At 66.9% G+C, this 115,343-nt stretch carries 102 protein-coding genes and 1 tRNA gene (2 of these 103 cut by a window edge); 46 read left to right on the top strand and 57 right to left on the bottom strand.

Annotated elements, in window-relative coordinates; translation table 11 throughout:
- Window positions 1–1,204, top strand: the 3' portion of a protein-coding gene (gene gabT, locus H977_RS0101070) for a 4-aminobutyrate--2-oxoglutarate transaminase (RefSeq protein WP_029106130.1). It extends 143 nt beyond the left edge of the window; 1,204 of the gene's 1,347 nt are visible here — the last part of the coding sequence; its start codon lies beyond the left edge, outside the window; the stop codon is at window positions 1,202–1,204.
- Between the two features lie 31 nt (window positions 1,205–1,235).
- Complete coding sequence (locus tag H977_RS0101065) at window positions 1,236–2,690, top strand: NAD-dependent succinate-semialdehyde dehydrogenase (protein ID WP_029106129.1); 1,455 nt, start codon at window positions 1,236–1,238, stop codon at window positions 2,688–2,690.
- An 8-nt stretch (window positions 2,691–2,698) separates the two neighbouring features.
- Here H977_RS0101065 and H977_RS0101060 read toward each other — a convergent pair whose 3' ends face one another.
- Entirely contained in the window at window positions 2,699–3,079 is a 381-nt protein-coding gene (locus H977_RS0101060; RefSeq protein ID WP_029106128.1) for a hypothetical protein, read from the bottom strand.
- A 78-nt stretch (window positions 3,080–3,157) separates the two neighbouring features.
- Complete coding sequence (locus H977_RS0101055) at window positions 3,158–5,047, bottom strand: acyl-CoA dehydrogenase family protein (protein ID WP_029106127.1); 1,890 nt, start codon at window positions 5,045–5,047, stop codon at window positions 3,158–3,160.
- A 107-nt stretch (window positions 5,048–5,154) separates the two neighbouring features.
- Here H977_RS0101055 and H977_RS0101050 point away from each other — a divergent pair, with 107 nt between their 5' ends.
- The gene (locus H977_RS0101050) at window positions 5,155–5,940 is read left to right on the top strand and encodes an IclR family transcriptional regulator (RefSeq protein ID WP_029106126.1); all 786 of its coding nucleotides are present in this window, start codon (window positions 5,155–5,157) and stop codon (window positions 5,938–5,940) included.
- A gap of 16 nt (window positions 5,941–5,956) precedes the next feature.
- On the opposite strand, the gene H977_RS0101045 is transcribed toward H977_RS0101050, so the two are convergent.
- From H977_RS0101045 to H977_RS0101030, 4 genes are read right to left on the bottom strand one after another with little or no spacing between them, the layout of a single operon-like run.
- Window positions 5,957–6,955: a 2-hydroxyacid dehydrogenase gene (locus H977_RS0101045; RefSeq protein WP_029106125.1), complete on the bottom strand. Its 999-nt coding sequence runs from the start codon at window positions 6,953–6,955 to the stop codon at window positions 5,957–5,959.
- Window positions 6,955–7,896, bottom strand: a complete 942-nt coding sequence (locus H977_RS0101040) for a hydroxymethylglutaryl-CoA lyase (protein WP_029106124.1) — start codon at window positions 7,894–7,896, stop codon at window positions 6,955–6,957. The genes H977_RS0101045 and H977_RS0101040 overlap by 1 nt, the downstream gene beginning before the upstream one ends.
- Window positions 7,893–9,104 carry a CaiB/BaiF CoA transferase family protein gene (locus tag H977_RS0101035; RefSeq protein ID WP_036474745.1) on the bottom strand — a complete coding sequence of 404 codons (1,212 nt, stop codon included), beginning with the start codon at window positions 9,102–9,104 and terminating at the stop codon, window positions 7,893–7,895. The genes H977_RS0101040 and H977_RS0101035 overlap by 4 nt, the downstream gene beginning before the upstream one ends.
- Before the next feature lie 25 nt (window positions 9,105–9,129).
- A complete protein-coding gene (locus tag H977_RS0101030) occupies window positions 9,130–10,536 on the bottom strand; it encodes a GntP family permease (protein WP_029106122.1) in 1,407 nt (468 codons plus the stop codon).
- Between the two features lie 234 nt (window positions 10,537–10,770).
- Here H977_RS0101030 and H977_RS0101025 point away from each other — a divergent pair, with 234 nt between their 5' ends.
- A complete protein-coding gene (locus H977_RS0101025) occupies window positions 10,771–11,982 on the top strand; it encodes a CaiB/BaiF CoA transferase family protein (RefSeq protein ID WP_029106121.1) in 1,212 nt (403 codons plus the stop codon).
- A gap of 100 nt (window positions 11,983–12,082) precedes the next feature.
- Here H977_RS0101025 and H977_RS0101020 read toward each other — a convergent pair whose 3' ends face one another.
- The 8 genes from H977_RS0101020 to ligD all read right to left on the bottom strand — a co-directional run bounded on the left by H977_RS0101020 (window position 12,083) and on the right by ligD (window position 18,548).
- On the bottom strand, window positions 12,083–12,370 hold the full coding sequence (locus H977_RS0101020; protein WP_502691126.1) for a hypothetical protein: 288 nt from the start codon (window positions 12,368–12,370) through the stop codon (window positions 12,083–12,085).
- Between the two features lie 44 nt (window positions 12,371–12,414).
- Window positions 12,415–12,768, bottom strand: a complete 354-nt coding sequence (locus H977_RS0101015; protein ID WP_036474885.1) for a heme-binding protein — start codon at window positions 12,766–12,768, stop codon at window positions 12,415–12,417.
- A gap of 434 nt (window positions 12,769–13,202) precedes the next feature.
- Window positions 13,203–13,652, bottom strand: a complete 450-nt coding sequence (locus tag H977_RS0101010; RefSeq protein WP_029106118.1) for an STAS domain-containing protein — start codon at window positions 13,650–13,652, stop codon at window positions 13,203–13,205.
- 146 nt (window positions 13,653–13,798) lie between these two features.
- Complete coding sequence (locus H977_RS0101005; protein WP_029106117.1) at window positions 13,799–14,422, bottom strand: LutC/YkgG family protein; 624 nt, start codon at window positions 14,420–14,422, stop codon at window positions 13,799–13,801.
- Window positions 14,419–15,882: a LutB/LldF family L-lactate oxidation iron-sulfur protein gene (locus H977_RS0101000; protein ID WP_029106116.1), complete on the bottom strand. Its 1,464-nt coding sequence runs from the start codon at window positions 15,880–15,882 to the stop codon at window positions 14,419–14,421. The genes H977_RS0101005 and H977_RS0101000 overlap by 4 nt, the downstream gene beginning before the upstream one ends.
- The gene (locus H977_RS0100995) at window positions 15,879–16,613 is read right to left on the bottom strand and encodes a (Fe-S)-binding protein (protein WP_029106115.1); all 735 of its coding nucleotides are present in this window, start codon (window positions 16,611–16,613) and stop codon (window positions 15,879–15,881) included. The genes H977_RS0101000 and H977_RS0100995 overlap by 4 nt, the downstream gene beginning before the upstream one ends.
- 126 nt (window positions 16,614–16,739) lie before the next feature.
- Window positions 16,740–17,288 (bottom strand): GNAT family N-acetyltransferase, encoded by a 549-nt coding sequence (locus H977_RS0100990; RefSeq protein WP_029106114.1) that lies wholly within the window; start codon window positions 17,286–17,288, stop codon window positions 16,740–16,742.
- Window positions 17,289–17,321: 33 nt separating this feature from the next.
- Window positions 17,322–18,548: a non-homologous end-joining DNA ligase gene (gene ligD, locus H977_RS0100985; protein ID WP_029106113.1), complete on the bottom strand. Its 1,227-nt coding sequence runs from the start codon at window positions 18,546–18,548 to the stop codon at window positions 17,322–17,324.
- Between the two features lie 54 nt (window positions 18,549–18,602).
- Here ligD and fadD2 point away from each other — a divergent pair, with 54 nt between their 5' ends.
- A complete protein-coding gene (gene fadD2 / locus H977_RS0100980) occupies window positions 18,603–20,303 on the top strand; it encodes a long-chain-fatty-acid--CoA ligase FadD2 (RefSeq protein ID WP_029106112.1) in 1,701 nt (566 codons plus the stop codon).
- 44 nt (window positions 20,304–20,347) lie between these two features.
- A complete protein-coding gene (locus tag H977_RS0100975; protein WP_029106111.1) occupies window positions 20,348–21,130 on the top strand; it encodes an SDR family NAD(P)-dependent oxidoreductase in 783 nt (260 codons plus the stop codon).
- Between the two features lie 10 nt (window positions 21,131–21,140).
- On the opposite strand, the gene H977_RS0100970 is transcribed toward H977_RS0100975, so the two are convergent.
- The 6 genes from H977_RS0100970 to H977_RS0100945 all read right to left on the bottom strand — a co-directional run bounded on the left by H977_RS0100970 (window position 21,141) and on the right by H977_RS0100945 (window position 26,919).
- The gene (locus H977_RS0100970; RefSeq protein ID WP_029106110.1) at window positions 21,141–21,452 is read right to left on the bottom strand and encodes a hypothetical protein; all 312 of its coding nucleotides are present in this window, start codon (window positions 21,450–21,452) and stop codon (window positions 21,141–21,143) included.
- Window positions 21,453–21,471: 19 nt separating this feature from the next.
- Window positions 21,472–21,759, bottom strand: coding sequence for a hypothetical protein (locus tag H977_RS35540; RefSeq protein WP_029106109.1), 288 nt, complete (start codon window positions 21,757–21,759; stop codon window positions 21,472–21,474).
- Between the two features lie 147 nt (window positions 21,760–21,906).
- Entirely contained in the window at window positions 21,907–24,114 is a 2,208-nt protein-coding gene (locus tag H977_RS0100960; protein WP_029106108.1) for an acyl-CoA dehydrogenase family protein, read from the bottom strand.
- 86 nt (window positions 24,115–24,200) lie between these two features.
- Window positions 24,201–25,190 (bottom strand): 2-hydroxyacid dehydrogenase, encoded by a 990-nt coding sequence (locus H977_RS0100955; RefSeq protein WP_196808145.1) that lies wholly within the window; start codon window positions 25,188–25,190, stop codon window positions 24,201–24,203.
- On the bottom strand, window positions 25,166–26,293 hold the full coding sequence (locus H977_RS0100950; RefSeq protein WP_029106106.1) for an alpha/beta hydrolase: 1,128 nt from the start codon (window positions 26,291–26,293) through the stop codon (window positions 25,166–25,168). Before H977_RS0100950 ends, H977_RS0100955 begins: the two co-directional genes overlap by 25 nt.
- Window positions 26,290–26,919 (bottom strand): TetR/AcrR family transcriptional regulator, encoded by a 630-nt coding sequence (locus H977_RS0100945; protein WP_029106105.1) that lies wholly within the window; start codon window positions 26,917–26,919, stop codon window positions 26,290–26,292. Before H977_RS0100945 ends, H977_RS0100950 begins: the two co-directional genes overlap by 4 nt.
- A 119-nt stretch (window positions 26,920–27,038) precedes the next feature.
- Between H977_RS0100945 and H977_RS0100940 the strand changes: the two genes are divergently transcribed.
- Window positions 27,039–27,617, top strand: a complete 579-nt coding sequence (locus H977_RS0100940) for a VOC family protein (RefSeq protein ID WP_029106104.1) — start codon at window positions 27,039–27,041, stop codon at window positions 27,615–27,617.
- 15 nt (window positions 27,618–27,632) lie between these two features.
- Here H977_RS0100940 and H977_RS0100935 read toward each other — a convergent pair whose 3' ends face one another.
- Both H977_RS0100935 and H977_RS0100930 read right to left on the bottom strand, forming a co-directional pair.
- Window positions 27,633–28,469, bottom strand: coding sequence for an SAM-dependent methyltransferase (locus H977_RS0100935; RefSeq protein ID WP_036474741.1), 837 nt, complete (start codon window positions 28,467–28,469; stop codon window positions 27,633–27,635).
- A gap of 7 nt (window positions 28,470–28,476) precedes the next feature.
- Window positions 28,477–29,358, bottom strand: coding sequence for a helix-turn-helix transcriptional regulator (locus tag H977_RS0100930; protein ID WP_029106102.1), 882 nt, complete (start codon window positions 29,356–29,358; stop codon window positions 28,477–28,479).
- A gap of 101 nt (window positions 29,359–29,459) precedes the next feature.
- On the opposite strand from H977_RS0100930, the gene H977_RS0100925 reads away from it, so the two are divergent.
- Together H977_RS0100925 and H977_RS0100920 are read left to right on the top strand one after the other, a co-directional pair.
- The gene (locus H977_RS0100925) at window positions 29,460–30,377 is read left to right on the top strand and encodes an MBL fold metallo-hydrolase (RefSeq protein ID WP_029106101.1); all 918 of its coding nucleotides are present in this window, start codon (window positions 29,460–29,462) and stop codon (window positions 30,375–30,377) included.
- Window positions 30,370–31,773 carry a carboxylesterase/lipase family protein gene (locus H977_RS0100920; protein WP_029106100.1) on the top strand — a complete coding sequence of 468 codons (1,404 nt, stop codon included), beginning with the start codon at window positions 30,370–30,372 and terminating at the stop codon, window positions 31,771–31,773. The genes H977_RS0100925 and H977_RS0100920 overlap by 8 nt, the downstream gene beginning before the upstream one ends.
- Here the strand turns inward: H977_RS0100920 and H977_RS0100915 are convergent.
- On the bottom strand, window positions 31,763–32,572 hold the full coding sequence (locus H977_RS0100915; protein ID WP_029106099.1) for a helix-turn-helix transcriptional regulator: 810 nt from the start codon (window positions 32,570–32,572) through the stop codon (window positions 31,763–31,765). The genes H977_RS0100920 and H977_RS0100915 overlap by 11 nt on opposite strands.
- Before the next feature lies 1 nt (window position 32,573).
- Window positions 32,574–33,188 carry a TetR/AcrR family transcriptional regulator gene (locus tag H977_RS0100910; protein ID WP_029106098.1) on the bottom strand — a complete coding sequence of 205 codons (615 nt, stop codon included), beginning with the start codon at window positions 33,186–33,188 and terminating at the stop codon, window positions 32,574–32,576.
- 76 nt (window positions 33,189–33,264) lie between these two features.
- Here H977_RS0100910 and H977_RS0100905 point away from each other — a divergent pair, with 76 nt between their 5' ends.
- From H977_RS0100905 to eccE, 13 genes are all read left to right on the top strand, one after another.
- Window positions 33,265–34,167 (top strand): oxygenase MpaB family protein, encoded by a 903-nt coding sequence (locus H977_RS0100905; protein ID WP_029106097.1) that lies wholly within the window; start codon window positions 33,265–33,267, stop codon window positions 34,165–34,167.
- A gap of 30 nt (window positions 34,168–34,197) precedes the next feature.
- On the top strand, window positions 34,198–35,091 hold the full coding sequence (locus H977_RS0100900; protein WP_029106096.1) for a class I SAM-dependent methyltransferase: 894 nt from the start codon (window positions 34,198–34,200) through the stop codon (window positions 35,089–35,091).
- Between the two features lie 129 nt (window positions 35,092–35,220).
- A complete protein-coding gene (gene eccA / locus H977_RS0100895; protein ID WP_196808144.1) occupies window positions 35,221–37,047 on the top strand; it encodes a type VII secretion AAA-ATPase EccA in 1,827 nt (608 codons plus the stop codon).
- Window positions 37,044–38,597 carry a type VII secretion protein EccB gene (gene eccB, locus H977_RS0100890; protein ID WP_029106094.1) on the top strand — a complete coding sequence of 518 codons (1,554 nt, stop codon included), beginning with the start codon at window positions 37,044–37,046 and terminating at the stop codon, window positions 38,595–38,597. Before eccA ends, eccB begins: the two co-directional genes overlap by 4 nt.
- Window positions 38,597–42,565 (top strand): type VII secretion protein EccC, encoded by a 3,969-nt coding sequence (locus H977_RS0100885; RefSeq protein WP_029106093.1) that lies wholly within the window; start codon window positions 38,597–38,599, stop codon window positions 42,563–42,565. The genes eccB and H977_RS0100885 overlap by 1 nt, the downstream gene beginning before the upstream one ends.
- Complete coding sequence (locus H977_RS0100880; RefSeq protein ID WP_029106092.1) at window positions 42,565–42,876, top strand: PE family protein; 312 nt, start codon at window positions 42,565–42,567, stop codon at window positions 42,874–42,876. The genes H977_RS0100885 and H977_RS0100880 overlap by 1 nt, the downstream gene beginning before the upstream one ends.
- A 1-nt stretch (window position 42,877) precedes the next feature.
- Window positions 42,878–44,425, top strand: coding sequence for a PPE family protein (locus H977_RS0100875; RefSeq protein ID WP_029106091.1), 1,548 nt, complete (start codon window positions 42,878–42,880; stop codon window positions 44,423–44,425).
- Between the two features lie 61 nt (window positions 44,426–44,486).
- Window positions 44,487–44,780 (top strand): type VII secretion system protein EsxG, encoded by a 294-nt coding sequence (esxG, locus tag H977_RS0100870; RefSeq protein ID WP_029106090.1) that lies wholly within the window; start codon window positions 44,487–44,489, stop codon window positions 44,778–44,780.
- A gap of 29 nt (window positions 44,781–44,809) precedes the next feature.
- Window positions 44,810–45,097 carry a WXG100 family type VII secretion target gene (locus H977_RS0100865; protein ID WP_029106089.1) on the top strand — a complete coding sequence of 96 codons (288 nt, stop codon included), beginning with the start codon at window positions 44,810–44,812 and terminating at the stop codon, window positions 45,095–45,097.
- Window positions 45,098–45,118: 21 nt separating this feature from the next.
- Window positions 45,119–46,024, top strand: coding sequence for an ESX secretion-associated protein EspG (locus H977_RS0100860; RefSeq protein ID WP_029106088.1), 906 nt, complete (start codon window positions 45,119–45,121; stop codon window positions 46,022–46,024).
- A gap of 2 nt (window positions 46,025–46,026) precedes the next feature.
- Complete coding sequence (gene eccD / locus H977_RS0100855) at window positions 46,027–47,442, top strand: type VII secretion integral membrane protein EccD (protein ID WP_029106087.1); 1,416 nt, start codon at window positions 46,027–46,029, stop codon at window positions 47,440–47,442.
- A 7-nt stretch (window positions 47,443–47,449) separates the two neighbouring features.
- The gene (gene mycP / locus H977_RS0100850) at window positions 47,450–48,823 is read left to right on the top strand and encodes a type VII secretion-associated serine protease mycosin (RefSeq protein ID WP_029106086.1); all 1,374 of its coding nucleotides are present in this window, start codon (window positions 47,450–47,452) and stop codon (window positions 48,821–48,823) included.
- Window positions 48,820–49,743 (top strand): type VII secretion protein EccE, encoded by a 924-nt coding sequence (eccE, locus tag H977_RS0100845; RefSeq protein WP_029106085.1) that lies wholly within the window; start codon window positions 48,820–48,822, stop codon window positions 49,741–49,743. The genes mycP and eccE overlap by 4 nt, the downstream gene beginning before the upstream one ends.
- Here eccE and H977_RS0100840 read toward each other — a convergent pair.
- Together H977_RS0100840 and H977_RS0100835 are read right to left on the bottom strand one after the other, a co-directional pair.
- Window positions 49,699–50,898, bottom strand: a complete 1,200-nt coding sequence (locus H977_RS0100840) for an alpha/beta hydrolase family protein (RefSeq protein ID WP_029106084.1) — start codon at window positions 50,896–50,898, stop codon at window positions 49,699–49,701. The two genes, eccE and H977_RS0100840, sit on opposite strands and share 45 nt — an antisense overlap.
- Before the next feature lie 23 nt (window positions 50,899–50,921).
- Entirely contained in the window at window positions 50,922–51,800 is an 879-nt protein-coding gene (locus tag H977_RS0100835; protein WP_029106083.1) for an amidohydrolase family protein, read from the bottom strand.
- A gap of 120 nt (window positions 51,801–51,920) precedes the next feature.
- Here H977_RS0100835 and H977_RS0100830 point away from each other — a divergent pair, with 120 nt between their 5' ends.
- Together H977_RS0100830 and H977_RS0100825 are read left to right on the top strand one after the other, a co-directional pair.
- Complete coding sequence (locus H977_RS0100830) at window positions 51,921–52,685, top strand: trans-aconitate 2-methyltransferase (RefSeq protein WP_029106082.1); 765 nt, start codon at window positions 51,921–51,923, stop codon at window positions 52,683–52,685.
- 108 nt (window positions 52,686–52,793) lie between these two features.
- Window positions 52,794–53,636: an alpha/beta fold hydrolase gene (locus H977_RS0100825; protein ID WP_029106081.1), complete on the top strand. Its 843-nt coding sequence runs from the start codon at window positions 52,794–52,796 to the stop codon at window positions 53,634–53,636.
- On the opposite strand, the gene cysC is transcribed toward H977_RS0100825, so the two are convergent.
- The 4 genes from cysC to H977_RS0100805 all read right to left on the bottom strand — a co-directional run bounded on the left by cysC (window position 53,633) and on the right by H977_RS0100805 (window position 58,661).
- Window positions 53,633–55,492 (bottom strand): adenylyl-sulfate kinase, encoded by a 1,860-nt coding sequence (cysC, locus tag H977_RS0100820; RefSeq protein ID WP_029106080.1) that lies wholly within the window; start codon window positions 55,490–55,492, stop codon window positions 53,633–53,635. The two genes, H977_RS0100825 and cysC, sit on opposite strands and share 4 nt — an antisense overlap.
- Window positions 55,492–56,409 carry a sulfate adenylyltransferase subunit CysD gene (gene cysD / locus H977_RS0100815; protein WP_029106079.1) on the bottom strand — a complete coding sequence of 306 codons (918 nt, stop codon included), beginning with the start codon at window positions 56,407–56,409 and terminating at the stop codon, window positions 55,492–55,494. Before cysD ends, cysC begins: the two co-directional genes overlap by 1 nt.
- On the bottom strand, window positions 56,406–57,209 hold the full coding sequence (stf0, locus tag H977_RS0100810; protein ID WP_029106078.1) for a trehalose 2-sulfotransferase: 804 nt from the start codon (window positions 57,207–57,209) through the stop codon (window positions 56,406–56,408). Before stf0 ends, cysD begins: the two co-directional genes overlap by 4 nt.
- 78 nt (window positions 57,210–57,287) lie before the next feature.
- The gene (locus H977_RS0100805; RefSeq protein ID WP_029106077.1) at window positions 57,288–58,661 is read right to left on the bottom strand and encodes a sulfatase family protein; all 1,374 of its coding nucleotides are present in this window, start codon (window positions 58,659–58,661) and stop codon (window positions 57,288–57,290) included.
- A gap of 113 nt (window positions 58,662–58,774) precedes the next feature.
- Between H977_RS0100805 and H977_RS0100800 the strand changes: the two genes are divergently transcribed.
- The gene (locus H977_RS0100800) at window positions 58,775–59,488 is read left to right on the top strand and encodes a TetR/AcrR family transcriptional regulator (RefSeq protein WP_029106076.1); all 714 of its coding nucleotides are present in this window, start codon (window positions 58,775–58,777) and stop codon (window positions 59,486–59,488) included.
- On the opposite strand, the gene H977_RS0100795 is transcribed toward H977_RS0100800, so the two are convergent.
- From H977_RS0100795 to H977_RS0100785, 3 genes are all read right to left on the bottom strand, one after another.
- Window positions 59,485–60,912: an FAD-dependent oxidoreductase gene (locus H977_RS0100795; RefSeq protein WP_029106075.1), complete on the bottom strand. Its 1,428-nt coding sequence runs from the start codon at window positions 60,910–60,912 to the stop codon at window positions 59,485–59,487. The two genes, H977_RS0100800 and H977_RS0100795, sit on opposite strands and share 4 nt — an antisense overlap.
- The gene (locus H977_RS0100790) at window positions 60,912–61,907 is read right to left on the bottom strand and encodes an AurF N-oxygenase family protein (protein ID WP_029106074.1); all 996 of its coding nucleotides are present in this window, start codon (window positions 61,905–61,907) and stop codon (window positions 60,912–60,914) included. Before H977_RS0100790 ends, H977_RS0100795 begins: the two co-directional genes overlap by 1 nt.
- 62 nt (window positions 61,908–61,969) lie before the next feature.
- Window positions 61,970–62,452, bottom strand: a complete 483-nt coding sequence (locus H977_RS0100785) for a hypothetical protein (RefSeq protein ID WP_029106073.1) — start codon at window positions 62,450–62,452, stop codon at window positions 61,970–61,972.
- 121 nt (window positions 62,453–62,573) lie between these two features.
- On the opposite strand from H977_RS0100785, the gene H977_RS0100780 reads away from it, so the two are divergent.
- Window positions 62,574–63,185, top strand: a complete 612-nt coding sequence (locus tag H977_RS0100780) for a phosphatase PAP2 family protein (protein ID WP_231395864.1) — start codon at window positions 62,574–62,576, stop codon at window positions 63,183–63,185.
- On the opposite strand, the gene H977_RS0100775 is transcribed toward H977_RS0100780, so the two are convergent.
- On the bottom strand, window positions 63,139–64,614 hold the full coding sequence (locus H977_RS0100775) for a bifunctional phosphatase PAP2/diacylglycerol kinase family protein (RefSeq protein ID WP_029106071.1): 1,476 nt from the start codon (window positions 64,612–64,614) through the stop codon (window positions 63,139–63,141). The two genes, H977_RS0100780 and H977_RS0100775, sit on opposite strands and share 47 nt — an antisense overlap.
- A 94-nt stretch (window positions 64,615–64,708) precedes the next feature.
- Here H977_RS0100775 and H977_RS0100770 point away from each other — a divergent pair, with 94 nt between their 5' ends.
- The gene (locus tag H977_RS0100770) at window positions 64,709–65,362 is read left to right on the top strand and encodes a L,D-transpeptidase family protein (RefSeq protein ID WP_029106070.1); all 654 of its coding nucleotides are present in this window, start codon (window positions 64,709–64,711) and stop codon (window positions 65,360–65,362) included.
- A 1-nt stretch (window position 65,363) separates the two neighbouring features.
- Here H977_RS0100770 and H977_RS0100765 read toward each other — a convergent pair whose 3' ends face one another.
- Entirely contained in the window at window positions 65,364–65,822 is a 459-nt protein-coding gene (locus H977_RS0100765) for a nuclear transport factor 2 family protein (protein ID WP_029106069.1), read from the bottom strand.
- Window positions 65,823–65,861: 39 nt separating this feature from the next.
- Window positions 65,862–67,370: an FAD-dependent oxidoreductase gene (locus H977_RS0100760; RefSeq protein WP_029106068.1), complete on the bottom strand. Its 1,509-nt coding sequence runs from the start codon at window positions 67,368–67,370 to the stop codon at window positions 65,862–65,864.
- A gap of 314 nt (window positions 67,371–67,684) precedes the next feature.
- Between H977_RS0100760 and H977_RS0100755 the strand changes: the two genes are divergently transcribed.
- The 3 genes from H977_RS0100755 (at window position 67,685) to H977_RS0100745 (ending at window position 71,057) form a co-directional block, all read left to right on the top strand.
- On the top strand, window positions 67,685–69,535 hold the full coding sequence (locus H977_RS0100755) for an Hsp70 family protein (RefSeq protein ID WP_029106067.1): 1,851 nt from the start codon (window positions 67,685–67,687) through the stop codon (window positions 69,533–69,535).
- Between the two features lie 106 nt (window positions 69,536–69,641).
- Window positions 69,642–70,091, top strand: coding sequence for a cupin domain-containing protein (locus tag H977_RS0100750; RefSeq protein WP_029106066.1), 450 nt, complete (start codon window positions 69,642–69,644; stop codon window positions 70,089–70,091).
- 87 nt (window positions 70,092–70,178) lie between these two features.
- On the top strand, window positions 70,179–71,057 hold the full coding sequence (locus H977_RS0100745; RefSeq protein WP_029106065.1) for a glycoside hydrolase family 16 protein: 879 nt from the start codon (window positions 70,179–70,181) through the stop codon (window positions 71,055–71,057).
- A 14-nt stretch (window positions 71,058–71,071) separates the two neighbouring features.
- Here the strand turns inward: H977_RS0100745 and H977_RS0100740 are convergent, their stop codons facing one another.
- Genes H977_RS0100740 through H977_RS0100725 form a run of 4 tightly spaced genes read right to left on the bottom strand, consistent with a single transcriptional unit; the run spans window position 71,072 to window position 75,439 of the window.
- The gene (locus H977_RS0100740; RefSeq protein ID WP_029106064.1) at window positions 71,072–72,085 is read right to left on the bottom strand and encodes a zinc-binding dehydrogenase; all 1,014 of its coding nucleotides are present in this window, start codon (window positions 72,083–72,085) and stop codon (window positions 71,072–71,074) included.
- On the bottom strand, window positions 72,061–73,647 hold the full coding sequence (gene phnE / locus H977_RS0100735) for a phosphonate ABC transporter, permease protein PhnE (protein WP_029106063.1): 1,587 nt from the start codon (window positions 73,645–73,647) through the stop codon (window positions 72,061–72,063). The genes H977_RS0100740 and phnE overlap by 25 nt, the downstream gene beginning before the upstream one ends.
- Window positions 73,644–74,456: a phosphonate ABC transporter ATP-binding protein gene (gene phnC, locus H977_RS0100730; protein WP_029106062.1), complete on the bottom strand. Its 813-nt coding sequence runs from the start codon at window positions 74,454–74,456 to the stop codon at window positions 73,644–73,646. Before phnC ends, phnE begins: the two co-directional genes overlap by 4 nt.
- A gap of 5 nt (window positions 74,457–74,461) precedes the next feature.
- Window positions 74,462–75,439, bottom strand: a complete 978-nt coding sequence (locus H977_RS0100725; RefSeq protein WP_029106061.1) for a phosphate/phosphite/phosphonate ABC transporter substrate-binding protein — start codon at window positions 75,437–75,439, stop codon at window positions 74,462–74,464.
- Between the two features lie 176 nt (window positions 75,440–75,615).
- Here H977_RS0100725 and H977_RS0100720 point away from each other — a divergent pair, with 176 nt between their 5' ends.
- The gene (locus H977_RS0100720; RefSeq protein WP_029106060.1) at window positions 75,616–76,332 is read left to right on the top strand and encodes a GntR family transcriptional regulator; all 717 of its coding nucleotides are present in this window, start codon (window positions 75,616–75,618) and stop codon (window positions 76,330–76,332) included.
- Window positions 76,333–76,393: 61 nt separating this feature from the next.
- Here H977_RS0100720 and H977_RS0100715 read toward each other — a convergent pair whose 3' ends face one another.
- Window positions 76,394–77,563: a hypothetical protein gene (locus H977_RS0100715; protein WP_155946450.1), complete on the bottom strand. Its 1,170-nt coding sequence runs from the start codon at window positions 77,561–77,563 to the stop codon at window positions 76,394–76,396.
- Between the two features lie 580 nt (window positions 77,564–78,143).
- Window positions 78,144–78,815, bottom strand: a complete 672-nt coding sequence (locus tag H977_RS32195; protein WP_353586956.1) for a helix-turn-helix transcriptional regulator — start codon at window positions 78,813–78,815, stop codon at window positions 78,144–78,146.
- Between the two features lie 651 nt (window positions 78,816–79,466).
- On the opposite strand from H977_RS32195, the gene H977_RS0100705 reads away from it, so the two are divergent.
- Window positions 79,467–80,129, top strand: a complete 663-nt coding sequence (locus tag H977_RS0100705) for a helix-turn-helix transcriptional regulator (RefSeq protein ID WP_231395832.1) — start codon at window positions 79,467–79,469, stop codon at window positions 80,127–80,129.
- Here H977_RS0100705 and H977_RS0100700 read toward each other — a convergent pair whose 3' ends face one another.
- Window positions 80,130–80,987, bottom strand: coding sequence for a helix-turn-helix transcriptional regulator (locus H977_RS0100700; protein ID WP_051288496.1), 858 nt, complete (start codon window positions 80,985–80,987; stop codon window positions 80,130–80,132).
- A 265-nt stretch (window positions 80,988–81,252) separates the two neighbouring features.
- Here H977_RS0100700 and H977_RS0100695 point away from each other — a divergent pair, with 265 nt between their 5' ends.
- The gene (locus tag H977_RS0100695; protein WP_029106056.1) at window positions 81,253–81,936 is read left to right on the top strand and encodes a VldE C-terminal domain-containing protein; all 684 of its coding nucleotides are present in this window, start codon (window positions 81,253–81,255) and stop codon (window positions 81,934–81,936) included.
- A 72-nt stretch (window positions 81,937–82,008) separates the two neighbouring features.
- A complete protein-coding gene (locus tag H977_RS0100690) occupies window positions 82,009–82,887 on the top strand; it encodes a hypothetical protein (protein WP_029106055.1) in 879 nt (292 codons plus the stop codon).
- A gap of 698 nt (window positions 82,888–83,585) precedes the next feature.
- Here the strand turns inward: H977_RS0100690 and H977_RS0100685 are convergent.
- From H977_RS0100685 to H977_RS0100675, 3 genes are all read right to left on the bottom strand, one after another.
- Complete coding sequence (locus H977_RS0100685; protein WP_029106054.1) at window positions 83,586–84,203, bottom strand: maleylpyruvate isomerase family mycothiol-dependent enzyme; 618 nt, start codon at window positions 84,201–84,203, stop codon at window positions 83,586–83,588.
- A 96-nt stretch (window positions 84,204–84,299) separates the two neighbouring features.
- Window positions 84,300–86,825: an arylsulfatase gene (locus tag H977_RS0100680; RefSeq protein ID WP_029106053.1), complete on the bottom strand. Its 2,526-nt coding sequence runs from the start codon at window positions 86,823–86,825 to the stop codon at window positions 84,300–84,302.
- Between the two features lie 129 nt (window positions 86,826–86,954).
- Complete coding sequence (locus H977_RS0100675) at window positions 86,955–87,440, bottom strand: MarR family winged helix-turn-helix transcriptional regulator (RefSeq protein ID WP_036474733.1); 486 nt, start codon at window positions 87,438–87,440, stop codon at window positions 86,955–86,957.
- A gap of 243 nt (window positions 87,441–87,683) precedes the next feature.
- Between H977_RS0100675 and H977_RS0100670 the strand changes: the two genes are divergently transcribed.
- A complete protein-coding gene (locus H977_RS0100670) occupies window positions 87,684–88,325 on the top strand; it encodes a rhomboid-like protein (RefSeq protein ID WP_029106051.1) in 642 nt (213 codons plus the stop codon).
- Window positions 88,326–88,380: 55 nt separating this feature from the next.
- Here H977_RS0100670 and H977_RS0100665 read toward each other — a convergent pair whose 3' ends face one another.
- Window positions 88,381–88,944, bottom strand: coding sequence for a TetR/AcrR family transcriptional regulator (locus H977_RS0100665; RefSeq protein WP_036474731.1), 564 nt, complete (start codon window positions 88,942–88,944; stop codon window positions 88,381–88,383).
- A gap of 122 nt (window positions 88,945–89,066) precedes the next feature.
- A complete protein-coding gene (locus tag H977_RS0100660; RefSeq protein WP_029106049.1) occupies window positions 89,067–90,167 on the bottom strand; it encodes a TIGR03857 family LLM class F420-dependent oxidoreductase in 1,101 nt (366 codons plus the stop codon).
- A 251-nt stretch (window positions 90,168–90,418) separates the two neighbouring features.
- Between H977_RS0100660 and H977_RS0100655 the strand changes: the two genes are divergently transcribed.
- A complete protein-coding gene (locus tag H977_RS0100655) occupies window positions 90,419–90,979 on the top strand; it encodes a hypothetical protein (RefSeq protein ID WP_029106048.1) in 561 nt (186 codons plus the stop codon).
- A gap of 85 nt (window positions 90,980–91,064) precedes the next feature.
- Here the strand turns inward: H977_RS0100655 and H977_RS0100650 are convergent.
- Window positions 91,065–91,138 (bottom strand) — tRNA-Gly (locus tag H977_RS0100650).
- Window positions 91,139–91,500: 362 nt separating this feature from the next.
- On the opposite strand from H977_RS0100650, the gene H977_RS0100645 reads away from it, so the two are divergent.
- The 8 genes from H977_RS0100645 (at window position 91,501) to H977_RS0100610 (ending at window position 100,682) form a co-directional block, all read left to right on the top strand.
- On the top strand, window positions 91,501–92,520 hold the full coding sequence (locus tag H977_RS0100645; protein ID WP_502691122.1) for a DUF7159 family protein: 1,020 nt from the start codon (window positions 91,501–91,503) through the stop codon (window positions 92,518–92,520).
- 16 nt (window positions 92,521–92,536) lie between these two features.
- Window positions 92,537–93,106: a dCTP deaminase gene (dcd, locus tag H977_RS0100640; RefSeq protein WP_029106046.1), complete on the top strand. Its 570-nt coding sequence runs from the start codon at window positions 92,537–92,539 to the stop codon at window positions 93,104–93,106.
- A 439-nt stretch (window positions 93,107–93,545) separates the two neighbouring features.
- Complete coding sequence (locus H977_RS0100635; protein ID WP_029106045.1) at window positions 93,546–94,907, top strand: ammonium transporter; 1,362 nt, start codon at window positions 93,546–93,548, stop codon at window positions 94,905–94,907.
- Between the two features lie 220 nt (window positions 94,908–95,127).
- Window positions 95,128–96,771, top strand: coding sequence for a DUF7159 family protein (locus tag H977_RS0100630; protein ID WP_029106044.1), 1,644 nt, complete (start codon window positions 95,128–95,130; stop codon window positions 96,769–96,771).
- Window positions 96,772–96,857: 86 nt separating this feature from the next.
- On the top strand, window positions 96,858–98,189 hold the full coding sequence (locus tag H977_RS0100625) for a UDP-glucose dehydrogenase family protein (RefSeq protein WP_029106043.1): 1,332 nt from the start codon (window positions 96,858–96,860) through the stop codon (window positions 98,187–98,189).
- A 38-nt stretch (window positions 98,190–98,227) separates the two neighbouring features.
- The gene (locus tag H977_RS0100620) at window positions 98,228–99,541 is read left to right on the top strand and encodes a cytochrome P450 (RefSeq protein WP_029106042.1); all 1,314 of its coding nucleotides are present in this window, start codon (window positions 98,228–98,230) and stop codon (window positions 99,539–99,541) included.
- A gap of 1 nt (window position 99,542) precedes the next feature.
- Window positions 99,543–100,295, top strand: a complete 753-nt coding sequence (locus H977_RS0100615; RefSeq protein ID WP_029106041.1) for a maleylpyruvate isomerase family mycothiol-dependent enzyme — start codon at window positions 99,543–99,545, stop codon at window positions 100,293–100,295.
- Between the two features lie 18 nt (window positions 100,296–100,313).
- A complete protein-coding gene (locus H977_RS0100610) occupies window positions 100,314–100,682 on the top strand; it encodes a nuclear transport factor 2 family protein (RefSeq protein ID WP_029106040.1) in 369 nt (122 codons plus the stop codon).
- 7 nt (window positions 100,683–100,689) lie between these two features.
- Here H977_RS0100610 and H977_RS0100605 read toward each other — a convergent pair whose 3' ends face one another.
- The 5 genes from H977_RS0100605 to H977_RS0100585 are packed head-to-tail and all read right to left on the bottom strand — an operon-like array spanning window position 100,690 to window position 106,920.
- Window positions 100,690–102,792 carry a xanthine dehydrogenase family protein molybdopterin-binding subunit gene (locus H977_RS0100605; RefSeq protein WP_029106039.1) on the bottom strand — a complete coding sequence of 701 codons (2,103 nt, stop codon included), beginning with the start codon at window positions 102,790–102,792 and terminating at the stop codon, window positions 100,690–100,692.
- On the bottom strand, window positions 102,789–103,784 hold the full coding sequence (locus tag H977_RS0100600; protein WP_029106038.1) for an FAD binding domain-containing protein: 996 nt from the start codon (window positions 103,782–103,784) through the stop codon (window positions 102,789–102,791). The genes H977_RS0100605 and H977_RS0100600 overlap by 4 nt, the downstream gene beginning before the upstream one ends.
- Window positions 103,781–104,305 (bottom strand): 2Fe-2S iron-sulfur cluster-binding protein, encoded by a 525-nt coding sequence (locus tag H977_RS0100595; RefSeq protein ID WP_029106037.1) that lies wholly within the window; start codon window positions 104,303–104,305, stop codon window positions 103,781–103,783. The genes H977_RS0100600 and H977_RS0100595 overlap by 4 nt, the downstream gene beginning before the upstream one ends.
- Window positions 104,306–104,333: 28 nt before the next feature.
- Window positions 104,334–105,590, bottom strand: a complete 1,257-nt coding sequence (locus H977_RS0100590) for a YibE/F family protein (RefSeq protein WP_029106036.1) — start codon at window positions 105,588–105,590, stop codon at window positions 104,334–104,336.
- A 40-nt stretch (window positions 105,591–105,630) separates the two neighbouring features.
- Window positions 105,631–106,920: a pyridoxal phosphate-dependent aminotransferase gene (locus tag H977_RS0100585; protein ID WP_029106035.1), complete on the bottom strand. Its 1,290-nt coding sequence runs from the start codon at window positions 106,918–106,920 to the stop codon at window positions 105,631–105,633.
- 225 nt (window positions 106,921–107,145) lie between these two features.
- Here H977_RS0100585 and H977_RS0100580 point away from each other — a divergent pair, with 225 nt between their 5' ends.
- Window positions 107,146–107,394 (top strand): hypothetical protein, encoded by a 249-nt coding sequence (locus H977_RS0100580; RefSeq protein WP_029106034.1) that lies wholly within the window; start codon window positions 107,146–107,148, stop codon window positions 107,392–107,394.
- A gap of 66 nt (window positions 107,395–107,460) precedes the next feature.
- Here the strand turns inward: H977_RS0100580 and H977_RS0100575 are convergent, their stop codons facing one another.
- From H977_RS0100575 to H977_RS0100565, 3 genes are all read right to left on the bottom strand, one after another.
- Window positions 107,461–110,472: a heterodisulfide reductase-related iron-sulfur binding cluster gene (locus H977_RS0100575; protein ID WP_029106033.1), complete on the bottom strand. Its 3,012-nt coding sequence runs from the start codon at window positions 110,470–110,472 to the stop codon at window positions 107,461–107,463.
- Between the two features lie 148 nt (window positions 110,473–110,620).
- Window positions 110,621–113,125, bottom strand: a complete 2,505-nt coding sequence (gene iniR, locus H977_RS0100570) for an isoniazid response ATPase/transcriptional regulator IniR (protein ID WP_029106032.1) — start codon at window positions 113,123–113,125, stop codon at window positions 110,621–110,623.
- 10 nt (window positions 113,126–113,135) lie between these two features.
- Window positions 113,136–114,923 (bottom strand): Hsp70 family protein, encoded by a 1,788-nt coding sequence (locus H977_RS0100565; protein ID WP_029106031.1) that lies wholly within the window; start codon window positions 114,921–114,923, stop codon window positions 113,136–113,138.
- Window positions 114,924–115,125: 202 nt separating this feature from the next.
- On the opposite strand from H977_RS0100565, the gene H977_RS0100560 reads away from it, so the two are divergent.
- A protein-coding gene (locus H977_RS0100560) for an Rv0340 family IniB-related protein (protein WP_029106030.1) crosses the window boundary here: on the top strand, window positions 115,126–115,343 show its 5' portion. Its footprint extends 325 nt past the window's final position; only the first 218 of its 543 coding nucleotides appear in the window; the start codon lies at window positions 115,126–115,128; its stop codon lies off the right edge, out of view.

Here is a 115,343-nt window from a genome sequence, read left to right as displayed (position 1 = left end):
CGTGGTGGCCGCAGGCGGTGGAATCCTCGTGGACGCCGACGGCAACCAGCTGATCGACTTCGGTTCCGGCATCGCCGTGACCACCGTCGGCAACAGCGCGCCCGCCGTCGTCGACGCGGTCACCCAGCAGGTCGCCGCGTTCACCCACACATGCTTCATGGTCACGCCGTATGAGGGCTACGTGCGGGTGGCCGAGGAGCTGAACCGGCTCACGCCGGGCGACCACGAGAAGCGCAGCGTGCTGTTCAACTCCGGCGCTGAGGCCGTCGAGAACGCGGTGAAGATCGCCCGCGTCCACACCGGCAGGCAGGCCGTGGTGGTGTTCGACCACGCCTACCACGGCCGCACCAACCTCACCATGGCCATGACCGCCAAGAATCAGCCGTACAAGCACGGCTTCGGGCCGTTCGCCGGTGAGGTGTACCGGGTGCCCACGTCCTTCCCGTTCCGTGACGGCGAGACCGACGGTGCCGCTGCGGCCGCCCGCGCCCTGGACCTCATCGACAAGCAGGTCGGCGCCGACAACGTCGCCGCCGTGGTGATCGAACCCATTCAGGGCGAAGGCGGATTCATCGTTCCCGCACCGGGTTTCCTGCGCGCACTGCAGAACTGGTGTACCGACAACGGCGCTGTCTTCGTGGCCGACGAGGTGCAGTCGGGCTTCGCGCGTACCGGTGCGATGTTCGCCGTCGAGCACGACGACGTCGTGCCCGATCTGATCGTCACCGCCAAGGGCATCGCCGGCGGACTGCCGCTGTCGGCCGTCACCGGCCGCGCCGAGATCATGGACGCCCCGCAGCCCGGCGGCCTCGGCGGCACCTACGGCGGCAACCCGATCGCCTGTGCCGCTGCGCTCGCGGTCATCGACACCATCGAGCGTGACGGACTGCTCGCCCGTGCCCGGCAGATCGAGAAGACCATGGTCGGTCGCCTCGACGCGATCGCCGCCGAGGACTCGCGGATCGGCGAGGTCCGCGGTCGCGGCGCCATGATCGCCGTCGAGCTGGTCAAGGCGGGCACCACCGAGCCCGACGCCGACCTCGCCAAGCGGGTGTCGACTGCCGCCCACGCCCAGGGTCTGGTCGTGCTGACCTGCGGCACCTACGGCAACGTGCTGCGGTTCCTGCCGCCGCTGTCGATGCCCGATCACCTCCTCGCAGAGGGGCTGGACATCCTGGCCGCCATCTTCGCCGAGACCCGCTGACCGCCCGTCCGGCTCGATCCCTGGAGATGTAATGAACACGCAGAATGCCATCGCCGAGCTGGACACCAAGCACGGCATCCTCATCGACGGACAAGCCCGCGGTGCCGCCACGACGTTCGAGGTGCACGACCCGGCCACCGGCCAGGCCTTCGCCGAGGTCGCCGACGGCACGGTTGCGGACGCCCGCTCGGCGGTGGACGCCGCGCACCGGGCATTCGGTGCCTGGGCCAGGACCAGCCCGCGGCAACGCAGCGACATTCTGCGCCGCGTCTTCGATCTGATGGTCGCCGACACCGAGCGGCTGGCCGCCCTGATCTGTGCGGAGAACGGCAAGTCGCAGGCCGACGCGCGCGCCGAGGTGGGCTATGCGGCCGAGTTCTTCCGCTGGTTCTCCGAGGAGGCGGTGCGGACCGACGGCGCCTACGGCGTCAGCCCCGCGGGTGGAACCCGCACCCTCGTCACGCACAAGCCTGTCGGGGTCGCCGCATTGGTGACGCCGTGGAACTTCCCGGCGGCCATGGCGACCCGCAAGATCGCCCCGGCCCTGGCCGCGGGATGCACCGTCGTCCTCAAACCGGCGGCCGAGACGCCCCTGACGGCATTGGCGATAGCCGGAATCCTCGCGGCCGCAGGCGTTCCCGATGGCGTGGTGAACCTGGTGCCGACCACCGACGCGGCCGCCGTGGTCGAGCACTGGCTGAGCGATGACCGGGTCCGCAAGGTGTCGTTCACCGGGTCCACGGGCGTCGGCCGCGTGCTGCTCAAGCAGGCTGCCGACCGGATCGTCAACGCCAGCATGGAACTCGGCGGCAACGCCCCGTTCGTAGTGACTGCCGACGCCGACATCGAAGCGGCGATCGCGGGTGCGATGGTGGCCAAGTTCCGCGGTGGAGGTCAGGCCTGTACCGCGGCCAACCGGTTCTATGTGCACGCTTCGGTCGTCGACGAGTTCGTCGCCGGGTTGGGCGCCGAGGTCGCGGCCCTGCGGGTGGGGCCGGCGTCAGATCCGGCTTCGCAGGTCGGTCCACTGGTGAGCGAGCGCGCGGCTTCGCGAGTGGCCGCCGCGATCGATGCCGCGGTGGCCGGCGGTGCCGTGATCGCCGCGCAGGCCCAGACGCCGGCCGAGGGCTGGTTCGTCGCGCCGACGCTGCTGACCGGTGTCGCCCCGGATGCGGAGATCCTGGCCGACGAGATCTTCGGACCCGTTGCTCCTGTCGTGGTGTGGGAGCGCGAGGAGGATCTGCTGCGTTGGGCCAACGATACCGAATATGGTTTGGCTGCTTATGTTTACGCCGGGCGACTGCAGGACGCGCTGCGGCTCGCGGAATCGTTCGACGCGGGCATGGTCGGCATCAACCGGGGCATCGTGTCAGACCCGTCGACGCCGTTCGGCGGGATGAAGCAGAGCGGGCTCGGTCGTGAAGGTGCCCGTGAAGGTCTGTACGAGTTCCAGGAGACGCAGTACTTCAGCGTCGCGTTCGACTGAGCGCGCTCTCAGAACGGTGCCGAGTGCTGCATCAGGCTCAACATCAGCACGACCATGCACAGCAGTGAACCGAACATGATCAGCCCCATGACGACGACCACGAACCACGACACGCACCGCTGCTTGCCGCGTGCCAACTTCGCGATCCGCTCGTCCTTCATGAGTTCGTCTGCCACGAAGGCGAATTCGACACGTTCCAGTTCAGTGTCCGCGGCCGGCGCACCGCAGGAGATTTCGCGAAGCCGGGCCGCGGCGATACCCACGCCCACCCCGGCGAACCGGCGACTCATCTGACGCGCCTGTCTGCGGGTGAGACGGTGATCGAGCGCAGGCGCCGTATGCGGCCAATGTCCCCATGCGCCGCCATGCGCGTTAGACGGGGTCGTCATAACCCACTGATTCTACGAGCGTGCCCGGCTCTCAGGAAGCACTCCGAGGTGACTTGTTCACGTGCGCAAGTACTTTCTTCAACTGATGACACGGTGCACATCCTCGGCCACGTCGCCGCCCTCCTGGGCGATCCACGGCCCTTCGATCGACGGATCGATGATCCCGTCCTCCAGCCAGGTGTAGCGCCCGGCAAGCACGCCCCGTGCCACCGCGCGATCGGACTCGTCACTGTTGTCCCAGAGCTGGGTGAACAGCTGCTCGGCCCGTACGCGGGATTGGCGGCAGAACGCGTCGGCCAGCTCCGCAGCGGAGGTCGCCGGGTCGGCGTGCGCACGGACGCAGGCCGCCGTCATCGCGAACAGCTCCGCTCCGATATCGACGATCCGGCCGAGGAAGCGCTGCTTGTATTCCAGCTTGCCCTGCCATCGCGACATCGCGTAGAAGGTGCAGCGGGCGAGCTTGCGGCTGGCCCGTTCGACATAGCGCAGGTGCTCGGCCAGCGGTCCGAACTGGCCGAACGACGTTGGCAGCTGGCCCTTTCCGGTGACCAAGGTGGGTAACCAGCGCGCATAGAACTTGCCGGCCTGGGCGGCGGCTTGCGCTTTGTGTTTCAGATCGGTGTCGGGGTCGATGATGTCTCCGGCGACCGACAGATGCGCGTCCACCGCCTCGCGGGCCAGCATCAGGTGCATGATCTCGGTCGAACCCTCGAAGATGCGGTTGATGCGCATGTCTCGCAGGATCTGCTCGACGGGCACCCCGCGTTCACCACGGGCGGCCAGCGACTCGGCCGTCTCGAAGCCGCGGCCACCCCGGATCTGCACCAGCTCGTCGGCGATCAGCCATGTCATTTCCGACCCGTAGAGCTTGGCCAGGGCAGCCTCGATCCGGATGTCGGTGCGCCCGGCGTCGGCCAGCTCACCGGCGAGCTCGACCATCGACTCGATGCCGTAGGCCGTTGCGGCGATGAACGCGACCTTGCCCGCCACCGCGTCGTGCTCGCCGACGGGCCGGCCCCACTGCACGCGTTCCTTCGACCATTCCCTGGCGATCTTCAGACACCACTTCGCCGTCCCGGTACACACCGCCGGCAGCGAGAGCCGTCCCACGTTGAGGGTGGTCAGCGCGATCTTCAGCCCTTCGCCTTCGCGGCCGATGCGGTTGGCGGCCGGTACCCGCACGTCGGTCAGCTTCGTCAGACCGTTCTCGATTCCGCGCAGCCCCATGAACGCGTTGCGGTTGGTGACGACGATGCCGGGGCTGTCCGCCTCGACGACGAATGCGGTGATGCCGCCTTTGTGGCCTTCGCTTGCCGGCACCTGAGCCATCACCACCAGCAGATCGGCGATGACGCCGTTGGTGGTCCACAGTTTGACGCCGTTGAGCAGGTAGTCGTCGCCGTCCGGGGTGGCGGTGGCGTGCAGTCGCGCCGGGTCACTGCCCACATCCGGTTCGGTGAGCAGGAATGCGCTGATCTGCCGCGTGCACCGGGGCAACCAGGTGCGTTTCTGTTCCGGTGTCCCGAACATCGACACCGGCTGGGGTACGCCGATCGACTGGTGTGCCGAAAGCAGCGCACCCAGCGCGGGATGTACCGAGCCGACCAGGGCGAGCGCCTTGTTGTAGTACACCTGTGACAGGCCGAGCCCGTCGTATTCGGTGGAGATCTTCATGCCGAAGGCGCCGAGCTCTTTCAACCCCCGGATCACCTTGTCGGGGATCTGCGCGTCGCGTTCGATGACCGCTGCGTCGATCTGCGTCTCGCAGAACAGCCGCAACTTCGTCAGAAAGGACTCGCCACGCTCCGTCGTTTCGGCCGGACCGCGCGGATACGGATGGACCAGGTCCAGCCGCAACCTGCCGAGGAAGAGTTCCTTGCCGAAACTGGGTTGGCGCCACTGGGCTTCGCGCGCCTGCTCGGCGACCTGCCTGGCTTGTCGTTCGTTGACTTCTCCGGTGACAGTCATCGCCGACCTCCATACGTCGGGCCGTACCGGACGGTAGTTCCGGCCATCAAGGGGATACCCGCCGCCGGGTCAGGTCACGCGTGGTGCGCGGACGATAAAATGACGGGATGCCAGCAGATGTCGACAGCGGGTCGAGCAAGCACAAGCCGCTGCTGGTTCTCGGCAAGATCACCGAGATTCTGGACGCATTCTCACTCGCCAAACCGTCGATGACGTTGGGTGAGTTGCAGCAGGTGACCGGATTGCCCACCTCGACGGTCCAGAGGCTCGTCACCAACATGGCGGCGCAGGGGTTCTTGGACCGCGCGGGCGATCAGATCCGGATCGGGACGCGGATGGCGTTCTGGGCGTCGTCGGCGATGAAAGACATCGACATTTTGCAGGTTCTCAAGCCGGTGCTGGCGGAGATGCGCGACAAGACGGGTGAGACGGCGTGTTTCTTTCGCACCGAGCAGCGTTACCGGGTGTGCGTGGCGATCGCCGAGACGCACCATGCGTTGCGGCGAAGCATGTACGTAGGCAAGTTGATTCCACTGCATGCGGGCTCGGCGGGCCGCATCCTGCTGGCGTGGAATCCGATGCTGGCGGAGGAGATCCTGGCCGGCCCGCTGGAACCCATGACCGACGGCACGGTGACAAGTCCGGATGAGTTGCGGGCGTTGATCCACCAGGCCCGCGCCGACGGCTACGCGATCAGCACGGGTGAACGTGAGGACTCGGCGTCGGGTCTGTCGGCCCCGGTGTTCGATGCCTCCGGAGAGATCGTCGGCGCGTTGATGATCAGCGGCCCGACGCTACGGATGCCGCGTGAGCAATGCGAGGCGTGGGTCGATCTGCTGGTCGGGTATGCCGAGCAGGTGACACGGACGATCGGTGGACGAGCAGGGGTGTGAACGGGCCTGGCAGCCCTCAGTGATCGGGACGCCAGGCCTCCGGGTTGACCGGGTGAGGCGGCATCTCCCCGCGCGCCATCGCGACCGCGTTTGCGGCGCACAGCCGGGCCATGTCGGCGCGGACGGCGACGGTGGCGCTGCCGAGATGGGGTAGCAGCACAGTGTTGGGCAATGCCGCGAGCCCCTGGGCGAGAACCGGTTCTGCTTCATAGACATCGAGTCCGGCGCCCGCGATGACACCGTTGGCCAGGGCGCCGACGAGTGCTTGTTCGTCGACGACGGGTCCGCGTGCGGTGTTGACCAGGATGGCACTCGTTCTCATTCGGGCCAGTACGTCGGCGTTCACGAGGTGGTGGGTCGTGTCGGTCAGTGGGACGTGCAGGGAAAGGACGTCGCTTGCTTCCACCAGTTTCGGCCAGCTCAGGTGGGTGACCTTCCCGGCGAACTCGCCGAGCTCCTCGTCGGACACCGGCCGATCACCGGGTGGGCGAGGACAAAAGGCCACCTGCATGCCGAAGGCGAGGGCGCGGCGGGCAGTGGCCCGGGCGATCCGGCCAAAGCCCGCGAGGCCCAAGGTCTTTCCGGTGATGTCGTGGCCCAGTAGTAGTTCAGGTTGCCATCCGGTGAACTTGCCGGCCCGCACGAACTGGTCGGCCTCCACACACCGCCGGGCGACGCCGAGAATCAGCAACATCGCGAGGTCGGCTGTCGCGTCGGTGAGCACACCGGGGGTGTTGCCCACCAGGATCGAATGCCGGGTGGCGCTGGCGATGTCGATGTTGTTCACCCCGACGGCGTAGTTGCTGATCCCGCTGACCGCTGCGTCTTTGAGGAGTACGTCATCGAAGATGTCTCCCAATTGTGCGACGACAACCCGGAATTCGCCGGACTGACAAGCTTGCCCCAGCTCCGACGGCGACAACCGCGCAGCCGGCAGCTCCACACTGCCTGCCTCGTGAAGCATGGCCATGCCGGGATCGGGTAGCGCGGTGGTGACCAGGAAGTCGGTGGGCATCAGTGGGGCCCACCCGCGACCACCCATGGAAAAGCGTGAGCTTCCGATCGTGCACCCTGCGCGGTCTTGGACCGGTTGGGTTCACCGAGTTCGGCCAGCATCGTGTCGGTCAGACCGATCATCGATTCGAGGATGTCGGGGGTGAACCAGGAGGGTTGCGTGGCGAACAGCAGATCCTCGGTGGAGGTGTTTCCGCTCGCACCGGGCGCGAACGGGCAGCCGCCGAGGCCGCCCAGTGACCCGTCGACCATGGTGGCTCCGGCGTCGACGGCGGCCAGGGTGTTGGCCACGCCCAGACCCCACGTGTCATGGCCGTGGAACACCAAGCGCCGCTGCGGAGTCCGCTCTCGGGCGGCACGGAACAGGCGACTCACCTGGGCCGGGACAGCTTGTCCCAGGGTGTCGCACAGGACGAGGTCGGCCGCGCCGTCGGTCCGCGGATCGTCGGCGATCGCGATCACCCGATCCATCGGGACCTCGCCGTCGAACGGGCACGTGAAGGCCGTCGCGATGCACAACTCGATGGTGCCGCCGACTGCGCGGCTGATCTGTTCGGCGTCGGGAAACGCGGCCAGGCTCGCTTCGGTGCTCCGACCGATGTTGGCCTGGTTGTGTTTGTCGGACGCCGACAGGCAGTACTGGAAGTTGCGGGCCCCGGCTGCGGCGGCTTTCTCCACATGGCGGGGCGTGGCCACCCAGACCCAACAACGCCGGAGTTCCTCGGCGGTCAGTTCGGCGATGACGTCGAGGGTGTTGGCCATCGGCGGCACCAGATCACCGCGGGCCATGGACCCGACCTCCAGCTCCGGGACGCCGAAACTCAGTAGCTCGCGGGCGATGTGGATCTTGCGCTCGGTGGGCAGCAGTTTCCCGGTCAGTTGCAACCCGTCGCGCAGCGTGACGTCGCGCAGGATTGCTTGCGGAGCGTAGGGATAGGTCATCGAGGTCCTCCTGCGTCGGCGCCGAGGAGTTCGGACAGCACCTGTTCGGTGTGCTCGCCGAGGTCCGGTCCGACGTTGCGAATGGGCAGCGATGTTCCGCCGATCACCGGCACGATGCCGGGGAACCCCACCTTCGCGGGTCGGTCACCGCCGGTGTCGACGGCGAAATCCTGGATCATGTTTCGCGCCGCGTACTGTTCGTCGGCACAGATATCGGCGGCGGTATAGATGGGTCCCGAGGGCACCCCGGCCTCATCGAGCACAGCGAGCGCCTCATCGCGGGTGTGCCGCATGGTCCACTCGGCGATCGCGGCATCGAGTTCGTCGCGGCGCAGCCACCGCCCGGCGTTGGTCTGCAGATCAGGGTCGTCGGCCAGATCGGGCCGCCCGATGGTCTGCATGTAGCGGCCGTAGATGGCGTCCCCGTTGCCTGCGATGATGATGCTGGTGCCGTCCTTGCACGGATAGGCATTGCTCGGGGCGATGCCCTCCATGCGGCCGCCGACGCGTTCCCGCTTCACGCCGTAGGCCAGGTAGTCGGGCACCAGCGACTCCATCACCGACAGGATCGATTCGTTGAGCGCGACGTCGATGATGCGCTGTGCCAACGGAACTGGTGTTTGCGCGCGGTTGGCCTCACGCTGGAACAACGACATCACGGTGCCGAACGCGGCGTAGATGCCCGCGATCGAATCGCCGATCGAGACGCCGACGCGAACCGGCGCGCGGTCCGGGTCGCCCACCAGTTCGCGCATACCGCCGACCGCTTCGGCGACCGCGGCGAACCCGGGCCGGTCCGCGAGCGGACCGGTCTGCCCGAATGCCGAGATGCGGGTGATCACCAGGTCGGGGTTGGCCTCGTTGAGGACTTCTGGCCCCAGGCCCCATTTCTCCAGGGTGCCTGGCCGAAAGTTCTCCAGCAGCACGTCGCAGTGGCGCACCAGATCCAGGACGAGTTGGCGGCCCTCCGCCGACTTGAGATCCAACACGATCGATTTCTTGTTGCGGTTGATCGTGCGGTAGAGCATCGAGGTGTCACCGGCGTACAGCCGCCAGTTGCGCAATTCGTCGCCGGTGCCGGGCCGTTCCACTTTGATGACCTCGGCGCCGAAGTCGGCCAGCATGCGACCGGCGGTGGGGGCGGCGATGTAGTTGCCGAGCTCGAGGACCCTCACCCCGCTCAGCGGGCGGATGTCGTTGTCGGTCATGATGATTCCTATTTTTCGAGATCGGTCAGAACAGGGCGCTTGCGGGCAGGATCAACAGGATCGCCACCACCGAGGCGACCGAGACGCCGACTGTGCAGGTCTTGAGCGTCCCGCGAGTGGTCTGCCCGAGCAGGGACTGCAGCAACCAGAAGGTGTTGCTGGTGACGTGGACGGCGAACAGCGAGCCGGCGCCTGCGGCCAGCGCCAGCAGTACCGGGTCGAGGCCGAGAATGGGTGCGACGGGCGCGAGAATGCCCGCCGAGGTGATCGCCGAGATCGTCACCGACCCGACCGCGATGTGCAGGACCGCCGCGACCACCCACACCATGAGCAACGGCGCCGCATGGCTTGCGGTGAAGTACTCGCCGAGAATGTCGCCGAGCCCCGTCGCCTTGATGGTGGCCGCCAGCGATCCACCGACCCCGGTGAGGATGAGGATCTGACCGCTTTCTTTGAACCCGGTCGCGATCGCCCGCTCGACATACTCGGCGCCGAAGGCGTAGCGGCCGACCATGCTGGTGCCGATCAGGCCGAGCAGCAGTGCCACGATCGGTTCCGAGATGAAGGCGATGATCGGATTGTGAACTCCCGCGACGTCGAGGATGGCGCCGGTGGCGATGAGCAGCAGCGACCCGAGCAGCGGTCCGAGCAGGACCAGCAGCGGCGTCTGCTGGCGCACCGGAGCGGTTTTGGTGGCGACGGCAACTGAACCCGAACCGCCGTCTGCCACGTCGGAGTCGTCGGTCGCGGCGGCGGCGCCGCCGGTATCCGGTTCAGCGCCGAGGAAAGGTTGTTCGTCGCGCTCGGGATTCCACCAACCGCGGTTGAACAGGAAGCTCATGATGGCGACGGAGATCGCGACGGTGGGGATGACCAGGGCCACGCCGCACAGCAGCATCTTGCCGAGCGGTACCTGGAGTAGACCGGCCAGCGCGAGGGCTCCGACACCGGGAACCGTGAGCACGATGCCGCACTCGAGACCGATCGCCATCGCGGTGGCCATCCGGGCGGTGCCGTTCTTCCCGATCTTGGTGGCGAGATTGCGGGCCAGGGGCGCCGACATCACCAGCAGCACGTCGAGGAAGATCGACTGCAACGCCGTGGCGATGGTCAGTGACATCGCGTAGGGCATCCGGTTGGGCCCGAAGATCCGGAGCAGCGAGCCGACGAGGCGTTGGATCGCGCCCATCTCCTGCAGCATGGCGCCCATCAGCACGCCGAAGGCGATCAGGAGTCCGACCTCGGCCATGATGTCGCCGAAGCCGTCCGCGACGGTCTCGACGGTCTTCTCGACACCGAGTTTGGTGGCCAGCCCCAGGTAGAGAGATCCCAGGACCAGTGAGACCACGGGGTTGAACTTGAACCGCACGATCAACACCACGACGGCCAGGATGGCCACCGCCGTATTGATCATGATGGCGACGTCTGACATGCGCTTATCTCCATTGGGGCGCACTCGTGAAGTGCGGAGTATGGCCCAGGCCTCAGTGATGGCAGGGTATGACGCGAGTCACGTCATGCTTACTATATGAACATACGCTCACAATATAAGCAATGACCGGGTCGTGTTCGGGCGGTCGTCATCGTGGCCGTACGCCGGCGGGGATCGGCGGTCTCGCTACACTTACCGTAAGTCCGACGGTGAGGAGCCGCGTTGATCAAGGTCATGCAGGGCGTGCGAGTACTTGAGGTCGCTCAGTTCACGTTCGTACCGGCGGCGGGTGCCATCCTCGCCGATTGGGGTGCCGACGTCATCAAGGTGGAACATCCCGTGCGCGGCGACACCCAGCGCGGCTTCATCAACATGGGCGGGCATCAACTCGATCCGAACCGCCACCCGCTCATCGAGCATCCCAACCGGGGCAAGCGCAGCGTCGGCATCGACGTCTCCACCCCCGGCGGTCAGGAGATCCTCTACGAGATCGCCAAGACAGCCGACGTGTTCCTGACCAATTACCTGCCCGCCCAACGGCAGAAGAACAAGTTCGACGTCGAGCACATCCGGGCGGTGAACCCGGACATCATCTATGCCCGCGGCAGCGCGTACGGCGACAAGGGGCCGGAGCGCGACACCGGCGGCTTCGACGGCACCGCGTTCTGGACCCGCAGCGGCGTCGGGCACGCCCTCACCCCAGAAGCGATCAATGGTGCTCTGTCCCAGGGGATCCCGGCCTTCGGCGATTCGATCGGCGGGATGAACATCGCCGGTGGCATAGCCGCGGCCCTGTTCCATCGCGAGCGCACCGGAGAAACCGCCGAGATCGACGTCTCGCTGCTCAGCACCGCCTGGTGGGCGGCCGGTGCCAGCGTCACCCAGGGCATGGAGACCGGTGAGACCATGCGCTCGTTGATGCCGGACGACGCCACGTCGGTCAACCCCTTCATGGCCAACTACCGGACTTCCGACGGCGGCACCATCAACCTGTGCATCGTCAGTCCGACCGGCTACATCCGCGATGCCTTCGAACACCTCGGTCTGCCCGAGCTGGCCGACGATCCCCGGTTCTCCGACGTGCTGCCGCTGATCGAGAACGCCTCGGAAGGCGTCAAACTCATCGCCCAGGCGATCGGAAGCAAGCCCTTCGAATACTGGCGCCAGCACCTCAAGACCATGAAGGGCCAGTGGGCGCCGTTCCAGAGCCTGACCGACCTCGCCAGCGATGACCAGGCCGTCGCCAACGACATGATCGTCGAGGTCGAGGCCACCGACGGCGGCAAGCCGTTCAAGGTGGTGCGCGGGCCCGTGCAGTTCAATCACGAACCGCTGGAGACCACGCGCGCACCCCAGGCCTCCGAGCACACCGAGATCGTGTTGATGGAACTCGGAATCGACTGGGACCGCATCTCCGAACTCAAGGACTCCGGCGCGATCGCCTGAGTTCCCGGCTGCCCTGTCAGGGCTGAAATGCGCGCCGTTTTCCACAACGGGGCTGTGGCTCGACGCCGGCGACTGCCCCCAGGTGGAAACCGGCGCTGAGTTAGTTGCAGCCGCCCGCGTGCACCCACCGGCCGTTGTAGCCGATGCAGCCGCTGATGTTCGAGCCCGGCGGCGGTGGCGGCGGTGGGGGATCCTCAGGCAGCGGAGCGTAGTAGGCCGGTGGCGGAACGTACGGGGCGACGGCGTCGGCGACGTTGACGCACCCGCCGACCGAGATCCGGCGGCCGGCACTCGCACACACGTCGGCATTGGCCGTCCCGGCCGGGGCGGCCAGCACGATGACGCCGGGCAGTGCGGTCAGTGCGAGCGCGGCTGTGGCCGCGCGCAACCATGGTGAACGTGACGATGAGTTGAACATCGATGAGTTGAACATCATTGTCCTAAAGGCTGATCAGGTGGCTTGATCCCGCAGCGGTCGCGGAAGTCGGTGAGCGGCTGGCGGATGCCGACCAGGTCGGCATGGGCCTGTGGATTCGCGTCGAAGAAGGCCTTGGTGTCCTGGGGAACCTCGTCCTGCGGGCGGCCGTGCAGGTTGGTGTAGAAGTCGTTGACATCTGGGTGGGACCACAAATATGTGGATGTCGCGGCAGCGACCCCGGAAGCGATTCCGGCGAGATCGGCGGCCGTGCAATCGGGCGGGCGCGGTGGTGGCTCGGCAGTGGCGGTCATCGGGCTGAACAGACCGAGGACGACCCCCACGGTGCCGGCGGCGAAAGCCGGAACCATTCCGTAGCGCACGGTGGTCAATGTGCGGGACACAGCGGAACTCCTTCCCGAGATGGGCAGGTGCCGATTGCATCGCCCGGCGGGCCGAACACTAGCAGCTGGGCAGTGGTGCGCGCGACGAATCGTTCGCTCGGCAAGGAGGTTGTGATCTGTGAAAACTCCTGAGCGCCGTCCCCCGAATCTCGGTAGGCCCGGTTCACCTTGTCGCCCACCCAAATTCGCGCCCGGGCGAAACGATCGCGAGCAGTAAGGCTCCCGTCGGCGCATCGCTGTTGTTCGCCGCCAACAAAACGAAAATGGCTGCCAGACCAGGTCTGGCAGCCATTTCGGTATCTGTCGTGGATGCGGCGAACTAGATGTGCACCGTCCGGTGACGATGACGAAGCAGACGGTTCAACCAGCGGACATCGATCAACATTGCGTTGGCCTTTCTCTCAGGCGCTCTTGGTAAGCAAGGGGAGCAACCGGCGGCGTGCCATGTTGCCTTCGTCGAAGTGATGCAGGGCCTCGGGCACCGACGAGCTGAGCGGTACGCCCACCTCTTGGCGCCGGATTTCGGCGATTACCGACTGGCTGGCGATTACCGTCCAGTCCACACCGAGCGCGCCGCACCGTTCATCGATGTCGTAGAAAAGTGAAATTGCGTGCGGCGCAAAGTTGTTCACACCGCTGAGATCGAGTGCCAACGGCTTCTCCGGAAGGATGAGCCGGTTCACATGAGACGCGATCTGGTCGATATTGCTGTTGTCGACATCTCCCTTGATGGACACCACTGTCGCCAGCTGGCGGCAGTAAGCGCGCATCGAGGCGCCATCGAAGATGACTGCCGGATTCCCGTACCGAAAGTGTCGATCCATTGCCGGGGTGTTGTTCGTGAAAGTCATGATCAGCCTCCCGCCGTCTTTCCTGAGCTCTGGCTGAGCTCCGTCGCGTCAACCTGTCCATGACGCTATGCGGGCAACTTAAGGCGGCTGGGAGCTGCCGTTAATACTTTGCTAAGAACCGTTCGGGCCCTACTCCTCGGTAAGGTTCACACAATCAGTACGTCGAGCGTTCGGGGACCGTGGACGCCCTCGACCCGCTCTAGCTCGATGTCGCTGGTGGCGCTGGGACCGGAGATGAAGGTCAGCGGCCGCGTCGGCGACAGTCCGGCGAACGCCTGAGGCACGGTGTCGACGATCTGATCCACCCGCACCACACAGATGTGATGGTCGGGCACCAGGGTCAGTGCCCGCCGTCCCTGTCCGGCGCCGGCGTCGAGCACGATCGTCCCGGTGGCCGCGATCCCCAGCGCGCATCCGGTCAATACCGCGTCGGCCCGGTCGAGTTGCTCGACGCTCAACGCGGGCGCGTCGGTGATCGTCGTCAGCCCCGTCACCCACTCCGGCGGGAGATCGGCAGGGACGACCACCGAAGCTTTCGGCCCGACCAGTTCGAGGACAGTCGCCGCGATCGCGTCGGCCTCGATGCGATGCACCCGGGCCCGGTACTCGGCCACCGTCTCGGCGAACCGCCCGACGTTGCCCCCGCCGGTCAGCGGCTCACGGTGATAGTCCCGTGGCACCGCGACGGATTGCGGTGGGGCGGCCGCCAGCGCGGCGCGCACCCGGCCCAGGACGGCGGCCCTGGCCTCATCGTGCGCCCGGCCGGTCATCGTCGGCCTTCCTCATGGGTCCGCTTCCACCACTGCCGGAACGTCTCGGCGGGTGGCGCGGGGATGTCCCGGCTGGCCGTCCACTTCGAGGCCGGCCAGGGCAACGAGGAGATGCGGTGATCGCGTCCGGCAATCAGCCGCCCGGCTCCCAACGCCCTCTCCGCGAGCGAGAACCGGCCCGGACCCGCCATGGCCCAGCCCGCGGCCTTCATCGCGAGATCCTGGCCGCTGGGTAGTCCTCCTCTTTGCTGGTCTACCTGGTCGGCGCGCAGGTGTACCAGGATCGAGGGGATGTCGATACGTACCGGGCACGCTTCGAAGCACGCCCCGCACAAGGAGGAGGCGTACGGCAGGCTCGCGTTGGGGTCGTCGTGGCCGGTGGTCCCGGTGAGCTGTGGGCTCAGGATCGCCCCGATCGGGCCCGGGTAGACCGAGCCGTAGGCGTGGCCGCCGGTGCGCTCGTACACCGGGCAGACGTTCAGACATGCGCTGCAGCGGATGCAGTGCAGCGCGGCGCGGCCCACCTCGTCGGCCAGTACCCGGGTGCGGCCGTTGTCCAGCAGCACCAGGTGGAACTCCTGCGGTCCGTCGCCGGGATGCACGCCGGTCCACATCGAGGTGTAGGGATTCATGCGTTCGGCGGTCGACGAGCGCGGCAGCAACTGCATGAAGACTTCGAGATCGGTGAAGCTCGGAACGATCTTCTCGATGCCCATCACGGTGATCAGCGTCTGCGGCAATGTCAGGCACATCCGCCCGTTGCCTTCGGATTCCACCACCGCGAGCGTCCCGGTCTCGGCCACACCGAAATTCGCGCCGCTGACCGCCACTTTCGCGGTGAGGAACTTGCGCCGCAAATGGGCCCTGGCCGCCATGGCCAGCACCCGTGGGTCGTCGGTCAGGTCGCCGGCGTCGGGCATCTCGCGCGCGAAGATCTCGCGGATCTCGGCGCGGTTGCGGTGAATCGCCGGAACCAGGATGTGACTGGGTTTGTCGTGGCCGAGTTGAACGATGAGCTCGGCCAGGTCGGTTTCGAATGCCGCGATGCCCTGAGTTTCCAGATATTCGTTGAGCCCGATCTCCTGGGTGGCCATGGACTTGACCTTGACCACCTCGTCGGACCCCGTGGCGCGCACGAGGTCGGCGACGATGCGGTTGGCCTCGTCGCCGTCGCGAGCCCAGTGCACCACGCCGCCACGCTGGGTGACGTTGTCTTCGAGCTGCTCCAGCAGATCGGGAAGGCGCGCCATGACATCCTGTTTGAGGGCGCTGCCCGCGAAGCGCAACTGCTCCCAGTCGTCGCACTCGCGTATCGCGTTGAGACGCTTGGTGCGAATGGTCTGGGTGGCATGGCCGATGTTGCGGCGCAGCTGGGAATCGGCCAGCGCGGTGCGGGCGGCTTTCGGGAAGGCTTCGTCGCCCCGGAGGTTGCCGACGCCGGGAGTGCCGAGAAACGTCATGAGCCTGCCGCCAGGATCTCGGCCAGGTGCACGGTGCGTACCCCGGAGCGCAGACGGCTCAGCCCGCCGCCGATGTGCATCAGGCACGAGGAGTCACCGGCGCTGCACACCTCGGCGTCGGTTTCCAGGATGTGGGCCATCTTGTCGGCCAGCATGGCGGTGGACGTGTCGGAGTTCTTGATCGCGAAGGTTCCGCCGAAGCCGCAACACGATTCGGCTTCGGGCAACTCCACCAGGGTCAGCCCCTTCACGTTGCGCAGCAGCCGCAGCGGCTTGTCGCCCACCCCGAGCATGCGCAGCGAGTGGCAGGTCGGGTGATAGGTGACGCGGTGCGGGTAGTAGGCGCCGACGTCGTCGACACCGAGCACGTCGATCAAGAATTCCGACAACTCGTAGGTCTGGTGGGCTAGCGTCTCGGCGCGGGTGGCCAGGGCTTCGTCACCGGCCCGACGGGCCACCATCGCATGCTGGTGACGTACGGAACCGACACATGACCCGGACGGCGCGACGACGGCGTCGCAGTTCGCGGATTCGAAGGCTGCGACGTGGTTGCGCACCAGCGCGGTGGCCTCCCTCAGGTAGCCGGTGTTGACATGCATTTGGCCACAACAGGTTTGGTCCTGCGGGAACACCACCTGGTGGCCGAGGCGCTCGAGCAGCTGCACCGTGGCGATCGCCGCGGGTGGAAACATCGCATCCGCCAGGCAGGTCGCGAACAGGGCGATTCGCATACGAACTCCTAAAGCGTGATCTGACCACAGTATGCCGGGAATCCGGACACGTGAGCCGCTGTTGTCCGGCAAGTCCATGTCGAATCACCCGGGCGACTGGCGAATTGCTGCGGCACGTGTTCCGGGTCAAGACGCGGTGGGACGCAAGTCCAGTGCGTAGAACAACTTGTCGTAGCGCTTTTCACCCACCGCGACGAATCTCTCCAGCACGCCATACCTCTTGAAGCCCAAGGACTCATAGAGGCGGGCCGCGCGCACGTTGTCTGCCCGAAGGTCGAGGGTCAGCATCTCGACGTGTGATTCGGCAGCGGACCGGATCAGGCCCTGCATCAGGTGCCGACCGATGCCCAGGCCGTGCCACCGCAAATCGACGGCAACCTTCTCCACGTCCGCATGGGGCCGGTGTGTCGGACGCGTGTACCGGCGCCAATAGCCGAACCCGGCCGGCTCCTCGTCCACTTCCGCGACAATCAGCGCTGAGTCGCCTGCGGCCGTCCCTTGGACCACCTCTCCCAGAAGGTCGGCGACCTCGGCCGCGGAGGGCGGATCGACCCAACCCAACGCGGCGCCCCCGGCCACCAAGTGCTGCAAGAACACCGTGATGGATCCCGCTATTCGTGGCACGACATCCGGCGCGTCGACGGCGAATACGCGGACCCTTCCGGCGTCGACCACCACGGCAGTATCTCAGTCGTTTCGGCGGCAGAACTAGTGCCACTGCGCGCCGCGGTAGTGCTCCCACGGGTTGTAGTCGGCGAGCAACTCTTCCTGCGGCGGGCGCTCGGACTCGGGAACGTGCTGCAGGTTGATCCGTACCCGGTACCAGATCGAGCTCGGCCCGCGCATGCCGTCGAGCAGGATGTCGACGGGCTCCAGCCGCGCGGCCACGGCGGGATACCGCGTGCGCCATACGTCGAGTGCCGCCATCGCCTCGTCCTTGGTCTTGGTCTTGGCGATCTCGATCAGCGGCATCGAAGAAACGCGCCTGCCGTCTTTCGACGCGCCCTTGGGCGCCTTCTCGGCCGGGCCGAGTTCCTTGGCGAGTCCGAGCAGCGCGTCCAACTCGCCGACCGTGACGTCCATGCCCTCCCACGGGTCGCCGATCTCGGCGAACCGATCGGGCACGGTGGCGATCGTGAATGCCTCGGGCCGGCAACCGTCGACCTCGTCCCAGCGCAGCGGGGTCGACACCCGGGCATCGGCGGTGGCCCGCACGGAATAGGCCGATGCCACCGTGCGGTCCTTGGCGTTCTGGTTGAAGTCGACGAAGACCCGCGCGCCCCGTTCTTCCTTCCACCATCTCGCGGTCGCAATGTCCGGCGCCCTGAGCTCTACCGCCCGGGCCACCGTCTCGGCCGCCAGGCGCACCTTGGTGAACGGCCACTTCGGTTGGATGCGCGCATAGATGTGGAAGCCACGCGAGCCCGACGTCTTGGGCCACGCGGTCAGGCCGTGGTCCTCCAGCACCGCCCGGGCGACGTGGGCGACGTCGACGATCTGCGACCAGCCGACCCCGGGCATCGGGTCAAGGTCGACGCGGAGCTCATCGGGATGGTCGAGATCCTCGGCCCGCACGGGATGTGGGTTGAGGTCGACGCATCCCAGGTTCACCGCCCACGCCAGGCCGGCGGCATCGCGCAGGACCGCTTCCTTGGCCGACGTGCCCGACCGGTACTTGAGCTCGGCCACGTCCACATAGTCCGGCCGCTTCTCCGGTGCCCGTTTCTGGAAGATGGCCTCCTCGGCGATGCCCTTGACGAACCGCTTGAGGATCATCGGACGGCCGTACACCCCGCGCAACGCCCCGTCGGCCACTGATCGGTAGTAGTTGATCAGGTCCAGCTTGGTGACGTGCGCGTCAGGGAAAACCACCTTGTCGGGGTTGCTGACGGCCACCTCGAGGCCGTCGATCTCCAGCGACATTGCACCGGCCATGACCACATCGTAGTTACCACCCCTGGTGCGATAGATGTCACTTATTGTGGCGGCATGCCAAGTTTGTCTGATCTACCGGCGAACCTCACAGCGAAGGCCAAGCAGTACGCGGAGCGGGGCGCGGCCGAATTGCATTACGCGCGCAAGATGTTCGAGGCGGGCGCGCTGCGGCTGGAACCGCCACAGAACATCGTGGCCATGCTGGGGGACATCCGCACCTGGGGTGAGATCGGCATGATTCCGGCGCTCAACGCGCGCCGGCATCCCAACCGGGCCGCCGTCATCGACGACGAAGGCGAATTCACGTTCGGTGATCTCGACGCCGCCGCGCACGCGGTGGCCCACGAATTGCTCACCATGGGCGTCAGGGGCGGTGACGGGGTAGGAATCCTGGCCCGCAACCACCGCTGGTTCCTGGTCGCGCTGTACGGCGCGGCCCGGGTGGGGGCGCGGATCATCCTGCTCAACTCCGAGTTCTCGGGACCGCAGATCAAAGAGGTCTCCGAGCGCGAGGGCGCCAAGGTGATCATCTACGACGACGAGTACACCGCCGCCGTCGCCCACGCCGAACCGGAGCTGGGCAAACTGCGGGCGCTGGGAGTCAACCCGGACATTGCTGAATCTTCGGGCTCCGCCCGAGGCGATACTCCTTCCGGCAGCACCGACGAGACCCTGGCCGACGTCATCGCCCGCGGCAACGGACGGCCCGCTCCCAAAGCCACCAAGCATCCGTCGATCATCATCCTGACCAGCGGCACCACCGGAACACCCAAGGGCGCCAACCGAGCCGCCCCACCGTCGCTCGCCCCGATCGGGGGAGTGCTGTCGCACGTCCCGTTCAAGGCCGGCGAGGTGACCTCGCTTCCGGCCCCGATGTTCCATGCGCTCGGCTTCCTGCATGCCACCATCGCGATGATGTTGGGCACGACGCTGGTGCTGCGGCGCCGGTTCAAGCCCGCCACCCTGTTGGAAGACGTCGAGAAACACCACGTCACCGCCATGGTGGTGGTGCCGGTCATGCTCTCGCGGATGCTCGACCATCTCGAGCAGATGACGCCCAAGCCCAACTTGTCCTCACTGCGCATCGTCTTCGTCTCCGGATCCCAGCTGGGTGCCGAGCTGGCCTCGCGGGCCCTCAAGGAGCTCGGTCCGGTGATCTACAACCTTTACGGTTCGACCGAGATCGCGTTCGCGAGCATCGCGCGGCCCAAAGATCTCTCGATCAACCCGGCAACGGTGGGGCCGGTGGTCAAGGGCATCACCGTCAAGATCATCGACGACAACGGCAACGAAGTCCCGCAGGGCCAGGTCGGCCGCATCTTTGTGCGAAACACGTTCCCGTTCAAGGGATATACCGGCGGCGGCGGCAAACAGATCATCGACGGCATGCTGTCGTCGGGCGATGTCGGCTACTTCGACGAGCACGGTCTGCTCTACGTCAGCGGCCGCGACGACGAGATGATCGTCTCCGGCGGGGAGAACGTATTCCCGGCCGAGGTCGAGGATCTGATCAGCGGACACCCCGATGTCGTCGAGGCCACCGCACTCGGCGTCGAGGACAAGGAATGGGGTGCCCGGCTCAAGGCATTCGTGGTGAAGGCAGACGGGGCGGACCTCGACGAGGACACCGTCAAGTCCTACGTCAAGGAGCATCTGGCCCGCTACAAGGTGCCGCGGGAGGTGGTCTTCCTCGACGAGTTGCCGCGCAACCCGACGGGCAAGATCCTCAAGCGCGAACTGCGCGACTTGGAGTAGCGCGACTTGGAATAGTTTGTCGCCGGCGGTGGTAGTACACCCTTGTGAACATCGACCTCAGCGGAAAGACGGCACTGGTTACCGGTTCGACCCAGGGCATCGGGTTGGCCATTGCCGAGCATCTGGCCAGAAGCGGCGCCCGCGTGGTGGTCAACGGCCGTACGAGGCAACGCGTCGATGAAGCCGTCTCCAAGCTGACGGGGCTCGACGTGATCGGGATCGCCGCCGATGTCGCCTCGGAGGAGGGCACCGCCGACCTGCTGCGGCAGCTGCCCGCCGTCGACATCCTGATCAACAACCTCGGGATCTTCGGCGCAGTGCCACCGCTGGAGATCACCGACGAACAGTGGCGTACCTACTTCGACGTGAATGTCCTTGCCGCGGTGCGACTTATCCGTAGTTACCTACCCGGGATGACTGAGCGGGGCTGGGGCCGGGCGATCCAGATCGCCAGTGACTCGGCCATTGTGACGCCCGCCGAGATGATCCATTACGGGGTGTCCAAGACTGCGCTACTCGCGGTGTCGCGCGGTTTCGCCAAGGAGGCCGCGGGTACCGGCGTGACAGTCAACTCGGTGATCGCCGGTCCGACCCACACGGCCGGTGTCGAGGATTTCGTGTATCAGCTCGTCGACAAGTCGTTGCCATGGGATGAGGCGCAGCGGGAGTTCATGATCAAGCATCGGCCGCAGTCGTTGCTCCAGCGCCTGATCGAGCCCGAGGAGATCGCGAACATGGTCACGTACCTTGCCTCGCCGCTGGCCTCGGCCACCACCGGCGGCGCGCTAAGGGTCGACGGCGGCTACGTCGATTCGATCCTGCCGTAGGTTCGCGCGGTCAGGAGAGCATCGCCGAGCCCGGCACCGCCAGGCACAACAGCGAAAAGGCCAACAGGAACCAGCCCGCACCGTGCCAGATCGGCCATGTCCCCTCGGCCTTCCACACCTGGTAGGTGCGGACGAATGCGCCGACCCCTCCGACGAACAGAATCGTCGGGACCAGCGTTGCCGACAGCGTGGAATGGTCGAATGCGTAGAAGACCAAGGCGAGCCCGGCGACGGCGAGCACGGCCACGACGTAGCCCACCGCGGATCGGAACATCTGCGGATCGTGCCAACGCTTTTCGACGTCGTTCCTGTCGCTGTTCATGGCGTGCGCTCACATGGTGTTACGGCGGCCCGTTGACGTACCAGGAGAGGCATCCCGGCTTGTGACGGCACGCGATGATGGCTCCGGCGTCGGGTGCGGCCCCGCGAACCCGGGGTTGCCTGGGCGGCAGATTGCAGTTCACCACATACGGGTTCCACGGAATGACGCCGTTCACACATGGCTCGGCGTGGGTTTCGGTTGGCGCGGGGGAGACCTGGTGCCACACGGCGGTCGGCGCGATGACGACAGACAGGGCTGCGACACCCAGGAGCACTGGGCGCAGAATCCGTTGTCGTGACGTGCTCATCGTTGGGTACAACCGTTTCTGGTAGCCGTCTATTTCGACGGTACGCCTGATCCCACCCGCCGAGCAGACGTAAAACTGCCTCAAAACGGTGGTTTTCGGGCAGTTTTACGTCTGCTCGCGCGATGAAACGTCCGCGCCGGGCGAGACTTACGGATCGCGCGGCAGGCCCAGCAGACGTTCGGCGATGATGTTGAGCTGAACTTCGGTGGTGCCGCCGTAGATCGTCGTGGCACGACTGGCCAACAGGTACTCGGCCCAGCGACCGAATTCCGATTCGGGATCGCCGACGGCCCCGTCGGTGCCGAAGGAGGCCACCGCGAACTCCGCGTACCCCTGGCCGGTTTTCATCGACAAAAGCTTGGAGACGGCCGCGGCCGGCATGGCGTCGCCGCCGGCCAACGTCAGCAGCGTGGACCGCAGATTGAGCACCTTGGCTGCATGGCCCTCGGCGATCAACTGGCCCGCGCGGTTCTGATCGATCTGGTCGAACTGGCCCGCACCCAGGAACGCCACGAACTGCTCGAGGTTGGCCAGGAACGGTGGCTCACTGCTGCCGATCGACACCCGCTCGTTGGTCAGGGTGTTGCGGCTGACCTCCCAGCCCCGGTTGACCTCACCGAGCACCATGTCGTCGGGCACGAAGACATCGTCGATGAACACCGTGTTGAACATCGCGTTGCCCGTCAGCTCGCGCAGCGGCTTGACCTCGACGCCGGGCGCCTTCATGTCGAGCAGGAAGTACGTGATGCCATTGTGTTTCGGAGCGTCGGAGTCCGTCCGGGCCAACAGTGCACCCCACGCCGAGTACTGGGCGCCCGTCGTCCAGATCTTCTGCCCGGTGATCCGCCAGCCTCCGTCGACCTTGGTGGCCTTGGTGGTCAGGCTGGCCAGATCCGAACCCGCACCCGGCTCGGAAAACAGCTGGCACCAGATCATCTCGCCGCGGAACGTCGGCGGCAGGAAACGCTGCTTCTGCTCATCGGTTCCGAAAGCCACGATCGAAGGGATGATCCACGACGCGATGCCCATCTGCGGGCGCCGCACGCGGCCGCTGTTGAACTCCTGGGCGATGATGATCTGCTCGATCGGTTCCGACCCGCGTCCCCAGGGCCTGGGCAGATGCGGTTGCACCCATCCGCCCTCGGCGATCGCGATGTTGCGCTCCGTGCCACTCGGAATCGCTTTCAGCCCAGCCACTTCCGCGCGGATCTCGTCGCGCAGCTTCTCGGTGTCGGGATCGAGGTCGATGTCCACCGGGCGCATTCCGGTTGTGGTGGCGGTATCGACGAGCAACTGGGGGTAGTCCGAGGCCCGGCCGAAGCATGCGGCCAGCACGAGGGCCCGCCGGTAGTAGACGTTGGTGTCGTGCTCCCAGGTGAATCCGATACCGCCGTGCACCTGGATGCAGTCCTGCGCGGTGTGCTGCGCGGCGGCCGGAGCCAGGGTGGCTGCCACCGCGGCAGCGAACTCGAAATGGCTTGTCGCCGAATCGTCTTCTTGTGCCTCGTCCAGGGCGCGGGCGGCGTCCCAGACGGCGGCGGTGGCCCGCTCGGTGTCGGCGACCATCCCGGCGCACTTGTGTTTGATCGCCTGGAACTGGCCGATCGGCCTGCCGAACTGTTCGCGGATCTTGGCGTAGGCGGTAGCGGTGTCGGTGGCCCAGCGGGCGACGCCGATGGCCTCGGCCGACAGCAATGTGGTGATCAGTGCCCTGGCGCGGGTGCTGCTGAGGTTGGAGAGCACCCGATCGCCGGCCACCTCGGTGGCGTTGGCCCGCACGTGCGCGAGCGGGCGCAACGGATCGACACTGCGCACCGGCTCGATCTCCAGCTGGGCGGCGTCGAGGACAACCCACTGGACGCCGGACTCGATCGCGACCGGAAGCACCAGTACCGATGCCTGCGCGCCTGCGGGCACCGCCCGTGCCTCGCCGCGGATGACCAGTCCGTCGCCGTGCCGGGTGGCGGTCAGACCGGAGTCGATGGCGTAGGCGGCGATGGTCTCGCCCGAGGCCAGGCCGGTGAGCACCTTGGCTTCTGGATTGTCGGCCGAGATCAGCGCGGCGGCGATGGCCGAAGGGACGAAGGGACCAGGTACGGCGCCGTAGCCGAACTCGGCCAGGGTGATGGCCAGCTCGAGGATTCCGAAGCCTTGTCCGCCAACGGCTTCCGAGAGGTGGACGCCTTGCAGGCCCTGGTCGGCCGCGGCTTTCCAATATGGCGGTGGGTTGGAGATCGGGTTCTGCCAGTCCGCGTCCAGAGCTTCGTGCAGCACCTCCGACGGTGCCACCCGTGCTACCAGGGACCGAACCGAATCGGCCAGGTCGCTGTGCTCAGACGTGATCGCAAGGGGCATGCGGCACCTCCATCCGGGGCATGTCTCGATTAACCGGTCGGTTGGGCCCGAGGGTACCCCGGCGTGATGCGCGCCACTCCGGCGGCCTATCTGACTGCGTTTACTACGTGGGCCAGGCGTTCGCCGTCGCGAATGCGGCGGCAGTTGTCGACCGCCATGGTCATATAGCGCCGCATGGTGTCGACGGTGTACCAGGTGACGTGCGGGGTGAGCACCACATTCGGCAGCTCCAGCAGGGGGTTGCCGGGCGGCACCGGCTCCTCGGCGAAGACATCGAGCCCGGCCGCGGACAACTGCCCGGTACGCAGCGCCTCGACGAGGGCGGGCTCGTCGATGATCGGACCGCGCGCGGTGTTGACGACGACGGCACCCGGCTTCATCGACGCCAGGGCCTTGCCGTCGAGGAGGCCGCGGGTGGACTCGGTCAGCGGGAGGTGCAGCGAGACGATGTCGCTGGCCGCCAGTAGGTCTGGCAGGCTGCGCCATCCGGGATGGCCGGTATTGCGGGTACTGGTGTGGATGACCTGCGACGGCTCGGTGCCCATGGCGATGACGATCTTCTCGACCCGCTTGGCGACGTTCCCGTAGCCGAGCAGGCCCACCGTGCATCCACTGATGTCACGCACGGTTTCGTCCAGGCTGTGATCCGAGGGCCAGCCCGCACCTTCCCGGGTGGCGCGGTCCAGTTCGGGCAACCGGCGCAGCGCGGCGAGCATGAGGAGCACGGTGCCCTCTGCCACCGACGGTGCGTTGGCACCGGGCATGTTGGCCACCAGGATGCCCAGCCGGGTGGCGGTATCGACGTCGATGGTGTTCACCCCGGCGCCCAGTTTGTGCACCAGCCGCAGACGCAGCCCCCTCTCCAGGTCATCGCCGGAGACCGGCCGCAAGACATGCCAGAGCACCTCGGCGGAGGGCAGTTCCCGGTAGAACGTGACGTCATCGTCTTCGGCGCAGAACGTCACGTCGAGCCAGTCCTGTTGCGGTGCAAGAAAGTCCAGCACCCTGTCCCCGGGGGTGAAGTGCGCCAGGACCCTGATCCGCTCGGAGTTCACCGCCACCGCTTCGCGATCCACCCGGCGATGGTATCGGCCTGCTCACCGCGCGCACCCGAAGTGGCGAAGTAGTGATCTGTGTCGATCGAGCATTGGGCCTTGTCCGTGCTCGCCAACGCGTCGTAGATGCGTTTGGCGTCGGACGGATACACCCCGGTGTCCTGGTCGGCATTGATCACCAGCGCCGGGCACGTGATCCGGGCCAGGTGCGGCTCTGCCCGCGTCTGGGCGTGCCGCAGGCTCCACATGCCGATCCAGTTGCGCACGGTGGTGGCCGCGGCGATGCCGCGGGCCGATCGGTTGACCTTGATCGGAGTGCCTGCGTAGCACAGGTTGGGCTGTCGGTTGGTCGGTTCGACCGTCGGGTCGACCATCCTCGGGTCGGCCCAGGTGCGCATCACCGTGAACGGGCGGTCCGAATACCCGGCCGCCTGAATCCTTTTCAGCTCCCGCTCGGCCCAGTCGGTGATCTTCTCGTTGCGTGCCACCTGGGCGGCGCGGTACCGCGCCACGAACTCCGCCGAATACGGTGTCGGGTTGCGTTGGTCCCACAGGTCGAGTTCGGGATCGGCGGCGACGGCGTCGTTTTCGTCGACGACGGAGGCGTCCATCCACGCGGTCAGCACATCCGGGCGGCCAGGGTGGGCCGCGCTCGCCACGTACCCGTCGGCAGGCGGCAGTTCGGTCAGGCCGGCTGCCGGCCGCATGCCGTCCAGTGGCCGCACGTTGGGGTCGACGGCTTGGGACTGGTAGGCCGCCATCAGGGATCCGCCACCGGAGTTGCCCAGCAGGACAATGGTTTCGATCCCCTGCGCCTCCCGCAGCCATCGCACTCCGACTCCGATGTCGACCAGGGCATGATCCAGCAGGAAGCTGCTCTCGAATCCGCGGAATCGAGTGTTCCAGCCGAGGAACCCGATGCCTCTGGTGGCCAGGTGGTCCGCGAGATAGTGCTCGGAGAAGTCGATTTGGTAGTGCGTGGCGATCACGGCCACGGTGGGCTTGTGTCCGGCGCCACGGTGGTACAGACCCTGGCATGGGTGACCTCCCGCACCGGCGCGTTGGGCGGTCGGCGATTCCATCCCGACGAACTCGCGAACCACTTCCGGTGACGCTTTGCTCATGTACGCGGGTTCCCCTCGTGGTAGATGGTGCGGTAGAAGACGTTGGCCAGGGTGGTGATGCACGCGGTGTCGTCGGCGGCGGCATCGCGCCCGCCGGACAATTGGGTGTAGCAGAACTGGTTGAGCATCGACACCAATGCGACCGCGGTCAGGTGCGGGTCGTCGTCAGGGCAGAACCCTTGTTGCTGCGCGTGTTTGATCATTTCCGTGATCATGGCGATCGGCAGTTGGCAGATCTCGTCCCAGTATTCGGCGAAGTCGTCGTCGATCATCGCCATCTGGGACACGCTGATGATCTCGGCCAGGCGGTGCCGGTAGGTCATCCAGTGCGCGGAGGCCGCCTGGTGGCAGCGTTGCCAGTTGGTCAGATTCGGTGCGGTGGCGGGAAGCGCGCGTTCGCGTGCCTCGTTGCGGAAGCGCAGCGCCCATTCGCGGACCATGGCCTCCTTCGAGGCGTAGTAGTTGTAGAACGATGCGGCGGATCGGCCGGCCTCGGAGGCGATGTCGGAGATCGTGGTGGCCAGGATGCCTTTGCGGGCGATCACCGCGCGGGCGGCGCTGTCGATCGCGGCCTGGGTCTGGCGGCCGCGGGCGGTCGGCAGCGGAGTACGGGGGCTGACGGTCACGGATTTCCTCACTCCCACGGGCGCGGGATCGGCAGGGCCATTGATCACATCTGAATCTGATGTTAGATTCAGATTCGCAGTTATGCCAGCTTAGGTGTCCACCCCGGAGGAGTGTCGACGTGATCAAGCCCAACAATCCCAACCCGGAGTTCGAGTTCGGCGGCATCAATCACGTGGCGCTGGTGTCCGCGGACATGGCACGCACCGTCGACTTCTACACCAACGTGCTCGGCATGCCCTTGATCAAATCGCTGGACCTGCCCGGCGATATGGGCCAGCACTTCTTCTTCGACGCGGGGAACGGTGACTGCATCGCGTTCTTCTGGTTCCGTGAGGCGCCCGACGGTGTACCCGGGATTTCGGCGCCCGCGGCAATCCCCGGCATCGGCGAATTCGTCAGCGCCACCGGCTCGCTCAATCACATCGCCTTGCATGTGCCCGCCGAGAAGTTCGACGAGTACCGGCAAAAGCTCAAGGCCAAGGGCGTTCGGGTCGGTCCGGTACTCAACCACGACGACAGCCCGATGCAAGCGTCGGCGACGGTGCACCCCGGCGTCTACGTGCGGTCGTTCTACTTCCTGGATCCGGACGGAATCACTCTCGAATTCGCCTGTTGGACCAAGGAATTCACCGACGACGACGCACAGGCAGCGCCCAAGACGGCTGCCGATCGTCGGCCTCCGGTGCCTGCGGGATAGTCCGGCGCCCCGGGGTCAGGACTTGGTCGCCGTCACGAAGTAACCACGCGGCACCCCGGGCACGTCCATCGGCACCGCCGGCGCAAACCACCGGCCCCACTTGTTCCCCGGTTCCGCCACATCGGTGACGACAGCCGACCAGCCCAGTGGCTCGCACAGCTGCGCCGGGGCATCGGTGCCGAACAGCCACGGCGCCCCGTTTCGGGACATCTGTTCGCGGACCGCGGCCAGCATCACGCTGTCCAGCAGTACCTTGCCGACGATGTCGTAGAGCAGCACCGAACCGGGAGCCGACATCGCGTCGACTCGCCCAAATACCGTGCGCACGGCGCCCTCGTCCAGGTACTGCAGCAGCCCTTCCAGCAACCAGACCGCTGGTAAATCCGGGTCAAAGCCGTTGGACCGCAGGACATCGTTCCAGTCATGCGTGAGGTCGACACCCACCGCCACCCGTCGGCATCGTGGTTCGTCGCCGGCCAACGCCTCAGCCTTGGCCGCGATCACCGCGGGCTGATCGAGTTCGAACACCGTGGTGCCGTCGGGCCACGGCAGCCGGTAGGCCCGGGCGTCCAGGCCCGCAGCGAGGATCACCACCTGCCTGACGGGTGGCACCACGTCCAGCAGTGCCTCGTCCCAGAATCGGGTGCGCACCACGATCTGCAGCGTTGACTTGTCCCCGCTGGCGGCGACGGCTTCAGCGAGCATCCGCTGTCCGGACTCACCGGCCAGGCGCTCCGCGAACGGATCGGTGAAAAGCCGGTCGGGACGGCGGGTTTCCTCGGCACGGATCGCCGCCACCAGGACACCGGTGTCGGCGACGGCCCGGCCTGGAGTGTGTCCTGAGTTGGTCATGTCGCCATCATGGGCGTCGGGCAGCGGCGGGGGCTTGGATATTTTTGTCGCCGGTCGATTGGGACAGCAGTCGCAACGCGTCCGCCGAACTCGATCCATCCACCGTCGTCACGACGCACAGCGATTGCTCGACGTCCCGGGCAAGTATCAGATTCTGCATGGTCACCGTGAGCGGGCCGGCCAGCGGATGGTGCAGGTCATAGGAATCGGCCTCGCACGGTTTCACCCGGTGATCAGCCCACAACGCCACGAATTCCGGGCTCTTGACCGACAATTCACCCACCAGGGCGGACAACAGTGCGTCTTCGGGATGCCGGCCCGCCGCCAGGCGAAGACTGCCCACCACCGCTCGGGCCTTGCGGTCCCAGTCCAGATACAGGTCGCGGGTGTGCGGATCGAGAAACAGCAGCCGGGCCAGGTTGGGCCGGGTGGCCGGCTGGTCCACCGACGTGAAATCCAGGTGGCCGGCCAGCAGGGCATGGCCCAGCTCGTTCCAGGCCAGCACATCGGTGCGCCGGCCGATCACCAGCGCGGGCAGGTGATCCAGCGATCGCAACAGATCGCACGTCAGCGGGCTGACCCGCTCGACCGGAGGGCGCCGGGTGGGCTGCGCGCGCTGAGACGCCAGGTCCCGCAGATGCGCGTGCTCGTGAGTATCCAACTGCAGGGCGCGGGCCAGCGCGTCGAGGATCGCCTCGGAGGCATTCACCGACTGACCCTGTTCCAGCCGGGTGTAGTAGGAAACGCTCACGCCGGCCAGTTGAGCCACCTCTTCCCGTCGCAGACCCGCGACGCGTCGGCGTTCGCCGTACCGGGACAGTCCCACATCCTCCGGATGCAGCCGCCCGCGCCGGGCCCGCAGGAATTCGCCGAGTTGTCCGGTGGTCATCACCCCACTATGCCTCCGGCCTCAGGGCCTCTACCTATCCCTGCCAGTGGTAGGCACGGTCGTGCCTGGTTGACCGGTCGTCGCGCGGTCAGGCTGGGGTCATGAACGAAATCGTGCTGGGTGACGTCACGGTGACCCGGGTCATGGAGTACTACGGTTCGGTCCGGCTGTCGCCGCAGGAGTTCTTCCCGGAGAGCACCGACGAGGTGTGGCGGCGCAACCGGGATTGGCTGGCCCCGGATTTCTACGACCCGGGAGACGACGTCTGCATCTCGGCCATCCAGACCTGGCTGCTGCGCAGCGAGGGCAGAACCATCCTGGTTGACACCGGGGTGGGTAACCACAAGGACCGGCCGCATGCACCGGTGTGGCATCAGCTGGACACCGATTTCCTCGGGAACCTGGCCCGGGCCGGAGTCGCTCCGGAGGACGTCGACGTGGTGATCAACACCCATCTCCATGTCGACCATGTCGGCTGGAACACCTACCTCGATGACGGCGATTGGGTACCCACCTTCCCGAATGCCAGCTATCTGATGCCGCGACCCGACTTCGATTTCTGGAACCCGGCCAATCGGGGCGAGCCGGTCCCGGGCCGGGACAACGTCTTCCTCGACAGCGTCGCGCCGGTTCACCAGGCCGGGCAAACCACGTTGTGGGAAGGCGCCTTTCAGCTCGACGCCAACATCACGCTGGAACCGGCTCCTGGGCACACCCCCGGGTCCGCGGTGGTCAGACTGCAGTCGGGCCGCGACCGCGCCGTCTTCGTCGGCGACATGATGCACACCGCACTGCAGATCGTCGAACCCGACACCAACAGCTGCTACTGCGAGGACCCCGCACAGGCGCGGGAAACCCGGCGGCGGGTGCTGGGCCAAGCCGCCGATACCCACACCCTGGTGATCCCGGCACATTTCGGTGGGCACGGTGCGACCGAGGTGATGCGGGACGGCGATCGGTTCGCGGTGAAGGCGTGGGCACTGTTCGACCGGGTGACAAGGGGCGCGGAGAATGACTGACCCCATCGTCGACACCGTCGGCGGACCCGTCCGGGGGACGCGCACCCGAGACGCGCTGGCCTTCCTGGGAATTCCCTACGCCGCCCCGCCCATCGCCTCAGGTCGCTTCGCGGCTCCGGCGGCGCACGAGCCGTGGAGCGGCCTGCGCGATGTGACCCGGCCCGCGCCGACGGCGCCACAGCTACGCCGAAACGGCTTCGGGCGCCTGGACATGTCCGCATTCTTCGGACCGGGCTGGGTGCGCGACCCCGACTACCTCACGGTCAATGTCTGGGCCCCGACGAACGCGCGGCGCTGCCCGGTGATGGTGTTCGTCCACGGCGGTGGCTTCGTGGCCGGCTCCACCCGCTCGCCGCTGTACGACGGCACCGCCTTCGCCCGCGACGGCGTGGTTCTGGTGACGGTCACCTATCGGCTGGGCATCACGGGATTCCTTGACCTGCCCGGGGCGGTGGCCAACCGGGGGCTCCTCGACGTCCTGGCCGCGCTGAGCTGGGTTCAGGCCAATATCGAGGGATTCGGCGGTGATCCCGGCAATGTCACCCTGTTCGGCCAGTCCGCCGGCGCGACGATCACCGCGGGGGTCCTGGCCACCGCCGGTGTGCAGCGGTTGATCTGTCGCGCAATCATGCAGAGCGGCAATGGATTCGGTGCGTTCAGTCCAGACCAGGCAGCGCGGGTCACCAGGGCTGCGGCTGAGGCACTGGGTGTCGAGCCCACCGTCGCCGGATTCGACCGGCTCTCTGACGAACAGCTCGTCCAGGCGGTCCCCACGCTGGCCGGTTTGGATCTGCGCACCGGAGAACGCTTCGACCCACTGCTGGGTTTGAGCCCGTTCAGCCTGGTGCTGGAAGAACAGCCGGCGCGGCAGCTCAATCCCGAGGTGGGCCTGCTGATCGGGACCAACACGCAGGAGGGCAATCTCTACCTTGTCCCGCAGGGCCATTTCGACTCCTCGACCCTGGATGACGTCGAACGGCTTGCCGCCCAGGTCGACACCGACCCGGCCGCGTTGGTGCAGCGCTACCGCGCGCGCTTTCCATCGGCCGGCTGGGGTGAGCTGCGCTCGTCGATCCTCGGTGACGCGTTGTTCCGTACCGGGAGCGACCGGATGGCCCATCACCATGCCCAGCTGACGGGCGCCGCGACGCACCGCTACGAATTCTCTTGGCAGTCAACGGCGGTGGACGGCATGCTGGGTGCCGCTCACGCCGTCGACCTCCCCTTCGTGTTCGACGCCATCGGCCTGGAGTCGGTGCGCGGTCCCGGCGCCCTGCTCGGGCCCGGGGAACCTCCCGCCGCATTGGCCGCCGAGATGCACGGCGCCTGGGTTCGCTACGCCACCACCGGGGACCCGGGCTGGGCGCCGTCGATACCGCGCAGCTTCACCGGGTGACACCGACATGGCTGGGCAACCACGTACGGCGCTCGGTGTACTGCGTCGGCGTCATGGCGGTGAACGACCGGAACTCCCGGACGAAATGCGCCTGGTCGAAGTAGCCCAGATCGGCCGCGATCCGGGCACCTCGGACAGCACCGGCGTCGAGCATTCTCATCGCGGCCTGGAACCGGCGCACCCGCAGATAGGTTTTGGGCGTCAGGCCCACCTCGGAACGGAATGACGCGATCAGCCGCCTGGCCGACATCCCGGTCAGCGCGCAGGCGTCGGCCACCCGCAGCGAGGGCCGGCATTCGGCTGCGTGCAGGACCGCCTCCACGGCAGGATCACGAGACCGCATGCGCGCCAAGAGAAACGACTCGACCAGTGCGATGCGCGTCGGTACCGAGGGCGTATCGATCAGGCGGTCGCGGAGGGCCGATCCGGCCCGGCCCCAGATCGCTTCCAGGCCGGCGCAGCAGTCCTCGAGCTCGTGCAGCGGCGCGGGCAGGAACGCCGCGGCGCCACCGGGACGGAAATGGATGGTCAGCACGGTCTGAGACGGGTCGATCTGGGTGACGTACGAGGTGACCCCCGCCCCGGCGATGAACGCCGCGCCGACGTCGAGGCGAGTGGTGGCATCGGCAGCGTAGAAATCGACCTGCTCGCGGGCGTCGAGATCGATGATCACTGTTGCGGCGCCGCGGGGGAGCGCCCGGCTGCGATGGGTGGAGGCCTGGGTGTTCTGCCAGTATCCGAAGAATTGAATGTGGGCGGCCAGAGTCGCGGAGGGGCGGAGCAGGACCGGGCCCGGCACGTCAGCTCCCCGGCTGAGGCAAGCCGGCCACTGCGTCGAGCATCGAGCGCAACTGTTTGATGAGCTGCTCCGGGGTCAGTGCGACCTCGCCGGACAGCCACGCGCTGATCGTCTGTGTCACGCCGCCGACCGCGAAATATGATGTGGCCCTGAGGTAGTCGTTCTCCTGCAAGTGCAGGGTATCGCCCGCGTGCTGACCGAGCAGCGTGGCGAAGAGCGCCACGGATTCGACGCGTTTGCGGGTCAGCACCTCATTGGACAGTTTGACGCTGAACAACAGCCGGCCGATCCGCCGATCCTGGGCGATCAGGTGCACGATGTTGGCCATCCCGGCCATGGTCTGGTCGGAAAGCGGAACGGCGTCGACGGCGGCCTGGGTCGAGGTCGCGATGTCCGCGATCACCCAGTCGTAGACCGCGCCGACGAAGTCGTCCTTGTCGGCGAAGCTCTCGTAGAAGTACCGCGCGGCCAGCCCGGCCGTGCGGCACACCGCGCGAACCGTCACCTCGCCGTCCTCGGCCCCGAGTAGGTCGAGTCCCGCCTCGAGCAGTTGCCGACGCCGCTGCGCGAGGCGGTCTGCTGCCTCGATGCCGCGGTACGGACGGACCTGCTTCACCCGAACATCTTGACACCTGTCACGCGGTCGGGCCAATATCAGGAATCACACGTTCTCAGTTTTCGAAGGGGTGGCCATGACGGTCAGCGAACCGATCCCGCATGTCGAACGGGCCATGAGTGACTCGTCGCGCCCAGTGGCCGCGCCCAAACGCCGCCGGCGGGGCGCCGGCTTCGACGACGGGTTGATGGGTGTGGCACTGCTGGCCGGACCGGCCAACGTGATCATGCAGCTGGCCAATCCGGGCGTCGGCTACGGCGTCGTCGAGAGCCGCGTCGACAGCGGCCGCACAGACCTGCACCCGGTCAAGCGGGCCAGGACCACCTTCACCTACCTGGCTGTCGCCACCCGCGGCACCGACGCCCAGAAAGCCGCGTACCGGCGCGCCGTCAACAAAGCGCATGCGCAGGTGTACTCCACCGAGGACAGCCCGGTGAAGTACAACGCGTTCGACAAGAACCTGCAGCTGTGGGTGGCTGCCTGCCTCTACAAGGGCGGGGTCGACGTGTTCCGGATGTTCGTCGGCGAGCTGGACGACGAGACGGCCGATCAGCACTATCGCGACAGCGTCACGATGGGCACCACGCTGCAGGTGCCCGAGGACATGTGGCCGGCCGATCGGGCCGCGTTCGACCGGTATTGGGAGGAGTCGCTGGAGAAGCTGCACATCGACGACACGGTGCGGGGCTATCTGTATCCGATCGCGGCGGGCCGGCCCAAGAACCCGAAGCTGCCCCGTGTGGTGCAGAGCCGGCTCGACTCGGTCGCTCTACTGATCACCACGGGTTTTCTCCCGCAGCGGTTCCGCGACGAGATGCGGCTGCCGTGGGATGCCATGACTCAGAGGCGTTTCGACCGGCTGATCGCTGTCCTGCGGACGATCAACGATCTACTGCCGTCGTTCTTGCGGCAATTCCCGTTCAACCTGCTGCTCAAAGATCTCGACTGGCGGATCCGCACCGGTCGTCCGCTGGTCTGACTGTCAGATTCGCGGCGTACCCTCGCGCGGGTGCGCACTGATAATGACAACTGGGATATCACCACGAGCGTCGGGCAGACGGCGTTATTCGTAGCTGCCTCAAGGGCATTGGAGGCCAAGAAGGCTGATCCGATTGCCGTCGACCAACATGCCGAGGCGTTTTGCCGCGCGGTCGGGGGCGAGTGGACGGCCGCAGTCGAGGGCACCGACCCCGAGCATCCGCTGCACACCGAATTCGGCCAGAACTTCGTCAACTTCCAGGCTGCCCGCACCAAGTACTTCGACGAGTACTTCGCCAAAGCCATCGACGCCGGGGTCAAGCAGGTCGTGCTCTTGGCGGCGGGCCTGGACTCGCGGGCCTACCGGCTGCCGTGGGCCGACGGCACCGTGGTCTACGAGCTGGATCAGCCCCGCGTCCTGGAATTCAAACGCGACACCATGGACCGGCTCGGCGAGGCGCCGACGGCCGAACGGCGTGAGGTGGCGATCGATCTGCGGGAGGACTGGCCGGCGGCGCTGCGAGCGAGTGGTTTCGATCCGTCGCGTCCCTCGGCCTGGATCGCCGAGGGGCTGCTGATCTACCTTCCGGCCTCAGCACAGGAACAGCTGTTTGCTGGGATCGATGCGCTGGCGGCGCCCGGCAGTTTCGTCGGGATCGAGGAGGCGGCTCCGATGCCGGATGAGGCGTTCGAGGCCAAGCGGGCCGAAGCGCTGTCCTCCGGCGAGGAGAACGCCTTTTTCACGCTCGTGTACAACCAGCAACACGCGCCCGCGGAGCAGTGGTTCGAGGCGCGGGGCTGGGGCGCCTCGGCGACACCCCTGCACCGGCAGCTGGCCGACGTGGGCCGGCCCGTGCCGGCTCCTGACTCCGAGGCCGGACTCATGACGGGAACTATCACCTTGGTGGCCGCGACCAAAAGGTGAGGCAGTTCACGAGCCAGCGCGAGTAGGTGCCTCTCGACACTTAAGTTATGCAATGCTAACTTCAGCAAAAGTTAGCTTAGCCATACATAAGGGAGAGAATCGGGGGCTTCGTCGCTCCCGTGCACGCATATGGGTAGTGACACGCTTGCGGCTCCGCCTCAGGGAGCACCCCGGCTCGATCGCGATGTGATCAGCCGCTTCGCCACATGTTGTCGTGCGCTGGGCCTGACGGTGAACGACCGTCAACGGCCGGCCGATCTCGACGCGGCCCGGGCCGGCTTTGCTGGTCTGACCCGCATCGCGCACGACCACTGTGACGCCTGGGCCGGTCTGGCCGCGGCCGGCGATGGGTCCGGACCGGTCATCGACGCGGTGTGGCGCACCCGGGGCAGTGCCGGCCTGCTGCAGCGCGAAATCGATCTGGCTGCCGGTGCCCTCGGCTTCCTCTATGACAGTGGGCTCTATCTGCAGTTCCGGGCCTGCGAGGTGGACGACTTCCAGCTCGCCTACGCGGCGCGGCGTTACGCGACGGGTGCACGCGCCGAGGCCGACGCGCTGGTGGCCGAGCTACTCGATCGTCGTCCCGGCTGGCTGAACGCGACCTGGCTGCGGGTCGCGTTCAACCATCACGCCGAGCGCTGGTCCGACGTGGTGCGGCTACTCACCCCCGTGGTCACCAATCCATCGCTCGACGAGGTCACCGCGCACGCCGCGCGGATCACCCTCGGTATCGCGCTGGCGCGGCTCGGCATGCCGGCCCCCGCGTTGTCGTACCTGGAGGACCCGTCGGGCCCGATCGCGGTGGCGGCGCTCGACGGCGCACTGGCCAAGGCGCTGACCCTGCGCGCGCAGGGCGAGGACGAGGACGCCAACGAAGTACTGCAGGACCTCTTCGCGGCACACCCGGAGAACAAGCAGGTCGAAGAAGCCCTGTCGGATCCGTCTTTCGGGCTGATCACCACCAATGCCGCCCGAATCGACGCCCGCACCGACCCGTGGGATCCCGACACCGAACCGTCGGAGTCGGATTTCGTCGATCCCGGTGCCAAAGAGCGCAAGGCGCACCTGCTCGTCGAGGCCGAAGCCGAGCTGGCCGAGTTCATCGGTCTGGAAGAAGTGAAGTTCCAGGTCGCCCGGCTCAAGAGCTCGGTCGCGATGTCGATCCGCCGCCAGGAGCGCGGACTGGCCGTCGCACAGCGCACCAACCACCTGGTGTTCGCGGGCCCGCCCGGAACGGGTAAGACCACCATCGCCCGTGTCGTGGCCAAGATCTATTGCGGCCTGGGCCTTCTCAAGAAGGAGACGGTCCGCGAGGTGCACCGCGCCGACCTGATCGGCCAGCACATCGGTGAGACCGAGGCCAAGACCAACGCCATCATCGACAGCGCACTCGACGGCGTGCTGTTCCTCGACGAGGCCTACGCGCTGGTGTCCACCGGTGCCAAGAACGACTTCGGTCTGGTCGCCATCGACACGCTGCTGGCGCGCATGGAGAACGACCGTGACCGGCTCGTGGTGATCGTCGCCGGGTACCGCAAGGACCTCGACATGTTCCTCGACACCAACGAAGGCCTGCGCTCGCGCTTCACCCGCAGCATCGACTTCCCGTCGTACTCCTCGTCCGAGCTCGTCGAGATCGCCGAGCGGATGGCCGAAAAGCGCGACAGCACTTTCGAGAAGGCCGCCCACGACGACATGGAGAAGCTGTTCGGCTACCTCGCCGAAGCCACCATGCCGGACTCCAACGGGGTCCCGCGGCGCTGCCTCGACATCGCAGGCAACGGCCGCTTCGTGCGAAACCTGGTCGAGCGTTCCGAGGAGGAGCGCGAGTACCGCCTCGATCATTCCGAGCATGACGACTTCACCGACGAGGAGATGATGACGATCACCGCCGGTGACGTGAACAATTCGGCTGCCCCGCTGCTGCGCGGCCTGGGCTTGACGGTGCCCGAATGACCAGCCAAGGGCCTGACGAGCGCCGCTCCTTCTCTTCCCGCACGCCGTCCAACGACAATCCCGACCAGGTGGCCTACCGGCGCGGATTCGTCACCCGCCATCAGGTGTCGGGTTGGCGATTCGTCATGCGCCGCATCGCTTCCGGCGTGGCACTGCACGACACCCGCATGCTGGTCGAACCGCTGCGCACCCAGAGCCGGGCGGTGCTGACCGGCGCGCTCATCCTGGCCACCGGCCTGGTGGGCTGCTTCATCTTCTCGCTGATCCGCCCGGGCGGGGTGGCCGGTACCAACACCGTGCTGGCCGACCGGTCGACCGCCGCGCTGTACGTGCGGGTGGGCGAGCAGTTGCATCCGGTGCTCAACCTCACCTCGGCCCGGCTGATCGCCGGCAAGGCGGACAACCCGACCACCGTCAAGACCAGTGAGATCGACAAGTACCCGCGCGGCAACCTGCTCGGCATTCCGGGTGCACCCGAACGCATGGTGCAGAGCACCAGCGCCGACGCGGATTGGACTGTGTGCGACAGCAATTCGGGCGAGACCGCCGGAGTGACGCTGATCGCGGGAACACTCGCCTCCGGCGGCGAGCGCGCCCTGCCGCTGAGTGCCGGCCAAGCGGTGCTGGTGCACCACAGCGGTGGTCCCACCCCGGGTGACTGGCTGCTGTGGGACGGCAAGCGCAGCCCGATCGACCTCGGCAACCGTGCCGTCACCGATGCTCTCGGTTTCGGTGCCGACATCCCGGCCCCGCGGCCGATCGCGGCTGGCCTGTTCAACGCGATCCCCGAAGCACCCGCCCTGACCGCGCCGGCCATCGCCGGTGCGGGGGCACCCGCACAGTTCGAGCTGTCGACACCGGCGCCGGTGGGTGCGGTGGTCTCGGCCGCCGAAGCGGACAACACAGTCCGCTACTACGCGGTGCACCCCGACGGCCTGCAGCCGATCTCCCCGGTGCTGGCCTCCATCCTGCGCAACACCGATTCCTTTGGGCTGCAACAGCCTCCGCGTCTCGGCGCCGACGAGGTGGCCCGCACGCCGGTGGCCCGCGGTATCGACACCGCTGCCTACCCCGACCGGCCTCTCGAGTTGGTGTCCGCCTCGGGCGCCCCGGTGACCTGCGCCCAGTGGAGCAAGCCCGCCGGTGCGACCGAGAGCCGCCTGAGCGTGCTGTCGGGCGCCACCCTGCCGGTGCCGGACGGACTGCACAGCGTCGACCTGGTTGGCGCGGGCGCCAACGGCGCGGCCAGCCGGGTCGCGCTGACGCCAGGCACCGGATACCTCGTGCAGACCGTGGGCGCCGAACCGGGATCGCCCACCGCGGGCTCGCTGTTCTGGGTGAGCGACACCGGCGTGCGCTACGGCATCGACACCGCAGGCGATGACAAAACCCTTGCCGCGCTCGGCTTCACCTCGCCGGCGCTGCCCATCCCGTGGTCGATCCTGACGCAGTTCGCGGCCGGCCCGACCCTGTCCCGTGGCGATGCCCTGACCGCACATGATGCGTTGTCGCCCAATGCCAATGCTGCCCGCCTGGAGGCGACCCGCTAATGAGTAGGCTGATCTTCGAGCACCAGCGCAGGCTGGCTCCGCCCACCACCCGCAAGGGCACCATCACCATCGAACCGCCGCCGCAGCTGCCGCGGCTGGTTCCGCCGTCCTTGTTGCGCCGGGTGCTGCCCTTCCTGATCGTCATCCTGATCGTGGGCATGATCGTGGCGCTGGTGGCCACCGGCATGCGGATGATCTCGCCGACGACCCTGTTCTTCCCGTTCGTCCTGCTGCTAGCTGCCACGGCGCTCTACCGCGGCTCGGACAACAAGATGCGCACCGAAGAGGTCGACGCCGAGCGCGCCGACTACCTGCGTTACCTGTCGGTGGTGCGCGACAACGTCCGTGCCCACGCCGCCGAGCAGCGCGCGGCGCTGGAGTGGTCGCATCCCGAGCCCGAGGCGCTGGCCGTCATCCCGGGCACCCGCAGGCAGTGGGAGCGCGATCCGCGCGACCGGGACTTCCTGGTGCTGCGGGCCGGGTTGCACGACGTCCCGCTGGACGCCGCGCTGAAGGTCAAGGACATCGCCGACGAGATCGACCTGGAACCGGTGTCGCACAGCACCCTTCGCGGTCTGCTCGACGTGCAACGCACCGTGCGCGACGCCCCGACCGGAATCGACGTCACCAAGCTCGCCCGGATCACCGTGATCGGTGAGGCCGACGAGGTCCGCGACGCGTTGCGGGCCTGGATCGCCCAGGCCGTCACCTGGCACGACCCGACGATGCTGGGTGTGGCGCTGGCCTCTCCCGACGTCGATGCCGACGCCTGGTCGTGGCTGAAATGGCTGCCACACGTGGACATTCCGTCCCAGGCCGACGGTGTCGGTCCGGCGCGCTACCTGACCACCGGTGTCACCGAGCTACGTGGACAACTCGATTCCGCCCTGGCCGGCCGGCCGGCCTTCCCCGCCGAGGCGGACCAGGCATTCAAGCACATGCTCGTGGTGCTCGACGATCCCGAGGCCGATCCCGACGACATCGCGCGCAAGCCCGGGCTGACCGGCGTGACCGTGATCCACCGCAGCGACAAGCTGCCCAACCGCGAGCAGTACCCCGATCCCGAGCGACCCATCCTGCGGGTCATCGAGGGGCGGATCGAGCGGTGGCAGAGCAGCGGTTGGCAGCCCTACGTCGACAAGGCCGACGCGATGTCGGCCGCTGCGGCTGCCCACATCGCGCGTCGCTTGTCGCGGTGGGACTCCAACCCCGGCTACGTGCGGTCCACCGCCACCGGCGGTGCCACCTTCACCACGCTGCTCGACATCCCGGACGCCTCGTCGCTGGACGTCGCCAGCCTGTGGGCACCGCGTAACCGCGACGACGAACTGCGGGTGCCGATCGGCATCACCGCCACCGGTGAGCCGCTGTACTTCGACCTCAAGGACGAGGCCGAGGGTGGCATGGGCCCGCACGGCCTGATGATCGGTATGACCGGCTCGGGCAAGTCGCAGACCCTGATGTCGATCCTGTTGTCGCTGTTGACCACTCATTCCGCCGAGCGGCTGATCGTGATCTACGCCGACTTCAAGGGTGAGGCCGGCGCCGACATCTTCCGCCACTTCCCCCAGGTCGTCGCGGTCATCTCGAACATGGCCGAGAAGAAGTCGCTGGCCGACCGGTTCGCCGACACCCTGCGTGGTGAGGTGGCCCGCCGTGAGCAGATGCTCAAAGAGGCCGGTCGCCGTGTGCAGGGCAGCGCGTTCAACTCGGTCACCGAGTACGAGGCCGCGATCGCTGCCGGACATGACCTTCCGCCGATGCCGACGCTGTTCGTGGTCGCCGACGAGTTCACCCTCATGCTCGCCGAGCATCCCGAATACGCCGACCTGTTCGATTACGTCGCACGCAAGGGCCGCTCGTTCCGGATCCACATCCTGTTCGCGTCGCAGACGCTGGACGTGGGCCGGATCAAGGACATCGACAAGAACACCTCGTACCGGATCGGTCTGAAGGTGGCCAGCCCCAGCATCTCTCGTCAGATCATCGGGGTCGAGGACGCCTACCACATCGAGTCGGGCCGGGAGCACAAGGGCGAGGGCTTCCTGGTGCCCGCACCGGGTGCGGTGCCGGTCAAGTTCCGCAGCACCTACGTCGACGGCATCTACGACCCGCCGCGGGCCGAGAAGTCGATCGTGGTGCGGGCGTTGCCGCAGCCGCAGCTGTTCACGGCCTCCCGGGTCGAGCCCGAGCCGGACACTGTCATCGTCACCAACGACCCGGAGATCGATGTCGCACCGCCACGCAAGCTGATCGCCACCATCGGCGACCAGCTGGCCGCCTACGGTCCGCAGGCACCCAAGCTGTGGCTGCCGCCGCTGGACAACGTCATCGCACTGGACGACGTGCTGGCCGGCACCGACATCGAAGCCGGCCAATTGCGCTGGCCGCTGGGCGAGATCGACAAACCGTTCGAGATGCGCCGCGATGCCCTGGTGTTCGACGCCAACTCGTCGGCAGCCAATGTGCTGATCCACGGTGGACCTCGATCGGGTAAGTCGACCGCCGTACAGACGTTCGTCCTGTCGGCCGCCGCGTTGCACTCGCCGAGCGAGGTGAGCTTCTACGTCCTGGACTACGGCGGCGGGCAGCTCGCCGGCCTGACGGACCTGGCGCACGTCGGCAGTGTGGCGACCCCGCTGGAGCCCGAGCGCATCCGCCGTACCTTCGGTGAGCTCGAGCAGTTGCTGCGGGCGCGCCAGCGGCAGGGCGCGGTCAGCCGGGTGGGTAGTTATTCCGATGGCTACGGCGAGGTCTTCCTGATCATCGACAACCTGTATGCCTTCAGCCGGGACAACACCGACACCTTCAATACCCGTAACCCCTTGCTGGCCAAGGTCACCGAGCTGGCCAACACCGGGCTGTCCTACGGCATCCATGTCGTCATCACCACGCCGAACTGGCTGGAGGTGCCGCTGGCGATGCGCGACGGCCTGGGCCTGCGACTGGAGCTCAAGCTGCACGACAGCCACGACAGCATCGTGCGGGTGGTGGGCGCGTTGCGCCGGCCCGCGGAGTCCGTGCCTGCCGATCAGCCGGGCCGCGGTCTGACCATGGCGGCCGAACACTTCCTGTTCGCCCAGCCGGAACTCAGCGACATCGCCGTCATCAACGCCCGCTACCCGGGACAGAGCGCACCGCCGGTGCGCCTGCTGCCCACCGCGCTGGCCCCCGCCGCGCTGGCACCGCTGTACCCGGCTCCCGAGCAGGTGGTCATCGGCCAGCGCGAAGAGGACCTGGCGCCGGTGGTGCTCGACTTCAAGAACAACCCGCTGCTGGCGGTGTTCGGCGACGCGAAGTCAGGCAAGACCACGCTGCTGCGGCACATCATCCGGACCATCCGGGAGAACTCCCGGCCCGATGAAGTGGCCTTCACGGTCATCGACCGGCGACTGCACCTGGTGGAAGAGCCGTTGTTCCCCGACAACGAGTACACCGCCAACATCGACCGCGTGCTACCGGCGATGCTGGGCCTGTCGGCACTCATCGAGAAGCGCCGTCCGCCTGCCGGTTTGAGTGCACAGGAGCTCAGCGCCTGGAGCCAGCGGACGGGGTCCGACGGACACATCCACTACCTGATCATCGACGACGTCGACCAGATCCCCGATGGGCCCGCGATCAGTGGGCAGTTCGCCGGGCAACGGCCGTGGACCAACATCGTGGGCCTGTTGGCCGAGGCATCGGATCTGGGCCTACGCGTCATCGTCACGGCCCGGGCCACCGGATCGGCGCACGCCGTGATGACCGCGCCCCTGTTGCGTCGCCTCAACGACCTACAGGCGACCACGTTGATGCTGTCCGGCAATCCCGCCGACAGCGGCAAGCTCCGCGGACATCGGTTCGCCCGATTTCCCGCGGGACGCGGCATGTTGCTCGGCGACGGCGACGCGCCCGAGTTCGTTCAGCTCGTCAACCCACTCATCGATGACGCGGCACTGTCCGTGAACAACGGGAGAAAGGAATTCTGATGACATTGCGGGTAGTTCCAGAAGGATTGACCGCCGCCAGTGCGGCCGTCGAGGCGCTCACCGCGCGCCTGGCCGCAGCCCACGCGGCGGCCGCCCCCCTGGTTTCGGCGGTGATCCCGCCTGCCGCGGATCCGGTCTCGTTGCAGACCGCGACCGGCTTCAGCGCCCACGGCGCCCAGCACTCGACGCTGGCCGCTCAGGGTGTGGAGGAGCTCGGCCGTTCGGGTGTCGGTGTCGCCGAGTCCGGTGCCAGCTACATCACCGGTGACGCGATGGCCGCCTCGTCCTACATGATCGCGCGCGGCCTCTGACATGACCGCCCCCATCTGGATGGCCCTACCGCCCGAGGTGCACTCGACGCTGCTCTCCAGCGGTCCCGGCGCCGGGCCGTTGCTGGCCGCAGCGGGGGCCTGGCAGTCGCTGAGCACCGAATACGCCTCGGCGGCAGCGGAACTCACCAGTGTTCTGGGCGGGGTGCAAGCCGGGGCGTGGGAGGGGCCCAGTTCGGAGCAGTACGTCGCCGCCCACGGGCCGTACCTGACGTGGTTGGCGCAGCAGAGTGCCAACAGTGCCGCAGTGGCGGTACAGCACGAGACCGCAGCCGCGGCCTACACCACGGCAGTGGCCACCATGCCGACGCTGCCCGAGATCGCGCTGAACCACGTTGTACACGGCGTCCTGATCGCGACGAACTTCTTCGGTATCAACATGATCCCGATCGCGGTCAACGAGGCCGACTACGTCCGGATGTGGATCCAGGCGGCCACCACCATGGCCACCTACCAGGCTGTCGCGGGAGCCGCGGTCATGGCGGCGCCGACCAGTACACCGTCACCGATGTTGCTGAAACCCGGTGTGGGGGAGGCCGGCACCGCCTCGGCCGACGCGCAGCAGATGACGACGCAGGCCCAGGCCGGTGAATCCGGTTCGGCGATGGACAGTTCGAATTTCTTGTCCGACCTGCTCGAGCAGTACCTGAAGAACGTGCCCGGTGGCCAGGACATCATCGACTTCCTCAAAGACCCGCTCGGCAATTTGAGCAAGCTGCTCAACGACTTCATGACCGACCCGATCGGCGCGTGGGGTACCTGGGGACCGTTGTTGTCCGCTGTCGCCTACCAGGTCTTCACCAACCTGGTCGGATGGCCGACGTGGGGCATGATCCTGGCGGCACCGTTCCTGATCCCCGCGCTCGCGGCGCTGGGGATCACCGGGCTGGTGCTGCTGATCGACCATGTCACGCAACCGCCCGCGGAGCCGGCACCCGCGAACGCGCCCGCCGAGGTCGCGCCGCGGGTCGAGCAACAACATTCCTACCCGTTGGCAGGCCTGCCCGGCCCCGGTGGCACCGCGGTGGGTGCCGGTGCACCCGCAGGTGGCGGCGCCACCGCGGCAGGCGCCCCGGCGGCCCCCGCGGCAGCGGCGGCACCGTTGCCGATGTACGCGGTGGCCGGCCGCGATCCGGGCGAGGGGTTCACTCCGACGTTGCGGGACAAGGCCAGCGCGCAAGCGCCCGCCTCGGGGATTCCCGCCGCCGCGTCAGGAGTGGCCGCATCGCTGGCGGCACGCCGCAAGCGTCGGCGCAAACGGGGTGCGGTAGTGGAAGATCGCGCCTACGCCGATGCCTACATGGATTACGAGGCACCCGACCCGGATCCCGCGCCACAGCCGGAACCCCGGGTGCGAGCCTCTGAAAGTGGCGCGGGCACGATGGGATTCACCGGTACCGAAACGAAATCCGACGCGACCGCGGCCGGGCTGACGACGCTCGCCGGCGAGAGCTACGACGACAGTCCCGTGTCGCCGATGCTGCCCGGTTCCTGGGAACCAGGCGATTCGCAAGGGGGTACGCGCAGCTGACCAGATCACTTTCATCACGTTCGACGCACCGCCAAATGTCTACGACCCGAAAGGAAAATCCATGAGCCTGTTGGATGCTCACATTCCCCAGCTGATCGCCTCCGAGGCCGCCTTCGGCGCCAAGGCCGCACTGATGCGCAGCACCATCGCGCAGGCCGAGCAGGCCGCCATGTCCTCGCAGGCCTTCCACATGGGCGAGGCCTCTGCCGCGTTCCAGGCCGCACACGCCCGATTCGTCGAGGTGTCGGCCAAGGTCAACGCCCTGCTGGACATCGCTCAGCTCAACCTCGGTGACGCCGCGGGCACCTACGTCGCCCAGGACGCCGCCGCCGCCAGCACCTACACCTCGGTCTAGCCGAACAAGCAACGGATACAGGAGTTTTCATGTCCCAAATCATGTACAACTACCCGGCCATGCTGGCTCACGCCGGAGAGATGACGACCTACTCGGGTGCGCTGCACGCCGTCGGTGCCGACATCGCCGCCGAGCAGTCCGCGCTGAGCAGCGCCTGGCAGGGTGACACCGGTATGACCTACCAGGCCTGGCAGGCCCAGTGGAACCAGGCCATGGAGGAGCTGACCCGGGCCTACCGGGCGATGGCCTCCACTCACGAGATGAACACCATGTCGATGAGTGCGCGCGACGCGGCCGAAGGTGCCAAGTGGGGCTGATGCTTGGCCACATTGGGCACAGTGGGCGCTAATGCCGTCGAGCTGACCACCGATCAGGCCTGGTACCTCGCCGAGGTACTCGGCGCCGGGGCGTACCCGTGGGTGCTGGCGATCACGCCGCCCTACAGCGACCCGGCGCAGCGGTCCGGTTTTGTCGCCGAACAGACCGCTGAACTGACCAGGATGGGCGTGCTCGACGCCAGTGGTGGAGTCAATCCGCAAGTGGCGCAATGGGTCCGGCTGGCCTGCCGGGCAACCCAGTGGCTCGACTTGCGGTTTGTCTCCGGCCCGGGGGACCTGCTGCGCGGGATTGTGGCACGGCAGGACGGACGTACGGTCGTCGTGTTGCGCAATGCACAACTGGTGACGTTCACCGAGATGGACATCCACCACCCCCACGCGCTGGTTCCGGTGCTCACCGCCGGGCTGTCGCGTCGCGGGCCGGCGCGGTTCGAGGAATTCGCGCTACCGGCCGCGGCCGGTGCTCGTGCCGACGAGCAGATCCGCAACGGCACGCCGCTGATCGAAGTGCTGGGATTCCTGGGTGTTCCGGCCTCGGCCCGACCGATCGTGGAGTCGGTATTCGACGGACGCCGCACCTATGTGGAGATCGTGGCCGGAGAGCACCGCGACGGTCACCGGGTCACCACCCAGGTGGGCGTCAGCATCATCGACACCCCCGAAGGCCGGATCCTGGTCGCCCCGTCGAAAGCCTTCGACGGGGAGTGGATTTCGACCTTCTCGGCGGGTGATGCGGACTCGATCGCCATGGCGGTCGAACGTCTCACCGCCTCCCTACCCAGCGGCTCCTGGTTCCCCGACCAACCGCTGATCCGCGACTTCGACAGCGAAGCCGTCAACGACGCTCTATCCGACGATGTATCCCACCGAGATTCACGCTCCATGAGAAGAACCCAGAAAGCATAGGAATGTCCGACAACACTGTGATGCCGATCGTTCGGGTGGCCGTACTGGCCGCCGGAGACGATCGCGGCCGGCTGACCGAGATGGCCCTGCCGTCCGAGCTGCCGCTGCGCGAGATACTGCCCGCGGTCGAGCGCATCGTGCGCCCTGCCGGCGGGGACGACGGCGCGAGCGCCCCGGACCCGGTACGGCTGAGCCTCGCCCCCGTCGGGGGAGCGCCGTACAGCCTGGATGCCACGCTCGACACGGTCGGTGTGGTGGACGGGGACCTGCTTGCGCTGCAAGCGGTTCCGGCTGGTCCGGCCGCCCCGCGCATCGTGGAGGACATCGCCGACGCCGCCGTGATCTTCTCCGCGGCCCGCCAGCGCCCGTGGGGTGCTGCCCACATCGCGCGGTACGCATCGCTGGCCCTCATCGGGCTGATCCTGGTGGGCACGGGCCTGGCCGTCGCCCACCGAGTGTTGACCGGTGAACTGCTCGGACTTTTCGTCGTCGGCGGTATCGCCATCGCTACCGTGCTGGCCGCGCTGTCGACCCGAGGCCGGTCGCCGGTACTGGCGACCGCGCTGGCCGTCACCGCGTTGGTGCCTGTGGCCGCGGCGTTCGCACTCGGTGTGCCAGGCGATTTCGGTGCGCCCAGCATTCTGCTGGCCGCAGCCGGGGTGGCCGCATGGTCGTTGATCAGTATGGCCAGCTCGCGCGATGACCGCGGTATCGCGGTGTTCACCGCCACCACGGTGGCCGGTGCAGGCGTGCTCCTGGTCGCCGCGGCCGCCACGCTGTGGGAGATCTCCTCGACGGTGATCGGCTGCGCGCTGATCCTGATCGCCCTGGTGGTCACCGTTCAGGCCGCACAGCTTTCGGCCATGTGGGCGCGCTTCCCGCTGCCCGTCATCCCCGCGCCGGGCGATCCGTCGCCGTCGGCGCAGCCCCTGTCGGTGCTGGCCGATCTGCCTCGCCGGGTCCGGGTCAGCCAGTCGCACCAGACCGGTGTGATCGCTGCGGGTGTGCTGCTCGGTGTGGCCGGGTCGGTGACCCTGGTCGGCTCGCCGACCGCATCGCCGTGGGCCTGGTATGTCGTGGTGGCCGCTGCGCTCGGTGCCGCTCTGCGGGCCCGGGTGTGGGACTCGGTCTCGTGCAAGGCGTGGCTGCTGGGCCATCCGTACCTGCTGACTGTCGCGCTGCTGGTGGCTTTCGCGATCGACGGCCGCTATCAGGCCGCCTGGCTGGCGCTGGCCGTGCTCGCCGTTCTGGTCGTGGTGTGGGTCTTCGCCGCACTGAATCCGCGGGCGGCCTCGCCGGACACGTATTCGCTGCCGATGAGGCGTCTGGTGGGCTTCCTGGCCACCGGGCTCGACGCCTCGCTGATTCCGGTGATGGCCTTCCTCATCGGGCTGTTCAGCCTCGTTCTCGACAGGTGATGAATCGGTGATCCACAAGAGCCTGGGAGTTCTGGCCACAGCCGGTCTGGTGCTGTTGGTCGGCTCCCCGTCGGCGGGCGCCATCAGCCCGCCCGAGGTCGACCCGCAGGTCGCCCCGCCGGCAGGCAGTGCCGGTCCGGTGGAGGCGATGGCCAAACGCTCGGAATGCGCCGCCACCGGGGTCCTGCCGGGCAGCGATCCCGGCGCGGTCAATCCGAACCAGTTGGCGCTGAACCTCTCCGGTGCGTGGAAGCAGAGCCGCGGGCAGGGCCAGACCGTGGCGGTGATCGACACCGGAGTGCAGCCCGGGCCGCGGCTGCCCCATGTCGAGGGTGGCGGTGACTTCATCGAGTCCACCGACGGCCTGACCGACTGTGACGGCCATGGCACTTCGGTGGCAGGTCTCATCGCCGGCCAACCCGGAGCGGACGGCTTCTCCGGCGTGGCACCCGAGGCCCGGCTGATCTCGATCCGGCAGAACTCCACGCGGTTCGCCCCGCGCGCCGCCGGTGCCGACATCGTCGAGGCCCGTGCGGCGGCCGATGTGGCGAGCCTGGCCCGCGCCGTGGTGCGGGCGGCCGACATGGGCGCGCGCGTCATCAACATCTCGGTGGTCACCTGCATGCCCGCCGACAAGCCCATCGATCAAACCGAACTCGGTGCGGCACTTCGCTATGCGGCGGTCGAGAAGGACGCGGTGATCGTCGCCGCGGCCGGGAACACCCAGGGCGGTGTCACCACCGGATCGGCGTGCGGGTCAAACCCGTTGTCCGGCAGCCCGAGCGATCCCCGCAACTGGGGCGGCGTCTCCTCGGTGTCCATCCCGTCGTGGTGGCAGCCGTACGTGCTGTCCGTCGGGGCGCTGAACGCGACGGGCCAGCCCTCCGCGTTCACCATGGCAGGCCCGTGGGTGGGTATCGCGGCGCCCGGGGAGAACATCTCCTCGGTGAGCAATGCGCCCGGCGGAGGGCTGTCCAACGCCATGCCTTCCGAGCGGGACAAGCTGATCCCGCTCAACGGCACCAGCTATGCCGCGGCGTACGTGTCCGGCGTTGCGGCCTTGGTGCGCAGCAAGTTTCCCGACCTGAACGCACGTCAGGTGGTGCACCGGCTCACCACCACGGCCCAGGGTGCCTCCCGCTCGCCGTCGAACGTGATCGGCGCCGGTGGTGTCGATCCGGTGGCCGCGCTCACCTGGGACGTCGCCGACATGCCGCTGGACGGCCCGGCGGTTCCCGCAGGCAAACCCATTGCCGCACCGGCAGAACCGGCTCCGCGTGACAACACCGGGCGGATCGTCGCTTTCGCCGGCACCGGGGCACTTGCGCTGGCGGCCCTCGTTGTCGCGTTCGGCGCATATCGACGGAAGGACCATTCATGACCGCCCGACTCGCGTTGGCGTCCCTTTTCATCGTCGCGGCGGTCCTGGCCCGGCCCTGGCAGACCGACACCGAACGCTGGGTGCTCGGGATCTCCGTCGCCGCCGTGGTGCTGTTGCTGGCCTGGTGGGGTGGGTTGTTCCTGACCACCCGGATCGCCAGGCACCTCGCGGTGTGGCGGCGAAACCTCGCCAAGAAGCAGCCTGAGCAGCCGGTCGATTCAGAGACCGTGGTGCTGCGCGTCGACCCAGCGGACCCGGCCCAGCTACCGGCCGTCGTCAGCTACCTCGACCGCTATGGAGTCCGTTGTGACAAGGTCCGTGTGACCCATCGTGACGCCGGTGGTTCGCGCCGCAGCTGGATCAGCCTGACCGTGGCCGCCGTCGACAATCTCGATGCGCTGCGCGCCCGATCATCGCGAATCCCGTTGCGGGACACCACGGAGATCGTCGGGCGTCGGCTCGCCGATCATCTGCGCGAGCAGGGCTGGACGGTCACGATCGTCGACGGGGTCGATTCCCCGTTGCCCGACCCGGGCAAGGAGACCTGGCGCGGGGTCAAGGACGAGTCCGGTTACGTCGCGGCATATCGCGTCAAGGTCAATGACAAGCTGGAGGCCGCACTCGCCGGGATCGGTGCCCTGCCCGCCCAGGAAACCTGGACGGCGCTGGAGTTCACCGGATCTCCGGCGCAACCGCGGTTGACGGTGGGCGCCGCGATCCGCACGCAGGACCGGCCCTCACGCAAGGCTCCGCTGGCCGGTCTGACGCCGGCGCGTGGCCGGCACCGTCCGGTATTGGCTGCGCTGAATCCACTGTCGGTGCAGCGGGTGGAAGGTGCGCCCGCCGTGCCGCCGCAGTCGGTGCTGCGCCCGGTGTCAGTCGAACATGAAATCCCGCAGGAAGCGGGTCATCCGGCGTAGGTAGTCCGGCTGGCTCACATGCAGTAGGTGGTTGCCCGGGAACCAGTGGAACGCACAGCGACCCCAGTGTTCCCAGAGCATCTCGGCCTGCTGCGGTGGAGCCAGCCGGTCACCGAGCCCGGTGATGATCAGCCGTCGTTCCTTGGGCACCAGGGGGCGGTAGTTCAGCGGTGAGGCATACCGTGCGGCCGCTTCGGTCAGCGCCGGATCGGTCCGGGCCACGAGTCGCTGTAGCGCCACCAGCTTGTTGGCCGGAAACCACTCGTCGACCGTGCGATCGGGCGTCACCACAGGCACATTCGGGACCACGGCCTGAATCCGGACGTCCACACTGGCCAGCAGCGCCGAGGTGAAGCCGCCGAGCGATATTCCGGTCAGGGCGATCCGGTCGACACCGGTGGACTCCAAATAGTCGATCACCGAGCGGAAATCGTGCACTGCCTGGGCCATGGCCTCGGAGAAGCCCGCGTATCCGTGGGAGAAGAACCCGTAACCGCTGAACGGTGAGAACCGTTCGGCGCGGCGGCCGTGAAACGGCAGGGTGTACAGCAGCACGTCGTAGCCGGAGCGGTAGAACCACGGCAGCGACAGGAACAGGCCGTTGGCCAGATACGGCGAGCCCATGAAGCCGTGGATCACGCACAGGGTGGGATGTGGCCCGTCGTCGTGGCGCCAATGTTGTGCGCGGACAACGTTGTTATGCCTGAACCCGCCGCACATCTCACGCAGTGCGGGGTTGACGGCGGTGAACCCGCTGTCGAACCGGATGTTCTCCACCCGGCCGTGCGCGATCATCTCGGCCACCGGATTGGCGGGGCGAGTAGAGACCCGAGGTGGTCGGGTCGGCGCCGGGAACGACACCGCGGGATCTTGGGCCGCAGCCAGTTCCGCGTAGAACCGCATGTGGTCGTGCTCGGTTCGGGATTTCGACGGCTGCACAATCGATGCCAGGGTGGTCGGCACCATCGACGTGGCCACGATCGAGGCGACCCCGGTGCGCAACGCGATGTCGGCCGCCGCGGAGGCGTCGACGATGGCGCGCTGCCGCGAGGTCAGGTCAGAACGTCGGGGCAGTCCCCGGGCACCGGCATCGCCGCCGGGGACGTCCGGAACAGGAATCGGGGGCTCCACCGGATCTGCGCTGGACGGCTCCACGAGTCCCGATGCTAGCCAACAGCTCAGCTCAGTCCGAACAACTTCGCGGCGTTGTCGTGCAGAACATTGCGCCGCCAGGCGTCGTCGACCCCCGGCAGATCGATCAGGTGGTGCACGGCCTCGGCGTACCCGTAGGGGATGTTCGGAAAGTCGCTGCCGAACAGGATGCGCTCACCCAGGGCTTTCAGCCGGTTCATGTCGGTCCTGGGGAACGGCATCGTCTCTTCGACGAACGGGGTGAACGCCATCGTGGTGTCCAGCCGGACGTTGTCGTAGCGTTCGGCGAGATCGAGAAATGCCGAGTACTCGGGCATCCCCATGTGCGCGACGATGAGCGCCAAGCGCGGGTAGCGGCTCAGCAACCGGGCGATGGGCTGCGGGCCGGTGAAGTCGCCGGGGGCCGGGCCGGACCCACAGTGGATGACCACCGGGACGCCGGCGTCCTCGATGAGCCCCCACACGTCGTCGAGCAGGGCATCGTTGGGCTCATAGTTGCCGACCTGAATGTGGGCCTTGAACACCTGGGTACCTGCCGCGATCGCATCGGCGACGTAGCCCGTGGCCTCGGGCTCCGGGTAGAACGTGGCCGTGGCCAGGCAATCAGGGGTGTCCTTCGCGAAATCTCTCGCCCATTGGTTGAGCCACGCCGCCATGTCGGGCTTGTGTGGGTAGACCAGCGAGGAGAACCGTCTGATGCCGAACTCCCGCAGGGTGGCGACCCGCTGCTGCTCGTCGGCGCGGTAGGTGATCGGCCACGCGCGGCCGATCAGCGGGCCCTGGCTGTCGAAGTACTGCCACACCTTGTCCATCACGTTCTTGGGCATGAAGTGGGTGTGCACATCGACGATCCCGGGCAGGCCGAGATCGGTCCAGATCGTGCGGACTCTGTTCGCTTCATCCATCGTGTGCCGACCATATCGACCCGCATTGCCGCCCGGTCACGCGCCTCTTTCTACCTCTGGGTCGTCCGGAGCGGTTGTGCCCAGCCTCGGGGTGGAAACCGATGCGGGCATGATCGGGATATGTGGAATCCGGACACCTACCTCAACTTCGCTGACCATCGGGGCCGGCCGTTCTACGACCTGCTCTCCCGGGTGGCGGCAACGGAGCCGCGCCGCGTCGTCGATTTGGGATGCGGCCCGGGCAACCTGACCGAGACACTGGTGCAGCGCTGGCCCGGTGCCACGCTGGAAGCCTGGGACAGCTCGCCGGAGATGGTGGCCGCCGCCCACGCCCGCGGGCTTGAGGCACACGACGGTGCCATCGAGGAGTGGACACCGCGACCCGACACCGACGTCGTGGTCTCCAACGCCGCTCTGCAGTGGGTGCCCACTCACCGCGAGCTCGTGGTGCGCTGGGCCGGACAGCTTCCGGCCGGAGCCTGGATCGCCTTTCAGGTGCCGGGCAATTTCGATGCGCCCTCCCATCACGCGGTACGTGAGCTGGCGCGGCGTGAGCCGTTCCTCGAGCCGCTGCGGGACATGCCCTGGCGCGACGTGGGCCAGGTGGATACGCCCGCAGAATACGCCGGACTGCTGACCGATGCCGGTTGTGTGGTGGATGCCTGGGAAACCACCTATATCCACCAATTATCCGGAGAGACACCGGTTCTGGACTGGATCACCGGAACAGCCTTGACTCAGGTCAAAGGCAGGCTGACCGACGAGCTGTGGGAACGGTACCGGCAGGCCATCATCCCGATGTTGGCCGAGGCCTACCCCAGGCGGGATGACGGCGTCACGTTCTTCCCGTTCCGTCGCGTGTTCGTGGTCGCCCAAGTGCTGTGATTTGGGTGCGTCTGGTAACGCTGACCGTTACTGGATGCGCCCAAGTCAGGCGAAAACATTACCTACGACGTAATCGATTTCCCGACCACACTCCGTGACGATGAGGGTATGCCCACGGTAAAGACCTCCGACGGAACCGACATCCACTACACCGACACCGGATCCGGACCGGCCGTCGTGTTCACCCACTCGTGGGGACTCAACTCGGGCCAGTGGAACCAGGTGATCCAACGCCTGGTGGACAACGGCTTTCGGTGCATTGCCTATGACCGCCGCGGGCACGGACACTCCGGGGCCTACGACGGTGAGTGGACGGTGGATCTGCTGGCCGACGACCTGGCCGGGCTGATCGATCACCTCGATCTCGGCGATGTGACGCTGGTGGGGCATTCCCTGGGATGCGGCGAGATCGTGCGCTACCTCAGCCGGCATGGGACGGCGCGGGTGAACCGCGCGGTGTTGGTGGCGGGCCAACTGCCGCTGGTGGTCGAGACTGCGGACAACCCGGACGGTGTCCCCGAGGCGATGCTCGACGCCATGCTCGCCGAGCTGGAACGCGATGTGCGGCAATGGTGTATCGACAACGCGCCGCCGTTCTTCGGACCCCACACCGTGGCGCCCGAGATGGTCGACTGGACCGTGGACCAGATCGCTGCCGTGCCCGTCGAGACCCTGCTCGCGACCCAGCGGATGGGTTCCCACGCCGACTACCGAGCGGAGCTCGCCGAACTCGACCTTCCGGTGCTGCTGATCCACGGCGACGCCGACGCGTCGACGCCCATCGAGCTCACCGGGCGACGCACTGCCGCACTGCTGCCGCACGCAGAGCTCATCGAGATCCCCGGCGCCGCGCACGGGCTGTACCTCACCCACGCTGACCGTGTGATCGACGCGATTTCGGCGCATCCGGTAACGCTGACCGTTACTGAACGCGCCGAAATCACTGGTTAGCGGCGGGTGTTGAGCAGGTCGATCACCTGTCGGACCAGGTCGTCGATGGGAGCGCCGGTGGTATCGAGCACCAGATCGGGATTCTCCGGCGCCTCGTAGGGAGCGTCGACCCCGGTGAGACCTGTGAGCTCACCGGCCCGGGCCCGCGCATAGAGCCCCTTGGGGTCCCGGCGCTCGCACTCGGCCAGCGAGGTCGCGACGTGGACCTCGATGAACGGCAGCTTCGCGGCGTCGTTGAGGGCCCGCGCGGTGTCCCGGTCGGACTTCAGCGGTGACACCAGTGAGGCCAACGCCACCACGCCCGCATCGGCCAGCAGTCGGGTGAGATGCCCTACCCGGCGGATGTTCTCGGTGCGATCACCGGCTGAGAATCCGAGATCGTCGGACAGGCCGTGACGCAGGTTGTCCCCGTCGAGCAGGTAGGCCACCTGACCAGATTCGACCAAGGCCCGCTCGACGGCCACCGCCAGTGTGGACTTACCCGAGGCGGGCAGCCCGGTGAACCAGATCGTGGCACCACGTTGTCCGGTGCTGTTCCAGCGGTATTCGCGGTCCAATGACGATGGATGCCATTTGATGTCGGACCGGTTGTGCCCGCTCGCTTTGAGCTCGCGTGCCTGCAGGATGATCCCGGCGCCGACGGTGTCATTGGACACCTCGTCGATGAGGATGAAGGCCCCGTTGTCGCGGTTGTCGGCGTATTCGTCGGCCACCAGCACGGAGCTGGTGCGCAGGGTGACAGAGCCGATGTCGTTGAGCGCCAGCTCAACCGGGGAATCGACCTCGTCGAGGGTCTCGGGATCGAGCTTGGTGTGCAACTCCTGGATCGTGGCTCGCACCGTGCGGGTGCCCTGCTTGAGGGACAGTCGATCACCGGCGCGCAGCGGGTTGTCGAAGAACCAGCACACCGTCGCGTCGATCTCGCGGGCCAGCACGGGCGCAACCGCCTCGGAGGCGCCGCTGACCAGGACATCACCGCGGCCGACGTCGATATCGTCGGCCAACTCGATCGAAACCGACAGCGGCGCAACACCGACCGTGCGATCGTCGTCCAGCGTGTCCAGGGCCGTCACGGTCGAGCGAGTACCGGCCGGCAGGCTCACGACAGGATCACCGACCTGCAGCGTGCCCGCCGACAGGCGGCCGGTGTAGCGACGACGCTGCTCCGACGTCGGCCGGGACACCCACTGCACAGCCAGCCGCAGGCTCGCCGGATCGGCATGCGGCGCAGTCAGGTCGATGGCTTCGAGGTACTCGAGCAGGGTGGGCCCGGTGTACCAGGCGGTGTTCTGCGAGCGATGCACCACGTTGTCGCCGAGCTTGGCGGCGATCGGGATGACGGTGAGATCGAGCCCGCCGAGCCGGCCGGAAAGCTGCTGCAGCTCACTCTCGACCTCGGCGAACCGGGTGGCGTCGAAGTCGACCAGATCGATCTTGTTGACGGTGGCCACGAAGTGTTTGATGCCCAACAGGTTTGCGATGCGGGCGTGGCGCCGGGTCTGGCGCAGCACACCGGCCCGGGCATCGACCAACAGGATCGCCACGTGCGCGTTGGAGGCGCCGGTGAACATGTTGCGGGTGTAACGCTCATGCCCGGGAGTGTCGGCCAGGATGTAGCTGCGGGTGGCGGTGGAGAAGAACCGGTAGGCCACATCGATGGTGATGCCCTGCTCCCGTTCGGCCCGCAGCCCGTCGGACAGCGCCGCGAGATCGGCCACGCCGTCCGAATCGGTCACGGCCTCAAGGTGGTCCAGCGGCAGGCTGTCCGTGTCGTGCAGCAGGCGGCCGATCAGGGTGCTCTTGCCGTCATCGACCGAACCGGCGGTGGTGATGCGTAGCAGCTGACGAGTGCTCATCAGAAATACCCCTCGCGCTTCCGGTCTTCCATCGCCGCAACCGAAGTCCGGTCGTCGGCACGGGTCTCGCCGCGTTCTGAGACGGTGGCCGCCGAGATCTCGGTGATCACGCGGTCGATGGTGGTGGCTTCCGAGCGCACGGCTCCGGTGATGGTGAGGTCGCCGACGGTGCGGTAGCGCACCCACTCGACGTTCGCGGTCTCCCCGATACCGGGCTGTGCGTACTCCGACACCGCGAGCAGGATGCCGTCGCGTTCGAAGACCTCGCGTTCGTGGGCGAAGTAGATCGACGGCAGCTCAAGGTTTTCCAGCTCGATGTAGCGCCAGATGTCGAGCTCGGTCCAGTTCGACAGCGGGAACACCCGCACCTGCTCACCCTTGCGGATCCGGCCGTTGTACAGCGACCACGGTTCGGGGCGCTGGGCCCGCGGATCCCACTGACCGAACTCGTCACGGAAACTCAGGATGCGTTCCTTGGCGCGTGATCGCTCTTCGTCACGGCGGGCGCCGCCGAACGCCGCGTCGAATCCACCGGCCTCAAGTGCGTCGAGCAGGGTGCGGGTCTGTTGGCGGTTACGTGAGGCACCCGGGCCCGGATCGGCCACCCTCCCGCTGTCGATGGTCTCCTGCACCGAGCCGACGAGGAGCTTGTGCCCGACCCCGGTGGTGCGTCGGTCCCGGAACTCGATGACTTCCGGGAAGTTGTGCCCGGTGTCCACGTGTAGCACCGGGAACGGCAACGGTGAAGGGCGGAACGCCTTCTCGGCCAGGCGCAGCAGGACGATCGAGTCCTTGCCTGCGGAGAACAGCAGCACCGGGCGCTGTAGTTCGGCGACCACCTCGCGGATGATGTGCACCGCCTCGGCTTCCAACAGCCGTAGTTCGTCGACATGCAATAGGTCATCGGTGCTCGTCATACCGGCAACCCCTCCTTCTCGGCGTCCTTGCGGTAGCGATCCACCCACTCGTCGGACCGCTGGTCGGCCTGGCGTTCCAGCACCGGCTGCGGAGCCAGCCGCGGGTCAAGACCGAGCGCTTCGAGCACGGTGGCCACCACGGTGGTGAGGTTGCGCCACAGGTAGGGATACGAAACGTCGATGGGGGTGATGTTCTCCTCGGCGAACCAGGCGCGCCAACCCTCCTCCTGGGCCTGCAGCAGCTTGATCACATGGGCGATCGCGCCGGCGTGGTACTCGGCACGTGCGTCGCGCACCGGATCGGCGCGGCCCCGCCAGACCCTGGTCTGTACCGCTCGCCAGAACGAAACCGCCTGTGACACAACGTCAGGACGGTAGACGTGGATCAGCACCGGATCGCTGCCGATGACGTCTCGGATCGCGGCGAGCAGTCCGGGTCCGGAGCGCTCGGGCAGGCCCTCGGCGCGATCCAGCAGCAATGGGGTCTGGTTCCACATGAGCTTGCCGCCCCACACCCCGTTGGGGGTGCGGCCGACCGTGCGGATGTAGTCGCGCCAGATCTCTGAGGGCGCCAGGTCCGGCTTGCCCTCGACCAGCGGATCGAGCAGACGCAGGATCGACTCGTCTTCGACGCCGGCGAACCATTCCAGGGGCTGCGGCGACATGCTGGTGCTCGGCAGGTACTGGAAGAACTCCTGTGGCTCACCGGCCATGCCGGTGGCGCGCAGTGATTCCACCAGCAAGGTGCTGCCGCTGCGCTGGGAAGCGAGCACCAGGTAGGCGGTCGGATGATCTGACATGGGCGAGACTCTAACCATCATTGATTTGCGGCGCCTATTCAAAGAAGCGTCAAGAGTTTCAGCTCACCGAGAAGAAAACTATTGGCTGGTATCAATGATGCCGCGCTCGGCCGCGATGGCGGATCTGCTGGTGACCGCGCGCGCGTGGATACTCAGATATGTCTGCGTGAAACGCTCCGAAATGCGGGTTCCGGCGAATTCCGACGGTATGACGTCGAGAGTCTTCTGGCGCCAGTCGTTCAGCAACAGCGCGAGATCGTCGGCGATCGCCTCGGCCTTGTCGGTGGCGTCGGGTCCGAGCAGGTTGTGGCGTTCGGTCGGGTCCGCGACGAGGTCGTACAGTTCGCGGCCGGGCCGCGGGCTCAGTACCTTGTCGCCCAGTACACGTCCGGGTGGGCTGTCGGCGATATCCCACGGCAGGTCCAACAATGGCCGCGCCGCATAATTCTCGATATAGCTGTATTCCTTTGTGCGGACGGCGCGAATCGGGTCGAAAGAATCGTGATAGGTCTTCGTGGTGTAGACCTCCGACCGGATCTCGGCCGTTTCCGTTGTGCCTGCCGTGAGGTTGCTGGCGTGCGACAAACCCTCGACGTCGTCCGGGATGCCGACCCCGAGCAGTTCCAGGAGCGTGGGCAGCAGATCGACCCCGCTGAACAACTCGTCGTAGAGGTGCGGGGCCGCACCGGCCGGGCCCCGCGGCGGCCGCACGATCAACGCGATGCCCGTGCCCGCGTCGTACAGCGTCGACTTGGCCCGCGGCAGCGCCGGACCATGATCGGTCATGAACACGACCCAGGTGTTCTCGTCGAGTCCGGCGGCGGCCAGGGCGCCGAGCAGTTCACCGACTTTCGCGTCGGCTACGGCGATCGACCCGTAGAAGTCGGCGAGGTCCTCACGCACTTCTCCGGTGTCGGGCAGATAGTCGGGAACCTCGACGGATGCCGAGTCGGCCGGTTCGTACCGGTCACGGGGATAGGGCCGGTGCGTCTCGAAGAACCCGGCGGTCAGCAGGAACGGTTGACGCGGAGCATCGGCAAGCCACGCGGTGGCCTCCTCGACGACGTACTCGCAGAACGAATTGGACACGTCGAACTCGTCGTAACCCAGGTTGGCCGGATATGACGTCTCGTGCTGCATTCCGAACAGCGCTGTGTGCCAACCATTCTCGGCAAGGATGTGAGGCAGTGTGCGCACGCCGGCCCGGTACTCCCAGCCATGGTGGGTCAAACCCACCAGGCCGTTGCTCTGCGGGTAGCGCCCGGTGAACAGTGAACCTCGCGACGGTGAGCACAGCGGTGCGGTGGCGTGTGCGCGGGTGAACAGGATCCCCTCGGCGGCGAGCTGGTCGAGGTGCGGACTGGCCACGTCGGGGTGGCCGTACGCACCGAGATAGCGCCCCAGATCATGCCAGTGGACGATCAGCAGGTTCTGCCGTTGTGGCTCGCTCACGTCACTCCTTTCCCTCCACACCCTACGACCGAACAGCCCGAGCACTGCTCCCGCAACCGTTCGGCTCATCGAGAGCCGCTTATCCGACGCATCGTCCTCGGTAGGGTGGGGCCATGCCGACCGCCGCCGATCCCGCTGCGGTCAGCGGCTATGAGGCCCGCTGGGAGCAGCACAATGCCGAGCGACGGGCCCAGATCATGCGGGCCGCGGTCGCGCTGGTCGAGGAAAACCCACCCGGCGCCGAAATCTCCATGGCGCGGATCGCGGAACGCGCCGGGGTGGCGAAGTCTGTGGTGTACCGCCAGTTCGCCGGCAAAGAGGAACTTGAGCGACGCGTCCGGTCCTATGTGTTCGACGACTTCGCGGCGCTTCTGGACACGAAACTCGACGTCACGAACGGTTCGTTGCGCGACATCCTGACCCGCACCGTGGCGGCGGTGGCGGACTGGATGCTCGATCACCCGCGCCTCGACGAGTTCGTCCGGCGCGGACCGACGTTCGACGGCGATGGCTCGCTGGATGCGGTCAGTGAGCTCAAGCTGCGCATGACCAGGCAGTCCGAGGACATCATCGCCGCGATCGCGCAGACCATCGGGGTGGATGACAGCGCCTTCAAGACGGTTCCGTTCGCGGTCGTGACGATGGTGGAGGCCACGCTGTCGGCGTGGATTCGCGGTGCCGCGCCGGACCAGTCACGCGAGGAGATCATCACGCACCTGGCCGATTTCGGCTGGTATGTCCTGGACGGTGCGGCCCGCGCGAGCGGGTTGGACATCAACCGCGACGACGAGTTGACCTCGGTGATCGCCGCGCTGACCAACCGTTAGGCCAGCAGTCCGGTGTTGTAATCGGCGACCAGGCTACGCACTGTCTCCTGGGCACAGGACTTGTTGGTCCCGATGAAACCGGTCGGTCCGCGTTTGATCCAGCCGGTGACATATGCGCCGCGGACCCCGGGCACGCGACCCGCCTGATGCGGCACCGTCGCCGTGGCGTCGTCGAACGGCAACCCTGCGACCGGCCGGCCCCGGTAGCCGATCGACGTCAGCACCAGGCCCGCCTCGATGATCCGTTCGCGTCCCGTCGATTTCACCCGCGTCGAACCGTCCGGTGCGGCGACCAACTCGTTGTGGACGAATTCCACACCGGTGGCCGCGGTTTGGCCCAGGACCGCGGTCGGCGACAGCAGGTACTCGAGCACGATCCGGCGATTGCTCACCCCGCGTGGCCTGGCGCGCAGGATCGCCGCCCTGGGATCGGCGGCAGGCAGCATCCTGAGGTCCTCGTCACGGACGACGACCTCGATACCCGGTGTCGAGCACAGCCCGACCAGTTCGGGAACCGTGAACGCGGACTGCTCGATCCCGCGCCGGCCGACCACGACCACCTCTTCGATCGCGCTGTCGCGCAGGGCGTTCAGCGCATGCGGGGCGATCTCTGTGTCGGCGAGGAGGTCCGGGTCGATGGTGAGGATGCGTGCGACGTCGAGCGCGACGTTGCCGTTGCCGATCACGACGGCGCGGCGATGAGACAGGTCGAAGGACCGATCCGCGTGGTCGGGATGATTGTTGTACCAGGCGACGAACTCGGTGGCCGACGTGACGCCGGGCAGATCGATGCCGCCGATGTCGAGGCGGCGGTCCGCCGAGGCACCCACCGCGTAGATGACGGCGTGCTGCTCGGCGAGCAGATCGTCATGGGTGACCTGGCTGCCGACCTCGACGCCGAGGCGCATCTCCAGGCGGGGGTCAGCGGCGATGTCGTCGAACTGACGTGCCACCCCGCGCGTCCGCCGGTGATCGGGAGCCACCCCGAACCGGGCCAAACCGTATGGGCGGGTGAGGCGTTCGTAGACCCGGACCCGGGCACCGGGAATGGTCAGCACCTCCTCGGCGGCATACATCGCGGCCGGGCCCGACCCGACGATCGCGACGTGGAGCTCGCCGGTGCGTACCTGCAGCGGCGGCACCACCGGCGCGAGAATCGGCCTCGGCCGTGGTGTGGCGTAGAAATCCGCGTTGAGCTTGGTGAACACATCTTCGGCGCCGGTCAGCCTGGTGTGCGGTTTGATGGCGTCCACCGGGCATGCCGTCACGCACGCACCGCAATCGACGCATTCGACAGGGTCGACGTACAGCATCTGTGCGGTGTGGAAGTCGGGTTCGTCGGGTGTGGGGTGGATGCAGTTCACCGGGCAGGCGTACACGCACGATGCGTCGCTGCAGCAGGACTGCGTGATGACGTGGGGCATCAGGCGAGGGCAACCGCTTCGCGGTCCGGCACACCGCGGTAGCGGGCCGCCTCGCCGTCGATTCCGCAGCGTTGCCACACCCAGCGGCCGACCCGGTTCATCAACCCCAGTTCTTCGCTGAGGGCACGCATTTCACCGAAGTAGCCGGACAGGATCTTGCGTGAGTGCGGGCTGCGCCAGAACGCGTCCTTGATCACCTCGCGCGGAATCCCGAATTCCTCGCCGAACGACTTCGGGGGAGCCACGATCTCGTGCGCCAGCCAGCGCAACGTCAGCGGGAATGCGACGCACGCGAACGCCTTCATCCGCCACGACCGTTCCGGCAGATGGGTTTTGAGGAATTCGTGCGCCCAGGAGATGTGGCGTGCCTCTTCGGCGATGTGGATTTGCATGGTCCGCAGCACCGCGGGCGGAATATCGGCGCCCTCGCGGATCAACCCCTTCTGGAAATGATCGATCGGCTCCTCGCCGGCCAGGATGCCTGCCATGAACGCCGTCGGCGAGTATTGGCCCACCAGTCCGATGTAGGGCGACAACCGGCGGAACAGCGGCCGCATGCCGGGAACGTCCAGGCCGCTGCGATTCACCAGCTCCTGGAACATCTGGATGTGATTGCATTCCTCGGTCATCTCGTGCAATGCGTAGCGGAACTCGGGCGAGCCGTTGGGCAGCTTCATGATGAACGCCATCAACCCGCGGATGAGGATGCTCTCGAAGGCCGCGCCCACCTTGATCGAGTTGAGCGTGCGCCAGCGACCGATCTCGATCTGCCGGGCCAGCGGCTGGTTCTGGTACCACGCGGTGGCGCCGAGCGGATCGACGTTCGGTGACAGCACCCAGCGTGGATCGTCGAGGTCGATGGCCAATTCGGGGGAATCCCACGCGATGTCCAGGTAAGGGTCGAAGCGACGACGGACGGAACCCTCGGACAGTGTCTGCAACAGATTCTGGTAATCCGCATCCAACGGTGCGGTCTGAGGCGAGGTGGAAGCCATGGCGACAATTTACCGAGACTTCGCGTCCCGGTAAATAGCGGTCTTTGCGAACTGAGGACGGACTAGGGGTGGTAGGGCACCCCGACCACGCGAAATACGAATTCGGGCCCCACATCGAAGGCCAGCGAACGGCGGGGCAACTTGGTCAGGACCTCGTCCGGGATCGAGGTCTTGTAGTGCAGCGACAACTGGCCGTGGCAGCGCGGATCGATCTCGGCCACATCGGCCTGCAGGGTGAGCCCGTCGGCACTCAACTCGGCGTGCACCGCCCCGACCTGCGGCGCCGACCACGGCTGGTCGATGCTGCGCCCGGCAAGCTTGGGCAGGGTGGACATGGTGGCCAGCGCGCGGTAGTTGGTCAAGACCAGTGCACCGGCGTAGCTGGCGACGCTGCCCGCCGATCTCTTGCCCGGGATCGTTCCGGTGAAGCGCCTGGTCAGCGGGACGTATTCGGCGAGAAACAGGATGCCTTCGGCCTCGGCTTCCGTTCGTAAACCTTCCGGCAGTGCCCCGATGTGCATGAGCTTTCGCAGGATCAGTGCCATGTCTCCGACGGTAGCGCGCAAACATGGCAAATCAGTTGGAGCTGGTAGAGATGAGCTGGTGAAAATCGGGGCCCGATGGCTGAACGTGACCGCGGTGGCGGCGCTCGCGGTGTTTGCGACCATGTGGCTGGGTTCCGCGCTGCACTGGGGCTGGCTGGCCGCAGTCGATGACACCGCGTTGTCCGCGGCCTACTCCTACGGCATCGCCCGGCCGGGGTGGGTGACGGCGTGGGACGTCTTCTGCACGGTCCTGGGCCCGTTGGGGTTCCGCCTGGTCGGCCTGGCGATCATCGTGGCCGCGTTGGTGCGCAGGCAGTACCGCGTGGCGCTGTTCCTGGTGCTGACCGTGGAACTCAGCGGAATCGTCACCGAACTGGTCAAGGCCGTCGTCGACCGCCCGCGCCCCGACACGGCCATGGTCTACGCGTTGTCGTCCTCGTTCCCGTCCGGGCATGCGCTCGGCGTGATGGTCAGCGTGTTGGCGCTGCTCTATGTGGGGTGGCCCGCGCTGTCCGCGCGGGTGCGTGGCTGGCTGTGCGTGGTCGGCGCGGCGGTGATCGTCCTGATCGGCGTGGGCCGCGTGGTGCTCAACGTGCATCACCCGTCCGACGTGATGGCGGGCTGGGCGCTGGGCTACGCGTACTTCGTGCTGTGCGTCCTGCTGGCGCCGCCGTATCAGGCACCGGTCACGGCAGCGGACGAAACACCGGCAGCGCCCGGTAACGGGCGCTGAACGTCGCCTCGCTGCAGGACTCGCCGACCTCGCCGTCGTGCGCGAGCACCGTGGGCCCGTCGACGGTGGTGAACCGGAACTTGGGCACCTGCAACTCGTGATACAGCGGGCTGCGTTCCAGGCGGCCCAACGCGATGGCGGTCGCGATCCGAAGCCGGCTCAACCGCTTGCCGGTCTCCAGGATCCGCACATCGATCAGGCCGTCATCGAGACGCGGACGGTGCGACGGCGCGAAACCCGACGGGAAGTATGTCGAATTGCCAAGGAAGAACAGCGAAGTCTGCAGCGTCTTGTCGTCGTAGGTGATGCGCACCGGCTCGTCGCGACGCAGTACGTGATAGAGCGCGTAGGCGCCGGCCAGCTTCTTGCCGAGTCGGTGCTCGAGCTTCTCCCGCACCCGCACATACTTCGGATAGGCGCCGATGCTGGCCGTGTTGATCACCATGGTGTTCTGCCCGTCATCCTCGTTGAGGCTCACCAGGTCGACATACGCCGCACTACCGTCGCGAATGGCACCGACTGTCCGCGCCGCGCTGTCGCAGCCGATGTCCTTGGCGAAGTGGTTGAAGGTACCGCCGGGAAACACCGCGAGCGGCACCTCGGCCTGGACGGCGATGCCGGCCGCACACGCCACCGTGCCGTCACCACCGCCGACCGCGAGCACCTCGCAGCGCGCGGCCGCGGCGCGGAGTACCTCGACGACGTCGTCGCCTTCGCCCAACTCGATGATCTCGGTCTCCGGCAGCGCGTCGCGCACCTCGTCGACCACCCGGGCGCCCGTGCCACCGCCCGAGGCCGGGTTGATGACGAGCACGACGCCGGCGCCCTGGGGTCGGGCCGGCGTGTGGAAGCGCAGGGGTGCGGCCGTGGGCAGGCTTGCGGTGGGGATCGGTGGGATCACACGGCCGCCCAGGATGGCGATGCCTGCGCCGATGCCGAATCCGGCGAACACGTCGCCGGGGTAGTGGGCGCCCGTCGCAACACGGGAGAGCCCGACCAGGCCGGCCAGCAGCGCGAGACCCAGGCCGATGGGTGGGCTTTCGAGCCCGACCCCGACGGCGAAGGCGGCCGCGCTCGCGGAATGCCCCGACGGCAGGGAATGCGAGGTCGGCATGCGCCGCGAGCGGCGGACCTGCGGCACCAGCCGGTGATCCGGACGGGGCCTGCGCCACACCCGCTTGGCCACCTGATTGGTCAGCAGGCTGGTCACGGCCAGGCTCGCCACACCGCGGGCGCTGCCGCGGCGCGCGGCCGGTCCGCCCAACACTCCGAGGACGGCGCCGAGGGCGAGCCATAACTTCGAGTGGTCGGCGGCCGATGTCAGCTTCGGCATCACGGTGTCGAGCAGCGGACTGGGGGACTCCGCGACCGCCTCGAAAACCTCGCGATCCAACGTGCCAAGGCCGCGGCCGATCCGTCGAAGGTTCATGAGGCCAACCTAGCTGTGAACACGTTCGAAAGCCGCGACCCGATCGTGTCCGAACCTTGACGTCAGCGATAGCCCGCGCGTCCACGATGGACGAGTGCGTCGATTGCTGGTTGTGCTGTGTGCTGCGGTACTGGCACTGGCGTCAGCTCCGGCTGCGCATGCGGTGGATCCACCATGGTTCGCGTCATCGGTCGGCAATGCCACCCAGGTGATTTCGGTTGTCGGCGTTGGCGGTTCGAAGGCCAAGATGGATGTCTGGCAACGTGGCCCGGCCGGATGGCAGCCGATCGGTGCCGGGATTCCGGCCAATATCGGTGCCAACGGTATGGCGCCGCAGACCCATGACGGTGAAATGAAGACGCCCATGGGCGTTTTCAGCCTCGACTTCGCGTTCGGCACCGCACCCAATCCGGGCAGTGGACTGCAGTACGTCCAGGTGACCCCCGACCACTGGTGGGACGGCGACATGAAGAGCCCGACCTACAACACCATGCAGGTGTGTCAGAAGGCGCAGTGCCCGTTCAACACCGATCTGAGCAGTGGAACCGAGAACCTGAACATCTCGGCCTACAAGCACGCCATCGTGATGGGCGTCAACAAGGCCAGGGTGCCCGGCAACGGCGGCGCGTTCTTCGTCCACACCACCGACGGCGGGCCAACGGCCGGCTGCGTCGCGATCGATGACGCCACCCTGGTGAAGATCATGCAGTGGCTACGCCCGGGCGCCGTCATCGCCGTCGCGAAATAGCTCAGATATTAAGGGCCGCACCGGGTTCCAGTTTGAAGTTCAGCCCCTCCAGCGAGAGGGTGGCGTCGTAGGTGCGGTCGTATCCGGTTGCGCTGATCTTCCAGCCGTCGGCCGTCCGCCGGTAGCGGTCGTGATAGAAGGCCGAGCCGAACAGCATGAAGTTCATGCTCGGGACGATCACCCGGTCCTGTAGGTACCAGGTGGCGGTGGCCTCGTCGCCGTTCACCTCGATCTCCGGGTGCGCGACGCGATGCTCGGTGATCACCTCCGGCCCCAAGGAGCTCTTCATGTAGTCGACCAGCGAGTCGCGGTCGGTGAAGTGCAGCGTCTTGCCCATGGACTGCCCGTAATCGCCCGCGATGTCCTCGGTGAGGGTGTCGGCGAACTCGTCCCAGTGCTTGGTGTCCAGCGCTCGCAGGTACCGGTACTTGACTTGCTCGATGTCGTCGATGTCACCCATGCCCGACATTTGAGCACACCGGCCGGAGCCGGTGTGGCGCTATCCCGAACGGCTGAGGTCGCGGGTGGCCGGGCCCTCGATCAGCGTGCCGTCCGGAGCAAAGCGCGATCCGTGCAGCGGGCAGTCCCAGGACTTGTCGGCGTCGTTCCAATTCACGATCCCGCCCAGGTGAGGACACACCGGCGATACCGTCCGCGGGACTCCGTCGACCACACTGTGCGCCTCGAGACGCCACGGCAGCCCGCTGACGACCCCGCAGTCCTCGGCGGCCGGCGTGCCGATGCGGGTCACCGGAGCGATCCAGCCCTTGGCCATGTTCAACCCGACCTCGAGGTTGGCCTGCACCGCGGTGGCCAGCCCGGACAGCTCGTGTGGGCTCCAACTTGCGAAGGCTTCGGCCCAGTCCATTCGACCGCCCAGCATGCGTCCGGACAATGCCAGCGCGGCGGCAACCCCGTTGGTCATGCCCCATTTGTCGAAACCCGTTGCGACCAGGATCTCTTCATGACCCGGCAGGATCGGGCCGACATAGGGAAGCGCATCGACGGGGGCGTAGTCCTGCGCCGACCAGAAGTGGGTTCGGACGGCGCCGGGCCAGTGCATCGTGGTCCAGGACGCGAGCTCGTCGACCGATGCGGCAGGGTCCTTGCTGCGTCCAACGGGATGGCCGGCTCCGCCGACGATGAGCAGTTCTCCGTCGGCAGTCGGCACCGAACGTGTTGAGCGCGTGGGGGAATCGGTCGAGATGAACATGCCTCGAGTGATATTGCCCGGCACCCGGAACGCCATGCAGTAGGACCGGTTGGGCTTGAGCCGGGCGAAGAATCCGCCGCGGTCCAGAATCGGAATACCGGTGGCCAAAACGCACCGATTGGCGAGTACGTCCACTTCGGTGCCGGTCCCGGTCTGCACCCTCAGCTTGAGGCGGGCGCCGCCGTCGTGGCTGACACGTTGCACCCTGGCGCCCTCGACCAGGCGCCCGTCGCGCTCCCGCAGTTCGGCGATCAGGCTGTCCAGCAACGGCATGGGGTCGAACTGCGCCTGATTCTCCAACCGGACTGCGCCGTGGAACGGGAAGGGAACATCTGCCTCGTCGACCCAGTCGACATCCAGACCCGCTGTCCGGCAGGCCTCCAGCTCGGCCTTGGCCCGGGCGACGCCATGGGGCGACTGCGCGTACGTGTAAGCGGCGTGGCGCTGTAGGTCGATCCCGCGGGCCGCGCAGTAGTCGATCAACCACTGCTGCCCCTCCAGATTGCCCTCGGCGTACTGCCGAGCCACCTGCGGCGAGTGTTTGCTCACGATGTCGGTCATCCTGGTGCCCTGCAACAGGCTGATCTTGGCGGTGGTGTTGCCGGTGGCGCCGGCGCCCGCAGTCCGTCCCTCCAGGACCAGCACGTCCTGTCCGGCGCGTGCCAGCAGGACGGCTGTGACCAGACCGGTGATGCCGGCGCCGACCACGACGACGTCCGCGCTTCGCTCCGATTCTTCGGCGAGTGTGGGGGTAACCGGGTGGTGAGGGCGGTCGGCGAGCCATAGCGACGTCATGGTCGTGCTGTACCCGCGGTTTGTGCAGTCAAACGCTGGTTTGCCTGGTGTCACGGTTGCGTTCGTGTTTTCGGGGCGGCTCGGAACGGTGTCGCAATGTTCGACATCGACATACACGACGGTGCGCGTCGGCTCTGAATTCGTTGCCATGCTGTTGCGCATGGCCGGCATCGTCAGTGACCAACACTGTTCCTGTGTGCCGCATAAGCGTTGCTGAACAGTCCAAAACCGCACCGGCGGAACGTGCTTGGTGGCGGGCCTCACGGAGTGTCGAAAGGCCCCGGCGCCGCGCGGCGGCTATCGTGGCGTGCGTTATGAGCGGCCCGTTGGGGTTGTCGATCGGGACCACCAACTTGGTTGCGGCGCGCGTCGGCAATCAACCTGTCAGCCGGCGTTCGGTGTTGACCTTGTCGACGGACCGGACGCCGCAGGTCGGCATGCCCGAATCCGGACATGGTGTCACGTTGAGCGGATTCGTCGAGCGGGTCGGTGATCCCGTGCCGCTCGTGGCCCCCGACGGCGCGTCCTATCCCGCGGACACCCTGCTGGTCGAGGCTCTCGACGCCATGGTGGAGCTTGCCGGTGGGCCCTCCGATCAGTTGGCCATCGCCGTCCCCGCGCACTGGGGAGCCCCCACGCTGCGTGCCCTGCGCCATGCGCTGCGTACCAACCCGGCCTTCTCCCGTGACGGGAGGCCGCCGCGGCTGGTTCCCGATGCCGTCGCCTCCCTGGCGGCGCTGCGGGCCAATCCCGGACTGCCGTCCAACGGCGTGGTGGCCCTGCTGGACTTCGGCGGCGGCGGTACCAGCGTCACGCTGGCCGACGCCACGTCGGCCTTCGAGCCGATCGACGAGACCACCCGCTATCCCGATTTCTCCGGCGACCAGATCGATCAGGCGCTGCTCGCGCATGTGCTCGACGGCGTGGTCCAGGCCGGTGGCATCGATCCGGCGGCGACCGCGGCGGTCGGATCGCTGGCCCGGCTGCGTGAGGAGTGCCGTCAGGCCAAGGAACGGCTGTCGGCAGACACCGCGACCGATCTGGCGGTCGAACTGCCCGGTTATTCGGCCACCGTGCGCATCACTCGCACCGAGCTCGAGTCGCTGATGCAAGCCCCTCTCGCCGGCGTATTGGATGCGTTGGAAAAAGCGTTGGAGCGCAACGGGATCAGCTGGCCGGCGGTCTCGGCGGTGGTGACCATCGGTGGCGGCGCAAGCATCCCTCTTGTCACCCAACAGCTTTCGGAACACTCGCAAGCCGTGGTGGTGACCACGCCGCAGCCTGCACTCGACGCCGCGATCGGCGCGGCACTGTCCGCCGCGTACCTCTCCGACGCTGACGCGCAAACCGGTGTGGCCCCCACCCTGGGGGTCGCGGCTGTCGTGCCGACGGCCGGAATCCCTTCCGGCGCAGGAGGATCCGAAGGTTCCTCCACGTTCCGGGCGCTGGCCTGGTCCGAGGACGACGCCGGAGACGACGTGGTGCCCTACACCGGGCCCGACCTCGTCGACTCCTACGGCAGCGAGACCGCGGCGCGTCCGGCCGTGCAGTACGTGCCGCCGACGGGGCCGATCGAGCAGCCGAGCGGGGGCTGGCAGCGGTTGCCGCTGACGGTTTTCGCGGTTGCCGCGGCGCTGGTCGTGGTGGCCATCGGTGGCGTGACCTATGCGTTGACCAGCGCGACGGGCACGGCGCCGAGTTCAGAGGTCAAGCCGCCCGAGCCCAAGCCGTTGCCGCCGCAGGAGGTGGCGCCCAGCCCGGTCGAGGCCCCGCCGCCGGCGCCTGTCGAACCGCCGCCCGCGCCAGAACCGGTGACCCAAGCGCCGCCGCCGGTCACCGTGACGCAGGCGCCCCCGCCGCCGGTGACGGAAACCCACGTCGTCACGCAGACCACGACGCCGCCTCCCGTCACGACGACCACAACGACAACCACCACGACCACGACAACGACGCCGCCGACGACCACCACGACGACGCCGACACCGACCACCACGACGACGAATCCGATGACGACGACCTATGTCACCGTGCCGTTCGTCCCGGTGCCGATTCCGATCCAGGTGCCGAACCGCGGTGAGACACAGCAGCCTCAGTACCCGTACCAACAGCAGCCGCAATATCCGTATCAGCAGCAGCCGCAGTATCCGTATCAGCCGTACCCGTGACGCGAATTGCGTTGCTGTGGTTGTGCTGATCGGAGTTTGGCGCAGGTAATGTGCTGCCGAGCCGCCGGCCCGGATGTACCTTTCGATCAACAAACCGGGAGGTACCGTGAATCGCATTCATGCCGTCGTCGTCGGCGTACTGACCTTGTTCGTCGCGGGTGCGCTGTCCGCACCGGCCTCAGCCACGCCTGCCGAAGGTGACGTGGTGCGCACTGATCTCGGCAAAGGCACGACCACCGCACCGATCTGGGTGGTGACCGCGGGCCAGCCCACCACGTTGCATGTGCAGGGCCTGCTGCTGAAACCCGGCGCCGGCAGCGGTTGGCACAGTCATCCGGGATGGGAACAGTCGGTGATCAACGAGGGGGCGGTGGTGGTGCAAACCGCTGCCGACTGTGCGCCCGTGGAATACACCGCCGGCCAGGCGGTCGTCATTCCCGCCGGGGTGGCGCATCGAGTGACCAACGAGGGCTCCACCGACGCCGACGTCGTGGTGACCTACACATTGCCCGCCGACGCTCCGGTGCGTGATGACGCGGTTGCCGTGTGTTCCTAGCTGGGCAAACGCATCTGGTGCCGCGAAACTTTGGGCAGGGGTCAGAAATGTGGGTAAGAGTTCGGTTAAGGTTCTGCTGTGCCTGAGATGGATCGTCGCAGTGTGATGTTCATGATGGGTCTGGGGGTGGCAGCGGCTGCATTGCCTGCCGGGACGGCCAACGCCGACCCTGCTATTGGCGATAACCCGCCTGCGCCTGCCCCCGGAGCGCCCACCCCGCCGGCCGCTGCGGCGGCCTCACCGACCTTCGTGTTCCAAGATGAGTTCAACGGTCCGGCCGGCTCTCCGCCGGACCCGGCGTGGTGGCACCTGGTGCCCGAGCGCGAGACCATCAAGAACCCGGTCGAGTGGGACAAGCCGTTCAACATGGGCCGCTACGTCACCGATACCGACCACGCGTTCCAGGACGGCAAGGGCAACCTGGTGATCCGCGCGACACGCGGCCCGGGCACCACCATTCAGGAGAAGTACGCCGGCGCCAAGGTCGTCGGAAACTGGCGCGGTGGCATCGGCACCACGTGGGAGGCCCGGGTCAAGCTCAACTGCCTGACCGACGGCGCATGGCCCGCGTTCTGGCTCCTGAACGACGATCCGGTCCGCGGTGGCGAGGTCGACCTGGTGGAGTGGTACGGCAACCGCGACTGGCCGTCGGGCAGCACGGTGCACGCTCGGCTGGACGGTGAATCGTTCGCCACCGACCCGCACCCCATCGACAGCGGGTGGCACACCTGGCGGATGTCGTGGACTCCGACGGGCATGTACTTCTGGAAGGACTACGCCCCGGGCATGGAACCGTTCTTCGAGGTTCCGGCGAACTCGTTGGAGGACTGGCCTTTCAACGATCCGGGCTACACGTTGGTGCCGGTGTTCAACATCGCCGTCGGCGGCTCGGGTGGCCGTGATCCGAGTGGCGGCAACTACCCGGCCGAGATGCTGGTCGACTGGATCCGCGTTTTCCAGGGCTGATTTTCTTTCGGCGTTTAAGGGGTGACGGCCGTCCGCAACTTTCCGGGTGGCGGTGTGCGTAGGGCTTCCTCGATGTCCTCAAGCGACACCGGCGCGACGACGAGCGGTTCCCACGGATAGCGTTCGCGGGTTTCGTCAAGAAACTTGACGGCCCGATGCAGGTGCCGGGGTTCATAGTTGTGCACACCGGTGATGGTCAGCCATTGCCGCACAACGGTTTCCGGATCCACCGTCAACGGCGGCCCGGGAGTGACCGAACCGGCCAGCACCAGGGTGCCTCCGGTGTCGAGCCGGCCCAGAGCATCTGCGACGGCCACGGAGGACCCGGTGTAGTCGATCGCCACGTCAACCGGACCGCCATCGGAGGCGCGCCCACCGAACTCCGGGACCAATGCCAGACGGTCGGCATCGAGATCGACCACCTGCACGTCCGCCCCGGCCTCGGCGCACGCCGCGACCGCGGTGAGTCCGAGCATGCCTGCCCCGCCGATCAGGACCCGCCTACCCGTCAATTCGCCTGCGGCTTCGAGGGTGGCCATGACCGTCGCGGTCGCGCAGGCGGCGGGTGCGGCGACAGCGTCGGGCAGCGAGTCGGGGACCAAGGCGATCGTGGTGCCACGCGGTAGCAGCACATGTGCGGCATAGGAACCCGACAGCGGCCAGTCCCCATCGAACGCTTCGTGCCCGACTTTGCGCACCGACAGGCATTTGGCGCTCCGTCCGGACCGGCACCGCGGGCATTGCCCGCATGCCACTGTTACGGACCAGATGATGCGTTGCCCGGCTTGGGCGTCCGTGTCAGGACCGGTGGCGACGATGTCGCCGACGGCCTCATGGCCGAGGATGGACGGGCAGGCCGCGGGACGGCGACCGCAAACGGTGTGTAAATCGCTGCCGCACACCGTGGCCAGCCGGACCCGAACCAGGACCTCGCCGGTGCCGAGGGCGGGTATCGGGACGGCTTGCACGTCGACGCCTGTACCGGTCCACACCGCGGCCGCCGTCATACGAGGCGGGATCGGATCCATCCGGACAACCTTTCGATGGCGTAGACGATGACGAAGATGACGATGACGATCGCGCCTGCGATGTCGAAGTTCAGCGTGCGGATGGACTCGAACAGCAGGTAGCCGACGCCACCGGCGCCGACGATGCCGAGAATGGTCGAGGTCCGCACATTCACGTCGAACATGTACAAGCTGGACCCGACCATCGCGGGCATCGCCTGCGGAATCACCGCGGCGAACAATGTTTTCCACCATCCGCCGCCCACCGAGTGCACAGCCTCCAGCGGCCCGGGGTCGATCTCCTCGACCGCGTCCGCGACCAGTTTGCCCAGGAATCCGATCGAGCCGATGGCCAATGCACAGGTACCGGCGATGGGGCCCAGGCCCAATGCGGCGACGAACACCACGGCCAGGATGAGCTCAGGCACCGCCCGCACCAACAGAATCCACGCCCGGGCCACCCAGTAGACCGCCGGATGAGGAGTGACATTGCGGGCAGCCAGGATTCCGACCGGGATCGACAGCACCACACCGATGGCGGTGGACACCACGCCGATCGCCACGGTTTGCCAGGCGGCCGCGACCAATTCGCCTCCGAGCGCTCCGAAGTTGGGCGGGATCATCCGGGTGAACACCTCGATGGCCGGCCCGACCCATGTCACCAGGGACACCGGGTTGACCTTCAGCGCCACCAGGGCTGCGAGGCAGGTTGCGACCAGGGCACCGCTGAAGAGGAACCGGGCGGCACGTTCGCGAGCGGGATTCGACTGCGCCGAGTCCAGCAGCATCCGCCGGATCACGATGGACAGCAGTTCCATCGCCGCGATGATCGCCAGGATGACGCAGGCGATGCCGAGGGCGCGCGGATAGATCAAGCCGCGCAACGCATCCTGCAGCGCGAAGCCGATCCCGCCGGCACCGACGAAGCCCAGCACCACCGACATTCGCAGATTGATGTCGATGCGGTAGATGAACGTCGCGATCCAGGAGGGCACAACTTGAGGGACGACTGCGTTGAGCATCTCGCGGAAATAGCCGACGCCGGTGCTGCGCACCGCTTCCCGCGGACCGGGATCTGTCTGTTCGATGGCGTCGGCGAACACCTTGCCCAGCATGCCGATCGAATGGATGGCCAGCGCGAGAATACCTGGGAGCACACCGATTCCGAGGGCCCGGACGAACAGCACGGCGAACAACAGGTCCGGCATGGCGCGGCAGAACGTGATGATGGCCCGGGCCACGGCCTGCACCGCCGGGTGCGGTGTGGTGTTGCGGGCGGCCAGGAAAGCCAGGGGCACTGAGGCTATCGCGGCCAGCACCGTTCCCAGCACGGCCATCAGCAGGGTCTCGACGGCCAGGCCGCCGATGCGCCCCGGATCATCCAGGCGCGGCGGCATCATCCGCTCCAGCAGCGCCACAACCTCGTCGACGCCGTCCAGCAAGGTCCCCGGCGCGAAGTCGACATACCAGGCCGCGACGATGGTGGCCAGTAACGCGGCGACCGTGACGAGGTTCAGCAGCCCGGGCAGGGTTCTGTGCGGTGGGGTGGAGATGGCCGGGCGTTCGGCGAGTTCGGTGCTCACGAGGGACGGGCCGCCGACTGCGCCGCGGGGTCGACGCGTTGGTAGATCTCCATGACGTCCTCGCGGCTCATCCCGACCGCGGGCCGGTCGAGGATCTTCTGCCCGTTGCGCAGGCCGACCAGCCGATGCGCCCAGCCCAATGCGAGGTCCACCTGGTGCAGCGTGCACACCACGGTCAGCTTCTCCTCGATGCACACCCGGAACAGCAGATCCATGACCACACCGGCGTTTTCGGGATCCAACGAGGCCACGGGCTCGTCAGCGAGAAGCAGGCCGGGTTTCTGCATCAGGGTGCGGGCGATCGCGGCGCGCTGCTGTTGCCCGCCGGAGAGCGTGTCGGCCCGCCGGTCGGCGTAATCGGCCAGGCCGACCCGATCGAGATGGGCGAGGGCTTCGGCGCGCATGGCCTTGGGGTAGGTCAGCGCGCCGTAGCGGGGGAGCCGCAGCTGGCCCAGGCCACCGATGAGCACGTTCTCCAGGCAGCTCAACCGCCCGACCAGGTTGAAGTGCTGAAAGACGAACCCCACATTGCGGCGAAGGCCGCGTAGTTGCTTGGCTGAGGCGGATTCGACGTGGGTGCCGCCGACCTCGACGCTGCCGGAGGTGACCGGTTGCAGCCCGTTGAGGCAGCGCAGCAGGGTGGACTTGCCCGAGCCCGACAGTCCCAGCAGCACCAGCATCTCGCTGCGCCGGACGTCGAGGCTGACCTGGTCCAGAGCCAGGGTGTCACCGAAGCGTTTCGTGACGTCGCGGGCGATGACGACGAGATCGTCGCCCGCGACGGGGTGGTGGGGTCCGCTGGCGCTCATGGGTTTCAGCCCTTGCACTTCTCGGAACCGGTGACGTCGCAGACGTGGCGGACACCGCTGTAGTCCGAATCCTCGACCGGCACAAAGCCCCAGGCGCGTTCATCGGTGATCCGGCATGCGTCGCCCTGGCAGAAGCCTTCTGCTTCGAGGTTGGGCACGTTGACCTTGTCCGCGAAGAGGGTCTTGAGCTTGCCGATGGCCTCGCTGCCCAGCGAGTCGTTGGCGGCGAACACCGAACCGGCGATCATCTCCGACTTCCATACCGTCTTGAGCTGGCCGGGTTTGAGGTCGCCCTTGGCGATCATCGTCTTGTCCACCATGGTGTCGAACGCGAAGCCGGCGTCGCAGTCGCCGTTGGCGATCGCCAGGGCCGAGGAGTCATGGCCACCGGCGAAGATCGGGGACATCGCCTTTGACAGGTCGCCCTCGGAACCGGATTTGATCACTCCCGCCTCGATCAGCCCGGCGGTCGGATAGAGGAATCCCGACGTCGAACTGGGATCCACGAAGCAGACCTTCTTACCGGCAAAGTCCTTGAGGCCATTGATGTTCGCTTCATTCGCGCGGGCCAGACCATAGGACTGGTAGCCGGGCTTTGCGCCCTGCTCCTGGATTACGGCGCCGACAGGAGTCGTCTTTGCCCCGTTGACGCCGGCGACCACATAGGCGAAGGGGCCGAAGAAGGCCAGGTCGACGTTGTTGGCGATGATGCCCTCGACCACCCCGGCATAGTCGGAGGCCTGTACGAACTCGACCTTGGCGCCGGTCTCCTTCTCCAGCAGCTTGATCAGCGGCTGGTAACTAGCCTTGAGGTCGGTGGAGTTCTCGGCCGGAATGGCGGCCAGGGTCAGGGTTTCGGGGAAGCCCTGAGAGGTCTTGGCGTCGGAGTTGTCGGAACTGGAGCAGCCTGACAATAGGAGCGCGGTACAGGCGGCTGCCACGGTCGCGATCCGGGCTGACGTACGAGAGGTACGGAACTTCATGGTGCGCGGGACCTTTCGGGCGGGGACGTTTGGCGGGCAGTGCGCCTGCGGGAGCGGACAACTGCCCTGCCCCACACCCTGTGGGCTGGTCTATACCAACGGGTGCATCCAAGTTGGCGAGGAGGTTAACAACACGGCAAGTCTTGGTCTATACCAAGACTTGGTACTGTGAGCGGGTGTCCGCGAGTGCAGAGCCCAGGGTTCTCAAGCACCAGGTTGTCCGCGCGCAGCTGGAGCGACTGCTCGACGACCTTGAGGTCGGAGACTCGTTTCCGGCCGAGCGGGAGATCGCCGAGCGCTTCGACGTCGCTCGCGAGACCGTACGCCAGGCGATGCGAGAGTTGTTGTTGGCTGGACGTATCGAACGTCGGGGCCGGACCACCATCGTCGCGCGGCCCAAGATCCTGCAACCCTTGTCCATGGGTTCCTACACCGAGGCGGTCAAGGAACAGGGCCGCACCGGCGGACGCATCCTGGTCGGCTGGAGTGATCTGATCGCCGACGATGTCCTGGCAGCGCAACTCAACATCGAAATCGGCGCACCCATCCTGCAATTGGAGCGGGTCCTGACCACCGACGGCATCCGGGTGGGCCTGGAGACCACGAAGCTGCCGGCCGCGCGGTATCCGGGACTGCGAGAGACCTTCGACTACCGCGAGTCGCTCTACGCCGAGATCCGCAGCCGCGGAATTCGCTTCGAGCGGACTGTCGACACCATCGACACCGCGCTACCGGATGCCCGGGAATCGGCACTGCTGACCGTCGACAGCCGCACGCCGATGTTTCTGCTCAATCGAGTGTCCTACGACCAGAACGGAATTCCGATCGAGCAGCGGCGCTCCCTGTATCGGGGTGACCGGATGACGTTCACTGCGGTGATGACGGCTTCGTAGTTCGGAGGTAGCGGCAATCGACCCCCGCCCGGTCGCCGGGCGAGGGTCGATTGGGTCGGTGCTACTTGGCATCCCCCGATGTTCCAGCACCGGCGCGGTGCTTGCCCGAACCACTGGTGCCCGCATCGGATTTGGCGGTGTCCGCCTTGGTCGGCTTGTCGGGCTTGCTGAAGGCCTTTTTCACTCCCTCACCAATCTTGTTGACGGTGGCTGAGATCCCGTCGCGGACGTCTGACGCTGCCTTCGTGACTGGCTTGTTGGCAGAGCTGAGAGCATCGGCTCTATCTGGCGTCGCGACGAGGCTCTTGCGGACGAGCGGAACCGCTGCCTCCTTGCTGGGCTCAGGTGGTGCGGTTTCGGTTGTTGCGGAATCAGCCGGAGCTGTTACGACAGCGGTCGTCGGGGCCGCCTTGGCCTTCGGCTCGATGGGAGCCGGATTTGTCGACAGAGTTACTGCGGTGGCGGCGGCAGTGTCCGGAATGGTCGACGCTGACGCCAACGCGGGTGTTTCGGAAGTAGAGGCGAAAGGCGCTGACAGAATGCTGGGTGACGCGGGTTCTTGCCACCCGATCGCCTTGGCAATTGTGAGGCGGCTTTTCAGCAGAGTTGCGAAGAGTCCATCGCCGATTCCGGGCGTGTTGGGTGGCGAACCAGGTGGAGGCGGGCCGGCAACTGTGAAAAGCCCCGCGTAAGCGCCGCCGCCAATTGGATCTCTATATCCATTGAAGAGTGCATCCGCGACTGTTGCTGGCATGGCGACCAGCGCATTGACTGCACTCAAGGGATCGCCGGCGGTGATCGCATCCACGACCGCTTGCGCGCTGTTACCAGCTGCGTAGCTAGTCCCAGTCACGTTCATCAGAGCGCTGAGGCCTAGGTTGGCTATCACGCCCACAAAGGATGGGCCGAGAGACGCGACTGCGTTGGCCAGATTTTGGGTGATCTCGACCGGGATGCTGAAGACGTTCAGCATCGGGAACCCGGCGTTGAATGCCAGGGCGAATATCGCCGATCCGAATGTCTCTGCTGCACCGTACATATCGCCGGCCACCAGCTGATTGGAGAACTTCTGAAGGGATGTCGGCAGCGTGGTCGTCAGGAAGGTGCTGAGTCCGGCTCCCGCCGCTTGGAGGGACGTACTCAGCGTTTCGCCATAGCCCGACCAGTTGGCGACGATCTGCCCGAGGATCGGTGCTGGGTTATCGGCAACGAGGCCGCCGAGTGCCAACAAGCTCTCGGGCGTATGCGTGAACAACTGTGACCACGCCGCGATGGGGTCGACGGCGGCAGTGAGTTGGACTGCGGCCGAGGACGCCCGCGTTAAGGCTTCGTCTAGTTGAGCCGGTGGTGGGGCTAGAGGTGTTACGGCGAGGACGCCGGCAGTGGCGAGCGCTACGCCAGCGGCCGCGTAGGGGCTTAGAGCGCGTTGCAACGGGGTCTCCTTGTTGTTCGGACTGGGTATCGACGATGGGCCGACGGGCGAAATGTAGTCCGAGCGTGAAGCCGTTGTCTGCACTTTTTTGAAACACGTTTCAGTGTCGGATCGTGCAGTTGTGAATTATGTTTCGCCGTGTTGCTGGGAATCGCGCATAGCGGCCGTTGGTTGAGTTAAAAATGCAGTTGGTGTGGTTGGAAGGTGCCGCCTCACATGAGCTCCGGGCACTCGACTGGTTTGCCAGTTGGAATATTTTGAAGATTACTGCCCGTAGTGGCTGACTCTTAAAATTGGACGTCTGATTGTTCCGCGTGCGTTATGTCCGAAATGTCGGCTAACTATTTGGTCGGCGTGAGGAGGGCCGCTGCTGAGGCCCTCAGCGGCCGTCGCGGTACGCCCGGGGCGGCACCCCGACGCGACGGCGGAAGGCCGAGGAGAAATGGCTTGGGCTGGAGAAACCCACCATCACACTGATTGCGGCGACGGTATGCGACGTGTGTCGGAGCAGCGACTTGGCACGCTCGAACCGTAGATCGAGCAGGTGCTGATACGGCGTGGTGTGAAACGCGGCGCGGAAGGCTGTAATGAACACCGCCACCGGCATATTCGCCTGGCGGGCAAGTATTTCGAGGGTGATCGCCGAGTCGATGCTGTCCTCGAGGAACTCGACGATCTTGGAGCGGGTGGCGGCATCCAGCGTGTCGAGCCTGCGCTCGCCTTGCGGCGGAGGGTTCGCCGCGCACATGTTGGCGATCACCAATTTGAGGGTTTCGCCCACCGAGTCGGTGAGAAGCCGTGCGGCGGCGTCGTCACGATCGGCGACGGCGTAGATGCGCTCGACCATCTCATGGATGAGCGGATTGCGGTGTTTGATGCGCGGAATCAACGTCGTCGCACCGAGTAGGTGCTCCGGCACGGCGATCTCGCAGAATTCCGCGGTATCTCCTTCGACCAACGCCGCGCATTTGTTGCCGGCGGGCACCACCCACATGTCGCCGACCTTGGGCGGCGCGCGGCCCGAGGGACCCCAGTCCAGGTCGGTCTCCATGGAGCGCAGGCGGCCGGCCCGGTGCACGAACAGCAGGTGTGTCGTCGAAGCAGCACCACTCGGTCGTGGTGTGGATCTGTTCGGTGGCGAATTTGACTGACATGCCGCCGGTGGCGACTTCTCTCTCGCCCAACACGATGCGGCGGGCCTGTGGCCGGTCGTCATTCCAGGGCTTCATCGTCACATGCGGACCTCCTGAATAATCTACGTTTGCGTCAATCTGGGCAGCACAGTAGTGACAGGATCTGGTTGATGAGATACTTTCGATTCAAAAATCTGATCTGTCCATCGAGAAAATCACGAGTCTGAGCGTCTGGCTCCACATGGGAGCACTCCATGTGCATTCATTTCGCGCTATTGACTTTCGATAGGTTCAGTCGAAAACTCAATCCGAGCGGATGCTGGCTGGGGGATGGTTGTGTGTGGTGTGTCGATCCCGTTTGCTGTGGGAGGAGCTGTGCGCAAGAGATGAAGCCCTGGGATGGCGATCGGCCGTTGACGCCGCGCATCGTGTTGCAGCACAAGGCTGTTGCAGCGCGCGGTCTGGCATTCGCGTTCGCGACTGAGCGGATATCAGCTCCCACGGACTGGTGCAGTCACGACGACGTCCACCATCTGATGTACGTATATCGCGGTGGGACAATGCATTCGATGCAGACCGCACTCGATTGGGGGTCACCCGGCCAGGTGCCGAGGGTAGGTGACATCTGGTGGAAGCCCGCCGGTATCGCCTGCGCGGCACTGGTTCAAGGAGATACTGCCGGATACTGCGAGATCGTTGTCCCAGTCGGACTATTGGGCGATACCGGTCTGATTCCTCGTGTCAAGTACCGCGACCCTCTGATGCACCACCTCGTCGAGCAGCTCTACAGCGTCGCTGATCGCGATGATCCAATGGCGCGGTTGCTCACCGACTCTGCCGCCGAGACCATGCGGTTGCTGATCAAGGACAAGTGCTCCGAGGCTCCGGCTGTCCCCTGTGAACATCGTCGCTTGAACCCCGCAACTCGAAAGTTGTTGGTGGAATACCTCAATGACAGCCTGGACGCCGAGATTCGACTGGACACGATGGCGCGGTTGGCGGGGATGTCGGTCCAGGGATTCATCGGCGCGTTCCGCCGGGATTTTCATACCACGCCGCATCAGTACCTACTCGACCTGAGGATCGACCGCGCCAAGGCGCTACTGCTGGACACCACGGTCGGTATCGCCGAAATCGCCGCATCAGTTGGATTTTCGACGCCGGGCCATTTTGCCACGGCGTTCAAACACCGTGTTGGCATCTCGCCCAGCACATACCGGCGCCGTTTGTGATCAACGGTCGCGGTAAGCCCTCGGTGATACCCCGACCCGGTGACGAAACGCGGTGGCGAAGTGATTCGGCGTCGAAAATCCCACCATCGCACTGATTTCGGTGACGGTCCGCGACGTGTTCAGCAGCAAGGTCTTCGCGCGGTCGATCCGTCGGTCCATCAAGTACTGGTAGGGCGTGGTGTGGAACGCCGCCCGAAATGCCTTGATGAAGCTGCCGACCGACATCTTCGCCTGTTGCGCAAGCGTTTCGAGCCTGATCTCGGAGTCCAGGCTGTCTTCCAAGAACTCGATGATTCTCGATCTCGTGGCAGCATCCAGGGAGTCGGGCCTGCGCTGAGTCTTGGGAGGTGGCGCTACCGCGTAGTTGTCGCTGATCAGCAGACGCAGGGTTTCCCCGATCGAGTCCGTCAGCAGGCGTGCGAGCGCATCTTCGCGCTCGGCAACGTCGTGGATGCGCTCGACCATCTGGTGGATCAGCGGGTCGTGGTGTTTGACGCGCGGGATGAGCGTCGTCTCGCCGAGCAGGTGATCCGGGACCGCGATCTCGCAGTACTCGGCGGTGTCGCCCTCGACGAGTGATGAACACTTGTCGCCGGCCGGCACCACCCACACGTCGCCCACGCTCGGCAGTGAGCGGCCCGACGGCCCCCAGTCCAGATCCGTCTCCATCGAGCGCAGGCGGCCGGCCCGGTGCACGAAGATCAGGTGGCGGGTGTCATCAAAGCAACACCAGTCGGTCGTGGTGTCGATCTGCTCGGTGGCGAATCGCAGGGACAGGCCGCGGGTGGCCACGGCCGTCTCGCCCAACACGACGCGGCGGGTAAGGGGCCGATCCTCATTCCAGGGCTTCAGCGCCACACCAGACAACTTCCTGCACGATTTGCGGCTCCGTAAATCTCGACAGCAGCGTAGCGACGGTAGGCCCGGCGGGTGGATGTTTTTGAATTGAAGTGCCCGTCGGCGACGGAAAAGTACTTCTTAGAAAGCCGGCGGCTCCGTGACCAATTCGTGACCTTTGACCTGCGGGAACACGCCGCAAATGTGCTTGACAGTCATTTAAGGAAACTCTCAGAACAGGGTAGGGGTTGCTGCAACGGCAGATAAGTACCCGTATGGTGCCCGTGTGGGCCGACACGCATTAGCCAGCCCCAGTCAGCGCAAACTGCCGGCTGTCGCGGCTGCACTCATGGCGCCGGTCGCTGCATTCTTCGCAGGCGGCAGTGCTGTCTCTTCATCCCCCTTTTCCGAGGCCGCCAAACCTGTCGCCGCACCCGCGCCGACCCAGGACGCGCCATGCTGCATGGAAATCGTGGCCGCCCCTGGCGCGTCCGCATCGCCTGCCGTCGCGCAAACTGTGGGCCTCAGCGCCGACCAGGCGCCACCTGCGGCAGCCTCACGCTGGCGCGTCATCAACATCCCCCAGCTGTTGCCCGTCGGCATTGCGCCCGAGCGCGGCCTACAGGTCAAAACCATCCTGGCCGCCCGCAGCGTTCACGCCGACTTCCCGCAGATCCGCGAGATCGGCGGCGTCCGCCCGGATGCGCTCCGTTGGCACCCCAACGGCCTGGCGCTCGACGTGATGATCCCCAACCCCAGCAGTTCTGAAGGGATCGCGCTCGGCAACCGGATCGTCGCCTATGCCCTGAAGAACGCCGATCGGTTCGCGTTGCAGGACGCCATCTGGCGCGGCACCTATTACACGCCCGACGGCGGCGCGAAAGCAGGCGGCTACGGGCACTACGACCACGTGCACCTGACCACCAAGGGTGGCGGCTACCCGACCGGTGGCGAGCTCTACCTGCGCTGAGTCCGCGTTCGCCCAGCGTGTCCCGTGATCAGGACTGCACGCTCCGTTTAGATTCGCGTGGTGGCGCGCAGAATGTCGTTCCGCCGGGCCCGTTCTGTGATGAGCGCGGAGATCGCCGCCATCCGTCGCACCGATCCTGACCTCGACGCCGGTGACATCGCCGGATTCACCTTGCCGATCCTGGTACGCGCTCTGGGCGTGGTGGCCATCGGCGTGGTGCCGCTGCTCGTGGTGCGCAATGGGGAAACCGCGAACGAGCAGCTGGTCCCCGTCATCGGCTCTCTGGCACTGGTGATCATCTGTGCGGCAGTGGTCGCCTGGTTGATCTCGATCGTCATCTCCGGGCTGGTGGTGATGATCCTGTACCGGACCCGGCCGTCGTCGTCCTCACGCCTGGTGATGCGCATCCTGACCGACTCCTTCATGCGCATCGACGACTCCACCTCGGCACTGATGCTGCTCGCCCTGCTGGCCGGCCTGCTGTCCCTGGCGTTCGGACTGCCGACGCGCAGCGGCGATGAGTTGGCCAACTCGGTGCTCGACGATCTGCTGGCCGCCCAGATCGGCGTGCTGCTGGTGGCGTTGGGTTTCGCGTTCATCGCCGAATCGATCCGATCGGCCGCCGACATCGTCGACGACCAGTCGCTGCTGTTGGCCTGGCCGTGGGCGCTGATCATCGCGTGCGTGAGTTGGGTGCTGGCCACCATCGCCGGACCGTTCGAGGCGACGCGGATGCTCACCATCCTGTTGCACGAATGGCTGCCCGCGATCGTCGATGGTCAGCCGAGCTCGCAGGCCATCGCCGAACTGGTTCCGCCGTCCGCTCGGTGGTGGGTGGCCTTCGGCCCGCTGCCGATCATCGCCGCGATCTGGGCCTATGAGGCATACCGTCACGGCGGATTTGTCGCCATCCGGCGGTTTTTCGAAGACGATGAGCGTGCCGCAAGTTAAGCATTGAATTTCAGGCATAACGGCTTAACTGGCCCATGCCGCGGATGCCATCGTGGCTATGCATCATTTTTCGGGCATAGGGGTGGACATGGCTGTCCCAAGACGAACGAGACCGTCGATGGACGCACCTATGCCTGAAATTGCACGCATAGGGCGACTCTTCGCCGAGCGCCGCGTCACGCTGCGCCTCACACAACAAGCCGTCGCTGACTCGGCTGGCGAGACCCTATGGCGCTTCCCTCTTTGGTCTCGCCGACCGACTCTCTCGCGCTAACTTCTTCGATGCCGGCGAGCGCCTTGGTATCAGGGCACGTGCGACGACCAGATCGACGAACTTGTTGACGCTGCGCACGACTGGCCGGACAAGTGTGTTCAGATCGGTTACGACGACCGGCAGACAGAGCTTCTGGCGGACATGCTGCGGACGAGACTGGGCAGCTTGAAATAGGACTGGTCCTGGGGTGTGTCCGTGCCGAGTTTCGCGAATCGGACCTTGTCCGTGACAAATCAGGTATCTATGTGTCCCACAACACCATTCATTTTGATTAGAGGTGCTCTACGTCTAGGATTCAAGCCACATACTGGCAGTAATCCTCGGCGTAAGTGCTTCCGGGGTTGAATTGGCTGCGCCTGGGCCAGAGACCGCTGCGACGCACCATGGCCGGCGCCTTGGTTCTGCCCGATCTGTCAGACGCGACCTAGTCGTCCTCGGGTTCTGCTTCGGGTTCGGCGTCGGGCACGTCGCGTCGTCGCGCGAACATCAGCACGATGTCACGGATCGGCGCCTCGCGCCGGCCGCCCCATTCGGGGCCGACGGCGTAGTTGGCATCGGTGGCGACGAACCGGTATCCCGGCAGGTCCCGTTGCGGAGCGAACGGAAACTTCATGTGCCACAAGCGATCTGCGACGGCGACGGCGGCGTCTGGGGGCATCGGCCGGTCGATCCCGAGCGGGATGCAGATGTCCTGCGTGTGGATCAGGATGTCCAACAGCGGATCGACCTCTTTGGTCAGGGGCGGGCGTTTACGCGACCCCGCCATGGCGCGCAGTCGTGCAGTGATAGCGGCGGGGTCGGACGGGTCTTCCAGCGCCGCCCGGCGGACCATCGCGTCGAACCGGAAACCCGACTTGAGCGCCGCCGGCAACATCTCGCCGATGCCGGCATGGGACTGCGTGATGTGGATCGCGACCTCGCGCACAGTCCAGCCCGCACACAGTGAGGGTGTCGACCACTGGTCGGGTTGGAGGGTATCGAGGAGGTCGGCGAGGTGCCCACGCTGTTCATCGACGTTGCGCCAGATCGTGTCGGAGTCCATGGCCGCTCCTATCGTCAGGATTCTCCTGAACAAAGTAGTCGCGGTGGACAACACTCTGGCTCAGCACCGGGTGCTGGGCCAGAGAGTCGGCGTCCGTCAGTCGGTCGCGAACGCGGCCTGCGCCTCCCGGTTGAGGTCGATGTACTTCTCCTCGCTCACATCGACCGCGACGCCCTTGATGGTGCCGCCAGTGAATCGTCCCGGGTTCTGGTAGAGCGACGACACGTTGTCGCCGCTGTCGAACCCGACGCACAACCCGTCACCGGCGAGGGTGAACTTGCCGGACTGGGCCCGCATCGGTCCCTTCGCGGCCTCCTTGCCATCCACGTAAATGGTTGTGGTTCCTAGGGATTCGCCGTGTTCGCCCTTCTTCTCCCAGACGAACTCCATGCCCAGTGCATGCTTTCCTTCCGGCAGGGGGCCAGAGACGAAGACCTGCTCGGGTTTGATGCCCAGGAAGTTGTACACGTAGTGCAGCTTGTTGTCCTTGATGAACAGCGAATGCCCGCCGAAGCGAGAGCCGTGGGCGAACAGCACGCCCTGGGCGTCCTTGGTCATGTCCACATCGGCGATGATCTTGTAGGACCGGCCGCGGATGTTGACCGCCACCCCCTCGGGCACCGGCGCTGTGTCCGGGTAATAGAGGTAGCGGGTGCGGGGCGGCTCGAACTGCGGGCGCTCAATGGTGATCAATTCGACCGGGACGCGGTCGTCGAGGGGCAGGACATAGTTGTTCTTGGCCTCCTCGTTCCACGCGTCGATCAGATCCTTGAGCTTGTCCGGATTCTGATCAGCGACGTTCTTGGCCTCGGAGCGATCCTCATCGACGTGGAAGAGCTCCCATTTGTCCTGGTCGAAATGGCCCTTCCCGCTGATGGGCGCATGCAACGCCGACGCCTTCCAGCCGTCCTGCCAGATCCCGCGGGTGCCCAACATCGCGTAGTACTGCCGCTTCTTGCTGGTCGGCGCCTCCGCGCCGTCGAAGCTGTACCGCATCGACACCCCGTTGACCGGATACTGCTTGATGCCGCGGTACTCCTCCGGCATCTTGATTCCCGCGACGTCGAGGATCGTCGGGACGACGTCGGTGGCGTGGTGGTACTGATGACGCACCTCGCCCCTGGCCTTGATGCCCTTGGGCCAGTGGATCACCATCGGATCGCATGTCCCGCCGGAGAACTGGGAGTAGCGCTTGAACATCTGGAACGGTGTCGAGAACGCCACCGCCCAACCCGTCGGATAGTGGTTGTAGGTGTCGGGAGTGCCGAGCTTGTCGAGCATCTTCATGTTCTCGGCAAGGTCGTCCGGGTAGCCGTTGAAGAACTTGTTCTCGTTGACCGAGCCGTTCGGAGAACCCTCACCGGACGCACCGTTGTCGGCACAGTAGAAGATGACGGTGTTGTCCAACTGCCCGGTCTGTTCCAGGTAATCGACGACCCGGCCGACCTGGGCGTCGGTGTACTCGGAGAAGCCCGCGAACACCTCCGCCATGCGTGAGAACAGTTTCTTCTCGTCGGGGTTCAGGGAATCCCACGGCCGCACCGCATCGGCCTCCGAAGCCACGTCCCCGGGCAGTGGATTGATTGGGGTCAGTTCGGTGCCCTTGGGCATGATGCCTTTGTCGATCATCCGCTTGAGCACCCACTCGCGGTACGCCTCGTACCCGTCGTCGAACTTGCCCTTGTATTTCGCCGAGTACTCCTCGGGGCTGTGGTGCGGCGCGTGGTTCGCGCCCGGGCAGAACCACATGTACCAAGGCTTGGACGGGTTGCTGGAACGCTGATCGCGCAGCATCCGGATCGCCTGATCGGCAAGGTCTTTCGACAGATGGTAACCCTGCTCGGGGGCGTACGGCTGGTCGATGAACCGGTTGTCCTCCGTCAGATCCGGATACCACTGGTTGGTTTCCCCGCCGAGGAAGCCGTAGAACCGGTCAAAGCCCTTCTGCAGCGGCCACTCCGATTTGCTGCCACCGCTGGAGACATCCTCTTCCGGCACGTTGTGGTCCTTACCGACCCAGAACGTGCTATAGCCGTTGTCCTGCAACACTTGGCCGACGGTCGCGCATTGTGCCGGCAGTCGGGCCGCCGCTCCCGGGAAGCCGTCGGAACCCTCGGTGATGCTCGCGAACCGGTTCACATGGTGGTTGCGGCCGGTCAACAAGCATGACCGGGTGGGCGAGCACAACGCCGTGGTGTGCCACTGCGAATAGGTGAGTCCGTTGTCTGCCAGCTTTTGCAGGGTCGGCATGTTGATCCGGCCGCCATACGGCGACCAGGACGCCATCCCAGTGTCGTCGAAGAGCACCACCAGGACGTTCGGTGCGCCCTCCGGTGCATGCTTGAGCTCGAAGGGCTTCCAGTCGGGCTTCGAATCACGAACGTCGAGTTCGATCTTTCCGTCGAAGCCTTCGTTGATGCCGGTGCCATAGTCCGGCGGGCCGGCGTGTCCGCTGGCACTCGGCTTTCCGGCCTTGTCGGTGTCGTCACAGCCGGAGGCCAGCGCACCCACGGTGGCCGCACCTACTCCGGCGGCTGCGATGCCCCCGAGCATCGAACGTCTCGACAGTTTGCCGCGCTGAACTCGGCCGATCTCGGTCATGTCATCGTTGTTCGATTCCATGTTGGCCCACACTATTCCTGAACCGGCTCACCGTCCGGACAAATCGCGGAACAACGTCGGAGAAGTCCAGAACCGTTGCGCGCCAAGTCAAGTCAGGTGTCCGGAAATCACCCCTTTCGGGTGAGATCCCTACAGCGGCATCGGACGGTTCAGATCGTCGGCATTGTCGTCGGTGAGCAACTCATGGAAACTGCGCAAAGCCGACGCGCACGCGGCGCGCTCCGCAGGATCGAGACGGTCGAGCACTCTGCTCAGTTCCCGCCGGCGGCGGGTTGTGATCTGACGGACGAGCTTGCGACCGCGGTCGGTCAGCGACAGCGTGACGACACTGCGGTTGGTGGGATCGGAGCCGCGGACCAGATGGCCGGAAGCGTCCAAACGGTCGGCCAGGCGCGTCACCGTCGACCCGACGACGCCGAGCGCCTGGGCGCATTCCGTCGACGTCGACTTCCCGCGTTCCTGCAGTACGAGTAGCAGTCGGAACTGCGGAAGCGAGATCTCGAGTTGATCGACGCTGCGCAGGGCGACGCCCACCAGATCTCGGGTTGCCACCTCGAACGCAGACAACTCGTCGACGGGAGTTCGGGTCATATCGTGCTGCGCAGCGCTGCCCATCCAGCGAGTATCCCACGCAAAGCCGAAGTGGTGGCTGTGAACTTTCAGCGTGGTCGTGGAGCCGGGTCCGACGTCGTGCTGTGCGAGTGCGTAGCATCGTTGCCTTCGAAAGCGCTTTCCGCCAAAGGAATTCGTAACGCCCATCAGTCGGAGTGGTGCGCGAATGGATTCATTTGTTGAAGCGCAACGCTTTCGAATCGTCGGATCTGTCCAGCTCCCAGGCACATACTGAATGGCGTGCGGCTGAAGGCATGGCCTGGGGTGGTGTGGAGATACGTGCGCAGTGCCCCGCTGACCTATGCCTGGCTGGCGGTCCTGCTGGTCACGACGATCATCCAGCGCCAGACCCATGGGCGGGCGCTGCACGACCTTCTGGTCGAGAGCTCGACCAACATTCACCACCTGGAAACCGACCCGCTCTACGTTTTGTTCACGAGCTTGTTCTGGATCGATGGCAAGTTCTGGACGCCGTACCTGGTGCTGTTCACTCTCATTCTGGCCCCGGCCGAACGCTGGCTCGGCCAAATTCGTTGGTTGGCAGTCGGTTTGATTTCCCATGTGCTGGCCACCTACATCAGCGAGGGCGTGCTCTACCTGGCGATCCACGATCATCTGGCTCCCGAGCGGCTGGTCCACGTCCGCGATGTGGGAGTGAGCTACTTTCTCGCCGGAGTCGGTGCCGTGCTGGCATATCGCATGGTGCGGCCGTGGCGGTGGGTGTACCTGGCTGCGGCGTTTGTCTACTTCGGCTCCGCGCTGGTGAGCGCCATCAACTTCACCGCTATCGGCCACGTATCGGCGCTGCTGATCGGGCTGTGCTGTTATCCGCTCGCACGCCGACGGGTCGGAGGCTCGCCATCGTCGGTTTCTACCGCAGGGTCGTGACGGGCGGCGATCAACCGCCCGGGGGTAGAAACCCGCGCGCAGTCGTCGTCCCGCCTCACTGCCGCGGCTGGGACAGCAGTGCCACCACGGCATCGGTCAGTGCCGTGCGGGCGACCTCGAGGTCCGACGTGAAGCCCATCTGACGTTCGTTGCTCAGGCCCCGGATGGCAGCGGGGAGCAGGCACCGCACCCGGTACAGCTGATCCGGATCGAGGTCGAGGCCGTCCATCAGATAGTCGAAACCTTCGATCCAGTCATGTTCGCGCGCCGCGAAAGCGGCTGCCGTCCGCGGATATTCGGCCGCGATGTCGGAACGACGTGGCGGCAGCGAGGTGCGCAGTGCGGTCAGCGCCCGCCCTTCAGTCGTGTCCAGATATGTCCAGACAGAGTCGACGGCGACCACCACTCGCTCACGCAAGGTGCCCGTGCGCGGCGGCCTTTCGTTGGATGACCAACTGCGGGAATGGATCTCGGTGATCACCGCCACCCACAAGCCGTCCAGGTCGCCGAACTGGTGCTGCACCGTACCCCAGGTGACGCCCGCATCCTTGGCGATGCGATTGGCCGACACCGGCTCGCCACCGCTCTCGGCCAGACAGCGGATGGCGATGTCGAGCAAGCGGGCCCGGGTCTCGAGGCCGCGCTTGTTCAGCTTGGTGCCCGCGGCCGAGGTGACTGCGGTGGGAACCGCCGCGCGCCACTGCTCCCGAGCGCGGATGGCCTGCGGAGATTCGCGGGCGTTCAGGCGAATCGCCCGGGGTTCGCCGCCACGGCACGCCGCAGCGTCGGCCGATCGGCCCGGTACGCCCGCACGACGGGTTCGAGTTCCTGCGGACTCGCGCCGTGCATGATGACGGAATGCACACCCAGGTCGTACTGCCGGGCGATGGTTTTCGCGCAGTCCTGCGGTGATCCCTTGGCCACCGAGTCCAGCCACTCCGTGGGGATCAGCTCGGCGATGCGCTGCAGTGTCTCGAACGAGGCGCTCGCATCGATGGGCCCGGCAGTGGCCGCATCGGTGAACAGTGCTGACTGCCTGATCCGGTCCCACACCGCGCGATCCCAGCCATTGGCCCCGACGAGCACGTCCGGGTAGGCCTGCAGATAAGTGGCCAGCCGGCCGACGCCGCGGCGCAACCGGTCGTCCTCCGACAGCGCGTCCGGGACCGTCGCCAGGCACGCCCAGATGCGGACGCTGTCGGGATCCTTGCCCGCGCGTTCCGCGCCCCGGCGCACCGCCGCGACCGACGCCGTCGTCGCTTCATCGGAGAAAAAGGTATGGAGCACAACGAAATCGCAGATCTCCCCGGCGAGTTCCATCGTCTTGGGACCGACCGCCACCAGACCGATGGGTGGGCCGTCGGCAAGACCGCTCACGTGGCGCAACAGCGGCCACTTCCCGGCCGGCCCTTCGTGATTCACGATCATCTCGCCGGCCCAGAGCCGGCGCAGGATGCCGAAGAAGTCGCGAAGCCGGGCCTCGGTCACCACGGGCAGGCCGATCGCCTGCCAGTACGCCGCCATCCCGCGCCCGAACGCCATGGCGAAGCGACCCTCAGTGAGGGCGTGCATCGTCGATCCCACTGTGGCGGTGACCGTGGGGTGGCGGGTGTGGTAGTTGGTCGACGGCGCGATACCGAGGCTGGTGCTGCAGCCCGCCACCGCGCCCGAGAGCACCGCCGCGTCCTTCACGGTGAAACGTTCACCGATGTGGCACGACCCCAGGCCCAGCGACTCGGCCATACGCGCTTCGGGCAGGACCACCCGGACGTCCGCGGGGTGGCGCGTCACGGCGTAGTAGCCGAGTTCGTTGAGCTGGTCATCGGGGTGGTTCGTGCTCATTACTTGCCTCTCGTGCCGTGGACGCCTAGCACTGTCGACCACTGGGTCTCCAATTGTCAATGAGGGTTCTCAATGAATGGATTGTGGCGCCGTTCGAGTACGGAGTTCGGCTACGGGTGACGCCGCGGTGATCGACCATCCGCACAGTGTCGGTTCCAGCCCGACTGGGTCTGTAGACCTGCGAATGAACCGCCCGAAACGGCGATTAATCAGGCGTAGTGTCCGGCCCATCGGTTCACAAAGGAGCCAACATGACCGCGACCGATCAGGACTGGACCAAGCCCGCCGCCATGGCGATCCCGAAAGAGGGATATTTCGAAGAAGAGCGGGGGCGATACGGACCAGTTTTCCCGCGCACTCCGGCGTGCTACGGCTTCACGATCATCGCGAAGGTCATACCGGGTCGCGAAGAGGCGATCCGCGAACACGGGAGAACTATTCAGGCCGCAGTCGAGAAAGACCCCACGGTTCTGGATCCGCTGAAGCTGCATTACCTGCGGTGGCAGCTGTTCAATATCGGCGAGGACCTCTATTTCCAGTACCAGGGCATCTTCGACACCGACTTCGACAAGTACACCGAGGATGCCGTTCAGCTGTTCGGCCAGTCGGGTATCGCGACCACCTTTGAGAACCTTGAGGGTTTCCCCGAGGACTGGCGAGAGCGTCCCGAGGGGTTCGTGCAGTTCGTTCGGGAACACCACGTGCCCAGCTTTCTGGAGTACGGGGAGTATCCCTACGTCACTTCAATCGAGATCAAGAAGGCGCTGCGGCTGAAGGATGCGTTCTCCGACATGCTTGACCAGATGCAGTGAGCGCTCGGGGTGGCGAGTGCACGGGACCGATGCGGGACGCGCCTCCGAGCGAATCGACGTTCAGCAGCATTCGCCCGGTCATATATGGAGCCGATGACGGGAATCGAACCCGCGTATTCAGCTTGGGAAGCTGATGTTCTGCCATTGAACTACATCGGCATGGTGCTGACGAAGGATAGCAACTGAGCCCTGCTTCCGGGTAAGGCGGGCGGACATCCTCTCGGTGAGTCTAAGAAATTGACGCCGGCTCGACCCTCGGGTGGTGACCGCCGATTGGCGAAGCCTCCCGACGCGGCCGACGGATCGATGCCCAGCGGGGACCCGGAGCCTGGACCGGCGTGGCGAAACACAAGACCCCAGAACATGATTCCTGTGAACGCGCCACCCTGAGAGTCCTGTAAATCCTCGGGCCGCAGTTCTCAGGCGCGCTCTCTACCGTCGGTTGTCGTGGGCTCCATCCGGTGCTGCATGGAGCGAACAGGCCCGCACGTCGGGCCGAATCAATCGAGGGATCCAGACCCATGGAAGTTGTTATCGGTATTGCCATGACCTCGCGCGACGCCCGGCTCCTCCTGGTGGAGGGCACCCATGGCGACGGCGCGGTGATCGACCACGATTCGCTGGACGCAGACACCAACGCCGGCGTCGAGCACCTGGGCTTCCGCGAGCACGTCGTCAAAGCGGTGACCGATGCCCGCGCTGCCGCACCAGCCAACGGGTACACCGTTGTCCGTGTCGCTCTGACCTGGACCGATGAGGTGGCCGACGAGGCCAAGCTGGTCCTCGACGCCCTCGAGGAGCTGGGCGTCACCAACGTCGCGGTCATCGGCGGTACGGACGCACTCGAAGCGGCCGCCGAATACACCGTTCAGATCGCTGACTGCGACTCGATCGCCTTGTGCGTGGTCGAACCCGAGGAGACCATGCTGGCCGTGATCGGCGCCGAGGGTGAGGACGGCACCCGCCGGTTACGCAGCCGCCGTCTGGACGGAACCGACCAGGCGACTGCAGTGCTTGCTCTGCGCGGCGTCTGCGACAGCTTCCCCGAGCCGGTTGGCACCGTGGCCATTCCCGGGTCCGCCCCGGACGCGGAAAGCCTTGTCGAAGAGGTCAATTCGGTGATGTCGCGACCGGTTGCGCTCGGTGACGATGCCGCCTTGCTGCTGGCGCGCGGTGCGCTGATCGCCAGCGCCGACATGCGCGACGATGTCGCGCCACAAGCCAACCGCGACCACCTGATGCACACCTGGTCCATGGTTGTGGCGACTGCGCTGTTGATCGTGGCAGGTTCGGTGTTCCTGGCGATCACCGTGCACGGAGGCCCGCGGCCGCAGGCGTCGGCCCCGGCTGCCCACGCCTCGCCGGCGCAGCCCTTGCTGCCCGCGCCCGATGCCAGTCCGGTGCCGACGGGGCCGCCACCGAATCCGCTGATCGAGTCCCTCAACGGCCAGCAGATCCACACCGTCGCGCGCAAGGTGCCTGTGCGGACACCTCCGAAACCCGCGACGGTGCCGCCGTTGCCGCAGGTGGTCCGTCGGTAACCGATACGCTCGTCGGGTGCTGCTCTCCGATCGAGACATCCGGGCCGAGATCGCCGCGAAACGCCTTGCCATCGAGCCGTTCGACGATGCCCTGGTGCAGCCGTCGAGCGTCGATGTGCGGTTGGACAGCCTGTTCCGGGTCTTCAACAACACCCGCTACACCCATATCGACCCGGCCAAACAGCAGGACGAGCTGACCAGCCTGGTCGAGCCCACCGAGGGTGAACCCTTCGTGCTGCACCCGGGTGAGTTCGTGCTCGGCTCCACGCTGGAGGTGTGCACCCTGCCCGACGACCTGGCCGGACGCCTGGAAGGGAAGTCCTCGCTGGGCCGCCTCGGGTTGTTGACGCACTCGACGGCCGGGTTCATCGACCCTGGCTTCTCCGGGCACATCACGCTGGAGCTCTCCAACGTCGCCAACCTGCCCATCACGTTGTGGCCGGGGATGAAGATCGGCCAGCTGTGCCTGCTGCGGCTCACCAGTCCGGCCGAGCACCCATACGGCAGCGCCAAGGTCGGCTCGAAATACCAGGGTCAGCGTGGGCCGACCCCGTCACGGTCGCATCTGAACTTCATCAAGTCCTAGGCAGCGCCCGCGCGGGCGAGGTCGGCGTGCGCGTGTGCCGTTTTCTACCTGTGGGCTGTGGAAATTGCCGGTCGACGGCCCAGGTGTGGAAAACGGCGACGCCAGGGGACCGAGCACACCCTGTAGGCCGGCGAGCGCGTGCGCCGTTTCCCACGTGTGGGCTGTGGAGATCGCCGATCGACGGCTCAGGTGTGGAAAGCGGCGACGCCAGGGGACCGAGCACCCTGTAGGCCGGCGTGCGCGTGTGCCGTTTTCTACCTGTGGGCTGCGGAAATCGCCGATCGACGGCCCAGGTGTGGAAAACGGCGACGCCAGAAGCCAAGAGGCCCGCCCGTGAACTTTCAGTAACCACACCGCAACACGAAACACGGCTGAAACACGCTTGCCGCTTGGCTGAAACGCGCGCCCGACATTCTCGTCGAGACCAAAGGAGCTCGACGTGCCCGAAATCGATCCGGCCGCCACAGCGTGGCTTCTCGCCAGCACCGCGCTGGTCCTGCTGATGACCCCCGGCCTCGCCATCTTCTACGGCGGCATGGTCCGCACCACCGGCGTGCTCAACATGATCATGATGAGCTTCATCTCGATCCCGCTGGTCACGGTGGCCTGGCTGCTGGTCGGTTACACCCTGGCGTTCTCCGATGACGCCGGCGGCGGTCTGATCGGCGGTCTGCAGCACTTCGGCATGCTCGGCATCACTCCCAGCACGGCGCACGGCGCGGTTCCCGAGCTGCTGTTCGCCACCTTCCAGCTGACCTTCGCGATCATCACCGCCGCGCTGGTCAGCGGGGCCATCGCGGACCGCGCGAAGTTCGCCGCCTGGATGGTGTTCGTCCCGCTGTGGGCGGTCGCGGTGTACGCCGTCGTCGCCCACTGGGTCTGGGGCCCGGGCGGCTGGCTGGCCGGCCTCGGCGTTCTCGACTACGCCGGCGGGCTCGTCGTCGAGATCGTCTCCGGCTCCTCGGCCCTGGCGCTGGCGCTGCTGCTCGGTCCTCGCATCGGCTTCAAGCAGGACGCGATGCGCCCGCACAACCTGCCCTTCGTGCTGCTGGGCGTCGGTCTGCTGTGGTTCGGCTGGTTCGGCTTCAACGCGGGCTCGGCGCTGGCCGCCAACGGCACCGCCGCCGCGATCTTCCTCAACACCCTGGTCGCCGGCTGCCTGGGCATGCTGGGCTGGCTGACGGTCGAACAGATCCGCGACGGCAAGCCCACCACGTTCGGCGCGGCGTCCGGTGTGGTGGCAGGCCTGGTGGCGATCACCCCGTCCTGCGGCACGGTCAACACTCTCGGTGCGGTCGTCGTCGGCCTGGCGGCCGGAGTCGTCTGTTCGTTCGCGATCGGCCTGAAGTTCCGGTTCGGTTATGACGACTCGCTCGATGTGGTGGGCGTGCACTTCGTCGGCGGTGTGGTCGGCGTCCTGCTGATCGGATTCCTGGCCACCGAGGTGATGACCGCGGGTCCGCAGGGCCTCTTCTACGGCGGCGGTCTGACCCAGCTGGGTAAGCAGCTGCTGGCTGTGGTCGTCGTGGCGGCCTATGCGTTCACGATGTCCTACGCGATTGCCAAGGCGATCGACCGGTTCATGGGATTCCGGGTGAGCCCCGAGGACGAGACCACCGGCGTCGACTTCACCCAGCACGCCGAATCCGCCTACGCCGAGGGTGTGCACGGGCACCTGCCCGCCCGCCGGCCCGGGCTGTTCGGCGGGACGCTGGGGCAGATGGGACAGCCGGGTCAGATGGGCCAACTCGGGGACCGCGGACAGCGCCCCGATCCGGCCGAGGAAGACACTGCGGGATGAACCGGCCGGCGCTCTTTGTCGTAATGCCGAGTAGGGTCTAACTAACCGGCGCCGGCGCGCACCATGCCGTCGCGGTCCGACCGGAATCTGGCGCTGTAGCTAACGGGCGCAGGTGTAACGATGCAGCTGGTTACACCGATGAAGGTTCTAGTTGTCGGTTCGTGCGGAATGTGTGCGCAATGGCGACAAATGCAGTGCAGCAAACACATTGGAGGGCTCGGTGGACATCGTATTGGGTGTGGCGATGGCACCTACAACGGTCCGCATGGTGCTGGTCGAGGGGGAGAAGGCCGACGGAGTTACCGTCGATCACGACGTCTTCGACGTCACCGCCGGTGGGGATTCGGCAACCACCACGGCGGCGGATCAGGTGGTCGCCGCCATCCTCGGAACCCAGGAGAGCGCCACCTCGGGTGGGCATCATCTGAAGTCGATCGGCGTCACCTGGACCGACCATTCCGACGCCGCCGCACTGCGCGACACACTGTCTGCGCACGGCATCGACGACGTCATGTTGGTCTCCGAAAGTCATGCCGCCGCGGCGCTGGCCCAGGCGGTCGGCCGCGCGGTCGGGTACGACACCACGGCGCTGCTGTTCATCGACCGTGACGCCGCGACGCTGTCGGTGGTCAAGACCGACGACGGCTCGGTGGTCAAGGTGTTGAGCCGGTCTCTGCACAGCACCGACGCCATGGCCGTGCTCACCGATATGGCCGCCGCCGTGGCCGCCGCCGATTCCGCGCCGCAGGGCATGTTCGTCCTCGGCGCAGGCGTCGACGTCGCGTCGGTGAAGGCGCATCTGGAACCCCTGGTGTCGCTTCCGGTCAGCGCCCCGGACGAGCCCGAGATGGCACTCGCCCGCGGTGCCGCCCTCGCATCGGCCAACGCTCCGGCGTTCGAGGCCACCACGGTCGGTCTCGCCTACTCGCAAGACCCCGACGGCACCACCGCGGGCAGCGCCTACGCGCTGGCCGGCCTGGCCACCGAGATGGCCCCCGTCGGCGCCGATGCGATCGACGGGGTGGACCTCGTCGCCGACGAGATGCCACTCGACGAGGAACGCAAGCCGTTCCTGCTGGTGGGATCCGCGTTGACGTCGGTATTCGTGGTCGGCGTTGTGGCCCTGGTCATTTCGCTTGCGGTGAGCATCCGGCCGACAGTCGATCAGCGTCCCTCGCCCGCACAGGGTGCGGTCGCGCCCAGCGCTCCGGCCCAGCTTCCACCTGCTCCCGCACCGGAAGCCCAGCCCGCACAGCCGGCAGCCCCGCCACCGGCCCCGCCGCCGGAGACCATCAAGGCCCCGATACCGGTGGTGCAGGAAGCTCCGGCCCCGGCCCCGCAGGCGCCGCCGCGCACGGTCTACGTCGAGCAGCCCGCCGCGGCCCCGCCGCCTGCCCCCGAGGCGCCGGCTCCGGCTCCCGAGGCTCCGCCGCCTGCGCCGATCCCTGTGGCACCGCCTGCGCCGATCTACAACCCGCCGGCTCCGTACATCCCGCCGCTGGTCGTGCTCCCGCCCCCGCCGCGGCTGCCCGGCCTCTTCCGTCCGCCGTGGGAGCCGCCGCAGCGCCAAGAGCCGCAGCGCCCGTGGGATCCGCCGTCGCGTCACGAACCGGAGACCCCGCAGTGGCCGGGCTCGGGTTCGGATGACTGGGGCCCGGGATCGGGTTCGGGTCCGAGCTCGGGCTGGAACCCTGGCCGGTCCAGTGGCTCCGGCGACTGGAATCCCGGTCGGTCCAGTGGCTCGGGTGACTGGAATCCGGGTGGCTCAGGGTCCGGCGATTGGAATCCCGGTCGTTCCGGTGGTTCGCGCGGCTCGGGCAGTGACGGCGGGTCGATGTGGCCCTTCCCGTTCGGCGGCCACTAGCCCCCGCCACCAACCGTTACCTGACGTTGGTCTGCCGCTCAGTGTCGCGTAGCAGCTAGCTCATCATCGGCGCCTATTCAGGCAGTATGCGATGCACCGTTTTCGGCACCGGCTATCTGGGCGCGACACATGCTGCGGGCATGGCCGAGCTCGGCCACGAGGTGATCGGGGTCGACATCGACCCGGGCAAGGTGGCCAAACTCGCCGCCGGTGACATCCCGTTCTACGAGCCCGGCCTGCGCAAGGTGTTGAACGACAACCTGTCTGCCGGGCGGCTGCGGTTCACCACCGACTATGACGAGGCCGCCGATTTCGCCGACGTGCACTTCCTCGGCGTGGGCACCCCACAGAAGAAGGGCGAATACAGCGCCGATCTGCGCCACGTACACGCCGTGATCGACACACTGGTGCCGCGGCTGCGCCGGTCCGCCGTGATCGTCGGCAAGTCCACCGTCCCGGTCGGCACCGCGGCCGACCTGGCGGAGCGGGCCCGCACGCTGGCACCCGCGGACGTGGACGTCGAGGTGGCCTGGAACCCCGAGTTCCTTCGCGAGGGCTACGCCGTGCACGACACGCTGCACCCCGACCGCATCGTGGTTGGCGTCCAGCAGGATTCACTGCGCAGCGAGGCGGCGGTGCGCGAGCTCTACGCCCCGCTGATCGACGACGGGGTGCCGTTCCTGGTCACCGATCTGCAGACCGCGGAACTGGTCAAGGTTTCGGCCAACGCGTTCCTGGCCACCAAGATCTCGTTCATCAACGCGATCTCCGAAGTGTGCGAGGCCGTCGAAGCCGACGTGACCCTGCTGGCCGATGCGTTGGGCTACGACCCGCGGATCGGACGGCGATTCCTCAACGCCGGCCTCGGCTTTGGCGGTGGCTGCCTGCCCAAGGACATTCGCGCATTCATGGCCCGCGCCGGTGAGCTCGGCGCCAACCACGCGCTGACCTTCCTGCGCGAGGTCGACAGCATCAACATGCGTCGCCGCACGGCCATGGTGGAACTGACCACCCGGGCCTGCCGGGGATCGCTGTTGGGCGCCAACATCGCCGTCCTCGGCGCGGCGTTCAAACCCGAATCCGACGATGTGCGTGATTCGCCCGCACTCAACGTCGCGGGCATGCTGCAGCTGAACGGCGCCGCGGTCAACGTGTACGACCCCAAGGCGATGGACAACTCGCAGCGGGTGTTCCCCACGCTGAACTACTCCACCTCTGTCGTCGAAGCCTGCGACCGGGCCGACGCAGTGCTGGTGCTCACCGAGTGGGCCGAGTTCGTGGACCTGGACCCCGCCGAGCTGGCTGACACGGTGCGCGTGAAAGTCGTTGTGGACGGCCGCAATTGCCTGGACGCCCAGCGGTGGCGGGATGCCGGATGGCGGGTCTACGCATTGGGACGCCCGGTCGCCGCTGTTTGACGCTTGTAGAACAAATTCCGCGGTCGTAGGCTCGGGCCATGCGGGAACGAATCCGGTGGATGGCCCTGCACGGGGTGGTTCGAGGCATATCCGCGTTCGGGATGCGCCACGGTGATCCGCAGGCTCGGCTGATCGCCGACCCGGCGGTGCGGGCCGACCCGGCGCCCTTCGCCGACGAGATGCGCCGCCGCGGCCCGATCGTGCGCGGCCGCGCGCTCCTGATGACCTTCGACTACGACGTGGCCACCGAGCTGCTGCGCTCTGACGACTTCCGGGTGTCGCGGCTCGGCGGAAACCTGCCGAAACCGCTGCGCTGGGTCGCGGACAAGACCGACACCGGCTCGCTGCACCCGCTCCTACCACCGTCACTGCTGGCGGTGGAACCACCTGATCACACCCGCTACCGCAAGCTCGTCTCCTCGGTGTTCACCACCCGCGCCGTGGCCCGGCTGCGTGAACGCGTCCAGGAAACCGCCAACGAACTGCTGGACGCGATGGACGGCGACGGCGTGGTCGACATCGTCGGCCGGTACTGCGCGCAGCTGCCGGTCGCGGTGATCAGCGACATTCTGGGTGTGCCCGACGCCGACCGGCCCCAGATCCTGCGCTTCGGCGAGCTCGGCGCGCCCAGCCTGGACATCGGACTCACGTGGCGGCAGTACCAGGAGGTCAACTCGGGCATCCGAGGATTCGAGAGCTGGCTGACCGATCACCTGCGTCAACTGCGGCGCAACCCCGGTGAGGACCTGCTCAGCCAGATCATCCAGGCCTCTGACGCCGGCGCGGCCGGAGAACCGCTCAACGAGGCGGAACTGCGGGCGCTGGCCGGTCTGGTGCTTGCGGCCGGGTTCGAGACGACGGTCAACCTGCTGGGCAACGGGATCCGCATGCTGCTCGACCATCCCGAGCACCTGCAGACCCTGTCCGCCCGTCCCGAACTGTGGCCGAACACGGTGGAGGAGATCCTGCGGCTGGACTCACCGGTGCTGATGAGCGCCCGGGTGGCGCTCGTCGACACCGAAGTGGCCGGAACCCCGGTGCAGGCCGGGGAACTCGTCATCGTGCACCTCGCCGGTGCCAACCGGGACCCGGCGGTGTTCACCGACCCGCACCGCTTCGACATCGAACGGGAAAACGCCGGACGGCACCTGTCGTTCTCCGGCGGCCGGCACTTCTGCCTCGGCGCGGCCCTCGCCAGGGCCGAAGGTCAGGTGGGCCTGCAGACCTTCTTCGACCGGTTCCCGGACGCGCGGGCGGCCGGCGAAGGCAGCCGTCGCGAGACCCGCATCCTGCGCGGCTGGTCGACTCTGCCGAACACGCTCGGGAAGGCACGCACAGCGGTAAGTTCGTGACGTGGACTTCCGAGCTGCTCTGCTCGACCAGACCCGGAGCTTCGGGGAGCTGATCGCCTCCAGCGATCCCGAGACGCCGGTGCCGACCTGCCCGGACTGGACGCTCAAGCAACTGTTCCGCCATGTCGGGCGCGGAAACCGTTGGGCGGCACAGATTATCTCCGAGCGCCGGGTCTCGCCTCTCGACCCCCGCGAGGTCCACGACGGGAAGCCGCCCGACGATCCGGACGCCGCGATCGACTGGCTCAACGCGGGCGCGGCCCAGGTTCTCAAGTCGGTGGACCAGATCGGCACCGATGCGAGGGTGTGGACGTTCCTGGGTCCCAAACCCGCGGGTTGGTGGGTACGGCGACGCGTTCACGAGGCGGCGGTACACCACGCCGACGCCGCACTGGCCGTGGGAACCGAGTTCGTGCCACCGGCCGACCTCGCCGCCGACGCGGTCAGTGAATGGCTCGAGATCGCCACCGGTATGGCCAAGAAGCGGCACGGAGTACCCCTCGCGTTGGGCACCAGCATCCACCTGCATGCGACCGACGACGGTCTGGGGCCGACGGGGGAGTGGACGGTGGAGCACGACGAAGACGGGCTCGAGTGGTCTCACAGTCACGGCAAGGGCACGGTCGCGCTGAAGGGCCCGGCTCACAAGCTGCTGCTGGCGGTCACGCGCCGGGGCACGGCTGCCGACCTCGGGCTGGAAGTGTTCGGCGACACCGCAACCTGGGACGCCTGGCTCGACCGCACACCGTTCTGAGAGGCGTAGGTTTCGTTCATGACCACATCCGAGATCGCGACGGTTCTGGCCTGGCATGACGCGCTGGACGAGGACGACAACGACACCCTGATAGCGCTGTCCAGCGATGACATCGAGGTGGGCGACGCCAAAGGTGCCGCCCAAGGGCACGCCGCCCTGCGTGAGTGGGCCGCGTCCACCGGGGACACCGTGACGCCCGGGCGGATGTTCGTGCACGACGGCGTCGTGGTCGTCGAACAGACCATCATGGCGGCCGACGGCACCACCCGCACCGGCGCGACGGCGTTCCGGGTGGTGCACGACCACGTCACGTCGGCGTTCCGTCACGACACCCTGGCCGCCGCGCTCGCCGCCACCGAGCTCACCGAAAAGGACCTCGCGGGCTGACGCCACGTCAGGGCAGGGCGGCGAGCACCTTGTCGAGAGTGACCGGCAGATCCCGCACGCGTACCCCGGTCGCGTGGTAGACGGCGTTGACCACTGCCGCGGCTGCGCCGACGATGCCGATCTCGCCCGCGCCGCGGGAGCCCATCGGATTCAGGTGCTCCTCGACCTCGTCGAGCCAGATCGCGTCGACATCGGGAACATCCGCGTGCGCGCTGATGTGATACGACGCGAGATCCTGGGTGACGACGTGCCCGAAGCGCGGGTCGCGGACGCTCTCCTCGTGCAGCGCCATGGAAAGCCCCATGGACATGCCGCCGATCAGCTGGGAACGTAGCGTGCGCGCGTTGATGGCACGCCCCACCGAGAAAACTCCGAGCATCCGCGGAATCCGGATCTCCCCGGTGTCGCAGTTGACGTGCGCCTCGACGAAGTGGGCGCCGAACGACTGCACGGTGAATTTCTCGGCGTCGGGGTTCTGCGGTGCCTCAGCCTCGGCCGTCACACCGATATGAGGGTGCTCCCCGTGTTCGCGGCGAAACTGCTTGGCGGCAGCCACTATCGCCGAACCCCACGAGGTGATGCCGGACGAGCCGCCCGCCACCGAAGCCTGCGGTAGATCCGTGTCCCCGATGTGCAGGTCCACTGCCGCGACATCGCAGTCCAGGGCGTCGGCGGCGATCTGGGTCAACGCCGTCCACGTGCCGGTGCCGATGTCGGCCGCACCGATCTGCACCGTGTAGCGGCCCTGCTCGATGTGGGCGATGCGTGCCGTGTTGCCCTCCATCGCCATGCCCGGGTAGGTCGCGGCAGCCACCCCGGTGCCGATAAACCAGTGGCCGGCAAGATATTTCGCAGGCCGCGGGTCACGCGGAAACCAGTCGAAGCGCTGAGCCCCGACGCGTAGGCATTCGATGAGGCGACGTCCCGACCACGGTTTACCCGATTCGGGATCCACCTCTGGTTCATTGCGGGCGCGCAGCTCGATCGGGTCGAGATGGCAGGCCACCGCGAGCTCGTCCATCGCGACCTCGGCGGCGAACGTGCCCGGGCACTCACCCGGGGCCCGCATCCAGAACGGAACGGGAACGTCGAGCGTGGCCAGCCGATGCGACGTACGCCGATTCGGGCAGGCGTACATCTTGCGGGACGTCACGGCCGTCTGCTCGGCGAATTCCTTGACCGCCGAGGTCTGTTCGATCACCTCGTGCGCAAGGGCGACGAGCCGGCCGTCCCTGTCGGCGCCCAGCCGTACCCGCTCAATGGTCGGGGTTCGGTAGCCGACGAGCGAGAACATCTGCTGTCGGGTCAGAGCGAGTTTCACCGGGCGCCCGTCGGCGCGCTGAGCGGCCAGCACGGCCAGTACATCGTGGGCGTGGGGTGCCCCCTTGGACCCGAATCCGCCGCCCACATGCGGGGCGACCACGCGCAACCGTTCGGGCTGCAGGTCGAACAGTGGGGCCAGCGTCTTGCGCACGACGTGCACACCTTGGGTGGAGTCGTACAGAGTCACCGCGGGTTGACCGTCGCGTATCGCCCACTGCGCGATACAGGCGTGAGGCTCCATGGGATTGTTGTGCTCGATCGGCGTGCGGTAGGTCTGATCGACGGTCACCTCGGCGGTGGTCAGCGCCGTGTCCACGTCACCCTGATCGGTGTCGGGAGGAAACGACGGGTTGACCGACTCGGGTCTGTACAGGCTGGGGTGATCCGCCGACAGTTCCGTGTCGTGAGGCGCTTCGTCGTAGTCCACCCTTACCAGAGCGCTTGCCTCCCGGGCGATTTCGGCAGTCTCGGCGAGGACGCCACCGATGAGCTGCCCGCGGAAGTGCACCTCATCGTCTTGCAGGATCGCCAATTCGCCATCGGACGTATCGGCGAGCCGGGGAGCGTCGAACACGGTCAACACGTCGAGTACGCCGTCGAGAGCGAGGGCTCCGGTGGTGTCCATCGCCACCACGCGGCCACGTGCGATGGTGGCCTGGATGGGATGCAGGTAGGCCGGATGCTCGACCTGCTGCTCGAAGGCGTAGCGCGCGGTTCCGGTGACCTTGGCCCGGCCATCGGTGCGGGCCACAGGCTGACCGATGGCATGGGGTTCGACGAGGGTCATGGCCGCCTCCGCTCGGTCAGCATGCGTAACTGGGCGATCAAGGTACGGCGGGCCAGGGCAACCTTGAACTCGTTGCCCGGTAACGGCTCGGCCTGCTTGAGCTCCGCGTCGGCCGCCGCGGCGAACGTCTCCGCCGAGGGTTGATCGCCGGTGAGAACCTGCTCGGCGCGCCGCGCCCGCCACGGCTTGTGCGCCACACCTCCCAATGCGATGCGCGCCGAGCCGATCTGGAACGTCGAGGTGAAAGTCAGCTCGGCGGCGACCGACACCAGCGCGAATGCGTAGGACGCACGGTCACGGACCTTGCGGTAATCCGAGGCCGCTCCTTCCGGCGGAGCGGGCAGCTCGACCGCCGTGATCAGCTCGCCATGCCCCAACACGGTGTCGCGGTCTGGTTGGTCGCCCGGAAGGCGATAGAACTCGTCGACCGGTATCCGGCGTTCTCCGTCGCTGGTCTGCACCACCACCTGGGCATCCAGCGCACACATTGCCACCGCCATGTCCGACGGGTGCACGGCGATGCACTGCGGGGACGCCCCGAGAATGGCGTGGTAGCGGACGTAGCCGCCCAACGCCGAGCAGCCGCTGCCGGGAACCCGCTTGTTGCACGGTGTGGTGACATCCTGGAAGTAGGCACATCGGGTGCGCTGCAGCAGGTTTCCGGCCGTGGTGGCAGCGTTGCGCAGTTGACCTGACGCACCGGACAGCAGGGCCCGCGCCAGCATCGGATAGTGCGAGCGGATCACCGGGTTGGCGGCCAGATCGCTGTTGCGGACGTTCGCGCCGATGCGCACGCCGCCGTCAGGGATGGTGACCGTCTCGGCCAGGTCGAGCCGGCTGACATCGACCAGTAGGTCCGGTTCCGCAACGCCGAGCTTCATGTGATCGACCAGATTGGTGCCACCCGCGAGATACGCGGCATGTGGATGCTCCATCAGCATCGCCACCGCCTCGGCGGGGCTGGTGGCGCGGTGATAGTCGAACGGTTTCATTGCGTGGACGCCAGCCCGATCGCCGCGACGATGTTCGGATATGCCGCACACCGGCACAGGTTGCCGCTCATCCGTTCGCGGATCTCGTCATCGGTGAGCACGGGTGAGAGCTCGAGATCATCGGTGACGAAGCTGGGGGCACCCGCCTTGGCTTCGTCCAACATGCCTACCGCAGAACATATCTGGCCTGGTGTGCAATAGCCGCACTGGAACCCGTCTTCGTCGTAGAACGCCTGGGCCACCGGATGCAGTTCACCGTCGTGCTCGAGCCCGGCAGCTGTGGTGACCGACGCTCCGTCGGCGGCTGCCGCCAGAAGCAGGCACGTGGTCACCCGGCGACCGTCGAGCAAGACGGTGCACGAGCCGCACTGGCCGTGGTCGCAGCCCTTCTTCGGGGCTGTGACGCCGAGCCGCTCACGCAGGGCGTCCAGCAGCGTCATGCGGTTGTCGACGGTCAGACTGCGCCGGGTTCCGTCGACTTCGAGCGTGATCGCGGTGCTGTGGTGATCGGGCTGACTCACCGTCGCCGAATACCCCGGCCGGCGGTAGTCAAACGTGTCGGTTCAGTGCCTGCTGGTCTGCCTGCTTGTTTGCCGGCGTCGCCAGCACCGCGGCGATCCCCGTCGTCAACGGAACCGACAGCGCCAGGGCGATGCCGCCGACGGCTGAGCGGGCGATCTCGATCGCCACGCTCTCTCCCGTCAGCACGTCGGGGAGTGACCGATTGGCGACGCTGAACAACAGCAGCAGCGGCAACGCGCTACCGGCGTAGGCCAGCACCAGGGTGTAGACCGTGCTGGCGATGTGATCACTGCCCACTCGCATGGCGCCGGTAAAGATCGAGCGCCTGGTGCCGCCGTGCTCGGCGAGCTCGAACACCGCCGATGCCTGGGTGATGGTCACGTCGTTGAGCACACCGAGTGAGCCGATGATGAAACCCGCCAGCAGCAGACCGGTGATCGACACATTGCCCAGATAGGCAGCGACCTCGTTGTTCTGATCCTCGGACAGGCCGGTCAAATGAGCCAATTCGATTGCTGCCCAGGACAGAATGGCGGCCAACAACAGCGAGGTCAAAGTGCCCAGCAGGGCCGCGCTGGTGCGCAGGCTGACGCCGTGGGCCAGGTAGATCACCGCGTAGAGAATGGCTGCCGAGGCCACGAGTGACACCGGTATCGCGGGGGCGCCGTCGCGCAATGCGGGTAACAGGAAGATCATCAGCACCGCGAATGCGACCACGATGCCGATGATGGCGCGCAATCCGCGCCAGCGCGCCACGGCCACGATCACCACCGTGAACGCCACGGCCAGTGCGATCAGCGGCCAGGTGCGCTCGTAGTCGAAGAACGCGTAGCTCGTCGTGCCGGCCTGGTCGACCTGACGGCTCACTCGGATGCTGTCTCCGGCAACAAGATTCGGCTGTCCCGGCCCGGTGGTGAACTCCAGCAGCGTGTCGGCGCCCTTGTTCGGGCCGGAATCGATGGCCACCAGGTTCTGCACACACGTGCCGCCACCCGGCTCGGCGGGCTGCGGTTTGGCCGTCAGCACGCCGCCGGCCGACGGGCTGCCGCAGTCAGCGAGGCTGCTCGAAACAACGTGGCCCGCCTCGGTGGTGACAGCCCCGCCCGCGGCATTCTGGAAAGGCAGCGGGATGTCCACCTTCTGATGGCTGGGCCACAGCACGCCGGCGCCGACGATGACCGCCAGCCCGATGGCGACCAACAGGCCGACGACGATGCGGGCGGCCAACGGACCCAGCGGAGATGGGCCTGCCAGCGAATGCGAATGAGAATGCGTGTGCGCCACCCCGACAGACTAGAGCGGTCGGCTGCCTGGTTCCTGGCGCCTACTGCCGGTAGCCGACCAGGAAGTTGCCCAGCCGCTCGATAGCCTGGGCCAGGTCACGTGCCCACGGCAGAGTGACGATGCGCAGGTGATCCGGTGTGGGCCAGTTGAATCCCGTGCCCTGCGTCAGCAGGATCTTCTCCTGCAACAGCAAGTCGAGCACCAACTGCTCGTCGTCGTGGATGTCGTGCACCTCGGGATCCAGGCGCGGGAACGCGTACAGCGCACCCGCCGGTTTCACGCAGGACACTCCCGGGATCTCGTTGAGCTTGGTCCATGCGACGTCGCGTTGCTCGAGCAGCCGGCCACCGGGCAGTACGAGATCGTCGATGCTCTGATGCCCACCGAGCGCCACTTGAATCGCATGCTGCGCAGGCACATTCGGGCACAACCGCATATTGGACAACAGGCTGATGCCCTCGATGAAGCTGCTCGCGTGCTCCTTGGGGCCCGTGATCACCAACCAGCCGGCGCGGTAGCCGGCGACCCGGTAGGCCTTGGACAGTCCATTGAAAGTCAGGCACAGAAGGTCAGGCGCCAATGTCGCCAGGGAGATGTGCTTGGCGTCGTCGTAGAGGATCTTGTCGTAGATCTCGTCGGCCAACAGCAGGAGCTGATGCTTGCGCGCCAACTCGACCATCTGCTCCAGGGTTTCGCGGCTGTACACCGCGCCCGTGGGGTTGTTCGGGTTGATCACCACGAGCGCCTTGGTGCGCTCGGTGATCTTGGACTCGATGTCGGCGACGTCAGGATTCCAGCCCTGGGTCTCATCGCACATGTAGTGGACGGGCGTGCCGCCGGCCAGTGCGGTCGAGGCAGTCCACAGTGGATAGTCCGGCGCCGGGATGAGCACCTGATCCCCGTTGTCGAGCAGCGCCTGCAGGGTCATGGTGATGAGCTCGGAGACGCCATTGCCCAGATACACGTCGTCGATGTCGAACCGGGGGAAGCCCTCGACCAGTTCGTACCGGGTGAACACCGCGCGGCGCGCGCTGGCAATGCCCTTGGAGTCGGAATAGCCCTGCGCGTACGGCAGGGCCTGGATCATGTCGCGCATGATCACGTCGGGTGCCTCGAAGCCGAACGGTGCGGGGTTGCCGATGTTCAGCTTGAGGATGCGGTGACCTTCGGCTTCCAGCCGCGAGGCATGCTCGTGTACCGGTCCACGGATCTCGTACAGGACGTCCTGCAGCTTCGTGGACTGGGCAAACGTACGCGGCTTCGGGTGCTGACCGGTCTGCCACGGCAACTGGTGAGTAGTCACGCTCACCATGGTCTCATCACCGTCCACCGAATTTGGAATTTGCCGACGTTATCGGTGGTCACCGCCACAGTCTGCCGATTTCACGCTGCGGGTCTTCCTGTCATTCGGATGGCAACCCGCTGTGGATTCGCTTGGGCGGCCGCGCGCCGGGAACAAACCTGCGCAACCATGGCTGGAACACAAACCGTTGCCGATTTCCCCAGGTCAGAGGGTATTTGAGTCGGCAACAACTCGACACGATTGGCAATCCACATGGCACGAATCACCGGCATTTTCCGAGTCAACACGCTGGCCGCGGCACTCGGCGGCAGCGCCGTCGTCGCGATGGGTGTCCTCGCTGCGACCCTGGGCGGAGCACAGGAACAGGGCCCGGCGACCGTCGTTTCCGGCGGATCGATGACCCTCGGTGAAACCACGACAGTCACCTATACCGGCACCATCGCCCCGGCGGTCGCGGCGCCTCCGGTCAAAGCCAAGCCCTTCGGTGGTAGCGGAAGCTGATTCCCCGGATACGCCGAACGGCCACCTCCGTTGCGGAGATGGCCGTTCGGTGCGTTGACGACGTGCTCAGCGCTTACCGGGGCGCTTGGCGCCCGGCTTGATGCCCAGGCCCACGACCGGAGGCTCCGGTTTGGCGGGTTCGGCGGGCTTTTCGGCCTCGGCCGGCTTTTCAGCCTCCGGCTCCGGCGTCGGCTCGGCGGCAGGTGCCGCGGGAGCGGCCGGAGCAGCCGGTGTGGACTTCTTCGCGCCCGGACGACGCGCACCCGCCGCGATACCGAGGCCGACCACTGGAGGTTCCGGCTTGGCCGGCTCGGCCGCCGGAGCGGCAGACTCAGCCGGAGCGGCAGGCTCGGCTGGAGCCGCGGGAGCGGACGCCGCCGGAGCAGCCTTCTTGGCGCCCGGACGCTTCGCGCCGGCCGCCAGGCCCAGACCCTTCACCGGTGCCGCGGGAGCTGCCGGAGCTTCCGTCGCGGGAGCGGCAGATTCAGCCGGAGCCGACGCGGCGGGAGCCGCCTTCTTGGCGCCCGGCCGCTTGGCACCGCCGGCGATGCCCAGACCCTTGACGGGAGCAGCCGGTGCGGCGGGGGCCTCGGCTGCCGGAGCTGCCGATGCGGCCGGAGCGCCAGCCTTCTTGGCGCCCGGACGCTTCGCGCCACCGGCCATGCCCAGACCCGTGACCGGAGCCGGAGCTGCTGCCGGGGCCGCGGGAGCCTCCGCCGCAGGAGCTGCCTCGGCTGCCGGGGCCTCCTCGGTGACAACCGGTGCCGCGGCTTCGGCCTTGGCCTCCGCTGCGGCCCGAGCCTCGGCGCGCTTCTCGGATTCCTTTGCCGCGGTGCCCTTTTCCGGCAGCGTGACAGTGCTCTTGTCCAACGAGTTCAGCAGCAGCTGAGCCACGTCGAGCACTTCGGCCTTGTCGACGTTGCGGGCCGCGGCCACGTCGTCGACACCGTCGGTGATCATCACGCGGCAGAACGGGCAGCCGGTCGCGATGGTCGAGGCGGTGTCCATCGCCTCTTCCGTGCGCTCGACGTTGACGCGCTTGCCGATATGCTCTTCCATCCACATGCGCGCGCCACCGGCACCACAGCACAGGCCGCGGTCGGCATGGCGGGGCATTTCCTTCAGCGTCACACCGGAGGCCTCGACCAGCTCACGCGGCGCCTCGTAGACCTTGTTGTGGCGGCCAAGGAAGCACGGGTCGTGGTAGGTGACCTCGGGGCCGCCGGTGGACTTGACCGGCACCAGCTTCTTGTCCCGGACCAGCCGGTTGAGCAGCTGTGTGTGGTGCACCACGGTGTAGTTGGCGCCCAGCTGCGGATATTCGCGGCCGATGGTGTTGAAGCAGTGCGGGCAGGTGACCACGATCTTGCGGTCGACCGTCTCGACGCCCTCGAACAGCTCGTTGATGGTCTCGACGTTCTGCGCCGCCAGCTGCTGGAACAGGAACTCGTTGCCGGAGCGGCGAGCCGAGTCACCGGTACAGGTCTCACCGGTGCCCAGCACCAGGAACTTCACGCCCGAAGCGGCGAGCAGTTCGGCGACGGCCTTGGTGGTCTTCTTGGCGCGGTCCTCGTAGGCGCCGGCGCAACCGACCCAGAACAGGTACTCGAAGCCGTCGAAGCTCTCCACGTCCTCGCCGTAGACCGGCACGTCGAAGTCGACCTCGTCGATCCAGTTGGTGCGGTCCTTGGCGTTCTGGCCCCAGGGATTGCCCTTGGTCTCCAGGTTCTTGAACAGCACGCCGAGCTCACCGGGGAACTCCGACTCGACCATGACCTGGTAGCGGCGCATGTCGACGATGTGGTCGATGTGCTCGATGTCGACGGGGCACTGCTCGACGCAGGCACCGCAGTTGGTGCAGGACCACAGCACGTCCGGATCGATGACGCCGCCGGCCTCCGCCGTACCGACCAGCGGGCGCAGGGCCTGCTCGGGTCCGGAGCCCTCGATGCGGGCGAAGCCGTCTTCGGGCACACCGTGCCCGTGCAGGCTGTCGCCCAGCTTGGCGAAGTCGACCGAGCCCTCCTCGGGCATCGGCTTGCCCTCGATGATGTAGGGAGCCTTGGCGAACAGGTGGTCGCGCAGGTTCATGATGACGAGCTTGGGAGACAACGGCTTACCGGTGTTCCAGGCCGGGCACTGCGACTGGCAGCGACCGCACTCGGTGCAGGTGGCCATGTCGAGGTTGCCCTTCCAGGTGAAGTCCTCGATCCGGCCCTTACCGAACACCGCATCCTCGGCGGGGTCCTCGAAGTCGATCTGCTCGCCCTTGTACTCCATCGGCAGCAGCGGGCCGAGACCGTCGGGCAGACGCTTGAAGGTGACATTGATGGGCGCCAGGCCGATGTGCAGGTGCTTGGAGTGCAACACGATCAGCAGGAAGGCGAGCATGACGCCGAGGTGGGCCAGCAGTGCGATGCTCTCCAGCCACACGTTGGCGGTGTGCCCCAGCGGGGCCAGCAGCGCGGCCATGCCGTCGGAGAAGAATGCGCCCGACTGGTAGGGGAAGTCCTCGTCCAGCACGTTGACGGCCGCGCCGCGGAAGACCGCGTAGGTGGCGATGACCAGGAAGATCATGATCAGAATCGTCCAGGCGCCGCCGTTGTGCGAGCCGTAGAAGCGGGATTCGCGGCCGAGCTGCTCGGGATTCTTCCGGATACGGATGATCGCGAAGACGATGATGCCGGCCAGCACGGCGACGGCGAAGAAGTCCTGTAGGAAGCCCAGCACCGCCCAGCGGCCGACGAGCGGGATGTGGAATTCGGGGTCGAACAGCACGCCGTAGGCCTCGAGGTACACCGTGGCCAGGACGAAGAAGCCCCACATGGTGAAGAAGTGCGCGAGACCGGGGATGGACCACTTCAGGAGCTTCGACTGAGCGAAGACCTCCTTGTTCTGGTTCAGGAAACGCTGAACCAGATGGTCCTTACGGCCGCGTTCGTCGCCGACCTTCTGCCCCGAGCTGATGAGCTTGGTCAGCCACAGCACACGCTTGGCGGCGAACGCCAGCACGACGAGCGTGGCGAGCACACCGAGAATCAGCCGCGACACCACAAGGGTGTGTTCGAGACTCTCCACAGAAACGCCTCCATTCGCGAGTTACTCGCGGGTAACTTGGGCATAGTTACCCGTCGGTAACTTAGCTTCCTTCAGCTCATAGTGACATTTACTCGTTTCTTACCGCTACCGAGGCTTGCCTAACTTGGAGCTCACTGTGTTCGAGGTCTCAGCCTTGAGGCGCCAGCATCGCCCGCAACATCGACAGCATTTCCGTGCGCGATTCGGCGCCGAGGCGGCGCCGGATGCGGGCCACATGATGCTCGACGGTCTTCGCCGAGATGAACAGTTGGCTGCCGATATCGCGGTAGGGCATCCCGAGCAGTAGTAGTTCGGCCACCTCCCGCTCGCGGTCGGACAGCTTGGTCGACGACGGGGCCGGGGCGGCCTGAGCGGCGATGCCCGCCGGAGCCGCCGAAGATCCCGGCGCGGCCGCCACCTCGTCGGCCGCACTGCTCTGCTTGAGATCGCGGGCCAGTTGCAGCATCGCCTGCGATACCCGGGCATCCGGAGTCTGCAGTGCGGCCTGACTCGCCAGTCGGGTGCCGTCCCAGGTCAACCCGAACTGGGCCAGCGCTCGGGCGGCCGTCGTGACCTCATCGGTGTCGACGTGGTTGGCCAGCACCCGCAGCCAGGTGCGGCCGGCGTTCGCCAGGGCGCGGGCGAAGGCACTCTGCCCGGCCGCGGCGGTGAGTGCCTGACCGTGCGGGGCGACGGCGCCGGGCGAGTTGGCCAGAATCCCGGCGTGCACACCCGCCCAGTGCAGGGGCACCGACCACAACACCGGATCGCCGAGTGCTGTGAGCAGTTCCCACGCCCCGGACAGCGAGTGTTCCAGGCGGTCGATCTGGCGCATGCGGGCCCCGGCCACCCACAGCTCGCCCAGCGGCAACAGGGAGAACAGGTCGATCGAGTACTCGGCGAGCACCTCCACCGCCGCATACCAATACTTCTGGACCGCGCCGCTGTCCCCGCTGCGCCGCGCGATCGCGGTACGCAGCGCCGCCGCCCACAGGGCGTCGCGCCGGTGCAGCGCGTCACCGGCTTCGGCAGCGGCGGCATCCGCGCCGGCCGCGGCCAGCTGGCCGTCCTGCATCTTCACCCAACCCAACAGCAAGCGATGCCGCGCCGCGCTGAAGGCCTCCTCGCCCACGCCGTCCACTCCGCCGGCACGCACGGCCCGGCTGATCACACTGCGCGCCCGCACCGAGTCGCCACCGTGCAGTGCCGCCAGCGTCACCAGCGCGGCCGGGGTATCGGGTGCGACGCCGCCGGCTTGATAACCCGTGACGGCGTGATTCAGCCGGGCCACGGTCACGGCGAACGGCTGGTCCAGCGACAGCACCAGACCTTCGGCCAGGCTGCGTGCCGCCCGCGCCGTCGAGGTGGGCGGCCCCGCCGCCTCCGAGCTCGACGACGCGCGCGCGGCCTCGCGGTCACCGGCCGCGAGGAAGGCGGTGGTGCTCGCCGAACTCGTCAGGATGTCGGGATAACTCCCGAGCCACCGGAACAGGTCGGCGGCCTGGGCGGCGTTGCCGTCGTGCATGGCGACGCTGGCCGCGATCCGGACCGCGGTGGCGCGTTCGGCCGGATCGTCGGAACCCAGCAACTCGTCGGCCATCCGGGCCGCCGTGGTGCAGTCCCCGGCCAGGGCCAGGGCATCGGCCAGCCGGGTGCTCACCGCCGCCGCGCCGGCCGTGACCGCTGCGCGGTAGAGCCTGGCCGCCCGGGCCGGCTTGGCGCGATTGTGTGCGGCGTGCTCGGCGAGCGCCTCGGCCAGCCGATCATCGCGCAGGCCATGTTCGGCCAGGCGCATCGCGAGATCGGCGGACAGTGTGGACAGCTCGAGTTGTGAAGCGAGAAGGCAGGTTTCGATCTCGTGGTGGCGGGCCGCCCCGGCGATCTGGGCGAGTGACTCGTGAACCATCCGCACGAATCGCCGGTCGTGTGACGGCTCCACCAACCCGCCGGCGCGGGCCCGGTCGACAAGGATCGACGCCTGGGCGCCAGGCAACCGCAGGGCCGCCGCCACGTCGTCGGGGCCCAGATCCTGGCTCAACGACAGGATCAGCAGTGCGTCGCGGGTGTCGTCGTCAACCCGGCGTAACCGCTGCAGCAATGCGAACCGGGCGGCTTCCGCCGGCGCGTCGGCCGCAGCTGCCGCCGACAGCAGAAACGGCAACCCGGCCGTCGCGGCAAGCACCGATCGGACGGTTTCCTGCGTTGCCGGGGCGTTCGGCGCCGTCCCCAGTAGCCGGCCCACCTCGGCGGCGGTCAGCGGCCCGAGCCGCACCACCGGATTCTCCCGCTCCAGCGCGGTGTCCAATGTCTGCAGCGGCGGGCGATGCGTCAACGGCTCGCCGGCCACCACGACTGTCGCCGACGGGTCGGCGACTTTCTCTGTGAGACAGTCAATTTCGCTGTCACCGAGAAGATGTACGTCGTCGACGACGAATGCCGCCTCGGGCGCGTCATCCGGTCGGGGCGCCCGCGTCAGCACCATGCGGCCGGCGTCGCGCAGCGCCCCGCGGATCTCGGCCAGCACCGTGCTCTTCCCGGTTCCGATGCCACCGGACACCAGCCGCTTGACCGGTGCGGTGGGGTTGGCCGATACCGAATCGATTGCCGACCGGGCAGCCGGCGGAAGCTCCGAAACGGGCTCCGGCACGGTCATCAGCGCCGGCCTACGCGCCGCCGCCGGCCTCTGCCGCAGTGGTCGTGGCCGGCGGCTGGGTCGTGGTCGGCGGACGTGTCGTCGTCGGTGGCTGCGTGGTCGTGGTCGGCGGTTGCGTCGTGGTCGTTGTGGTGCGGGTGGTCGTGGTGGTCGACGGAGTTGTCGTCGTCGTTGTGGTCGTGGTGGTGGTCGGACTGGTGGTCGTGGTGGTTTCCGGTGCCGACGTCGTCGTCTCCGGCGGCGGGGGTGGCGGTGCGACGACCGTGGTGGTTTTGACCCCGTCGGGACCCTCGGTCACGGTGGTGACCGGCTCAGGCGGCGGCCCCTCCGGTGACGGCCCCATCGAATACGTGGTGCTGGTCTCGGTGACCGGAGACGAATCCCCTTCGGAACTGGTCAGAGTCACCGCGAGGCCACCCGCGGCGAGCAGCGCAGCGGCGGCTGCGGCCCCGAACAGGATCGTCGGGCGTTTGTACCAGGGCAGCGGCGCCGGACCGGCGTCGAACATCTCCTCGTCGTGGGCGAACTCGACGGGCGGGCGCGCCGCCGTGTTGCCCGCGGGCGTCTCGTATTCACCGCCCGCGTAGGGCACCGGCTCATTGCCGGGAGCGTCGTCCTGCGACCAGGCGAGGGCACCGAAGTTCTCCGAGTCGGCGCCGGCGGCCGGCCCCAGACTGGTCGGGGCCATGCCCGTCGGCAGGTCCGCGGCGGCGACCCCGGGAGCCAAACCCGTTGGGGCGTCGGCGGCGGCCACCTCGGGCGCCATCCCCGTCGGTGCACCCGCGTCGATGACGCGTTCGGCGATCAGCGTGGCACCGGCAGCGACATTGAACTGCGGGCCGGCGGTGGTGGCGACAGGTGCGCGCAAACGCTCTGAAAGCCGCTGGGTGACAAGGGGAATCGCCGCGCCGCCGCCAACAGTTGCCACCGCGTTCACGCTCGACAACGCAATGTTGTTGCGCTGCAACGTGTCTTCGATGGCATCCAACAGCCCGGCAAGCGGTGCGGACATGAGTTGGTCGAGCTCGGGGCGGGTCACCCGGACATCGGAGTTGAACCCCGGCAACTCGGTGTGAATCACCGTGGCGGTGTCGGCGGACAGTCGCTCCTTGGCCTGACGGCACTCGGCCCGCAGCCGTGCCAGCGAGCCGACCGCCGCGGTGCCCGCCGGATCGGCGTCGTTGGCGGCGGCGACACCGCTCAGCACATGGTTGAGCAAGGCCTGGTCGATCAGGTCACCGGAGAAATCGGCATAGCGCACGGTCGGGCCCAGGGTGGCGAACGCCGCACCGGCGTCGGCGAGTGTGACGCTGGTGCCGCTGCCGCCGAAATCGCACAGCACCACGACACCATCGGGAGGCAATCCCGGATCGGCCTGCAGCGCCGCCAGCGCGGTCAGGGAGTCCGGCACCAGCCCGGGCGGGGTGCCATCGGTGGCCAATGCGGGATAGCGGGGCAGCACGTCGCGCAATGCGCCGACGGTGCTCGGACCCCAGTGCGCCGGGACGGCGATCACCACCGGTGAACCACCACCGGCGAGGCGTGCCATCGCGGCCAACGCCTCGGCCAGCACCAGTTCACCGCGATGCTGCGAGCCGTCGGCGGCGACCAGCGGCACAGGATCGCCCACCCGCTCCACGAAGCCGGCCAGCGGCAGGCCGCTGCCGGTGTACTCGCCCACTTCCGGGGCACGGTCATTGTGGAGGGTGAGGATCGATCGGCGGATCACCGGTTGGCGGCCTTCGCGGGCTGCCACCAGGTTGGTCATCCCGATCGACAACCCCAGTGAGTCGGTCATCAGGCGTCACTCCTGTTGTCTCGGCCGAACGAACCACCACCCTAGCGGCTCGGACACCCCGGACCCGTGATTGAACCCCTAGTGGCGTCAATCCCCTAATGTCCACCCCCCTAATGGAGGGGCGGCAGGGGTGGGTTCGGCACCGATCCCAGCGCGCTCACAGCTGGCTAGCATTCAAATCGAACTGTTGAGGAGGTGGAGCATGGCGAACACATTGCTGGACTTTGTGATGTCGTTGGTACGCGATCCCGACGCCGCTGCCCACTATGCCGCCGACCCGGCGCAAGCCATTGCCGAAGCCAATCTGACCGATGTGACCAGCGTGGACGTCAACAACCTGATTCCGGTCGTGTCGGAGTCGCTGTCCATGACCGGGGCCAACGGCGGGTTGGGCGACGCGGGTGCCGCCGACCCGGGAGG

Origin of the sequence: Mycobacterium sp. URHD0025 (assembly GCF_000426065.1) — a bacterium.
GTDB lineage: Bacteria > Actinomycetota > Actinomycetes > Mycobacteriales > Mycobacteriaceae > Mycobacterium.
This window is presented reverse-complemented; position numbering and strand designations above follow the sequence as displayed.

Excerpts from the sequence above, each read along its gene's own strand:
- H977_RS0101065 (WP_029106129.1), top strand. The coding sequence starts at position 1,236 with ATGAACACGCAGAATGCCATCGCCGAGCTGGACACCAAGCACGGCATC.
- H977_RS0101060 (WP_029106128.1), bottom strand. The coding sequence starts at position 3,079 with ATGACGACCCCGTCTAACGCGCATGGCGGCGCATGGGGACATTGGCCG.
- H977_RS0101055 (WP_029106127.1), bottom strand. The coding sequence starts at position 5,047 with ATGACTGTCACCGGAGAAGTCAACGAACGACAAGCCAGGCAGGTCGCC.
- H977_RS0101050 (WP_029106126.1), top strand. The coding sequence starts at position 5,155 with ATGCCAGCAGATGTCGACAGCGGGTCGAGCAAGCACAAGCCGCTGCTG.
- H977_RS0101045 (WP_029106125.1), bottom strand. The coding sequence starts at position 6,955 with ATGCCCACCGACTTCCTGGTCACCACCGCGCTACCCGATCCCGGCATG.
- H977_RS0101040 (WP_029106124.1), bottom strand. The coding sequence starts at position 7,896 with ATGACCTATCCCTACGCTCCGCAAGCAATCCTGCGCGACGTCACGCTG.
- H977_RS0101035 (WP_036474745.1), bottom strand. The coding sequence starts at position 9,104 with ATGACCGACAACGACATCCGCCCGCTGAGCGGGGTGAGGGTCCTCGAG.
- H977_RS0101030 (WP_029106122.1), bottom strand. The coding sequence starts at position 10,536 with ATGTCAGACGTCGCCATCATGATCAATACGGCGGTGGCCATCCTGGCC.
- H977_RS0101025 (WP_029106121.1), top strand. The coding sequence starts at position 10,771 with ATGCAGGGCGTGCGAGTACTTGAGGTCGCTCAGTTCACGTTCGTACCG.
- H977_RS0101015 (WP_036474885.1), bottom strand. The coding sequence starts at position 12,768 with ATGGTTCCGGCTTTCGCCGCCGGCACCGTGGGGGTCGTCCTCGGTCTG.
- H977_RS0101010 (WP_029106118.1), bottom strand. The coding sequence starts at position 13,652 with ATGACTTTCACGAACAACACCCCGGCAATGGATCGACACTTTCGGTAC.
- H977_RS0101005 (WP_029106117.1), bottom strand. The coding sequence starts at position 14,422 with ATGACCGGCCGGGCGCACGATGAGGCCAGGGCCGCCGTCCTGGGCCGG.
- H977_RS0101000 (WP_029106116.1), bottom strand. The coding sequence starts at position 15,882 with ATGACGTTTCTCGGCACTCCCGGCGTCGGCAACCTCCGGGGCGACGAA.
- H977_RS0100995 (WP_029106115.1), bottom strand. The coding sequence starts at position 16,613 with ATGCGAATCGCCCTGTTCGCGACCTGCCTGGCGGATGCGATGTTTCCA.
- ligD (WP_029106113.1), bottom strand. The coding sequence starts at position 18,548 with ATGGCCGGTGCAATGTCGCTGGAGATCGACGGCCTCGAGGTGGCCGTC.
- fadD2 (WP_029106112.1), top strand. The coding sequence starts at position 18,603 with ATGCCAAGTTTGTCTGATCTACCGGCGAACCTCACAGCGAAGGCCAAG.
- H977_RS0100970 (WP_029106110.1), bottom strand. The coding sequence starts at position 21,452 with ATGAACAGCGACAGGAACGACGTCGAAAAGCGTTGGCACGATCCGCAG.
- H977_RS35540 (WP_029106109.1), bottom strand. The coding sequence starts at position 21,759 with ATGAGCACGTCACGACAACGGATTCTGCGCCCAGTGCTCCTGGGTGTC.
- H977_RS0100960 (WP_029106108.1), bottom strand. The coding sequence starts at position 24,114 with ATGCCCCTTGCGATCACGTCTGAGCACAGCGACCTGGCCGATTCGGTT.
- H977_RS0100950 (WP_029106106.1), bottom strand. The coding sequence starts at position 26,293 with ATGAGCAAAGCGTCACCGGAAGTGGTTCGCGAGTTCGTCGGGATGGAA.
- H977_RS0100935 (WP_036474741.1), bottom strand. The coding sequence starts at position 28,469 with ATGACCAACTCAGGACACACTCCAGGCCGGGCCGTCGCCGACACCGGT.
- H977_RS0100930 (WP_029106102.1), bottom strand. The coding sequence starts at position 29,358 with ATGACCACCGGACAACTCGGCGAATTCCTGCGGGCCCGGCGCGGGCGG.
- H977_RS0100925 (WP_029106101.1), top strand. The coding sequence starts at position 29,460 with ATGAACGAAATCGTGCTGGGTGACGTCACGGTGACCCGGGTCATGGAG.
- H977_RS0100920 (WP_029106100.1), top strand. The coding sequence starts at position 30,370 with ATGACTGACCCCATCGTCGACACCGTCGGCGGACCCGTCCGGGGGACG.
- H977_RS0100905 (WP_029106097.1), top strand. The coding sequence starts at position 33,265 with ATGACGGTCAGCGAACCGATCCCGCATGTCGAACGGGCCATGAGTGAC.
- eccA (WP_196808144.1), top strand. The coding sequence starts at position 35,221 with ATGGGTAGTGACACGCTTGCGGCTCCGCCTCAGGGAGCACCCCGGCTC.
- eccB (WP_029106094.1), top strand. The coding sequence starts at position 37,044 with ATGACCAGCCAAGGGCCTGACGAGCGCCGCTCCTTCTCTTCCCGCACG.
- H977_RS0100885 (WP_029106093.1), top strand. The coding sequence starts at position 38,597 with ATGAGTAGGCTGATCTTCGAGCACCAGCGCAGGCTGGCTCCGCCCACC.
- H977_RS0100880 (WP_029106092.1), top strand. The coding sequence starts at position 42,565 with ATGACATTGCGGGTAGTTCCAGAAGGATTGACCGCCGCCAGTGCGGCC.
- H977_RS0100875 (WP_029106091.1), top strand. The coding sequence starts at position 42,878 with ATGACCGCCCCCATCTGGATGGCCCTACCGCCCGAGGTGCACTCGACG.
- esxG (WP_029106090.1), top strand. The coding sequence starts at position 44,487 with ATGAGCCTGTTGGATGCTCACATTCCCCAGCTGATCGCCTCCGAGGCC.
- H977_RS0100865 (WP_029106089.1), top strand. The coding sequence starts at position 44,810 with ATGTCCCAAATCATGTACAACTACCCGGCCATGCTGGCTCACGCCGGA.
- eccD (WP_029106087.1), top strand. The coding sequence starts at position 46,027 with ATGTCCGACAACACTGTGATGCCGATCGTTCGGGTGGCCGTACTGGCC.
- eccE (WP_029106085.1), top strand. The coding sequence starts at position 48,820 with ATGACCGCCCGACTCGCGTTGGCGTCCCTTTTCATCGTCGCGGCGGTC.
- H977_RS0100835 (WP_029106083.1), bottom strand. The coding sequence starts at position 51,800 with ATGGATGAAGCGAACAGAGTCCGCACGATCTGGACCGATCTCGGCCTG.
- H977_RS0100830 (WP_029106082.1), top strand. The coding sequence starts at position 51,921 with ATGTGGAATCCGGACACCTACCTCAACTTCGCTGACCATCGGGGCCGG.
- H977_RS0100825 (WP_029106081.1), top strand. The coding sequence starts at position 52,794 with ATGCCCACGGTAAAGACCTCCGACGGAACCGACATCCACTACACCGAC.
- cysC (WP_029106080.1), bottom strand. The coding sequence starts at position 55,492 with ATGAGCACTCGTCAGCTGCTACGCATCACCACCGCCGGTTCGGTCGAT.
- cysD (WP_029106079.1), bottom strand. The coding sequence starts at position 56,409 with ATGACGAGCACCGATGACCTATTGCATGTCGACGAACTACGGCTGTTG.
- stf0 (WP_029106078.1), bottom strand. The coding sequence starts at position 57,209 with ATGTCAGATCATCCGACCGCCTACCTGGTGCTCGCTTCCCAGCGCAGC.
- H977_RS0100800 (WP_029106076.1), top strand. The coding sequence starts at position 58,775 with ATGCCGACCGCCGCCGATCCCGCTGCGGTCAGCGGCTATGAGGCCCGC.
- H977_RS0100795 (WP_029106075.1), bottom strand. The coding sequence starts at position 60,912 with ATGCCCCACGTCATCACGCAGTCCTGCTGCAGCGACGCATCGTGCGTG.
- H977_RS0100790 (WP_029106074.1), bottom strand. The coding sequence starts at position 61,907 with ATGGCTTCCACCTCGCCTCAGACCGCACCGTTGGATGCGGATTACCAG.
- H977_RS0100785 (WP_029106073.1), bottom strand. The coding sequence starts at position 62,452 with ATGGCACTGATCCTGCGAAAGCTCATGCACATCGGGGCACTGCCGGAA.
- H977_RS0100780 (WP_231395864.1), top strand. The coding sequence starts at position 62,574 with ATGTGGCTGGGTTCCGCGCTGCACTGGGGCTGGCTGGCCGCAGTCGAT.
- H977_RS0100775 (WP_029106071.1), bottom strand. The coding sequence starts at position 64,614 with ATGAACCTTCGACGGATCGGCCGCGGCCTTGGCACGTTGGATCGCGAG.
- H977_RS0100765 (WP_029106069.1), bottom strand. The coding sequence starts at position 65,822 with ATGGGTGACATCGACGACATCGAGCAAGTCAAGTACCGGTACCTGCGA.
- H977_RS0100760 (WP_029106068.1), bottom strand. The coding sequence starts at position 67,370 with ATGACGTCGCTATGGCTCGCCGACCGCCCTCACCACCCGGTTACCCCC.
- H977_RS0100755 (WP_029106067.1), top strand. The coding sequence starts at position 67,685 with ATGAGCGGCCCGTTGGGGTTGTCGATCGGGACCACCAACTTGGTTGCG.
- H977_RS0100745 (WP_029106065.1), top strand. The coding sequence starts at position 70,179 with ATGGATCGTCGCAGTGTGATGTTCATGATGGGTCTGGGGGTGGCAGCG.
- H977_RS0100740 (WP_029106064.1), bottom strand. The coding sequence starts at position 72,085 with ATGGATCCGATCCCGCCTCGTATGACGGCGGCCGCGGTGTGGACCGGT.
- phnC (WP_029106062.1), bottom strand. The coding sequence starts at position 74,456 with ATGAGCGCCAGCGGACCCCACCACCCCGTCGCGGGCGACGATCTCGTC.
- H977_RS0100725 (WP_029106061.1), bottom strand. The coding sequence starts at position 75,439 with ATGAAGTTCCGTACCTCTCGTACGTCAGCCCGGATCGCGACCGTGGCA.
- H977_RS32195 (WP_353586956.1), bottom strand. The coding sequence starts at position 78,815 with ATGGAGACCGACCTGGACTGGGGTCCCTCGGGCCGCGCGCCGCCCAAG.
- H977_RS0100705 (WP_231395832.1), top strand. The coding sequence starts at position 79,467 with ATGCAGACCGCACTCGATTGGGGGTCACCCGGCCAGGTGCCGAGGGTA.
- H977_RS0100690 (WP_029106055.1), top strand. The coding sequence starts at position 82,009 with ATGTCGTTCCGCCGGGCCCGTTCTGTGATGAGCGCGGAGATCGCCGCC.
- H977_RS0100685 (WP_029106054.1), bottom strand. The coding sequence starts at position 84,203 with ATGGACTCCGACACGATCTGGCGCAACGTCGATGAACAGCGTGGGCAC.
- H977_RS0100680 (WP_029106053.1), bottom strand. The coding sequence starts at position 86,825 with ATGGAATCGAACAACGATGACATGACCGAGATCGGCCGAGTTCAGCGC.
- H977_RS0100675 (WP_036474733.1), bottom strand. The coding sequence starts at position 87,440 with ATGGGCAGCGCTGCGCAGCACGATATGACCCGAACTCCCGTCGACGAG.
- H977_RS0100660 (WP_029106049.1), bottom strand. The coding sequence starts at position 90,167 with ATGAGCACGAACCACCCCGATGACCAGCTCAACGAACTCGGCTACTAC.
- H977_RS0100655 (WP_029106048.1), top strand. The coding sequence starts at position 90,419 with ATGACCGCGACCGATCAGGACTGGACCAAGCCCGCCGCCATGGCGATC.
- H977_RS0100645 (WP_502691122.1), top strand. The coding sequence starts at position 91,501 with ATGGAAGTTGTTATCGGTATTGCCATGACCTCGCGCGACGCCCGGCTC.
- H977_RS0100625 (WP_029106043.1), top strand. The coding sequence starts at position 96,858 with ATGCGATGCACCGTTTTCGGCACCGGCTATCTGGGCGCGACACATGCT.
- H977_RS0100620 (WP_029106042.1), top strand. The coding sequence starts at position 98,228 with ATGCGGGAACGAATCCGGTGGATGGCCCTGCACGGGGTGGTTCGAGGC.
- H977_RS0100610 (WP_029106040.1), top strand. The coding sequence starts at position 100,314 with ATGACCACATCCGAGATCGCGACGGTTCTGGCCTGGCATGACGCGCTG.
- H977_RS0100605 (WP_029106039.1), bottom strand. The coding sequence starts at position 102,792 with ATGACCCTCGTCGAACCCCATGCCATCGGTCAGCCTGTGGCCCGCACC.
- H977_RS0100600 (WP_029106038.1), bottom strand. The coding sequence starts at position 103,784 with ATGAAACCGTTCGACTATCACCGCGCCACCAGCCCCGCCGAGGCGGTG.
- H977_RS0100580 (WP_029106034.1), top strand. The coding sequence starts at position 107,146 with ATGGCACGAATCACCGGCATTTTCCGAGTCAACACGCTGGCCGCGGCA.
- iniR (WP_029106032.1), bottom strand. The coding sequence starts at position 113,125 with ATGACCGTGCCGGAGCCCGTTTCGGAGCTTCCGCCGGCTGCCCGGTCG.
- H977_RS0100565 (WP_029106031.1), bottom strand. The coding sequence starts at position 114,923 with ATGACCGACTCACTGGGGTTGTCGATCGGGATGACCAACCTGGTGGCA.